Origin of the sequence: Burkholderia diffusa (assembly GCF_001718315.1) — a bacterium.
In the GTDB taxonomy this organism is placed as follows: domain Bacteria; phylum Pseudomonadota; class Gammaproteobacteria; order Burkholderiales; family Burkholderiaceae; genus Burkholderia; species Burkholderia diffusa_B.
Window position 1 is genome coordinate 1,541,212 of sequence record NZ_CP013362.1, and the last position, 106,502, is coordinate 1,647,713.

General features: G+C 64.5%; 127 protein-coding genes, 5 tRNA genes and 5 pseudogenes (1 of these 137 running past the window's edge). 81 read left to right on the forward strand and 56 right to left on the reverse strand.

Going from position 1 to position 106,502, the window contains the following annotated elements; translation table 11 throughout:
• From WI26_RS07035 to WI26_RS07055, 5 genes are all read right to left on the reverse strand, one after another.
• Positions 1-895: the 5' portion of an ABC transporter substrate-binding protein gene (locus WI26_RS07035; protein ID WP_069225560.1), read on the reverse strand. The gene continues 50 nt to the left of window position 1, outside the view; the window shows 895 of its 945 coding nt (coding positions 1-895); its start codon is at positions 893-895; its stop codon lies beyond the left edge, outside the window.
• A gap of 100 nt (positions 896-995) precedes the next feature.
• A complete protein-coding gene (locus WI26_RS07040; RefSeq protein WP_069225561.1) occupies positions 996-2,033 on the reverse strand; it encodes an ABC transporter permease subunit in 1,038 nt (345 codons plus the stop codon).
• Positions 2,034-2,073: 40 nt separating this feature from the next.
• Positions 2,074-3,627, reverse strand: a complete 1,554-nt coding sequence (locus WI26_RS07045) for a sugar ABC transporter ATP-binding protein (RefSeq protein WP_059467605.1) — start codon at positions 3,625-3,627, stop codon at positions 2,074-2,076.
• Entirely contained in the window at positions 3,614-4,861 is a 1,248-nt protein-coding gene (locus tag WI26_RS07050; protein WP_069226366.1) for an ROK family protein, read from the reverse strand. Before WI26_RS07050 ends, WI26_RS07045 begins: the two co-directional genes overlap by 14 nt.
• 297 nt (positions 4,862-5,158) lie before the next feature.
• Positions 5,159-5,245 (reverse strand) — tRNA-Leu (locus WI26_RS07055).
• 430 nt (positions 5,246-5,675) lie between these two features.
• Here WI26_RS07055 and WI26_RS07060 point away from each other — a divergent pair.
• Positions 5,676-6,239, forward strand: a complete 564-nt coding sequence (locus WI26_RS07060) for a flavodoxin family protein (protein WP_059467604.1) — start codon at positions 5,676-5,678, stop codon at positions 6,237-6,239.
• 146 nt (positions 6,240-6,385) lie between these two features.
• Here the strand turns inward: WI26_RS07060 and WI26_RS07065 are convergent.
• Positions 6,386-6,472: transfer RNA gene (locus WI26_RS07065), tRNA-Leu, on the reverse strand.
• Positions 6,473-6,952: 480 nt separating this feature from the next.
• Positions 6,953-7,039: transfer RNA gene (locus tag WI26_RS07070), tRNA-Leu, on the reverse strand.
• A 249-nt stretch (positions 7,040-7,288) separates the two neighbouring features.
• Here WI26_RS07070 and rnr point away from each other — a divergent pair.
• The 6 genes from rnr (at position 7,289) to WI26_RS07100 (ending at position 14,515) form a co-directional block, all read left to right on the forward strand.
• Entirely contained in the window at positions 7,289-9,754 is a 2,466-nt protein-coding gene (rnr, locus tag WI26_RS07075) for a ribonuclease R (protein ID WP_069225562.1), read from the forward strand.
• Between the two features lie 153 nt (positions 9,755-9,907).
• On the forward strand, positions 9,908-10,651 hold the full coding sequence (rlmB, locus tag WI26_RS07080; RefSeq protein WP_059467602.1) for a 23S rRNA (guanosine(2251)-2'-O)-methyltransferase RlmB: 744 nt from the start codon (positions 9,908-9,910) through the stop codon (positions 10,649-10,651).
• 103 nt (positions 10,652-10,754) lie between these two features.
• The gene (locus WI26_RS07085; protein WP_069225563.1) at positions 10,755-11,627 is read left to right on the forward strand and encodes an N-acetylmuramoyl-L-alanine amidase; all 873 of its coding nucleotides are present in this window, start codon (positions 10,755-10,757) and stop codon (positions 11,625-11,627) included.
• Between the two features lie 107 nt (positions 11,628-11,734).
• Positions 11,735-12,427, forward strand: a complete 693-nt coding sequence (rpiA, locus tag WI26_RS07090) for a ribose-5-phosphate isomerase RpiA (protein WP_059467600.1) — start codon at positions 11,735-11,737, stop codon at positions 12,425-12,427.
• A 283-nt stretch (positions 12,428-12,710) separates the two neighbouring features.
• Positions 12,711-13,427, forward strand: coding sequence for a FadR/GntR family transcriptional regulator (locus WI26_RS07095; protein ID WP_059467599.1), 717 nt, complete (start codon positions 12,711-12,713; stop codon positions 13,425-13,427).
• Between the two features lie 101 nt (positions 13,428-13,528).
• Positions 13,529-14,515 (forward strand): Gfo/Idh/MocA family protein, encoded by a 987-nt coding sequence (locus tag WI26_RS07100; protein ID WP_069225564.1) that lies wholly within the window; start codon positions 13,529-13,531, stop codon positions 14,513-14,515.
• A gap of 64 nt (positions 14,516-14,579) precedes the next feature.
• On the opposite strand, the gene WI26_RS07105 is transcribed toward WI26_RS07100, so the two are convergent.
• From WI26_RS07105 to WI26_RS07135, 7 genes are all read right to left on the reverse strand, one after another.
• Positions 14,580-15,272, reverse strand: a complete 693-nt coding sequence (locus WI26_RS07105; RefSeq protein ID WP_069225565.1) for an amino acid ABC transporter permease — start codon at positions 15,270-15,272, stop codon at positions 14,580-14,582.
• Positions 15,273-15,394: 122 nt separating this feature from the next.
• Positions 15,395-16,189, reverse strand: coding sequence for a cystine ABC transporter substrate-binding protein (locus tag WI26_RS07110; protein WP_060325577.1), 795 nt, complete (start codon positions 16,187-16,189; stop codon positions 15,395-15,397).
• Positions 16,190-16,291: 102 nt separating this feature from the next.
• Positions 16,292-17,329 (reverse strand): quinone-dependent dihydroorotate dehydrogenase, encoded by a 1,038-nt coding sequence (locus tag WI26_RS07115; RefSeq protein ID WP_059467595.1) that lies wholly within the window; start codon positions 17,327-17,329, stop codon positions 16,292-16,294.
• Between the two features lie 178 nt (positions 17,330-17,507).
• Positions 17,508-18,338 (reverse strand): arginyltransferase, encoded by an 831-nt coding sequence (locus tag WI26_RS07120; RefSeq protein WP_069225566.1) that lies wholly within the window; start codon positions 18,336-18,338, stop codon positions 17,508-17,510.
• 33 nt (positions 18,339-18,371) lie between these two features.
• Positions 18,372-19,136, reverse strand: a complete 765-nt coding sequence (gene aat, locus WI26_RS07125) for a leucyl/phenylalanyl-tRNA--protein transferase (protein ID WP_059467593.1) — start codon at positions 19,134-19,136, stop codon at positions 18,372-18,374.
• Positions 19,137-19,144: 8 nt separating this feature from the next.
• On the reverse strand, positions 19,145-19,690 hold the full coding sequence (locus WI26_RS07130; protein WP_059467592.1) for an NUDIX hydrolase: 546 nt from the start codon (positions 19,688-19,690) through the stop codon (positions 19,145-19,147).
• Positions 19,691-19,862: 172 nt separating this feature from the next.
• A tRNA-Met gene (locus WI26_RS07135) sits at positions 19,863-19,939 on the reverse strand.
• Between the two features lie 215 nt (positions 19,940-20,154).
• On the opposite strand from WI26_RS07135, the gene WI26_RS07140 reads away from it, so the two are divergent.
• From WI26_RS07140 to WI26_RS07150, 3 genes are read left to right on the forward strand one after another with little or no spacing between them, the layout of a single operon-like run.
• The gene (locus WI26_RS07140) at positions 20,155-20,652 is read left to right on the forward strand and encodes a heme-degrading domain-containing protein (RefSeq protein ID WP_069225567.1); all 498 of its coding nucleotides are present in this window, start codon (positions 20,155-20,157) and stop codon (positions 20,650-20,652) included.
• 3 nt (positions 20,653-20,655) lie between these two features.
• Complete coding sequence (locus WI26_RS07145) at positions 20,656-20,994, forward strand: DMT family transporter (protein ID WP_034186989.1); 339 nt, start codon at positions 20,656-20,658, stop codon at positions 20,992-20,994.
• Positions 20,995-21,025: 31 nt separating this feature from the next.
• Entirely contained in the window at positions 21,026-22,174 is a 1,149-nt protein-coding gene (locus WI26_RS07150) for an enoyl-CoA hydratase/isomerase family protein (RefSeq protein WP_069225568.1), read from the forward strand.
• Between the two features lie 123 nt (positions 22,175-22,297).
• Here WI26_RS07150 and WI26_RS07155 read toward each other — a convergent pair whose 3' ends face one another.
• Positions 22,298-22,726 carry a hypothetical protein gene (locus tag WI26_RS07155; RefSeq protein ID WP_059467776.1) on the reverse strand — a complete coding sequence of 143 codons (429 nt, stop codon included), beginning with the start codon at positions 22,724-22,726 and terminating at the stop codon, positions 22,298-22,300.
• Positions 22,727-23,067: 341 nt separating this feature from the next.
• On the opposite strand from WI26_RS07155, the gene ssuD reads away from it, so the two are divergent.
• The 8 genes from ssuD (at position 23,068) to WI26_RS07195 (ending at position 28,181) form a co-directional block, all read left to right on the forward strand.
• Positions 23,068-24,225, forward strand: coding sequence for an FMNH2-dependent alkanesulfonate monooxygenase (gene ssuD, locus WI26_RS07160; protein ID WP_060189863.1), 1,158 nt, complete (start codon positions 23,068-23,070; stop codon positions 24,223-24,225).
• Between the two features lie 16 nt (positions 24,226-24,241).
• The gene (ssuC, locus tag WI26_RS07165) at positions 24,242-25,054 is read left to right on the forward strand and encodes an aliphatic sulfonate ABC transporter permease SsuC (protein ID WP_069225569.1); all 813 of its coding nucleotides are present in this window, start codon (positions 24,242-24,244) and stop codon (positions 25,052-25,054) included.
• Positions 25,051-26,010, forward strand: a complete 960-nt coding sequence (locus WI26_RS07170) for an ATP-binding cassette domain-containing protein (protein WP_069225570.1) — start codon at positions 25,051-25,053, stop codon at positions 26,008-26,010. The genes ssuC and WI26_RS07170 overlap by 4 nt, the downstream gene beginning before the upstream one ends.
• 58 nt (positions 26,011-26,068) lie before the next feature.
• Positions 26,069-26,284, forward strand: coding sequence for a TOBE domain-containing protein (locus tag WI26_RS07175; RefSeq protein ID WP_069225571.1), 216 nt, complete (start codon positions 26,069-26,071; stop codon positions 26,282-26,284).
• A gap of 140 nt (positions 26,285-26,424) precedes the next feature.
• Complete coding sequence (locus WI26_RS07180) at positions 26,425-26,622, forward strand: hypothetical protein (protein ID WP_059467585.1); 198 nt, start codon at positions 26,425-26,427, stop codon at positions 26,620-26,622.
• 55 nt (positions 26,623-26,677) lie between these two features.
• Complete coding sequence (locus tag WI26_RS07185; protein ID WP_069225572.1) at positions 26,678-26,932, forward strand: hypothetical protein; 255 nt, start codon at positions 26,678-26,680, stop codon at positions 26,930-26,932.
• A gap of 127 nt (positions 26,933-27,059) precedes the next feature.
• Complete coding sequence (dusA, locus tag WI26_RS07190) at positions 27,060-28,010, forward strand: tRNA dihydrouridine(20/20a) synthase DusA (RefSeq protein WP_069225573.1); 951 nt, start codon at positions 27,060-27,062, stop codon at positions 28,008-28,010.
• A 95-nt stretch (positions 28,011-28,105) separates the two neighbouring features.
• Positions 28,106-28,181, forward strand: a tRNA-His gene (locus WI26_RS07195).
• A gap of 648 nt (positions 28,182-28,829) precedes the next feature.
• Here the strand turns inward: WI26_RS07195 and WI26_RS07205 are convergent.
• From WI26_RS07205 to WI26_RS07250, 15 genes are all read right to left on the reverse strand, one after another.
• The gene (locus tag WI26_RS07205) at positions 28,830-29,951 is read right to left on the reverse strand and encodes a hypothetical protein (RefSeq protein WP_069225575.1); all 1,122 of its coding nucleotides are present in this window, start codon (positions 29,949-29,951) and stop codon (positions 28,830-28,832) included.
• A complete protein-coding gene (locus WI26_RS30940; protein ID WP_081334235.1) occupies positions 29,948-30,193 on the reverse strand; it encodes a DUF4224 domain-containing protein in 246 nt (81 codons plus the stop codon). Before WI26_RS30940 ends, WI26_RS07205 begins: the two co-directional genes overlap by 4 nt.
• Positions 30,190-30,357 (reverse strand): hypothetical protein, encoded by a 168-nt coding sequence (locus tag WI26_RS32145; RefSeq protein WP_155768742.1) that lies wholly within the window; start codon positions 30,355-30,357, stop codon positions 30,190-30,192. Before WI26_RS32145 ends, WI26_RS30940 begins: the two co-directional genes overlap by 4 nt.
• A gap of 232 nt (positions 30,358-30,589) precedes the next feature.
• Complete coding sequence (locus WI26_RS07210) at positions 30,590-31,102, reverse strand: 1-pyrroline-5-carboxylate dehydrogenase (protein ID WP_236849296.1); 513 nt, start codon at positions 31,100-31,102, stop codon at positions 30,590-30,592.
• A 107-nt stretch (positions 31,103-31,209) separates the two neighbouring features.
• Complete coding sequence (locus WI26_RS07215; protein WP_069225577.1) at positions 31,210-32,976, reverse strand: AAA family ATPase; 1,767 nt, start codon at positions 32,974-32,976, stop codon at positions 31,210-31,212.
• Between the two features lie 12 nt (positions 32,977-32,988).
• A complete protein-coding gene (locus tag WI26_RS07220) occupies positions 32,989-34,230 on the reverse strand; it encodes a recombinase RecT (protein WP_236849297.1) in 1,242 nt (413 codons plus the stop codon).
• A complete protein-coding gene (locus WI26_RS07225; RefSeq protein ID WP_069225579.1) occupies positions 34,179-34,988 on the reverse strand; it encodes a RecB family exonuclease in 810 nt (269 codons plus the stop codon). The genes WI26_RS07220 and WI26_RS07225 overlap by 52 nt, the downstream gene beginning before the upstream one ends.
• Complete coding sequence (locus WI26_RS32640; protein ID WP_167359236.1) at positions 34,985-35,128, reverse strand: hypothetical protein; 144 nt, start codon at positions 35,126-35,128, stop codon at positions 34,985-34,987. The genes WI26_RS07225 and WI26_RS32640 overlap by 4 nt, the downstream gene beginning before the upstream one ends.
• Positions 35,125-35,292, reverse strand: coding sequence for a hypothetical protein (locus WI26_RS32645; RefSeq protein ID WP_167359237.1), 168 nt, complete (start codon positions 35,290-35,292; stop codon positions 35,125-35,127). The genes WI26_RS32640 and WI26_RS32645 overlap by 4 nt, the downstream gene beginning before the upstream one ends.
• Positions 35,289-35,465 carry a hypothetical protein gene (locus WI26_RS32650; protein ID WP_167359238.1) on the reverse strand — a complete coding sequence of 59 codons (177 nt, stop codon included), beginning with the start codon at positions 35,463-35,465 and terminating at the stop codon, positions 35,289-35,291. The genes WI26_RS32645 and WI26_RS32650 overlap by 4 nt, the downstream gene beginning before the upstream one ends.
• Positions 35,465-35,791 (reverse strand): hypothetical protein, encoded by a 327-nt coding sequence (locus tag WI26_RS07230; protein WP_069225580.1) that lies wholly within the window; start codon positions 35,789-35,791, stop codon positions 35,465-35,467. The genes WI26_RS32650 and WI26_RS07230 overlap by 1 nt, the downstream gene beginning before the upstream one ends.
• On the reverse strand, positions 35,788-36,018 hold the full coding sequence (locus WI26_RS07235; protein WP_069225581.1) for a hypothetical protein: 231 nt from the start codon (positions 36,016-36,018) through the stop codon (positions 35,788-35,790). The genes WI26_RS07230 and WI26_RS07235 overlap by 4 nt, the downstream gene beginning before the upstream one ends.
• 47 nt (positions 36,019-36,065) lie before the next feature.
• The gene (locus WI26_RS07240) at positions 36,066-36,368 is read right to left on the reverse strand and encodes a hypothetical protein (protein ID WP_081334236.1); all 303 of its coding nucleotides are present in this window, start codon (positions 36,366-36,368) and stop codon (positions 36,066-36,068) included.
• Positions 36,369-36,395: 27 nt separating this feature from the next.
• Positions 36,396-36,812 (reverse strand): hypothetical protein, encoded by a 417-nt coding sequence (locus WI26_RS07245; RefSeq protein WP_069225582.1) that lies wholly within the window; start codon positions 36,810-36,812, stop codon positions 36,396-36,398.
• A gap of 843 nt (positions 36,813-37,655) precedes the next feature.
• The gene (locus WI26_RS07250; RefSeq protein ID WP_060127776.1) at positions 37,656-38,000 is read right to left on the reverse strand and encodes a helix-turn-helix transcriptional regulator; all 345 of its coding nucleotides are present in this window, start codon (positions 37,998-38,000) and stop codon (positions 37,656-37,658) included.
• Positions 38,001-38,084: 84 nt separating this feature from the next.
• Here WI26_RS07250 and WI26_RS07255 point away from each other — a divergent pair, with 84 nt between their 5' ends.
• The 3 genes from WI26_RS07255 (at position 38,085) to WI26_RS07265 (ending at position 38,830) form a co-directional block, all read left to right on the forward strand.
• Entirely contained in the window at positions 38,085-38,339 is a 255-nt protein-coding gene (locus WI26_RS07255) for a transcriptional regulator (protein WP_060127774.1), read from the forward strand.
• A 72-nt stretch (positions 38,340-38,411) separates the two neighbouring features.
• The gene (locus tag WI26_RS07260; RefSeq protein WP_230947380.1) at positions 38,412-38,606 is read left to right on the forward strand and encodes a hypothetical protein; all 195 of its coding nucleotides are present in this window, start codon (positions 38,412-38,414) and stop codon (positions 38,604-38,606) included.
• Complete coding sequence (locus tag WI26_RS07265) at positions 38,603-38,830, forward strand: hypothetical protein (protein ID WP_069225584.1); 228 nt, start codon at positions 38,603-38,605, stop codon at positions 38,828-38,830. Before WI26_RS07260 ends, WI26_RS07265 begins: the two co-directional genes overlap by 4 nt.
• A 32-nt stretch (positions 38,831-38,862) precedes the next feature.
• Here WI26_RS07265 and WI26_RS07270 read toward each other — a convergent pair whose 3' ends face one another.
• Complete coding sequence (locus tag WI26_RS07270; protein WP_069225585.1) at positions 38,863-39,663, reverse strand: hypothetical protein; 801 nt, start codon at positions 39,661-39,663, stop codon at positions 38,863-38,865.
• Between the two features lie 53 nt (positions 39,664-39,716).
• Here WI26_RS07270 and WI26_RS32915 point away from each other — a divergent pair, with 53 nt between their 5' ends.
• Genes WI26_RS32915 through WI26_RS07290 form a run of 4 tightly spaced genes read left to right on the forward strand, consistent with a single transcriptional unit; the run spans position 39,717 to position 42,058 of the window.
• Positions 39,717-40,820, forward strand: a complete 1,104-nt coding sequence (locus WI26_RS32915; RefSeq protein WP_236849298.1) for a DUF1376 domain-containing protein — start codon at positions 39,717-39,719, stop codon at positions 40,818-40,820.
• Positions 40,817-41,290: a RusA family crossover junction endodeoxyribonuclease gene (locus WI26_RS07280; protein ID WP_069225586.1), complete on the forward strand. Its 474-nt coding sequence runs from the start codon at positions 40,817-40,819 to the stop codon at positions 41,288-41,290. Before WI26_RS32915 ends, WI26_RS07280 begins: the two co-directional genes overlap by 4 nt.
• Positions 41,291-41,300: 10 nt before the next feature.
• Positions 41,301-41,630, forward strand: coding sequence for a hypothetical protein (locus WI26_RS07285; protein WP_069225587.1), 330 nt, complete (start codon positions 41,301-41,303; stop codon positions 41,628-41,630).
• Positions 41,627-42,058, forward strand: coding sequence for a hypothetical protein (locus WI26_RS07290; protein ID WP_069225588.1), 432 nt, complete (start codon positions 41,627-41,629; stop codon positions 42,056-42,058). The genes WI26_RS07285 and WI26_RS07290 overlap by 4 nt, the downstream gene beginning before the upstream one ends.
• A 109-nt stretch (positions 42,059-42,167) precedes the next feature.
• Here WI26_RS07290 and WI26_RS32150 read toward each other — a convergent pair whose 3' ends face one another.
• Positions 42,168-42,929, reverse strand: a complete 762-nt coding sequence (locus WI26_RS32150) for a hypothetical protein (protein ID WP_155768743.1) — start codon at positions 42,927-42,929, stop codon at positions 42,168-42,170.
• Between the two features lie 110 nt (positions 42,930-43,039).
• Here WI26_RS32150 and WI26_RS07295 point away from each other — a divergent pair, with 110 nt between their 5' ends.
• The 22 genes from WI26_RS07295 (at position 43,040) to WI26_RS07390 (ending at position 59,815) form a co-directional block, all read left to right on the forward strand.
• The gene (locus WI26_RS07295) at positions 43,040-43,705 is read left to right on the forward strand and encodes a putative metallopeptidase (protein WP_069225589.1); all 666 of its coding nucleotides are present in this window, start codon (positions 43,040-43,042) and stop codon (positions 43,703-43,705) included.
• 17 nt (positions 43,706-43,722) lie between these two features.
• Positions 43,723-44,202 carry a DUF2280 domain-containing protein gene (locus tag WI26_RS07300; protein WP_060294337.1) on the forward strand — a complete coding sequence of 160 codons (480 nt, stop codon included), beginning with the start codon at positions 43,723-43,725 and terminating at the stop codon, positions 44,200-44,202.
• A 1-nt stretch (position 44,203) separates the two neighbouring features.
• On the forward strand, positions 44,204-45,799 hold the full coding sequence (locus WI26_RS07305; RefSeq protein WP_069225590.1) for a TerL protein: 1,596 nt from the start codon (positions 44,204-44,206) through the stop codon (positions 45,797-45,799).
• Positions 45,796-47,379, forward strand: a complete 1,584-nt coding sequence (locus WI26_RS30955; protein WP_081334237.1) for a DUF1073 domain-containing protein — start codon at positions 45,796-45,798, stop codon at positions 47,377-47,379. The genes WI26_RS07305 and WI26_RS30955 overlap by 4 nt, the downstream gene beginning before the upstream one ends.
• On the forward strand, positions 47,318-47,962 hold the full coding sequence (locus WI26_RS07310; RefSeq protein WP_236849299.1) for a phage minor head protein: 645 nt from the start codon (positions 47,318-47,320) through the stop codon (positions 47,960-47,962). Before WI26_RS30955 ends, WI26_RS07310 begins: the two co-directional genes overlap by 62 nt.
• Before the next feature lies 1 nt (position 47,963).
• Positions 47,964-49,265, forward strand: a complete 1,302-nt coding sequence (locus tag WI26_RS07315; RefSeq protein ID WP_069225592.1) for a DUF2213 domain-containing protein — start codon at positions 47,964-47,966, stop codon at positions 49,263-49,265.
• Positions 49,266-49,277: 12 nt separating this feature from the next.
• Positions 49,278-49,766, forward strand: a complete 489-nt coding sequence (locus WI26_RS07320) for a structural cement protein Gp24 (RefSeq protein WP_069225593.1) — start codon at positions 49,278-49,280, stop codon at positions 49,764-49,766.
• Between the two features lie 10 nt (positions 49,767-49,776).
• On the forward strand, positions 49,777-50,814 hold the full coding sequence (locus tag WI26_RS07325) for a DUF2184 domain-containing protein (RefSeq protein ID WP_069225594.1): 1,038 nt from the start codon (positions 49,777-49,779) through the stop codon (positions 50,812-50,814).
• A gap of 1 nt (position 50,815) precedes the next feature.
• A complete protein-coding gene (locus tag WI26_RS07330; protein WP_069225595.1) occupies positions 50,816-51,088 on the forward strand; it encodes an STY1053 family phage-associated protein in 273 nt (90 codons plus the stop codon).
• 8 nt (positions 51,089-51,096) lie between these two features.
• Entirely contained in the window at positions 51,097-51,480 is a 384-nt protein-coding gene (locus WI26_RS07335) for a DUF4054 domain-containing protein (protein WP_069225596.1), read from the forward strand.
• A gap of 28 nt (positions 51,481-51,508) precedes the next feature.
• The gene (locus WI26_RS07340) at positions 51,509-51,991 is read left to right on the forward strand and encodes a hypothetical protein (RefSeq protein ID WP_069225597.1); all 483 of its coding nucleotides are present in this window, start codon (positions 51,509-51,511) and stop codon (positions 51,989-51,991) included.
• 35 nt (positions 51,992-52,026) lie between these two features.
• A complete protein-coding gene (locus WI26_RS07345; RefSeq protein WP_069225598.1) occupies positions 52,027-52,248 on the forward strand; it encodes a hypothetical protein in 222 nt (73 codons plus the stop codon).
• A 61-nt stretch (positions 52,249-52,309) separates the two neighbouring features.
• Positions 52,310-52,687: a hypothetical protein gene (locus WI26_RS07350; RefSeq protein ID WP_069225599.1), complete on the forward strand. Its 378-nt coding sequence runs from the start codon at positions 52,310-52,312 to the stop codon at positions 52,685-52,687.
• 4 nt (positions 52,688-52,691) lie between these two features.
• Positions 52,692-53,282 (forward strand): LIC_12616 family protein, encoded by a 591-nt coding sequence (locus WI26_RS07355; RefSeq protein WP_069225600.1) that lies wholly within the window; start codon positions 52,692-52,694, stop codon positions 53,280-53,282.
• Positions 53,283-53,291: 9 nt separating this feature from the next.
• Positions 53,292-54,767, forward strand: coding sequence for a DUF3383 domain-containing protein (locus tag WI26_RS07360; protein WP_069225601.1), 1,476 nt, complete (start codon positions 53,292-53,294; stop codon positions 54,765-54,767).
• Positions 54,768-54,782: 15 nt separating this feature from the next.
• Positions 54,783-55,223, forward strand: a complete 441-nt coding sequence (locus WI26_RS07365) for a phage structural protein (protein ID WP_069225602.1) — start codon at positions 54,783-54,785, stop codon at positions 55,221-55,223.
• Positions 55,224-55,225: 2 nt separating this feature from the next.
• On the forward strand, positions 55,226-55,777 hold the full coding sequence (locus WI26_RS07370; RefSeq protein ID WP_069225603.1) for a phage tail assembly chaperone: 552 nt from the start codon (positions 55,226-55,228) through the stop codon (positions 55,775-55,777).
• Between the two features lie 116 nt (positions 55,778-55,893).
• The gene (locus tag WI26_RS33385) at positions 55,894-55,968 is read left to right on the forward strand and encodes a hypothetical protein (protein ID WP_418219701.1); all 75 of its coding nucleotides are present in this window, start codon (positions 55,894-55,896) and stop codon (positions 55,966-55,968) included.
• A complete protein-coding gene (locus WI26_RS07375) occupies positions 55,961-57,961 on the forward strand; it encodes a mannosyl-glycoprotein endo-beta-N-acetylglucosamidase (RefSeq protein ID WP_069225604.1) in 2,001 nt (666 codons plus the stop codon). The genes WI26_RS33385 and WI26_RS07375 overlap by 8 nt, the downstream gene beginning before the upstream one ends.
• Positions 57,958-58,533, forward strand: coding sequence for a phage baseplate protein (locus WI26_RS07380; protein ID WP_081334239.1), 576 nt, complete (start codon positions 57,958-57,960; stop codon positions 58,531-58,533). The genes WI26_RS07375 and WI26_RS07380 overlap by 4 nt, the downstream gene beginning before the upstream one ends.
• Positions 58,533-58,850 (forward strand): phage baseplate plug family protein, encoded by a 318-nt coding sequence (locus WI26_RS07385; protein WP_069225605.1) that lies wholly within the window; start codon positions 58,533-58,535, stop codon positions 58,848-58,850. Before WI26_RS07380 ends, WI26_RS07385 begins: the two co-directional genes overlap by 1 nt.
• Positions 58,847-59,815 carry a phage protein gene (locus WI26_RS07390; RefSeq protein ID WP_069225606.1) on the forward strand — a complete coding sequence of 323 codons (969 nt, stop codon included), beginning with the start codon at positions 58,847-58,849 and terminating at the stop codon, positions 59,813-59,815. Before WI26_RS07385 ends, WI26_RS07390 begins: the two co-directional genes overlap by 4 nt.
• Here WI26_RS07390 and WI26_RS07395 read toward each other — a convergent pair.
• Positions 59,812-60,189 carry a hypothetical protein gene (locus WI26_RS07395; RefSeq protein WP_069225607.1) on the reverse strand — a complete coding sequence of 126 codons (378 nt, stop codon included), beginning with the start codon at positions 60,187-60,189 and terminating at the stop codon, positions 59,812-59,814. The two genes, WI26_RS07390 and WI26_RS07395, sit on opposite strands and share 4 nt — an antisense overlap.
• Positions 60,190-60,192: 3 nt before the next feature.
• Between WI26_RS07395 and WI26_RS07400 the strand changes: the two genes are divergently transcribed.
• The 7 genes and pseudogenes from WI26_RS07400 (at position 60,193) to WI26_RS07420 (ending at position 65,085) form a co-directional block, all read left to right on the forward strand.
• Positions 60,193-60,945: a Gp138 family membrane-puncturing spike protein gene (locus WI26_RS07400; protein ID WP_069225608.1), complete on the forward strand. Its 753-nt coding sequence runs from the start codon at positions 60,193-60,195 to the stop codon at positions 60,943-60,945.
• A gap of 8 nt (positions 60,946-60,953) precedes the next feature.
• On the forward strand, positions 60,954-61,307 hold the full coding sequence (locus tag WI26_RS07405) for a hypothetical protein (protein ID WP_069225609.1): 354 nt from the start codon (positions 60,954-60,956) through the stop codon (positions 61,305-61,307).
• The gene (locus tag WI26_RS07410; RefSeq protein WP_069225610.1) at positions 61,304-62,485 is read left to right on the forward strand and encodes a baseplate J/gp47 family protein; all 1,182 of its coding nucleotides are present in this window, start codon (positions 61,304-61,306) and stop codon (positions 62,483-62,485) included. Before WI26_RS07405 ends, WI26_RS07410 begins: the two co-directional genes overlap by 4 nt.
• A pseudogene (locus WI26_RS32920) lies at positions 62,485-62,901 on the forward strand (DUF2612 domain-containing protein); the annotation flags it as partial. The gene WI26_RS07410 and the pseudogene WI26_RS32920, both read left to right, overlap by 1 nt.
• Positions 62,896-63,597, forward strand: a pseudogene (locus tag WI26_RS33390) (phage head spike fiber domain-containing protein); the annotation flags it as partial. The pseudogenes WI26_RS32920 and WI26_RS33390, both read left to right, overlap by 6 nt.
• A 168-nt stretch (positions 63,598-63,765) precedes the next feature.
• A pseudogene (locus WI26_RS32925) lies at positions 63,766-64,005 on the forward strand (DUF2612 domain-containing protein); the annotation flags it as partial.
• A 63-nt stretch (positions 64,006-64,068) separates the two neighbouring features.
• Positions 64,069-65,085: a hypothetical protein gene (locus WI26_RS07420; RefSeq protein ID WP_069225612.1), complete on the forward strand. Its 1,017-nt coding sequence runs from the start codon at positions 64,069-64,071 to the stop codon at positions 65,083-65,085.
• 194 nt (positions 65,086-65,279) lie between these two features.
• Here the strand turns inward: WI26_RS07420 and WI26_RS07425 are convergent, their stop codons facing one another.
• Together WI26_RS07425 and WI26_RS07430 are read right to left on the reverse strand one after the other, a co-directional pair.
• Positions 65,280-66,254, reverse strand: coding sequence for an acyltransferase family protein (locus WI26_RS07425; RefSeq protein ID WP_069225613.1), 975 nt, complete (start codon positions 66,252-66,254; stop codon positions 65,280-65,282).
• A gap of 86 nt (positions 66,255-66,340) precedes the next feature.
• Complete coding sequence (locus WI26_RS07430; RefSeq protein WP_167359239.1) at positions 66,341-67,126, reverse strand: SGNH/GDSL hydrolase family protein; 786 nt, start codon at positions 67,124-67,126, stop codon at positions 66,341-66,343.
• A 167-nt stretch (positions 67,127-67,293) separates the two neighbouring features.
• On the opposite strand from WI26_RS07430, the gene WI26_RS07435 reads away from it, so the two are divergent.
• The 5 genes from WI26_RS07435 (at position 67,294) to WI26_RS07460 (ending at position 69,982) form a co-directional block, all read left to right on the forward strand.
• Positions 67,294-67,431, forward strand: coding sequence for a hypothetical protein (locus tag WI26_RS07435; protein WP_227747606.1), 138 nt, complete (start codon positions 67,294-67,296; stop codon positions 67,429-67,431).
• Positions 67,424-67,921 carry a lysozyme gene (locus WI26_RS07440; protein WP_069225615.1) on the forward strand — a complete coding sequence of 166 codons (498 nt, stop codon included), beginning with the start codon at positions 67,424-67,426 and terminating at the stop codon, positions 67,919-67,921. Before WI26_RS07435 ends, WI26_RS07440 begins: the two co-directional genes overlap by 8 nt.
• The gene (locus WI26_RS07445; RefSeq protein ID WP_069225616.1) at positions 67,918-68,463 is read left to right on the forward strand and encodes a hypothetical protein; all 546 of its coding nucleotides are present in this window, start codon (positions 67,918-67,920) and stop codon (positions 68,461-68,463) included. Before WI26_RS07440 ends, WI26_RS07445 begins: the two co-directional genes overlap by 4 nt.
• Positions 68,460-68,936: a DUF2514 family protein gene (locus WI26_RS07450; RefSeq protein ID WP_069225617.1), complete on the forward strand. Its 477-nt coding sequence runs from the start codon at positions 68,460-68,462 to the stop codon at positions 68,934-68,936. Before WI26_RS07445 ends, WI26_RS07450 begins: the two co-directional genes overlap by 4 nt.
• Before the next feature lie 374 nt (positions 68,937-69,310).
• Positions 69,311-69,982, forward strand: a complete 672-nt coding sequence (locus WI26_RS07460; protein ID WP_069225619.1) for an SOS response-associated peptidase family protein — start codon at positions 69,311-69,313, stop codon at positions 69,980-69,982.
• 34 nt (positions 69,983-70,016) lie between these two features.
• Here the strand turns inward: WI26_RS07460 and WI26_RS32155 are convergent, their stop codons facing one another.
• Both WI26_RS32155 and WI26_RS07475 read right to left on the reverse strand, forming a co-directional pair.
• On the reverse strand, positions 70,017-71,030 hold the full coding sequence (locus WI26_RS32155) for a DUF3800 domain-containing protein (RefSeq protein ID WP_155768744.1): 1,014 nt from the start codon (positions 71,028-71,030) through the stop codon (positions 70,017-70,019).
• A 190-nt stretch (positions 71,031-71,220) separates the two neighbouring features.
• Positions 71,221-72,123, reverse strand: a complete 903-nt coding sequence (locus WI26_RS07475; protein WP_069225622.1) for an HNH endonuclease — start codon at positions 72,121-72,123, stop codon at positions 71,221-71,223.
• 74 nt (positions 72,124-72,197) lie between these two features.
• On the opposite strand from WI26_RS07475, the gene WI26_RS07480 reads away from it, so the two are divergent.
• Positions 72,198-72,377: a hypothetical protein gene (locus WI26_RS07480; RefSeq protein WP_069225623.1), complete on the forward strand. Its 180-nt coding sequence runs from the start codon at positions 72,198-72,200 to the stop codon at positions 72,375-72,377.
• Positions 72,378-72,452: 75 nt separating this feature from the next.
• On the opposite strand, the gene WI26_RS07485 is transcribed toward WI26_RS07480, so the two are convergent.
• The 5 genes and pseudogenes from WI26_RS07485 to WI26_RS07500 all read right to left on the reverse strand — a co-directional run.
• Complete coding sequence (locus WI26_RS07485) at positions 72,453-73,325, reverse strand: hypothetical protein (RefSeq protein WP_069225624.1); 873 nt, start codon at positions 73,323-73,325, stop codon at positions 72,453-72,455.
• Between the two features lie 323 nt (positions 73,326-73,648).
• A complete protein-coding gene (locus WI26_RS07490) occupies positions 73,649-74,023 on the reverse strand; it encodes a hypothetical protein (protein WP_236849300.1) in 375 nt (124 codons plus the stop codon).
• Entirely contained in the window at positions 73,975-74,217 is a 243-nt protein-coding gene (locus WI26_RS07495) for a hypothetical protein (RefSeq protein ID WP_155768745.1), read from the reverse strand. The genes WI26_RS07490 and WI26_RS07495 overlap by 49 nt, the downstream gene beginning before the upstream one ends.
• Before the next feature lie 65 nt (positions 74,218-74,282).
• A complete protein-coding gene (locus WI26_RS30960; RefSeq protein ID WP_081334241.1) occupies positions 74,283-74,420 on the reverse strand; it encodes a DUF4224 domain-containing protein in 138 nt (45 codons plus the stop codon).
• Positions 74,408-74,968, reverse strand: a pseudogene (locus WI26_RS07500) (DUF5131 family protein); the annotation flags it as partial. The gene WI26_RS30960 and the pseudogene WI26_RS07500, both read right to left, overlap by 13 nt.
• Before the next feature lie 224 nt (positions 74,969-75,192).
• On the opposite strand from WI26_RS07500, the gene WI26_RS32930 reads away from it, so the two are divergent.
• Positions 75,193-76,074, forward strand: coding sequence for a hypothetical protein (locus WI26_RS32930; protein ID WP_236849301.1), 882 nt, complete (start codon positions 75,193-75,195; stop codon positions 76,072-76,074).
• Between the two features lie 156 nt (positions 76,075-76,230).
• On the opposite strand, the gene WI26_RS30970 is transcribed toward WI26_RS32930, so the two are convergent.
• Positions 76,231-77,484, reverse strand: a complete 1,254-nt coding sequence (locus WI26_RS30970) for an acyltransferase family protein (protein WP_167359240.1) — start codon at positions 77,482-77,484, stop codon at positions 76,231-76,233.
• A 176-nt stretch (positions 77,485-77,660) separates the two neighbouring features.
• Here WI26_RS30970 and WI26_RS32935 point away from each other — a divergent pair.
• Together WI26_RS32935 and WI26_RS07520 are read left to right on the forward strand one after the other, a co-directional pair.
• Positions 77,661-78,175 (forward strand): annotated as a pseudogene (locus WI26_RS32935) (transposase); the annotation flags it as partial.
• A gap of 434 nt (positions 78,176-78,609) precedes the next feature.
• The gene (locus WI26_RS07520) at positions 78,610-79,122 is read left to right on the forward strand and encodes a GNAT family N-acetyltransferase (protein WP_069225630.1); all 513 of its coding nucleotides are present in this window, start codon (positions 78,610-78,612) and stop codon (positions 79,120-79,122) included.
• A gap of 79 nt (positions 79,123-79,201) precedes the next feature.
• On the opposite strand, the gene WI26_RS07525 is transcribed toward WI26_RS07520, so the two are convergent.
• Positions 79,202-79,666: a plasmid fertility inhibition factor family protein gene (locus WI26_RS07525; protein WP_069225631.1), complete on the reverse strand. Its 465-nt coding sequence runs from the start codon at positions 79,664-79,666 to the stop codon at positions 79,202-79,204.
• A gap of 401 nt (positions 79,667-80,067) precedes the next feature.
• Between WI26_RS07525 and WI26_RS07530 the strand changes: the two genes are divergently transcribed.
• Positions 80,068-80,397 carry a hypothetical protein gene (locus tag WI26_RS07530; RefSeq protein ID WP_236849302.1) on the forward strand — a complete coding sequence of 110 codons (330 nt, stop codon included), beginning with the start codon at positions 80,068-80,070 and terminating at the stop codon, positions 80,395-80,397.
• A 658-nt stretch (positions 80,398-81,055) separates the two neighbouring features.
• Here the strand turns inward: WI26_RS07530 and WI26_RS07535 are convergent.
• Positions 81,056-81,799, reverse strand: a complete 744-nt coding sequence (locus WI26_RS07535) for a DUF695 domain-containing protein (protein ID WP_069225633.1) — start codon at positions 81,797-81,799, stop codon at positions 81,056-81,058.
• Positions 81,800-81,998: 199 nt separating this feature from the next.
• On the opposite strand from WI26_RS07535, the gene WI26_RS07540 reads away from it, so the two are divergent.
• Both WI26_RS07540 and WI26_RS07545 read left to right on the forward strand, forming a co-directional pair.
• Entirely contained in the window at positions 81,999-82,307 is a 309-nt protein-coding gene (locus WI26_RS07540; protein ID WP_059467577.1) for a hypothetical protein, read from the forward strand.
• Between the two features lie 119 nt (positions 82,308-82,426).
• A complete protein-coding gene (locus tag WI26_RS07545; RefSeq protein ID WP_069225634.1) occupies positions 82,427-82,900 on the forward strand; it encodes a VOC family protein in 474 nt (157 codons plus the stop codon).
• Between the two features lie 76 nt (positions 82,901-82,976).
• On the opposite strand, the gene WI26_RS07550 is transcribed toward WI26_RS07545, so the two are convergent.
• Complete coding sequence (locus WI26_RS07550) at positions 82,977-83,948, reverse strand: sensor domain-containing diguanylate cyclase (RefSeq protein WP_069225635.1); 972 nt, start codon at positions 83,946-83,948, stop codon at positions 82,977-82,979.
• Positions 83,949-84,256: 308 nt separating this feature from the next.
• On the opposite strand from WI26_RS07550, the gene WI26_RS32655 reads away from it, so the two are divergent.
• A complete protein-coding gene (locus WI26_RS32655; RefSeq protein WP_059467575.1) occupies positions 84,257-84,475 on the forward strand; it encodes a hypothetical protein in 219 nt (72 codons plus the stop codon).
• 182 nt (positions 84,476-84,657) lie between these two features.
• Here the strand turns inward: WI26_RS32655 and WI26_RS07560 are convergent, their stop codons facing one another.
• Together WI26_RS07560 and WI26_RS07565 are read right to left on the reverse strand one after the other, a co-directional pair.
• Positions 84,658-85,281, reverse strand: a complete 624-nt coding sequence (locus tag WI26_RS07560) for a phospholipase D family protein (protein ID WP_059467574.1) — start codon at positions 85,279-85,281, stop codon at positions 84,658-84,660.
• Between the two features lie 208 nt (positions 85,282-85,489).
• Positions 85,490-85,972 carry a winged helix-turn-helix transcriptional regulator gene (locus WI26_RS07565; RefSeq protein ID WP_069225636.1) on the reverse strand — a complete coding sequence of 161 codons (483 nt, stop codon included), beginning with the start codon at positions 85,970-85,972 and terminating at the stop codon, positions 85,490-85,492.
• Positions 85,973-86,141: 169 nt separating this feature from the next.
• On the opposite strand from WI26_RS07565, the gene WI26_RS07570 reads away from it, so the two are divergent.
• Both WI26_RS07570 and WI26_RS07575 read left to right on the forward strand, forming a co-directional pair.
• Positions 86,142-86,579 carry a PaaI family thioesterase gene (locus tag WI26_RS07570; protein ID WP_059467572.1) on the forward strand — a complete coding sequence of 146 codons (438 nt, stop codon included), beginning with the start codon at positions 86,142-86,144 and terminating at the stop codon, positions 86,577-86,579.
• Positions 86,580-86,748: 169 nt separating this feature from the next.
• Positions 86,749-87,801 (forward strand): NADP(H)-dependent aldo-keto reductase, encoded by a 1,053-nt coding sequence (locus WI26_RS07575; RefSeq protein WP_069225637.1) that lies wholly within the window; start codon positions 86,749-86,751, stop codon positions 87,799-87,801.
• An 83-nt stretch (positions 87,802-87,884) separates the two neighbouring features.
• Here WI26_RS07575 and WI26_RS07580 read toward each other — a convergent pair whose 3' ends face one another.
• Together WI26_RS07580 and WI26_RS07585 are read right to left on the reverse strand one after the other, a co-directional pair.
• A complete protein-coding gene (locus WI26_RS07580; RefSeq protein ID WP_059537328.1) occupies positions 87,885-89,171 on the reverse strand; it encodes an MFS transporter in 1,287 nt (428 codons plus the stop codon).
• A 35-nt stretch (positions 89,172-89,206) separates the two neighbouring features.
• The gene (locus WI26_RS07585; RefSeq protein ID WP_069225638.1) at positions 89,207-90,628 is read right to left on the reverse strand and encodes a M20 family metallopeptidase; all 1,422 of its coding nucleotides are present in this window, start codon (positions 90,626-90,628) and stop codon (positions 89,207-89,209) included.
• 165 nt (positions 90,629-90,793) lie between these two features.
• On the opposite strand from WI26_RS07585, the gene WI26_RS07590 reads away from it, so the two are divergent.
• The 4 genes from WI26_RS07590 to WI26_RS07605 all read left to right on the forward strand — a co-directional run bounded on the left by WI26_RS07590 (position 90,794) and on the right by WI26_RS07605 (position 94,624).
• On the forward strand, positions 90,794-91,747 hold the full coding sequence (locus tag WI26_RS07590) for a LysR family transcriptional regulator (RefSeq protein ID WP_059510760.1): 954 nt from the start codon (positions 90,794-90,796) through the stop codon (positions 91,745-91,747).
• A 64-nt stretch (positions 91,748-91,811) separates the two neighbouring features.
• Positions 91,812-92,939, forward strand: coding sequence for a tRNA 2-selenouridine(34) synthase MnmH (mnmH, locus tag WI26_RS07595; RefSeq protein ID WP_069225639.1), 1,128 nt, complete (start codon positions 91,812-91,814; stop codon positions 92,937-92,939).
• Positions 92,936-93,994 carry a permease gene (locus WI26_RS07600; RefSeq protein ID WP_069225640.1) on the forward strand — a complete coding sequence of 353 codons (1,059 nt, stop codon included), beginning with the start codon at positions 92,936-92,938 and terminating at the stop codon, positions 93,992-93,994. The genes mnmH and WI26_RS07600 overlap by 4 nt, the downstream gene beginning before the upstream one ends.
• 207 nt (positions 93,995-94,201) lie before the next feature.
• Positions 94,202-94,624: a hypothetical protein gene (locus WI26_RS07605; RefSeq protein ID WP_059449632.1), complete on the forward strand. Its 423-nt coding sequence runs from the start codon at positions 94,202-94,204 to the stop codon at positions 94,622-94,624.
• Between the two features lie 51 nt (positions 94,625-94,675).
• Here WI26_RS07605 and WI26_RS07610 read toward each other — a convergent pair whose 3' ends face one another.
• The 3 genes from WI26_RS07610 to WI26_RS32165 all read right to left on the reverse strand — a co-directional run bounded on the left by WI26_RS07610 (position 94,676) and on the right by WI26_RS32165 (position 96,759).
• Positions 94,676-95,509 (reverse strand): ABC transporter permease, encoded by an 834-nt coding sequence (locus WI26_RS07610; RefSeq protein ID WP_059467565.1) that lies wholly within the window; start codon positions 95,507-95,509, stop codon positions 94,676-94,678.
• A gap of 6 nt (positions 95,510-95,515) precedes the next feature.
• Positions 95,516-96,430, reverse strand: coding sequence for a nodulation factor ABC transporter ATP-binding protein NodI (nodI, locus tag WI26_RS07615; RefSeq protein WP_059467564.1), 915 nt, complete (start codon positions 96,428-96,430; stop codon positions 95,516-95,518).
• 164 nt (positions 96,431-96,594) lie between these two features.
• The gene (locus WI26_RS32165) at positions 96,595-96,759 is read right to left on the reverse strand and encodes a hypothetical protein (protein WP_155623351.1); all 165 of its coding nucleotides are present in this window, start codon (positions 96,757-96,759) and stop codon (positions 96,595-96,597) included.
• Here WI26_RS32165 and WI26_RS07620 point away from each other — a divergent pair.
• Entirely contained in the window at positions 96,758-97,255 is a 498-nt protein-coding gene (locus WI26_RS07620) for a universal stress protein (RefSeq protein WP_040127369.1), read from the forward strand. The two genes, WI26_RS32165 and WI26_RS07620, sit on opposite strands and share 2 nt — an antisense overlap.
• Positions 97,256-97,342: 87 nt before the next feature.
• Here WI26_RS07620 and WI26_RS07625 read toward each other — a convergent pair whose 3' ends face one another.
• Genes WI26_RS07625 through lexA form a run of 3 tightly spaced genes read right to left on the reverse strand, consistent with a single transcriptional unit; the run spans position 97,343 to position 99,083 of the window.
• A complete protein-coding gene (locus WI26_RS07625; protein WP_069225641.1) occupies positions 97,343-98,041 on the reverse strand; it encodes a DUF2939 domain-containing protein in 699 nt (232 codons plus the stop codon).
• A 29-nt stretch (positions 98,042-98,070) separates the two neighbouring features.
• Complete coding sequence (locus WI26_RS07630) at positions 98,071-98,409, reverse strand: hypothetical protein (RefSeq protein ID WP_040144136.1); 339 nt, start codon at positions 98,407-98,409, stop codon at positions 98,071-98,073.
• A gap of 26 nt (positions 98,410-98,435) precedes the next feature.
• Entirely contained in the window at positions 98,436-99,083 is a 648-nt protein-coding gene (lexA, locus tag WI26_RS07635) for a transcriptional repressor LexA (protein WP_059467562.1), read from the reverse strand.
• Positions 99,084-99,347: 264 nt separating this feature from the next.
• On the opposite strand from lexA, the gene WI26_RS07640 reads away from it, so the two are divergent.
• From WI26_RS07640 to WI26_RS07670, 7 genes are all read left to right on the forward strand, one after another.
• Complete coding sequence (locus tag WI26_RS07640) at positions 99,348-100,385, forward strand: sulfate ABC transporter substrate-binding protein (RefSeq protein ID WP_069225642.1); 1,038 nt, start codon at positions 99,348-99,350, stop codon at positions 100,383-100,385.
• Between the two features lie 134 nt (positions 100,386-100,519).
• Complete coding sequence (gene cysT / locus WI26_RS07645; RefSeq protein ID WP_069225643.1) at positions 100,520-101,413, forward strand: sulfate ABC transporter permease subunit CysT; 894 nt, start codon at positions 100,520-100,522, stop codon at positions 101,411-101,413.
• Positions 101,410-102,357: a sulfate ABC transporter permease subunit CysW gene (cysW, locus tag WI26_RS07650; RefSeq protein WP_069225644.1), complete on the forward strand. Its 948-nt coding sequence runs from the start codon at positions 101,410-101,412 to the stop codon at positions 102,355-102,357. Before cysT ends, cysW begins: the two co-directional genes overlap by 4 nt.
• Positions 102,358-102,370: 13 nt before the next feature.
• A complete protein-coding gene (locus tag WI26_RS07655; protein ID WP_059510755.1) occupies positions 102,371-103,429 on the forward strand; it encodes a sulfate/molybdate ABC transporter ATP-binding protein in 1,059 nt (352 codons plus the stop codon).
• Positions 103,430-103,509: 80 nt separating this feature from the next.
• Entirely contained in the window at positions 103,510-104,436 is a 927-nt protein-coding gene (locus tag WI26_RS07660; protein WP_059449641.1) for a CysB family HTH-type transcriptional regulator, read from the forward strand.
• Positions 104,437-104,863: 427 nt separating this feature from the next.
• Entirely contained in the window at positions 104,864-105,202 is a 339-nt protein-coding gene (locus WI26_RS07665; RefSeq protein WP_167359241.1) for a DUF805 domain-containing protein, read from the forward strand.
• Between the two features lie 296 nt (positions 105,203-105,498).
• Complete coding sequence (locus WI26_RS07670; RefSeq protein WP_059467556.1) at positions 105,499-106,449, forward strand: sugar ABC transporter substrate-binding protein; 951 nt, start codon at positions 105,499-105,501, stop codon at positions 106,447-106,449.
• The last annotated feature ends 53 nt before the right edge of the window (positions 106,450-106,502 follow it).

Genomic DNA, 106,502 nt, shown 5'->3' on the forward strand with positions numbered 1-106,502 from the left:
CGAGCGACGGCTCGATCAGGATCATCGGGTTGGCCGGCTTCTGGCCGTTCATGATCCCGTAGCCGACGTTGACGGCTTGCTGCGCCATCGCCCACGGGTCCTGGCTCGACGACGCCTGCACGAGCGTGTTCGACTTCAGCGCCACTTCGATGTCGGGTGCACCGTCGACCGACGTGATCACGATATTCGGGCGATTCAGCTGTTTCGCCGCGAGATCGCTGCCGATTGCCTGCGGATCGTTGATCGTGAACACGCCGTCGAGCTTCGGAAAGCGCGTCAGATAGCCCTGCATCGCGTTCATCCCGCCTTCGCGCGAGCCCTTGCCATCCTGGTCGCTCGACAGCAGCTTGATGCCCGGGTTTTTCGCGAGCACGGCCTTGCAGCCGTTCACGCGATCGATCACGGCCGACACCTGCGGGCCGTTCTCGATGATCACGTTGCCCTTGCCGTTGAGCTTCTTCGCGAGGTAGTCGCACGCGAGTTCGCCGGCCTTCACGTTGTTGGTCTGCACGGTCGCGTTCGCGCCGGCCGCAGCCACGTCAACCGCGACGACCGTGATGCCGGCCGCCTGCGCCTTCTTCACCGCCGGCTCGATCGCCTTCGGATCGGTCGCGTTCAGCAGGATCATGTCGACGTGCGCGGAGATGAAGTTGTCGATCTGCGTGAACTGCTTGTTCAGATCGTAGTCGGCCGATACCGCCGTGACCTTCGCGTTCGGGTTGAGCTGTTTCGCGCGCGCTTCGGCGCCTTTCACGATCGTGACGAAGTACGGGTTGCCGAGCGATCCAACCGTGACGCCGATCGATTTCAGTGGCTTGTCGGCCGCGTGGGCGGCGGTGGCGCTGAAGGCGAGCGCGCAGGCGATGGCGGTCAGGGCGGCTTTGTGCTTGAACATGTCGTTGTGTCTCCGAAAGGTCCGTTGGCGGACGGGCGCAGGAGGACCTGCCTGCGCCCTGATGGTTGGATGGTGAGAAATGCGCGGTGAGGAATGCGCGTCAGGTGCGGGCCGAGTCGCGCTGGCGATAGCGGTCGAGCGCGACTGCGCCGATGATCACGAGCCCCTTGATGATGTATTGCCAGATGTCGGACACGCCGAGCAGCACGAGGCCGTTGGTCAGCACCGCGATGATCAGCGCGCCGATCAGCGTGCCGACGATCGAGCCGACGCCGCCGACGAAGCTCGTGCCGCCGAGGATCACCGCCGCAATGGCATCGAGTTCGTACGACTGGCCGAGTTGCAGGCCGTTGGCCGCATAGAGCCGCGCGGCCGACATCACCGCGCCGAGGCCGGCGAGCAGGCCCGACGCCGCATACACGAACAGCTGGATCGCCCGCACGTTGATGCCTGACAGCCGTGCGGCTTCCGGGTTGCCGCCGACCGAGTAGATTCGCATCCCGAGCACGGTGCGGCGCAGGATGAACCACGACAGCGCGATCACCGCGACCGCGATCACGACGAGCCACGGCACCCCGAGGATCGTGCCGTTGCCGATGAACGCGAACGGCAATTGCGGGTTGAAGACGGTCGTGTCGTTGCCGATCAGGCGGGCGACGCCGCGCACGGCCGTCATCGCGCCGAGCGTGACGATGAACGGCGGCAGGCGCAGGAACGAGATCAGGCCGCCGTTGAGCGCGCCGAACACGAGGCCGACCGCGAGCGCGATCGGCACGCCGAGCCAGCCCCAGCCGGGAATGGTCGACGCGAGCAGCGCGGCGACGGCTGAAGCGGCGAGCACCGAACCGACCGACAGGTCGATGCCGCCCGTCAGGATCACGAAGGTCATGCCGGCGGCGAGCACGATGTTGATCGAGGCCTGCTGCGTGACGATCGACAGGTTCTGCAGCGTGAAGAAGCCGTCGGTCAGGAAGCCGAAGCCGATGCACAGAACCAGCAGCACCGGCAGCATGCCGGCGGTGCGCATCAGCGATTGCATGCGAGCGCGATGATCGGCGCCGCGCATCAGGGGCGTACGGTTGGCCACCGGATGGGCCGTCGCGGAAGCGAGGTTCCGCTGCTTGGTCGGGTTGATCATGTCGGTACCTGGACGTAAGAGGGGGATGAAGGGGCCGTGGTCAGTGCGCGTCGGCGAGTTCGGCCTGCGAGCCGGTGGCGAGCGCGATGATCGCCTCCTGCGTGATGGGCGTGTGCATGTGGCCGCCGAGTTGGCCGGCGATCTCGCCTTCGCGCATCACGAGCACGCGATCGGCGACGCCGATGATTTCCGGCAGCTCGCTCGAGATCACGATCACGCCGACGCCCGCACGGGCCAGTTCGTTGATGATCCGGTAGATCTCGGATTTCGCGCCGATGTCGACGCCGCGGGTCGGTTCGTCGAGGATCAGCACGCGTGGCTTCGTCTCGAGCAGGCGCGACAGCAGCACTTTCTGCTGGTTGCCGCCCGACAGCGCGCCGACGTTCACGTTCGCGTTCGGCACGCGGATCGACAGCGAGGCGATCGCGTCGCGCGCGCGTTCGGCGCCGCGTGCGAGATCGAGCGCGCCGAGCCGAGCGTCGCGGTTGCATACCGAGATGTTGATGTTGTCGCGCACGCTCATGTCCAGGAACAGGCCCTGGCGCTTGCGGTCTTCCGTCAGGTAGACGAGGCCGGCGTCGATCGCATCGCGTGGCGAATGCGCGCCGAACGTACGATCGCCCAGCTTCACTTCGCCGCGCGTGCGCGGCTCCGCGCCGAAGATCAGGCGCGCGAGCTCGGTGCGGCCCGCGCCGACGAGCCCGGCGATGCCGAGCACCTCGCCCGCATGCAGGTCGAGGCTGCAGCCGCGCACGCGGTCGCCGTCGGCGATGTCGCGTACCGACAGCAGCAGGTGGCCGGGGTCGTACGGCGCATGTTCCTTCTTGTAGAAGCCCGAGATGTCGCGGCCCACCATCATTGCGACGAGCCGCTCGGCCGACAGCGATTCGCGCTCGAGCGTGCCGACGTACGATCCGTCGCGCAGCACCGACACGCGGTCGGACAGTTCGTAGATCTCGGCCATCCGGTGGCTGATGTAGATGATCGCCAGACCTTCCTCGCGCAGCTGGCGGATCAGGCCGAACAGGTGCTCGGTCTCGCGCGACGACAGCGGGGTCGTCGGTTCGTCCATCACGAGGATGCGTGCGCGGGTGTGCACGGCGCGCGCGATCTCGACGAGTTGCTGCTCGGCGATCGACAGCGTGCCGACGAGCGTGTCGGGTCCGAACGGGGCGCCCAGCCGCGTGAGCACGTCCTGGCAGCCGCGCGCCATCGCCGCGCGGTCGATGGTGCCCCAGCGGCGGTTGCCGCGCCGCAGTTCGCGACCGACGTAGATGTTTTCCGCCACGGTCAGGTTCGGCGCGAGGCACAGCTCCTGGTAGATCACCGCGACGCCCGCATCGCGCGCGGCGAGCGGGCCGTCGACGTCGATGCGCTCGCCGTCGATCAGGATTTCGCCGCCGGCGTCGGCGCGGTATGCACCTGACAGGATCTTCATCAGCGTCGATTTGCCCGCGCCGTTCTCGCCCATCAGCGAGTGGATCTCGCCCGGATAGACGGTCAGGCTGACGTTGTCGAGCGCGCGCACGGCCGGGAACGTCTTGCTGATCCGGCGCATCTCGAGCAGCGGCCGGGGCGACTCAGAACGCGACATGGTTGACCTCCTGCGATTCGGTGCGGGCGCCCTTGAGAATGCCGGCCCGCGGGGAGAAGTTGAAGAACATCGGCAGCGTCGCGGCGCCGATCGCACCGGCGTCGGCGCCGAACGTGCCGCGCACGAGCGTCGGCGTGCCGCGCGCTTCCGGCGCGGTGGCGACGAGCGCCGCGCGCAGGCGGGTCGTCAGCGCATCGAGCAGGCCGGCGTCGGTATCGGCGTCGAGTACGACCACCGGCGCATCGACGACGCACAGCACTGCGCGCAATGCCGGGGCGAGTGCGTCGACGCAGTCGTCGATCCATTCGTCGACCGCCGGCAGGCCGCGCGCAATGCAGGTCTCGAGGTCGGCGCGGTTCTCGACCGTCTCGCCGTGATGACGCAGGTGGCGCACGAGCGCATGCAGCGATGCGCGGGCGAGCAGGATGTCCCATGGGCCGCGCGGCGGCGGCGCGGAGGCCAGCCGGCTCGGCGGGACAGGAATCACGGCGATGTCGCCGGCATTGCCGGTCACGCCGCGCAGGCAGTCGCCGTCGATCGCGATGCCGCCGCCTATCGCGGGACCGATGAACAGGTACACGAAGTCGTCGCACTGCCGACCGTAGCCGTAGAACAGTTCGGCGATCGCGGCCGCGTTGCCGTCGTTTTCGCCGAACACGGGCAGCGACAGCGTGCGCCCGAGGTCGCTCGCGAAGTCGACGTCTTCCCATGCGCGGAACGTGTCGGGCGCGAGGCCGAGCTCGCGCATCCAGGCGCCGAGGTTGTACGGCTGCGCGACGCCGACGCCCGTCAGGCGCGCGCGCTCATGTGCGGGAAGCAGATCCTGCATCGCATCGATGTCGTGCCGCACGATTTCGAGCACGTCCGCGGGCGGGGGGAGCAGCGTGTCGTGGGAGCGGCGGCCGAGCACGTCGCCCGCGAAATTGACGAGCGCCGTCTCGATGCGCATCCGGTCGAGATGGACGCCGATGCCGAACGCGCCGCGCGGATCGAGGCGGATCAGCGACGCCGGCTGGCCGCGCTGGCCTTCGGTGCGGCCGGCGAATGCGATCAGCTTCGCATCGGCGAGCGATGCGATGATGCTGCCGACCGCCGTGCCCGTCATGTTCGCGAGACGGGCGAGATCGGCCTTCGAGGCGCTACCCGCACGGCGCAGCGTCTTCAACAGCAGGCGCTCGTTGTAACGGCGCACGTTGGCCGAGTTGCTTCCCTGGCCGATGTGCGGGCTTCTCATGGCGTCTCCTTCCATGGGCGCGTCGGCTGCGACGCATTAAATAAATCACGTTGATTTATTTAACCGCGTGGGCGGCGGCGTGTCAGCCTAGGGAAATCCCGGTTTTGCCCCGAGGCGAGGAAGACGTAGAGGGGCGAAGCGATGCGCGTGCAGAACGGCGGGCGTGGAGCCCGCATGCGGTGCTTGTTGAGAGATCGGTGCAAGCCGCGTTGCAGCTGGATCGGCAAGCGCGCGCAGTGATTCCGGAGCCGGAAATGAAAAAAGGCCGGCATAAAGCCGACCTTTTCAAGAAACAGATGGTGCCCAGGAGAGGACTCGAACCTCCACGATGTTGCCACCGCTAGGACCTGAACCTAGTGCGTCTACCAATTCCGCCACCTGGGCACGTTTCGCTTTGCTGCATCGCGAAAGACCGCAATTATAGCGTGATGAAAGGACGTGTCAACAGATTTTTGCGCGATCGGCCGGATATGTGAAAAAGCGTGCGCCTGGTTCGTCGCGTTTGAATGCGGTTGCTGGTCGATGCGGGGCGAGGAATCAACGTCGGGACGATCGAGCCGATTTCCGGAATGCACATTCACGTTTGTCGCTGGAGAAATTGTTGTCGATGGCGTTCTGTCTTGCGCGTTGCCCGCGGCTATGAGGTGCAATTGGCGGCGATCGTCCGTCCGTCGCGCGGACCGTGTGTGCGCGCCGACGAGGGCGCGTAATGACACGTGCGGCGCATGTGGGGAGAAATCGATAGTGACCCGACTATGTCTGTTACCATTGCGGTTACGTTTATTGCGGGACGGTCCGCCTCAAGGAGTGTGTCATGTCTGAAATCGCGGTGGTTTTTCATAGCGGCTACGGCCACGCAGCCGTTATTGCGGACGCCGTTGCTCGCGGCGTGGAGAAAGTCGACGGCGCGTCGGTCAAGCTGATTCCCGTCGACGCGATCGACGAACACTGGGAGTACCTGGAGCGCGATGCGAAGGCGATCATCTTTGGCTCGCCGACCTACATGGGCAGTGCGTCCGCTCAGTTCAAGGGCTTCATGGATGCATCGTCGAAGTACTGGGGCAAGTGGCGTGACAAGCTGGCGGCCGGTTTCACCGTGTCTGCTTCGCAAAGCGGCGACAAACTGTCGACGTTGCAACAACTCGCGGTCTTCGCTGCCCAGCATCAGATGCTGTGGGTCAGCCTCGGTCTGATGCCCGGCAACAACAGCAGTGCGGGTTCGGTCAACGATCTGAATCGGCTCGGGTCGTTCCTTGGTGCGATGGCGCAGGCAAATGCGGACGAGGGTGGCGACGCGATTCTCGAGAGTGACCGCAAGACGGCCGAAGTGCTGGGCGAGCGTGTCGCGATTGCTGCGAAACGCTGGAACGGCGCCTGAGGTTGGTGGCCGGGCGGGTCTCGGTGGCCGTTCGGCTGCAGGAAGGGTGATGTGCTTGTCGCGTGTCCGCCGAGTTCGCTTCGTTACTCGCGTTCCTGCGCGTGAAAAAGAAAAAGGCCGGCTAAAAGCCGGCCTTTCTAAATAAGTGGTGCCCAGGAGAGGACTCGAACCTCCACGGTGTTGCCACCGCTAGGACCTGAACCTAGTGCGTCTACCAATTCCGCCACCTGGGCACGTTTCGCTTGCTGCGATGCGAAGACCGCTATTTTAGCGTGTCTCGGCAGTCTGTCAATACAAATTGAGCGATGACGATAAAAATTTTGTACGTCGCATATCGTGGCATCACGCGCTCGGTCGTTTTCACGTCGAATCTCCAGAGCGGCGCCGTGTTCGGGCGGTCTCCGAGTGCTCGCGCAGCCATCCCGTCTGCGCCAGTCAGGTCGGACACGATCCGAGGGCGTCGGAGCTGCCGCGTTTGGGGATGATGGACCTGCCTTTCGTTGACGACACTTCCCGCGCGGTGTGCGCGAAGAGCGCATGCGCGGCCTGAGCATGTCGTGGCATGGCGCCTGGTACCAACGAGGAGGGCAATCGATAACGGACTCACTCTGCTATCGGCCGGCGGGGGGGGGGCATATGGCGCGGCCGGCACGCGTAATGTAGCGCTTGAAATGAAAAAAGGCCGGCATGAAGCCGACCTTTTCAAAAACAGATGGTGCCCAGGAGAGGACTCGAACCTCCACGATGTTGCCACCGCTAGGACCTGAACCTAGTGCGTCTACCAATTCCGCCACCTGGGCACGTTTTGCAGTAGTTGCTTGCTGCAAAGAAGCGAAATTATAGCGCCCCAATTTATCGTGTCAACACTTTTTTGCAATGCACCGCAAACCGGCCGCTGCGGCGCCTGCACGCGCCATTCGCGTCATTTGGCAACACAGGCGGGTGATAGAATGATCCGCCGCCGTCACTATAGAACTGTCTGACGGACACTTCTATGTTGATGCCGTGCACCATCAGTCAACGCAACGAGAACAATCATCGACAAACCCTTGAGCAAATATCCGTACCCCATTCCGAGCCGTGAAGAAATTCTCGGCGTGCTGCGTACGAGCGACGCGCCGCTGGCAGCCAACGACATCGCCGAAGCGTTGTCGATCAAGCGCCAGGAGCGCGAAGGGTTCTTCCGGCGTGTCGCCGCGATGGAACGCGACGGTCAGATCCGCCTCGACAAGCGCGGCCACTACCAACTCACCCACCCGTCGAACTTCGTCGCTGGCCGCGTGCAGGGGCATCGCGACGGCTACGGGTTCGTGATCCGCGACGACGGCCAGGACGACCTGTTCTTGCCGAACGGCGAAATGCAGAAGGTCATGCACAACGACCGCGTGCTTGCGCGGATCGTCGGCTACGATCGCCGCGGCCGCCCGGAAGGCCATGTCGTCGAAGTCACCGAGCGCGCGAACAAGCGCGTGATCGGCCGCCTGCTCAACGAGAACGGCGCGTTGATCGTGGCTCCCGAAGACAAGCGCATCGGCCACGACATCCTGATCACGCAGAACGTGAAGAAGGCGAAGGTCGGGCAGGTCGTCGTCGTCGAGCTGACCGACTTCCCGAGTCGCCATTCGCAACCGCTCGGCCGCGTCGTCGAAGTGCTCGGCGACATCGACGATCCGGGCATGGAAATCGAGATCGCGGTGCGCAAGTACGGCGTGCCGCACGAATTCAGCCAGCCGGCGCTCGATGAAGCCGCCGCGCTGCCCGACAAGGTGCGGCCGGCCGACCTGCGCTTCCGCGTCGATCTGCGCGACGTGCCGCTCGTGACGATCGACGGCGAGGATGCCCGCGATTTCGACGACGCCGTTTACTGCGAGCCGACCAAGGTCGGTCGCGGCGACGGCTTCCGCCTGATCGTCGCGATCGCCGACGTGTCGCACTACGTGCAGCCGGGCAACGGCCTCGATGCCGACGCACTGGAGCGCAGTACGTCGGTCTATTTCCCGCGCCGCGTGATCCCGATGCTGCCGGAGAAGCTGTCGAACGGGCTGTGCTCGCTGAATCCGCAGGTCGACCGCTGCGTGCTCGCGTGCGACATGGTGATTACCGCGCGCGGCGAGATCAAGGCTTACCAGTTCTATCCGGCCGTGATCCATTCGGCCGCGCGCCTGACGTACACCGAAGTCGCCGCCGTGTTGTCGAACACGAAGGGGCCGGAGGCGGCGCGCCGCGCGGATCTCCTGCCGCACCTGCAGGATCTGTACGGCGTCTACAAGTCGCTGTTCGCCGCACGCCAGAAGCGCGGCGCGATCGATTTCGACACGACCGAGACGTACATCGTCTGCAACTCGCAGGGCAAGATCGAGCAGATCGTGCCGCGCCAGCGCAACGATGCGCACAAGCTGATCGAGGAGTGCATGCTGGCCGCGAACGTCTGCGCGGCCGACCTCCTGAAGCGCAACAAGCATCCGGGGCTGTACCGCGTGCACGCGGGCCCGACGCCGGAGAAGCTCGAGAACCTGCGCGCGTTCCTGCGCGGCATGGGTCTGTCGCTCGGCGGCGGCGACAAGCCGCACGCGAGCGACTACGCGGCGCTGATGGCACAGATCCGCGACCGGCCCGACGCGCAGATGCTGCAGCCGATGCTGCTGCGCTCGATGCAGCAGGCCGTCTACAGTCCGGACAACATCGGTCACTTCGGTCTCGCGTATGAAGCGTACGCGCACTTCACGAGCCCGATCCGCCGCTATCCCGATCTGCTCACGCACCGCGCGATCTACTCGATCCTGTCGGGCAAGAAATACGTGCCGAAGGCGCCGGAAGGCTTCGAGCTGAACACCGCGCTGTCGCCGCGCGCCCGCGCGATGCAGCAGGCCGACGACGAAGCACGCGGCCGTTCGCGCTCGAACACGGCGATCTGGGAGGAACTCGGCCTGCACTGCTCGGCGAACGAGCGCCGCGCGGACGAAGCGTCGCGCGACGTCGAGGCCTGGCTCAAGTGCTACTTCATGCGCGACAAGCTCGGCGAGGAGTACGGCGGGATGGTGAACGGCGTCACGTCGTTCGGCATCTTCGTGCAGCTCGATACGCTGTTCATCGAAGGGCTCGTGCACGTCACGGAACTCGGCTCGGACTACTTCCAGTACGACGAGATCAAGAACGAGCTGCGCGGTGAGCGCACCGGCATCCGCTATCGGCTGTCCGATCGCGTGCGCGTGCAGGTGAGCCGCGTCGATCTCGACGCGCGCAAGATCGACTTCCGCCTCGTGCGCGACACGCCGGTGAAGGCGCCGCGTCCGGCACCGGCGCCGGCTGCCACAGGCAACGGTAACGGAAACGATCGCGGCCCGCGCGTGCGATCGTTGCCGCCGGTGGAAGAGGCCGCGCCGCGTCGCAAGAAGGCAGCGAGCGCGCCGACCGCCGCGGTGAAGGAGGCGCGTGCCGCGCGTGCCGCGAAGAAGAAGGGCGGCGTGGCGGCGAAGACGGCCGCGAAGAAGACGCACGCCCGCAAGAAGTATTGAGCGTTCGGGGCAGCGCACATGCGCGCGCCCTTGCAGTATCGAGAGACGCCGCGTTCTCCCGGTCACCGGCCGGTAACGCGGCGCTTTCCTTTTCCATGGATCGCGGCTGCGCCCATCGCGCGGCCGCACGTTTGATCGAAGGTTGTTCCAGTCATGTCACGTCTGAAGGTTCTTTACGGTTTTCATGCGGTGACCGCACGTTTGCGGCACGATGCGTCGACGGTTGCGGAGGTGCTGTACGACCAGACGCGCCGCGACCGCCGCATGCAGGACTTCCTGCACGCCGCGAAGGAAGCGGGCGTGCGGCTGATCGCAGCCGATGAAACCCGCCTGTGGGGCCTCGCGCATACCGAGCGCCACCAGGGCGTCGTCGCGCGTGTCGAGGACGTTCCGCTTGCGCAGAACCTGTCCGAACTGCTCGATGGCATCCAGGGCCCGGCGCTGCTGCTGGTGCTCGACGGCGTCACCGATCCGCACAACCTCGGCGCATGCCTGCGTGTCGCCGATTCGGCCGGCGCGCATGCGGTGATCGCCCCGCGTGACCGCGCGGTCGGCCTGAACGCGACCGCGGCGAAGGTCGCGAGCGGCGCGGCCGACACGGTGCCGTACATCACGGTCACGAACCTCGCCCGCGCGCTGCGCGAGTTGAAGGAGGCCGGCGTGTGGATCATCGGCACGTCGGACGAGGCGCCGGGGACGCTGTACGACACGAAGCTCGACGGCCCCGTCGCAATCGTCATGGGCGCGGAAGGCGAAGGCATGCGCCGGCTCACGCGCGACACCTGCGACGAAGTGATGAGCATCCCGATGGCCGGCAGCGTCGAAAGCCTGAACGTGTCGGTCGCGAGCGGCGTGTGCCTGTACGAAGCGGTGCGACAGCGGCGCGTGAAGGGCTGATACGCGGGCTGACGCACGCGGCCTCGCGCGACGCGCGGGCCGTCACGACCCGAACGACGCGTGCCGCGACCATGCGCGGCACGCGGCTCCCGGAACTCGGACCATGATCCTGTTTCGCCTCGGCGCATCGTGCGCCATCCTCGGCCTGCTGGCTGCCTGCACATCGCCGTCGCTGGTCGAGCGCGGCACCTACTACGCCGATACGAGCCTGCATGCGCGCGGTGCCGATTCACGGATCCGCTTTCTCGTCATGCATTACACCGAAAGCGACGAAGCGAAATCGCTGCGCACGCTGACGGGCGATTCGGTCAGCGTGCACTATGTCGTGCCACCGCAGCCGCGCATCGAACACGGGATGCCGGTCGTCTACCAGCTCGTTCCCGAATCGAAGCGCGCATGGCATGCGGGCATCAGCGCATGGCAGGGCGCGACCGAGCTCAACGCCGCGTCGATCGGCATCGAGAACGTGAACCGCGGCCCGCTGGATCCGCAAAACCGCACGTGGCAGCCATATCCGCCCGAACAGGTCGATGCGCTGATCCGCCTGTCGAAAGACATCGTCGCTCGCTACGGAATCCCGCCGACGCGCGTGGTCGGGCACAGCGACATCGCGCCACAACGCAAGATCGATCCGGGGCCGCTGTTTCCGTGGCGCGCGCTGGCTCAAGCCGGCGTCGGTGCCTGGCCGGACGATGCGACCGTGGCCGCGCGGCTAGGCGGCCGCGATCCGCACTCGCTCGTCGACGTGCGGGAATTGCAGCTGAAGCTCGCACGCTACGGCTATGACGTGCCGACCGACGGCGTGCTCGACGAGCGCACGCGACGCGTATTCGCCGCGTTTCAGATGCATTTCCGGCCATCCGACTATGCGGGCAACCCGGATGCTGGGACCGATGCGGTCGCGCAGGCGCTGCTCGACAAGTATTTCCCCGCCACGCCGCCAGCGGAGGACGCAGCCGCAACGGGCGCGCCCTGACGATCGATCGGCGCGCCAGGCGCTGCAACACGCGCCGAAAAAGCCCGGGTCGTCATCCGAGTCCGGTAAACTGCCGGTTTTCCGCAATCCCGCTGTATTACCACCCCATGACTCAAGACGAACTCAAACGCCTGGTCGGCCAGGCAGCTGCCGATTATGTGATCCAGAACGTGCCGGAAGGCGCCGTGATCGGCGTCGGCACCGGCTCGACCGCCAACTGCTTCATCGACGCGCTCGCGGCCGTCAAATCGCGTTACCGCGGCGCCGTGTCGAGCTCCATCGCGACGACCGAACGCCTCAAATCCCACGGCATCAAGGTGTTCGACCTGAACGAGGTCGAATCGCTGCAGGTGTACGTCGACGGTGCCGACGAGATCGACGCGAGCGGCGCGATGATCAAGGGCGGCGGCGGTGCGCTGACGCGCGAGAAGATCGTCGCGTCGGTGGCCGATACGTTCGTCTGCATCGCCGATGGCAGCAAGCGCGTGCCGGTGCTCGGCGCATTCCCGCTGCCGATCGAGGTCGTGCCGATGGCGCGCACGGCGATCGGCCGGCGCGTGACCGCGCTGGGCGGCGTGCCGGTGCTGCGCGTGACGAAGGATGGCGCGCCTTACATCACCGACAACGGCAATGAAATCATCGACGTGAAGGGGCTGCAGATTGCCGATCCGCGTGGTTTCGAAGCGCAGGTGAACGCATGGCCGGGCGTCGTGACGGTCGGCCTGTTCGCCGAGCGCGGCGCGAATCTTTGCCTGCTCGGCACGGCAAACGGCGTTGAAACGATCGTTTATCCCGATTAATAAAAACTGAATGAGAAGCAGTCCGTAATGGCGTCAGGATGCCGTAATGGATTGCATGCTCAAATGCGACGGAAAGCCCGGCCCGGCAAGCGCAGCGCGCTTTCCGGGCTTTTTTTGAAGCCTTATAAATCACCACGTCAAAAAGAGGGATAACCCTGTCAGGTGTTTACCAGATAGCGAAATATCCCCGAACTCATCAACTTATAGATCATAAGAACAGTCGTAACCAGGGCCGGCGGAACTGCGGAGCAGGTGTTCGCAAATCGACGCACGGGGAGGTGTCATGGAGCAGGGCAAAGACCGGTCACTGGTCGCCAAAGTGATGGATGGGCTTGTCGCGGGTATCGTCGAGGACAAGTACGGCGGCATTTTGCCGCCGCAGGACGTGCTGTCGAAAGAGTTCGACGTGAGTCGCACGGTGATGCGCGAAGCATTGTCGATGTTGCTTGCGCGCGACATGCTCGACGTGCGTCCGAAAGTCGGTACGCGCGTTCGACCGATGCGCGACTGGCGCATGATCGACGAAGACGTGGTGAGCTGGCGGTTCCGCGCGAAGCCGGACCCGCAGTTCATGCGTGACGTCATCGAATTCCGGATGCTGATCGAACCGCGCGCGACCGCGCAGGCGGCCGTCCGTGCGACGGCGGTCGACATCGCGGGCATCCGCGAGGCGTTCGAAGCGTTCAAGGTGCTGCACCCGGGCGACCCCGGATACGACACGGCGGATGAACTGCTGCACACGCGGATCGTTCAGGCGAGCGGCAACCAGTTTTTCCAGCAGATGGCGGCCATCGTGCGCGGTGCGGTTCGTCTCGTGAATCCGCGCGTCGCGCAGAAGGACGGCGCACACGACGTCGCGGTGAAGGCGCATGCGCGCGTCGTCGATGCGATCGAACGCCGCGATCCGCGCGAAGCCGAAGCGGCGTCGCTTGCGCTGATCGATTTCAGCGCCGACGAGATTTCGCGCGATTTCTCCGTCGACGTGCCCGTGCGCGCCTGAATCTGCAAGCTTCGCTTATCCGTGCGCCGGCGAGCCGTTTATCATGACGGCCGGCCGGCAGCGTGCCGGCCACCGTCATACGACCGACACGGAAGATCCGGATGAACGACCTCGACAACCGCCCGGTGCGCTTCGGCATCGTCGGCGCAGGCAGCATCGCACGCCGATTCGCGCAAAGCCTCGCTCACGTGCCGGGTGCCACGCTTGCCGGCGTATGGGCACGCCGCGCCGACGCGGCAATTGCCTTCTGCGACAGCTGCGGCGGCACGCCGGCCGCCAGTCTCGACGCGCTCCTCGCGAGCGACATCGACGCGGTTTATATCGCGACTCTCCACGACAGTCACGCGCTCTACGCGCAAGCGGCGCTCGCCGCGGGCAAGGCCGTGCTGTGCGAAAAACCCGCGACGCTGAACGCGACGCAACTCGATGCCGTCCTGGCTGCGGCGCGCACGGCCGGTCGGCTCTTCATGGAAGCGATGAAGCCGCCGTTCTTTCCGCTGTATCGTCGGTTGCGCGCGCACCTGAACGACGACCCGATCGGCGAGATCCGGCTCGTGCGCGCGGGCTGCGCGTCGTCGTCGGTGCCGGGCGATCATTCCGTCTACCGACTCGACCGCGCTGGCGGCGCGCTGCTCGACATCGGGATCTACGAAGCATTTCTCGCGGTCGACTGGCTAGGCGAGGCAGTCGACGTGCAGACGCTCGGCCGCATCGGCGCGACGGGCGTCGACGTGTTCGCGAGCTTGAACAGCCGTCACGCGAATGGCGGCATCGCACAGCTCTTTTGCGGGCTCGACGTGATGGGGCGCGGCGATGCGCTGATTGCCGCCGCAGGCGGGCACGTGACGATTCACGAGAAGTGGTGGAACCCGGCGCGGGCCACGATCCGCTATGCGGACGGGCGCACCGTGGAGCTCGATGCACCGGTCGAAGGCGGCGGCCTGAACTACGAGACCGCGCATTTCTGCGAGCTGTTGCGCGCGGGCGAACTCGAGAGCCCGATCATGACGCACGGCCACTCGCGCCGGATGATCGCGATGACCGACGCCGCACGCGCGGCGCTCGGCGTGCGCTATTCGGGCGAGTAGGCGGGAAGGAAGGGAAGGCGGGCGCCGGGCGCGCAACCGCGGCCCGGCGGCAGAGGTGCCGCGCTCAGTGGCGCGCGGGCAGCGACAGGCGCTTTTCGTACCAGCGCTGGACCCATTCGAGGATCTGGCACAGCACCCAGTAGACAGCGGCGGCGGCCAGGTAAAGCGGCAGCGGCTGGTAGGTCGCCGCGATCACTTCCTGCGCGCTGCGCAGCAGTTCGGTCACGGTGATCACCGACACGAGCGACGTGTCCTTGATCAGGCTGATCAGGCTGTTCGACAGGCTCGGCACCGCGATGCGCAGTGCCTGCGGGCCGATCACGTAGCGCAGCGTCTGCCCCCACGACAGCCCGAGGCTGTATGCGGCCAGCCATTGGCCGCGCGCGATTCCGTTGATCGCGCCGCGCATGCTTTCGGACATGTAGGCGGCGACGTTCGCGGACAGCGCGATCACGCCGGCGGGCGTCGGGTCGAGCGAGATGCCGAGGCTCGGCAACCCGTAATAGATGACGAAGATCTGCACGAGCAGCGGCGTGCCGCGCATCAGGCTCACGTACGCGCGCGCGAGCCACGCGAGTGCGTTGACCCAGACGCGTTCGAAGCCTTCGAGCGTCTCGCTTTGCCGGATGCCCATCATCGCGAGCACGACGGCGCCGAGCAGGCCGAATACCATCGACAGCACGGCGAACTTGACGGTCAGCACGGCACCCTGGGCGAGCACCGGCAGCGATTGGACGAGCAGGGACGTTGTCGACATGGAATACGAAGCGAAGGCGTGCGCGAAAGCGCAATCATAAACCGGACCGATAAAACAAAGGGCGGCATCGTTTCGGATGCCGCCCTTTCCGGCCCGCCGTCAGGCGGGAAACAGAGGCGTGCTTACTTGATCGGCTTCGTCACGTCGACGCCGAACCACTTGTCCGAGATCTTCGTGAACGTGCCGTCGGCTTCGAGTTGCGCCATCGCGTCGTCGATCGCCTTCTGGAACTTCGGGTTGCCCTTCTTGAACGGGATGCCCGACGGGTTCGCCGAGCCGACGTTCGCGCCCGGGCGCAACGGCAGTTGCGAGTTCTTCGTCAGGTACGCGAGCATCAGGCGGTCGTTGAGCGCCGCGTCGAGACGGCCGGCCGCGAGGTCACGCAGGTACTCGGGCGCGCCCGGGTAGGTCTTCACGTCGATGCCGGGCACCGACTTCGCCATGTCCATGTAGTTCGTGCCGAGCGCGACGCCGAGCTTCTTGCCCTTCAGGTCGTCGAGCGACTTGAACTGGCGCGTGTCGTCCTTGCGCTGGATCAACTGCGCGGACGAGTACGTGTACGCGGGCGAGAAGTCGAGCGTTTCCTTGCGCTTGTCGGTGATGCCGACCTGGTTGGCGATCACATCGAACTTGCCGGCCTGCAGGCCGGCGATGATGCCGCTCCATTCGGTCGTGACGAACTCGGCCTTCACGCCGAGCTTCGCGGCGACGGCCTTCGCGATGTCGACGTCGAAGCCGACGAGTTCGCCTTGCGGGTTCTTCGAGTTGAACGGCGGGAACGTGCCTTCGAGGCCGACGCGCAGCGTGCCGCGTTCTTTCACCTGGTCGAGAAGGTCGGCCGCATGTGCGGTGGCGGCGGCGAACGACGTACCGATCAGGCCGGCGACCAGCAGCTTCTTCAGCAGCGAAATTTTCATCGTGTGAGCTTCCTTGCCCCGGCGGGGCGCTTGATTCCGAATGTGACGTCGATCATAGCAAAAATGCAATCGACTTCTATATATCGTTTGTTTATGACTATATTACGCGGTGCGTTCGCGTGCGATCGCCTTCACGCATTCGGCGACGAGTGCGGGGCCCCGGTAGATGAAGCCCGTGTACAGCTGGACGAGCGATGCGCCGGCCGCGAGCTTCGCGCGTGCATCCTCGCCCGAGAAGATGCCGCCGACGCCGATGATCGGCACCGCGCTGCCGACTTCGGCATGCAGCTTGCGGATCACTTCGTTGGACGCGTCGAACACCGGGCGGCCCGACAGGCCGCCGGCCTCTTCCGCATGCGGCAGGCCCTGCACGGCTGCGCGCGACAGCGTCGTGTTGGTCGCGATGACCGCTTCGATCTTGTGGCGCAGCAGCGTGTCGGCGATTTCCTTGACCTGCTCGTCGTCGAGGTCGGGCGCAATCTTCAGCGCGAGCGGCACGAGCTTGCCGTGCAGGTCGGCGAGCCGCTGCTGCTTGTCCTTCAATGCGGCGAGCAGTGCGTCGAGCTCGCCCGCGCCCTGCAGCTGGCGAAGGTTCTTCGTGTTCGGCGACGAAATGTTGATCGTCACGTAGCTCGCGAACGGATACACGCGCTCGAGGCAGTAGAGATAGTCTTCCGCCGCGCGTTCGATCGGCGTGTCGGCATTCTTGCCGATGTTCAGGCCGAGGATGCCGCGATAGCGGGCCGCCTGGACGTTCTTCACGAACTGGTCGACGCCGTGGTTGTTGAAACCCATCCGGTTGATCAGCGCTTCCGCCTGCGGCAGACGGAACATCCGCGGGCGCGGGTTGCCCGGCTGCGGGCGCGGCGTGACCGTGCCGACTTCGATGAAACCGAAGCCGAGCGCCGCGAGGCCGTCGATGGCCGCGCCGTCCTTGTCGAGGCCGGCGGCAAGGCCGACCGGATTGCGGAACGTGAGCCCCATCACTGTGCGCGGCGCATCGGGCACGCGGGCCGACAGCGCGCAGGCGAGGCCCGTGCGGCCGGCGGCGCCGAGCGCGCGCAGCGTGAGGTGGTGAGCGTCTTCCGCATCCATTTTGAACAGGGATGCGCGGGCCAGCGGATAGAGGGAACTGAACACGGGAATTGGGCGGACGGCCGGAAAGAATGACAACCCGCTATTTTACCGGGAGTTGCGCGGCAAGGGCGGGCTTCGCTTCGTAGCGGTCCGCGGTGACGGTTGCCGCACCGCGCGTCGCCGTTTCATGACCGGGACGAACGCTCGCCGCTCGCGGGCACCCGCGCCCGTGACGTTCACGTCAGTTCGACCCGGAATGTCCGCCCGGCAGCGGCGCGCGAGCGAGCGCCGCATCGACCGGCGGCAGGTCGATCCGATCCGGATCGAGTACTTTCCAGCGACCGTCGAGCAACCCTTCGAGCGGATGGAAGTTTGCCTTGTAGGCCATTTTCGGGCTCTCGCGGATCCAGTAGCCGAGATACACGTACGGCAGGCCGAGGCTCTTCGCCTGCTCGATCTGCCACAGGATGTTGTACGTGCCGTAGCTCGTGTGCGGGTCGTCCGGCTCGAAGAACGTGTAGACCGACGACAGTCCGTCGCCGAGGATGTCGATCATGCTGACCATGCGCAGCTTGCCGGGTTCGCCGCCCGGCGCGTCGAGATCGCGGAACTCGACGAGGCGCGAATTGATCCGGCTTTGCAGCAGGAACTGCTCGTACTGGTCGCGGCTGTCGCGATCCATGCCGCCGCCCGCGTGGCGTGCCGACTGGTAGCGCATGTAGAGTGCGTAGTGCTCCTCGTCGTAGTGCAGCGGCGAGACCGTCGCGACGAGCGCGCGGTGTCGCTTCCACATCCGGCGTTGCGTGCGCGACGGTGTGAACGCGCCGACCGGCACGCGCACCGGCACGCAGGCGCGGCAGCCGTCGCAGTATGGACGATAGGTGAACACGCCGGAGCGCCGGAAGCCGGCCTTCACGAGTTCGGTATAGATGTCGGAATTGATCAGGTGGCTGGGCGTCGCGACTTGCGAGCGCGCGACGCGGCCGTCCAGATAGCTGCACGGATAGGGCGCCGTTGCATAGAATTGCAGCGCCGAAAGCGGTGAAAGCGGCAGCTCAGTCGGGTGAGTCATGGGCAGCTCTCGATGCAGGGAGGGAGTGCCGCGCTAGCGCTCGGTCCCGGAGGGGGCAGCCGGCCCTGCGGAGCCCGTCAGCGCGGCGAGCACGCGCTTGTCGAACTGCCACGGAATCGGCGGTTCGGCTACCGCGCGGCGCACGTGAGCGACAAAGGCCTTGCGTGCGATCTCGCGGCCGCCGAGCGACGCTAGATGCGACGTATTCTGCTGGCAGTCTATCATCTCCAGCCCCTGCTCGCGAAGATGGGCGACGAGCGCCGCCAGTGCGATCTTCGACGCATCGGTGGCATCCGCGTACATCGATTCGCCGAAGAACATCCGTCCGAACGCGACGCCGTAGAGGCCGCCGACGCGGCGTCCGTCGTGCCATGTCTCAATGCTGTGCGCGTTGCCGGAACGATAGAGCGATGTATACGCGTCGATGATTTCGGCAGTGATCCAGGTGCCGCGTTGCCCGCGACGCGGCGCCTGCGCGCACGCGCGCATCACGCCCGGAAAGTCGTGGTCGACGCGCACTTCCCACGCGGGGTCGCGCAGCACACGGCGGAGCGTCTTGCGCAGCGACGGGGACACCTTGAATTCGGCTGGCACGAGGACCATCCGCGGGTCGGGACTCCACCACAGCACGGGTTGACCGTCCGAATACCACGGGAAGATGCCGCGCAGGTAGGCCTCGATCAGGCGCGACGGCAGCAGGTCGGCGCTCGCGGCGAGCAGCCCCGGCGCGCCGGTCGCCGGACCGAGCGCGCGTTCGACGGGCGGAAACGGATCGTCCGGGCCGAGCCAGGGGACCATGGGCGGGCTCAGCCGTTGCGCAGCGAGCGGAAGATATCGCCGGTATGAACGCCGTAGTCGCCGGCGGCGCGATCGGCGAAGAAGAAGCGCAGCGTCTGGCTGACGGTCGGGAACGCGATTTCGTCCCACGGAATGTCGGCTTCATCGAACAGCTTGACTTCGAGGCTTTCCTCGCCGGCTTCGTAAACCGGATCGGTGAGCCGCGCCAGATAGAACAGGTGGACCTGATGCACGTGCGGCACGTTGAGCAACGTGAACAGGTTCTGCACCTCGACGCGTGCGCCGGCTTCCTCGAGCGTTTCGCGCGCCGCGGCCTCGGCCGTCGTTTCGCCCATCTCCATGAAGCCCGCCGGCAGCGTCCAGAAACCGTAGCGCGGTTCGATCGCGCGCCGGCACAGCAGCACCTGATCGCCCCAGACCGGCACCGTGCCGACCACGTTACGCGGATTCTGGTAGTGGATCGTGCCGCAGTGATCGCAGACGAAGCGCTCACGGTTGTCGCCCTGAGGAATGCGCGCGATGACTTCGTGACCGCAGACGGAGCAGAATTTCATGTCGAGTGGAAGGGACGAGGTGATGCGAGTGTATCACCGGGGCAGGGCATTCTCGAACGCGAGCGCATGCGCGTGGCGTGCGGCGCGATGCGTGACGTGCGATGCGCGGAATCGGGCGCCGAAAAACAAAAAGCCCGGCGTTGAGCCGGGCTTTTTGCATGAATCGGGACGTTGGTTGCGGGGGTAGGATTTGAACCTACGACCTTCGGGTTATGAGCCCGACGAGCTGCCAGACTGCTCCACCCCGCGTCCGTCGAAGAATTGAATTATATGGACTAACCCGAATGCTTGCAAGCACTTTCTGACAATCCCGTTGCAATCGCCCGCAGGGCGCTTGCAGGGCCGGCTTGGCAGGCGCGTGCGCTAGAATCGAGCGGTTTGCTCGTGTCGTTCATTCCTGCAGCGGAGTCGTGCGCGAATTGCGTCGGTGCCGTTGCAGCACTCACTACTGCATCGACGGATTCATGGACATCGCTCACGATCTGCAATCGATCGGCGCGCAGGAAAAGGCGCTCGTGTTTCCCCATTTCGACCCGGCTCGCGCCTGGGCGCTCGGCAACCGGATGCATGCGCTCGCGACGTCTCGTGGCCACGCAATCGCGATCGACATCGTCACGTTCGGCCAGCCGCTGTTCTATGCGGCGCTGGCCGGCGCGACGCCCGACAACGCCGACTGGGTGCGCCGCAAGCGCAACGTCGTCGCGCATTTCCGCCGCAGCTCGTATGCGATCGGCCTGCGCATGCAGCAGGCCGGCGCCACGCTCGCCGACAAGCACGGACTGCCGATCTCCGAATATTCGCCGCACGGCGGCGCGTTTCCGCTGACCGTTGCGGGGGCCGGCGTGATCGGCTCGATTACCGCGTCGGGGCTGCCGCAGCGCGCGGATCACGAGTTCGTCGTCGAAGCGCTGTGCGCCGAGCTCGGGCAGGACTATGCCGTGCTGGCGCTTGCAAGGAGCTGAGCGATGCAGCTTCCCGGTTACGCATGGCTCGCGATCGCGATCGTCGCGGAAGTGGTCGGCACGTCCGCGCTGCGCGCGGCGGACGGTTTCACGCGCTTCTGGCCGTCGGCGCTCGTCGTGGCCGGTTACGGCATCGCGTTCTACTGTCTGTCCCTCACGTTGCGCACGATGCCCGTCGGCATCATCTATGCCGTGTGGTCGGGTGCCGGCATCGTGCTGATCACGCTCGTCGCGATGCTGCTCTATCGCCAGGTGCCGGACCTGCCGGCCGTGATCGGCCTCGGGCTGATCATCTCGGGCGTCGTGGTGCTGAACCTGTTCTCGAAGATGCAGGCGCACTGAACGTGCGCCCGCGATACGCCGGATGGCTCACATGACCGATTCCACTTCCGCTTCCGCGGAATCCGCCCAGCCCGACGTCCGCGCGTATGTCGCGAACCGCATCGGCTATCTCGAACTGAACCGGCCGAAGGCACTGAATGCGCTGTCGGTCGGGATGATCCGGCTGATGCAGCAGGCGCTCGACGCGTGGCGCGACGACGCCGACGTGGTCGCCGTCGTCGTGCACAGCCCGCATCCTCGCGCATTCTGCGCGGGCGGCGACGTGCGCTTCTTCCACGACGCGTGGCAGCGCGGCGACCGCGATGCGGTCGATACGTTCTTCATCGAGGAATACACGCTCAACCATACGATCTTCACCTATCCGAAACCGTACATTGCACTGATGCACGGCGTCGTGATGGGCGGCGGCATGGGCATTTCGCAGGCGGCACGGCATACGGGCGGCCTGCGCGTGGTCACCGACTCGACGAAGATGGCGATGCCCGAAACGCGCATCGGCCTGTTCCCCGATGTCGGCATGAGCTGGTTTCTCGCACGCGCGCCGGGCGCGATCGGCCGCTATCTCGCGGTGACCGGCGCGACGCTCGACGCAGCCGACGCACTCTATGCGCAGCTTGCCGACGCGTACCTGCCGGATGCCGCGCTGCCCGCGCTGTTCGATACGCTGCGCCGCGCGCGCATCGACAGCGGCGCGCAGGCCGTCGCATGCGTGGCCGAAGCGGCCGCGTCGCACAAGGTCGTGCCGACGCCCGAGACGTCGGTGCTGGCCGACGCGCGCGCCGGGATCGACCGGCATTTCGCGCAAGCCGATATCGGCGCGATCCTCGCATCGCTCGACGCCGAGCAGGATTGCGCCGCAGTCGACGGCTGGGTCGAGAAGGCGACCCATGCGATGCGCACTCAGCTGTCGCCGCTGTCGATGGCTGTGTCGCTCGAAGTCGTTGAGCGGGCGCGCGGTGCGACGATGGCGGATTGCCTGCGGCGAGACCTCGACCTCACGCGTTCGACGTTCGCGCACGGCGACGTAATCGAAGGCGTGCGCGCGCTGATCGTCGACAAGGACCATCGGCCGGCCTGGCGCTTCAAGTCGATCGCCGATATCGACCATGCCGACGTGCTCGCGATGTTCGACAGCCCGTGGACAGCTGACACGCATCCGCTGCGCAATCTGAAGGACTGACGCGTCGCGGTATCGACGGGAAAAGCAAAAAGGCCGCCTGCATCGTGTGCAGGCGGCCTTTTCATTCGAGGACGCTGATGCGGCCCGGCGGCAGTGGGCAGGGGCCTTGCCGCAGAGCGTGCGTTATTCGTCCCCGGCGTCGTCGGACATGAACGCGCGCATGAACACGAGTGCGCCGAAGCCCCAGACCGCGTTCGCCGCGAAACCGGAGGCGAGCACGGGCATCATGTTGCCCGACGGCCAGATCCCGCGCAGCGGGTCGATCGCGAACACGCGAGCAGCCGTCAGCACGATACCGCCGAACACCAGCGCGCCGATCCACGGCGCCTCACGATCCGGCGCCACGCGCAGCAGCCACGCCATCGGTATCGCGCAGCATGCGCTGATCAATGCATTCGCAACGAATTCAGGAATGCCGAGCGGCGCGAACGGTTGCGTGGAGAACCCGGCGGCGGCGATCAGGTCTGCCGTATGCAGGAGCGCGAGCGTCGCTTCGCGAAAGAAGAGGGCGGCCAGGAAGCCGGACAGCAACGGCAGGATGACTTTCTGCATCGATGGGTGCATTGCAGGCGCGGCCAGCGGGGGCCGGCCGCGCGAAGTTATTCGGATAAGTGCGTCATTATAGGGCCCGGCCGACACGATATTCGCTGGAGCGTCGTGCTAATCACGAAAGCGGAAAACCTAAGCTCAAAAAAATCGTTCCAAAGCCCTGCAGCGATCCCTAGACTGATTTCCCAGAAACAGCCGTGCAATCGCGTACTCGCCCGCGGCACGGCGTGACCGGCGAGCCATCCCGATTCGAACGCACATCATGCATGCGTCGCACGTTCGCGACGCGAGCAGGGCCTCGTTTTATCCAGATTCCGGCAAGAACAGTCAAGCAGGAGCAGCAGATGAATGTTTTCTGGTTTATTCCCACGCACGGCGACAGCCGTTACCTCGGCACCGCGGAAGGCGCGCGCGCCGCGGATTACGATTATTTCAAGCAGATCGCCGTCGCGGCCGACACGCTCGGCTATGAAGGCGTGCTGCTGCCCACCGGCCGTTCCTGCGAGGATGCGTGGGTCGTCGCGTCGAGCCTGATTCCGGCGACGCAGCGCCTGAAGTTCCTCGTCGCCGTGCGTCCCGGCATCGCATCGCCCGGCCTCGCGGCGCGGATGGCCGCGACGTTCGACCGTCTGTCGGGCGGCCGTCTGCTGATCAACGTCGTGACGGGTGGCGACGCCGCCGAGCTCGAAGGCGACGGACTGTTCGCCGATCACGATACGCGCTATGAAATCACCGACGACTTCCTGAACATCTGGCGCGGACTGCTGTCCGCATCGCACGACAACGGCGGGTTCGACTACATCGGCAAGCACCTTCAGTCGAAGGGAGGCAAGGCGCTGTATCCGCCAGTGCAGCGCCCGCATCCGCCGTTGTGGTTCGGCGGATCGTCGCCGGCCGCGCACGCGATCGCCGCCGATCACATCGACACCTATCTGACCTGGGGCGAGCCGCCCGAGGCCGTCGCGAAGAAGATTGCCGATATTCGCGCGCGCGCCGAGGCGCGCGGCCGCAAGATCAGGTTCGGCATTCGCATGCACGTGATCGTGCGCGAGACCGAGGACGAAGCGTGGCGCGATGCCGAGCGCCTGATCAGCCGCCTCGACGACGAGACGATCGCTCGGGCGCAGAAGGCATTCGCGAACATGGATTCGGAAGGCCAGCGCCGGATGGCCGCGCTGCACGGCGGCAAGCGCGGCGGCCGCGAGGCCCTCGAGGTGTATCCCAACTTGTGGGCCGGTGTCGGTCTCGTCCGCGGCGGTGCGGGAACCGCGCTCGTCGGCAATCCCGAGCAGGTCGCCGAACGCATGCGCGAATACGCGGACCTCGGCATCGAGACGTTCATCCTCTCCGGCTATCCGCACCTCGAGGAGTCGTACCGCTTTGCCGAGCTCGTGTTCCCGCTGATCAAGGACAAGCGTGCGGCGCGGCCATCCGGTCCGCTGTCGGGGCCGTTCGGCGAGATCGTCGGCAACAGCTACCTGCCGAAGGCGAGCCAGAGCTGAACGAAGGAGGCCTGAGATGACAACGAAAACGTCGACGACGGGCGCGGCCGTGGCCGCGCGCGCCTGGGGCGGCATCGCGCCGTGGCTCGTGCCGCTCGCGCTGCTGGTTGCATGGGAGGTCGGCGCGCGCGTCGGCTGGCTGTCGACCCGCGTGCTGCCCGAGCCGGTGGCGGTCGTGCGTGCCGCGTGGTCGCTCGTGACGTCGGGCGAGATGTGGGCGAACGTGAAGGTCAGCACCTGGCGCGCGCTGTTCGGATTCGCGATCGGCGGCGGTGTCGGTCTGGCGCTCGGGCTCGCGACCGGCCTGTCGAAAGCGGCGGAGGTCGCGCTCGATTCGACGATCCAGATGATCCGCAACATCCCCGCGCTCGCGATGATTCCGCTCGTGATCCTGTGGTTCGGCATCGACGAGAAGGCGAAGCTGTTCCTCGTCGCGCTCGGCGTGTTCTTTCCGGTCTACATCAACACGTATCACGGGATCCGCTCGGTCGACGCGAATCTGATCGAGATGGCGAAGAGTTACGGCGTGCGCGGCTTCGCGCTGTATCGCGACGTGATTCTGCCTGGCGCATTGCCGTCGATTCTCGTCGGCGTGCGCTTCGCGCTCGGGTTGATGTGGGTGATGCTGATCGTCGCGGAAACAATCTCCGCGCAATCGGGCATCGGGTACATGACGATGAACGCGCGCGAATTCCTGCAAACCGATGTGGTGGTGGTCGGCATCCTGCTGTATGCAGTGCTCGGCAAGCTGGCCGACGTGCTGGCGAAATGGATCGAGCGCGTGACGCTGCGCTGGCACCCCGCTTATCAATCTGGAGCAAAGGCATGAATGCGACGACTTCGGCGGCCGCCTACGGCCCGCTTGCCGGCGCAGACCTCGAGGCCGAACTGGCACAGGCGCGCGTGACGGACGACGACGCACGCAATGCGGCGATCGTCGACCGGGACGGCGGTGCATCCGTCGTTCCGCTGGCACGGCGGCGCGTGGGCAGCCCGGCACAGGACGACGCGGTGACGCTGTCGGGTGTCAGCAAGCGCTTCGGCGCGCGCACCGTGCTCGACAACGTCGAACTCGGCATCGCGCGCGGCAGCTTCGTCGCGATCGTTGGCCGCAGCGGTTGCGGGAAATCAACGCTGCTGCGTCTCGTCGCCGGACTCGACGCGCCGAGCAGCGGTGCGCTCGTGACACGCGGCGAGGGCGGCGGCACGCTCGACACGCGGATCATGTACCAGGATGCGCGATTGCTGCCGTGGAAGACCGTGCTGCAGAACGTGATGCTGGGCCTCGGTCGAGGGGCACGCGATCAGGCACGCGCGGTGCTCGACGAGGTCGGGCTCCTCGAGCGCGCGAACGACTGGCCCGCGCAGTTGTCGGGCGGCCAGCGGCAGCGCGTCGCGCTCGCCCGCGCGCTCGTGCACCGACCGCAACTGCTGCTGCTCGACGAGCCGCTCGGCGCGCTCGACGCGCTGACCCGTATCGAGATGCATGCGCTGATCGAGCGTTTGTGGCGCGAGCACCGGTTCACCGCGCTGCTCGTCACGCACGACGTGCAGGAAGCCGTCGCCCTCGGCGACCGGATCCTGTTGATCGAGCAGGGGCGCGTCGCCCTCGATCAGCCGGTGCCGCTTGATCGGCCGCGCGCACGCGCGTCCGCCGCGTTCGCGGCGCTCGAGGATCGCGTACTGCAACGCGTGCTCGCCGGCGGGCCGGGTGCGGCCGAGCAGGGCGCGGCACATGAGGTCGATTACGTACGACCGGTCGGGCAGATTCGCTGGGCCGTTTAAATCCGGGCGGCGCCGGCCGCCCGCTCTCAGACTTTTTTTCTTCGGAGCGAGCAACTCGATGAGTATCACTGCAATCAACGTGCGTAATCAGTTCAAGGGCAAGGTGAGGGAGATCATTCGCGGGCCCGTCGTGTCCGAGGTCGACGTCGAGACGCCGTTCGGCATCGTCACGTCGGTGATCACGACGCGCTCGGTCGACGAACTTGAGCTGAAGGTGGGCGCGGAAGTCGTCGCGCTCGTGAAATCCACCGAAGTGTCGATCGCGCGCCTCTGAGCGTGTTTCCGATGCCGGGCGCCGCGGACGGGCCATCCGGTCATCCGTCGCGTCCGGTATTTTGATCGCGCGTTTGCCTCGGTATTCGGCGTCCGGACGAAGTGCTAGGATGGAACGACACCGACGCCGGAGGCCAACGCATGACCCCCATCCTTTCTCCCGAAGCCATCGAGGCGCTGAAGTGGATCGACCAGTTCGGCGACACCCGGCCGGTCCCCGCCGCGTTCGACGACGTCGTCTATGCGTTGCTGAACGAAGGGCTGATCTATCAGGCGGCGGCCGACCGTGTCGACCTGACCGCCGATGGCAAATCCGTTTTGTCTAACGAATACGATTGAGCGCACGGCGCCGGCCGCCGAGGCGGCCCGGCGTTGCGTCGCCACGGAGCGAGCGATGGAACCGAGAGGCAGCGATCTCGGCGATTTCAGCGAGCCGTACCGCGGCTACGAGATCGAAGTGAAGACCGAGCAGGTGTGGGACGGCGAGCATGCGCACTACCGCGTGCTGCAGGGCGCGGCCGTGCGGATCGACTGGCGGCTCGTGAAAGTCGACGGGATGCTGCTGACCGAGCGGCGCGTGATCGAGCGCGTACTCGAGGAGGCACGGCGGGCCGTCGACGCCGAACTGAAAAAGGGCGGGCCGGTCTAGTCAGGCGGCCGGGCCGGCCTGGTCGCGTTGCGGTAAAATGTCGGGTTGTTTCCTGCGCCGCTTGCTGCCCCCGAATTCCATGTCCGCACCGTCCTCGCTTCCTCCACGCCGCGTTTCCGTGGCGCCCATGCTCGACTGGACCGACCGTCATTGCCGCTCGTTCCATCGCACGCTGACGCGCGACACATGGCTGTATACGGAAATGATCACGACGGGCGCGCTGCTGTTCGGCGACGCCCAGCGGCATCTCGCGTTCACGCCAAACGAATCGCCGGTCGCGCTGCAACTGGGCGGCAGCGAACGGGACGATCTCGCGCGCGCCGCGAAACTCGGCGAGCAGTGGGGCTATGACGAGATCAACCTGAATTGCGGCTGTCCGTCCGAGCGCGTGCAGCGCGGTGCGTTCGGCGCGTGCCTGATGAACGAGCCGCAACTCGTTGCCGATTGCGTGAAGGCGATGCGCGATGCGGTGTCGGTGCCGGTCACGGTCAAGCATCGGATCGGGGTCGATGCGGTCGAGGACTACGCGTTCGTGCGGGACTTCGTCGGCACGGTGGCTGAGGCAGGCTGCGAGACGTTCGTCGTGCACGCGCGCAATGCGATCCTGAAGGGGCTGTCACCGAAGGAGAACCGCGAGATTCCGCCACTCAAGTACGACTATGCGTATCAGCTGAAGCGCGATTTCCCGTCGCTGGAGATCGTGATCAATGGCGGAATCAAGACGCTCGACGAAGTCGCGCAACATCTCGAACATGTGGACGGTGTAATGCTCGGCCGCGAGGCGTATCACAACCCGTACGTCCTCGCGGGCGTCGATGCGCGCTTCTATGGGGCGACCGGAGCGGTGCCGACGCGCGAAGAGGCCGAGGCGAAACTGATCGAATATTGTGCGGCGGAACTGAAGCGCGGCACGTATCTCGGCGCGATCGTCCGGCACGCACTCGGGCTGTATCGTGGCGTCGCGGGAGCGCGCGGTTGGCGTCGCGTGCTGTCGGACAACAAGAAGCTCGCGCGCTGCGATCTGGCCGTGTTCGACGAGGCACGCACGCATCTGAACGACGCTCTCGAAAATTTTTAAAAAAATGCTTTGCAAGACGGAAAAGTCTTCGTATAATCTTGTTCTTCGCTGCTGAACACGAAACGAAACGGCGAAGAAACAAAGCAGTATCAGTGGTGGCTGTAGCTCAGTTGGTAGAGTCCAGGATTGTGATTCCTGTTGTCGTGGGTTCGAGTCCCATCAGCCACCCCAAAGAATTCAAGCACTTGCAGCAAAAACAAGCTGACGTGTTACAAGTTTTGGAAGATGAGATTCCAAAATTTGGAAGATGATGAAACAAAAGCCCGCCGATGAGCGGGCTTTTTTGCATCCGGGGAGCAGCAAAAAGATGTCTTTCGTACAGTCGACCATCCTCTCTTCAGCATGGTGGGTCTCATCTGCAGTCGGTGTAGTGATTCTCGGGCTCTTCGGGATGTACATTAAGGACGGCCTCGATAAGCTCGCTAAAAGGGCTTGGGGGAAATGGACGCTGCGAAGCAAAGCTGCGCGCGAGTCATTCGAGGCGCAAGTCGCACTGCTCCAGACGGACCCCGGGTTGCGTGACCTGTGTTTCCAAGCTGAAATGAGAGGGCGTCATCGCGCCACGCTGGCCACGATCCAGGCAGTGTCAGGCCTCTTAATAATGCTTTTCTCAATTGCGACGCATTACGCCGCAAAGCATGGATTGATGGGGGACGTTAGCGCTTTCGCGCTTGTTGCGGTGCAAGTATTTGGTGTGTTTTCCGGGCTCTTGTCTATTGTGTGTATTGCGTCGGCGACGGTGACGATAGTCCGATGCGCTAATATGTCAGAGCGCCTACACGCTGCGCAGCTTCCTCGTACCGATGAACGAGGCGCCGCTTAGCGCGTCGCTCGCACTTTCCTCTGTCGGCGTCGGTCGTATGTCTTCCGCACCATACGTTCGTCTGCATGGCCGGTCGCGTCGATGATGCGATCGTCGCCTTCCTCTTGGCGATCGGTCACGGCGGCCGGCCGCATGTCGCGCAGTGCGAAGCGCTCGAACGGCACGCCGCGCGCCTGCGCCTCCTTCTCGCAGTAGCCCATCAGCCGCGACCAGTTCGTGTTCCATCCGCTGCGCGTGTACACCTGGCCGGCCGTGTTCCCGAACACGTGCACGCTCGACGTGCGCTGCAGGGCCAGCGCTTCATCGATCACCGCCTTCAACTCCGGTGACCACAGGACGAGTTTCACGCGCTGCTGCTCGCCGGCCTTTCGCTTTCCGATCGGCACCTCGACGCCTTCGGGCCGGATACTCTGACGGTGCAGTTCCCGCATCTCGGTCGGCCGGCTGACGGTCAGATAGGCTGCCTTCACGCAAAGCGCGAGAATCAAGTACGCGGAACTCGGGTGCTGGTCGCCGACGCTCCGGCGCGACCGCGCGACTTCCACCGCAAGATCGATTTCGTCCTGCCGCACATAGCGTTGGCGCGGCCGCGTCGGGTTGTATTCAATGCCGCGGCACGGGTTCGTTTCGACCTCGCCGCGGCGCCGGCCGAATTCGAGTATGGCGGACAATAGGGCGACTTCCTTGTTCGCCTTCGCCGGCGCGCCCATCTGCGCGCGCTTGTCGAGGTACCCGTAGACGTGCTTCGGCTTGATGGCGGCCGGCGACATCTTGCCGAAGACAGAGACGAGGCGTTTCAGCTCGTTGCGGTTTTCGTCGAGGGTGATCTGCGCCTTCCTGCGTTCGTCGGTGTGTGGCAGACCCTCTTGCCAGTCGAAATAGGCATCGGCGAGCGCCTCGAACGTTCCTGGCTCGACAGCGTCTCCGTTGAGCGCTTCCGCGCGCTCGATCGCCTGCTTGCGGATCTCGGCGATCGCATCCTTGTGGCGCGCGGGCGCCGACAGGCGGAACGCCCAGCGGCCGTTCGGCAACTTGTAGCCGAAGCTCACCTTGTGCTTCCCGTAGTGGGCGTAAAGCCGGAAGGGCAATCCGTCCGGCCGTTTGCGTCGTCCGATCATGCTGTGAGTGCGGCGAAATTCGGTTCATCTGATGCGGCGGCGCGAGGCCGGCGCGCGGGGGGGGGCGGTGCGGTTCCGTTCATGCGGGACTCGTAGTAGGCGCGGGCGACGAGCGGGACGCCCGCGATGTTGACCGCGTATGGCCAGTGGTTCCGCTCCAACCAGCGTTTCATGCAGGCGAGGCTGCGCGGTCGGCAGCCGACGAGCTCGGCCAGTTCGACCGTAGACAGGTAGAGGCTCACGTTTCAATCCTCCTGAATTCGACGGCGGTGCATCTTTCCTCGCTAAGGTTTCGCTTGACGCTGCCGTTATCTTCCCTGGACAGCCGTCGTGCCTCGAATGCTGATCCAGTGCCTTGCCCGCCCGCGTTCTGCGTGAGCGGGCTATTTTCATTTTGGGTGGTCATGGTCGCTTCCTCTACAGATAAAGCCTCAATGGCGGGTGCTCGGCTCGCATATGGCAGCGGGTAGCATGAGAGCCGGCTGCGCTGCATCGTGTTGGCTTTGTGACGGCGCCCACCCGTCACTCCGAGCACCCACCGTTGAAGCCGGTGGAAAAAGAAAGGGCGCCGAAAAAGTTCGGCGCCCTTCAAATACCGCGCGGACCGAGGCACACCGCGCGGGGTAAGCTCTATGGGATCAGCGGGGCATCCACTCCGTGCCGCGCACAATCCGGCCGACCGGTTCGAGCACGAGTACCTCGGATTCCTTCTCGCTGCGCACGAGCGCGCGGCCACGACGCTGTGCCTTCTCCAGTGATTCGTGGCGCTGCGGCTTGCAATTGCGGCCGACAGTCACGAATAGCGGCGCACGTGCGCCGACCGGGCCGAGCGTCAGTTCGTCGATGCGCGCCTCGAGCGTCGCGGCGGTCGAGCGCCAGGTGTCCGCCTTCTGCAGCGCGGCGTCTCGCTCGGCGGTGACGCGCTCGACGTCGGCGCGCAGGCTGGCGATGATCTGCGCGACATCGACGACGCTGGCATTCGGATCCAGCGACTTCTCGACCAGGCCGATCGATACCAGCATCGGCGCCGCATCAGGCTGCGGTGCGTCGCCGACGACCGCCGCCGGCCGCGCTGTGCGCGTCAGCCAGTACACATACTCGTTGCCGCCGCCCGCGCGCTTTTCGCGCTCTACCAGCCCGTCGCCGAGCATGCGGTTCAGCTCTTTCGTCACGTCGAGCTGCGGGAGCCCGGTTCCTGTGGCGACCGCCTTCGCAGTGGCCTCCGACGTCGCGGCCAGGTACCGTTCGATGTCCTCTCTCATGCTGCCTCCCGTACGGCACGCCGCGCTGCCGCCGCGACCTGTCCATTCTCGACCCAGAATGCCTCGATGCCCTCCGGCAGGCCGGCGGGCGCGGTCTTCAGGCTCATGAAGACGAGCGCCGTGTCGATCTGCTCGGTGTAAGCGAGGTCGTCGAGCCAGTAGAGCAACCGGTCGCGCTCGGGACCCACCAAAACGTCGGCCCGGTCCAGTACGAGTAGCTTCAGGCCGGAGAAGTGGCTGATCGCGGCGGCGATGTGCGCGTCGACGCGCCAGCGCTCCGATTCCGAAAGCAGGGCGTATGCGCGCCCGTTCGCGAGGATTTCCATGTCCGGCGTGATCGTCACGTCAGCCCATTCGGACAGCTCGGCCAGCGCGGTCAGGTGCTCGTTCATCGGGGTGAGCGCCTCGCGCAGCAGATCGGCGGGGATCCCGTTCGGTGCGAGCGCGTCGGCGATCGCTTCCCACGTGGCTACGTCCTGATACAGCGCGAAAGCCTTGCCCGTGATCTCGATTGCGACGGCGGCGCGGCGTTCGGCGTCGCGCGCGGCCGCGATGGCCGTGTCGAGCTGCTTGCGGCGTTGCATCAGCGTGCCGAGCTCGCGGCGCGCCGTGTCGATCGCTTCGCTCGACGCCTGGCCGCCGTCGCCGCTCGTTTCGTTCTCGAGATCCTTCAGCTGCTTCGCGGCAACGTCAGCCACTTCGAGATCCGTGCGGCGATTACGCGCGGCGTTCTGCAGTACCGTGAGGCTACGTTCGTATTCCGGCAGCTTCGCGATCGCGTCTTCGTCAAGCGCGCCGGCGGCGGCCGCCGCGGCGAGCGCGCCATTCAGGAAGCGCAGTAGTGCGCCGCACTCGGGGCATGCGCACTCGATGCCGGCCGGCGCGGCGCCGGCGCGTACGCGCAGCGCTTCGACCTTCGGCAGGAACTCTGCGACCTGGACATCAGCGAGCTGCACCAGCTCGGCCGCTTTCGCGTAGCCGGCCGCCTTGTCGCGCAGCGAGGCGATCTTTGAAGCGCGGGCGCGCGCTGCGACTTCCGCAGCCTCGGCGGCGCCGATCTGGCGCTGCAGCTCGCCGATCTCGCCTTCGAGCGACTCCCGTTCGCCTTCAAGCTTACGCAGCGCCGCCGCGTCAAAAGTGACGGCGGCCGGGCGCCAATCCGCAGCCTTCTGGCTGCCGTACGTTTCGCCGGTCGTCGCGCGCCACTCCTGCTTCGCGCCGCGGGCACGATCGGCTGCTTCCTTCTGCGCCGCCTCGAAGCCCGCGCGCAGCATCGGCGTGATCGCCTCGAGCTGGGCGTCGACGGCGAGCGGGATCACGCGCGCCGGGGACGTCAGCTTGTCGACCAGCCGCTCGCGGATTTGCTGCGCGCCGATCTTCACGCTCATCAGCTCATACAGGAACGCGCGGCGCGCGGCTGCGTCGAGTTGCGCGAACCGCTGCGCGTCGAGCACGAGCGGCAGGCGCGGATCCTCAGCGAGCTCGCGCTTCACCTTCCCGACGGGCAGCATGATGCTGTTCGCCTGCTCGCCGCACGCGACCACAATCTGGCCGGCCTCCGAACCCTCGGTGACGAGCGAGCCGTATTCCTTCTTCAGCGCGACGCGCACGGTGTCGCCCGTGAGGGCCATGCGCACGGCTTCCTGCAGGCTGCTCTTGCCGGCACCGTTCGGGCCGGCGAAGAGCGCGACAGGTTTCGACAGCCGCAGGTCCGCGGCGTGGATCCCGAGCACTTTCGAGACGTAGATGTCGGTGATCTTCATGACTCGTTCCGGTTAGTCGGCGTTGATCGGGCCGCGTGCGCGGCGCGCCGCACCAGCGCGCGGCTGTTGCTGAACTTGTTCGGCAGCTGCCGCGATGGCGCGCATGCGCGCCGATGCTGCCGCGTTCAGGTCGGCCTTCGCGGCTTCGTCCTGCACGCCGGCGATAGCGCTGCGGGCGAGGTCGAGATCTTCGGCGGTCGCGGCGGACTCGATGTCCTCGCGGATGCCGCGCACCAGGCCGTCGGCGTCGAACGTGAACCCCTCCTGTCCGCGATCGTCGCGCGGTTCACGGTGGTTGTCGGCGGGGCCCGCATCATCCGGGTGCGGCTCGCTCGCTGAGCCGGATTCTGCCGGTTGGGCTGCGCCGTGCGGAACCTCGTCGGCCGGCTGCGCGCGGCCTGCGCGCAGCTCGTCGAGCGTCGCGCGGTTCATCGAGTAGGTGCCGTCGTCATGCACGTCGACTATGTCGGCGGCTTCCTCGACAGTCGTGAGACCCATCAGCAGCTCGGGCGCGTACAGCTTCCCGAAGAACGACGCGCTGCGGTACCGGAGCATCACTTCGGGCATCGTCTGCCATTTGCTGCCGTTCTTCGTGTACCAGCCTTCCTTCACCGCCAGTTCGATCGACACTGGCGGCGATTCGAGGCGCGTGTCGGTCCCGCGCTCGAGCGCCCATGCGATGCACTCGATGTCTTCGATCTCGACGTCCTGCCGCTTCTCGGTGCGAGTACGGTTGCCGGTCGGCCCGCTCCATTCGAACGTCACGTACGGCACAGTCTTGCGTCCGAGCCTGCGGATGTCGAATCGCAGCGGCGAGAAGCGGCCGCAACCGTTCACTGCCGCGATGATCCACTGCGACGACCATGACGGCCGGCCCTCGACGATGTACAGGTTCTGCATCACCATCAGCGGGTCGGCGCCCATGCGCTGGGCCATGTTCAGCGCGACGACAGCGTTCGCGAGCGCGTTTGGGTTCTCGCGCGATTCGGTGACCTCGCCGTAGCGGTTGGTCTTCTCGATCACCTTGCGGTATGCGGCGGGCACGAGCGTCGAAGATGCAAGCAGGTTCGCCGCGCGCTGCATCAGCTCGAACGACTGCAGCGAGCCGAAGCCGGGTGCGACGGCGGGCAGATTGGCCTCGCGCGGAAGCGGCGAGCGGACGGATTCCAGGGTGGTGGGCGTGGACATGAGGATCTCGCGAGTTAATCGTGGAACTGGCAGGTGCCGTAGCGCGGGCAGTACTTCTTGTCGCACAGCAGCGATTTCGGATTGGGGTAGAAGCGGCCGGACCGAAACATGTCCGCGGCGAACTGGATCAGCCCCGGCGTTTCCTCGGTGCCGATCATCACGCGCTTCGAGTTCGCGATCGGCGATGCCGCGACCTCGGGCGTGCCCTTCGTCTTGAGGCCGATGATTTCGGACGTGTCGCCGATCTGGTCGCCGGTCGTGTGCTCGTACAGAAGCTCGTACGTGCCGATCTGCGGTCCGTGCCCCTTCGTGACGGCTGCGCCTTTCTGGACGGCGGACGAGCCGCTCTTCAGGTCCGCGATGCCGACGCCGGCCGCCGAGCGGCGCACGCGCGCGCGGTCCATGGTGCCGGTGAGACGCACGACGATGCCGCCGCCGCAGTCGATCTCGAGCGGCTTCGTTTCCATTTCGACGGCGATGAAGTCGTAGCGCGGCGCGACCTCGAGGCAGTACTTCGTCGTCAGCGACAGGCCGATGCGCTCGGCGTCGGACATACTCAGGTCGTCGCGCTCCGGATCGAATTCGTTCTCCGGGTCGCGCAGCTTGTCGACGAACGCGCTGGCCGCATCGTCAACCGTGAGGCCCGATCCGTTGACGCGCGCCTGGTCGAAAACGGCGGTGCCGGCGTGAATCGCGGTGCCGAGCGCGGCGCGCAGGCCGACCACGTTGCGCATGTTCAGGAGGTGGATGCCTTCCCAGCGGTAGGCGCAGTCGAAGAGCGCGCCCCAGCTGGACGCGCGAACGGTATAGACGGAAGGGTTCACAGGATTCCCCAATGCTTGATGATGCTGTCGACCGCGACAGCGAGAATGGCGACCGCGACGAGGATCGCGACGACGAGGGCGCGCGCGGCGCGCGGGTGCCGGCGCTCGAAGAGGTCGGCGTGATCGGTGAAGCGGCTCATGCGGGTCTCGTGAAGAAAGCGGCAACGGCAGAGCCGTCCGCGTTGAGCCGGGCGAGCACGAGCGTGCACACGGCGGCGATCGTGATCGCGACGAGGTAACCGGCTATGGGATTCCACTCGTACAACCGGTCGAGCAACTCGCAGAGGTGGTTGATCACGGTCATCCGAGGCTCCGCAGGTAGGGGCCAGCGAGATCCGCGCCGAACCAGAGCGCGCCGATCACGACGCCGTATGCGATCGCCCATGCCGCGCCTTCGAGCGCGTAGCGCACCCGTGATACAGGTGATTGCCTGTAATCGCGCAATACAGGCGATAGGCTGTTGATCGGGGTGCGCATCACTCGTCCTCCCCACAGGCGCGGAAGTGCCGGACGGTTGTGGTCTGCGTCGGCAAACCGTTTTTCGCAAGCTCGAGTGCTTCACGCAGGCGCGTCGTGCGACAGTCCGTACGTCCGCATTCGCAGAAGAGGTTCAGTTCGCGGAGCACTTCCTCGAAGTCATGTGCGACAACGAGCAGCCGTGGCGCAGCAGCGAAAAGCCTTGCGTACTCCCTCCCGTGCGGGTGAACCGAGCAGTCCGCAACCTGGTGGGTGGTGTCGCCGCGCCGAGCGCTGACGAATGGCCCGTATGCTTCGAGCTCGAGCACTTCCGTGGTCGCCTTCATGCCGCACCTCGTGCGCGGAGCATGGCGTCGGCGATTCGATATACGCCCTTCGCAAGGATGTCGGCGTCTTGCGCGGCTTGAAGCGTAACGTTCGAATCGGCGAGAGTGCCGGCCAGAGCCTTCGCCGCGAAGTAGTCGCGCAACGTCATGCCGGGCTTGCCTTGGTAGACGTTGCATTCGCCGGGCACTTCCGGGAACGCCGGCCCGCCGTCGTTGATTTCGTTCATGTGGTCCCTCGGTGTGGCGTGGGTGCCCGCGGCGCGGGCGCGGTTGGTCAGACCTTTTGCTCCTTGACAGCGCATCGCGGCAGAAAGCAGTGTTCGAGCTTTCCGGTGCGCCGGTTGATGTGCCGCCGGATACCGCCGACGTCGTGCGCGAGCGTCAAATCGTCGGCAGCGTTGAGGCGTTCCCAGTCCATCGGGCAGCCGTTCACGTGACACGCGACCAGGTCCATGTCGAGCTCGAGCGAATCGACTGCCGGCAGCCCTTTTGCCGCGAGCAAGGTTTGGTAGCGTGCCGCGACCAGGCGAATCGCCGCGCTGACCTCGCGCGAAACTTCGAACGAAACTGTGTTCATCGTCTTTTCCTGTAATGAGGCGGTTGTTTAGTCGTCGTGCGCGCGACGAATGGTGTGGTCGGTGCAGCGGGAGAATCCGGCGTTGCCCGGGCCGAAGCTGCGGCCGCAGCCCGAGCAGTAGACGTTCGCGAAACGCGGCGCGGCGGCGGCGAGATCTGCGTCGGCGATCCGCTGCGCGATTTCAGCGTCGAGGGCTGCCTTGCAGACGTTCCAGACCTCGTACACGTCCTCGATCTGGCCGCGGCGCAGTGCGGCGTCGAGCACGGCGATCTGTTCCGTCGAGAACGGCAGCACGTCGAACGTGACGCCGTCGGCGATCGCTTCGTTGCGCTCGTCGCGCGCCAGCGCTTCGTCGTCCGCCGCAGCCTGCAGCTGTTCGGCGTGTCGGTCGATCAGCGCGGGCAGGGCGCGCACGTTGCCGTGGTGGAGTCGAGGAATGTGCATCGCACCCTCCGCATGAAAGTAGGATTACTAACTGAATTGAAGTCTTGAACAGCGAAACTGCGTGCTACGTGCAGTGCTCACCGGCGACGCCTCGAGAGTACGAACCGCCGCCGGTCAGAACTGCATCGCTCGCGCGCCCGGCTACTCCCGGCCGTGCCGGCTCCGGGCCGCGCGAGGTTTGTGCCGATTACAACGCCATCGGTCACGTGTTGCTGGCTGTCTTGTGTCAGGTCCCTTCAAGCCTGCAAGCGGTAGCCAAACTTCGGCCTAGCGCGCTGTGCCTGTCCTGACTCACGACGCAGATCGCGCCGGCCGGTTGCTCCGCGTGAGCGGTCCCGGCATACCTTCGATTGTTAGAGAGCGTTCCGCCTGGAGCGGTAGCGCGGCGATGGTGCCGCGTCGGAATGAATTATAACTAAGGTTATCGACGTGTCAACAACCAAAGTTATCGCGAGCGGCGGAAATTTGTAACAAGCCGGCGGGGGAGCCGTTTGTTAAGCGTCTGCTGACGGCAGTTGAAAGACTTCCGAAACTGCGGCTAAACTACTGTACATTCATACAGTGGTGTGGCAAACCGAAGACGAGGGCGGCCAGTGGAAGAAGAAACGAAGACACGCCTGCGTTGCAGGCCGGGGGACTTGGCGAAGGTGGTGACGAGCAGAAACCCAGCGCTGATCGGCACGATCGTGACGATTCAGCGGCTGCGGTCTGACGGTCGGTGGGATGTCCTGCTCGAACAGCCGGCGTTCGGCTTCACGGGGAGGATGAAGCGTCCGGTCGTGACGCGCGAGTTTTCATTTTGGGATGCGTCACTGAAGCCTCTTCCACAAGAGGCGCGGCGGGTCAGTCGCCGAACGGCCTGTCCTCGTCCTGAACAGGTGAATGATGAGGAGCTGACTGGGCTAGCAGCCCACTGATGTACGCCTCAACTTTGGCTCGGCCGATCTCGTCGAGCCGGTCATAGCCTGGCGGAACCGGCGGAGCGGCGTCGCCGAATTCGAGCCACTCCAGTGTGGTTTGCAGCGCGCGCGCGAGTGCGAACCCGTTCGTGGTCGTGGTGCTGCCGCCTCTTTCAACCTTGGCGATCGCCGGCTGCGATACGCCGACAAGCTCCGCGACGTGCTTCTGGGACAAGCCCAGTGCCTCGCGACGTTCCTTTGCCCGGCGCCCGAATTCAGGATTTTCCATAGCGGGCATCCTATAACCTTGGTTGTAAGCCGGCAAATAACCAAAGTTCTTGCGGATGAATAACTTTGGTTATAGTATTGCGGCATGAAACCGACCAATTGCTCCGTCCCGGCGCTGCAGCGCGCGATCGAGAAAGCCGGCTCCCAGTCGGCACTGGCTCGCCTGATCGGCAAGAAGCAGCCGCACATCCACAAATGGCTGCACTCGCCCAACGCGATGCGTCCTGAGAACTGCGTTCTCGTCGGGGCGGCCGTCGGGATCCCTTACCGCGACTTCCGGCCAGATGACTGGAGGCTGTTCTGGCCTGATCCGGCCGAGCCGACGCAGGAGGGGCAGTGAAGAACATCAACATTCTTTCTCGATAAGTACGGGGTGATCGTCATGTCAAGACGCGCCGAATTCCGAAACGAAGTGAAAACGCGCCTGCGCGATCGCGTCTACGACGCGCTCCAGTTCTACAAGCAGCTGCACGGTATCGACTCCGACTCCGCCGCGCTCAACCGCATTGCGGAGGTGGCGCTGTTCGGCGTTGTCGGCACTTTGCCCGTGCAGCTCGCGAGCGTCAGTGCCGATCTGGGACAGTCCGGCCCGAAGGTGAATGCATGACTGCTCGCCGCGTGGAGCAGGCTGTCCTGCTGCCGGTGGCCGAAGCAGCTGATCTGGCAATGCGAGCGGCGGCGGAAGGCGTCGCTATCACCGATTTCCTCGGCATCCAGGTGCTGCGCGGCGCGTACGGCGCCATGCACCCGCTCGTCATCGAATTCGAGATGCGGCCCAAAGTGGGACAAGGCGGGGCCGGTAGTGATGAGAAGGAGGGCGGCCCGTGCTAATGCATACGCGCGAGTCTGCGCCCGCACATGGATCACCAACTCCCGAACCTAGCATCGAAGATCGTGGCATCAATCGCGCTGGTCTGGTCAGTGCATATCCGAATGGCATTCTTGAGCAACGCTACCGCTTCTGTGAGGCGGTCTCGGGCGTTGGACAAGAGATCGCCCTGATACTTCGCTTCGATGTCGACATGCATCGCTCTCAGTTCCGCTTTCGTATCATGGTCGAGGTATTCGGAGACCTCGACTGGCGTTATGTCGTTGACGAATTGTGCGTGTCTGGCACAGATTTCGTGAAGATCAGCCATGGCGGCGCGCATCCTGCCCTGTGCGGCTTCGATTTGCATTGCGCAGTTGTCGGGGAGTGCCACCATGCTTCGAATCTCGTCGAAATTCAGATAAGGAATTCCTTCAAGGCTTTCTGCCGCCCGCTTGGCTGCCTCGGTGCGTTCTCCCAGGGACTCCATGGTTTGCTCGCTTCCCTCTTCGAGCTTGTTCGCTGCGAATTTGACGGCAACGTATGCAGTTCCAGTCTTCCAAAGTGCGCTTTCAAGTTTCGGGACAGCGCCGGCTGCGGAAAGCTTGGCTCGAATGGCATCGTCGTTTTTCTGCTGCCTGCGCTGATCTTTCGAAATCCACAGCGCGATGCCGGCTGCTCCAAACGTGCCGATCGCAACCAGTGCATTAACGGGTACGCCGACGGCGGTCCAGAAATCTTTCGGTTCGACGTTCGCGCGGAATATAGCAATGAAGACGCACGTGACGGCCAAAAAGCCAATAGCGATCAACAGTGCCACGAATGCAAGGTGAGCGATTTTCCACGCGCGTTTCATGATTTCCCCGATGTTTGTTTTGGCGCGATCGTAGCACGGCCGGCGGAGGCTGCATGAACGATCTCCCGAATCCTCTCACCGCCGCGGACTGCGACCTGCGCGACTTCCCGTTCATGCCGCTCGACGTCGTGCGCCTGCGCGACAGCGACATCGCTGCGCTGTCGACGGCCGACGAATTTCGCGCCGCGGTGCTGCTCTGGTGCGCGGCGTGGCACCAGGTGCCGGCCGCATCGCTGCCCGACGACGATCGCGTGCTGGCGCAGCTGGCCGGGTACGGCCGCGTCGTCACTGAATGGAAGAAGGTGCGCGACGGCGCACTGCGCGGCTGGGTGAAGTGTGCCGACGGCCGGCTGTATCACCCCGTCGTCGCCGAGAAGGCGCGCGACGCGTGGGCCGCGAAGCACGAGCAGCGCTACAAGACCGAGTGCGCGCGCATCAAGAAGCACAACCAGCGCCACGGGACAGACATCGAATTCCCCACGTTCGAGGAATTTTTGTCCCCGGACTATCGCGATCCTGTCCCGAGGGACAAACGGAAAGTGTCCCCGGGGACAACAGGACAACGTCCCTCGGGACAAACAGGTGGTGTCCCCCCAACTGTCCCTCGGGAAACAGCATCCAAGGGACAGGGAGAGGGAGAAGTAAACCTAAAGACAAGCGGCGGCGGCACATCACAGGCAGTAGCGGGCGATGCGCCGAATGCCGCCGCCGCGTTCGTCGAGATCCTCCGCTCGAGCGGCGTCGGCTTTGCCGCGAATGACGAGCGAGTGCACGGTTGGCCGGCGCGCGGCGTCACGCCTGACGACCTGCTTGCAGCTGTCGCCACGGGGCGCAAGCGCCGCGAACGCGAGGGCAGCGGGCAACCGCTCAACGTCGGTCTGCTCGACCTGATCCTCGGCGACCTGCTGTCCGCGCGCACCGCGAAGCCCGCGACCGGGACGCGCACTGTCGGCGACTGGTGGCGCTCGTGGACCGGCATCGTCGAACACGGGAGAACGCTCGGGACAGAGCAGGGGACTGACGAGCAGCCGTTCGACTTCAAGCTGCGCGTGTTCAACGCAGCCGGTGACGGCCCGTGGTGGGACGACCACAACCGCGCGTTTCGCAATTCTGGCGGCCCCGTGGCGGCCGGCGCGATCCTGGAGAACGGTCGATGAGCCACGAGCAACAGTCCCTGATCGAGGCCCCCGCCGAGCGCATTGTGCGGTTCTTCGTACCCGGCAAACCGGTGGCAAAGGGCAGGCCGCGTTTCTCACGCCGCGGCGCTCACGTGCACGTGCATACGCCGGAGAGGACCGAGAGCTACGAGGGGCTCGTGAAATTCACCGCATACACGGCGATGCGCGGCAGTGTGCCCTTTGCCGGTCCCGTGCGACTGATCGTGCACATCGGCGTGCCGATCCCGGGCAGCTGGTCGCAGCGGCGTCAACGCGAGGCCGCAGCCGGCGCCATCGGCGCGACGAAGAAGCCGGACGCGGACAACGTTGTCAAGGCGTTGAAGGACGGCATGAACGGCGTGGTGTACGGGGACGACGGCCAGGTCGTCGACCTCTGGGTGTCGAAGCGCTACGCGACCACGCCGGGCGTGCGCATCGAAGCAATCGAACTGAACCTGCAGCGAGCATAGGGAGGGCCCTTTGAAAACGAAACCCACGAAAATCACCCTCGACACGGTGCTCTCGGTCATGAAGCCCGGGCAGCGTTACACGGCGCACGATCTCGCGCGCAGCTCCGGCGCACCGTTGTCGACCGTGCGGCATCTGCTCGCAAGCGACCGCGCGGCGACGCGCGTCGACATCAAGCGCGGCGAGCGGCGCGGCCAGATGTTCTCGCTGGCTGGCACGTGCGGCGGAAGCGGCTATGTGGACGCGCGCGTCCGCCCGGACTTCACGAGCCACCTCAACGGATATGCCTGCTGGCTGCGCAGCGTGCAGGCGCTCGCCATGACGACGCGGGGTGCTCGATGAGCGGATTCGAAAGCATCGAAGAGCGGCTCGACAACTGGGGGGCGACGGTGCGCTCGCCGCGGTTCAAGCCGGAGGTCTGCGCGCAGTGGGCGCGCCTGCACGTCGCGCTGCGCGACAAGGCGCTGGCCGAGATGAAGATCCCGCCCGAGCAGAAGGACGGCTGGCTCGTCGAGGCGGCGTGGTCGGCGATGCCGAACCACGTGGCGAAGTGGGTGCTGAAGTACACGTACGTCTGGCGCATGGCGCCCGACCAAGTGCAGACACGCATGCGGAAGGCGCACGGCGCTGTGCTGCGCGGCCGGCGTTTCGAGCTGGTGCTCGCCGACGCGCACCGCGCAATCTCGCAGAGCATCGTGAAGCTCACCGCGGACTCGGTCATCAGAAAAATTGCGTCGACCGGTTGTAAACCGCCGGAATCTGTTCTATGATCCTCGACAGATTACTGATTCCGCCTCGCGCGTGAGCTTTTGCTTCCCGGTTGGGAGGCAGACGCACGAGCAGAGAAGCCCGCTAACGCGGGCTTTTTTTCTGCGAATATCATCTTCGATGAGCTGATGTATCGATGGGCTTTGGAATTCTCGATACATCGAACATCATCCCGGGAGCAAACAGCGCTTTCCAAAGCGTATTGCCATAGTGGTCAAGAAAGCGGTCGATAGTGGTCTCGTTTTGTAAGAGTCGAGCACGCCAGTCTTTTCGTGCCTTCTTGTACGCAAACTCAGACAAAGCACCAGCTTCTTCCATGCCAATGCTAAGCGACTCGAACGTGCTTATCCGAGAGAGAGCATCATCAGAGTAACGGCGAATATGCACATGGTTGCCGCGCGTCTTCTCAATACCTGCAAAGCTATCCTTGATTGCCTTAAATAAAGGCGATACAAGTGGCCGTGCTGTACCACGCGTCTCCGATTTAGATATGTTATTCTGAATTTCCTTTGTCAGGTTCGTCAGTCGAATGCGAAGTATATAGATTTCGTTGAGGTAGATTCCTATCTGATGGGATAGATAGCGACTCCGCTTTATTCTCGTTCCTGAATATGGGAATCGTGAGATATATACGCGCATGTCGCGAATGACCTCTAGGGTTTCACGGATTTCGATGAATTCATAAAAGATATCCATCAGGACTTGCTCAAGCTCTCCAAGCGGAGTCACTGGGTAATGGTCCCTAGGTTCGCCGCGCAGGAATGACATCATATTCTTGTTCGCGTTTTCGAGGTCAGCACCATTTGTGGCCGAGATGATATGTGCTGCCCAATCTATCATGCAGGTAGAAAAACGCTCGAACCCGGATTTCATAGCCACCTCAATGACGAGTCACAACATGTTGCACTGGACAGATCGTGATAGTGCCATATGCATTCGGCATGAATGTATTGCAGTTGTGACATGAACTAAAGGGCGTCGGAATGCCATCTGGCAAGCGTTTGGAAGTTGTGATCGCGACAGTCTTCGATCGACCGGTGCCTCCAGACTTACTCTTCGACGGCTCCAACTGGTTCCGCTACCTCGCTCCGGCCGACGGAGTGAACGACTGGGTTCACCACACGTTCCTGCGCGAGGGCGCGCCGCTGCACAACGAGGACCACGCGCACCTGGTCGACGCCGACGTCGCCTACCTCTGGGCGGCCGTCGAGAACGTGCGCCAGATGCGGCGCGTTGTCGGCCAGTGCGAAGAGGTGATGATCCGAGCCGGCGGCTGGCAGCGCGCCAGGCAGGAGCAGCAGCTTTGCGAATGGTTCGGCCGCGTGCCGGCGTTCCTGATCACGCTCGACGCGCACTACGCGCGCGAGTGCAGCGATCTCGAATGGTGCGCGCTGGTCGAGCATGAGCTGTATCACATTGGCCAGCGCACTGACGAGTTCGGAGCGCCGGCTTTCACGAAGGACGGCATGCCGAAGCTCGGCATCCGTCGGCACGACGTCGAGGAATTCGTCGGCATCGTCCGACGCTATGGCGCTGGCGGCGGCGCCGGCGACACCGCGAAGCTGATCGACGCCGCCCGCCGCGCGCCGGAAGTCGGCCACGCCGACATCGCGCGCGCCTGCGGCACCTGCATCCTGCGGGCCGCGTAACCGAACGTTTTCCCGCTATGGCAGCACTTCCCGACGCGATCAAGGTGTACATCGTCCAGTCGCTCGCATGCTTCGACACGATCTCGCGCGTCGCGAAGGCCGTGCGCGAGGAATTCGGCGTCGAGGTGTCGCCGCAGCAGTGCGAGCGGTACGACCCGACGAAGCGCGCCGGCTCGACGCTGAGCAAGAAGTACCGCGAGATCTTCGAGCGCACGCGCGAAGAATTCCTTTCCGACACGTCGCGCATCGGCATCGCCCATCGCGCGGTGCGCCTGCGCAAGCTCGCGAGCGCGGTCGACAAGGCCGAAGAGCGCGGCAACCTGCCCCTGATGGCGGCCCTGCTCGAGCAAGCCGCGAAGGAGGCCGGCGACGCGTTCACGAACCGTCACCGACTCGAGCACACGGGCAAAGGGGGCGGCCCGATCACCGCGATCTCCACTGTGACGAACGACCCACAGGAGGCGGCGAAGATCTACGCCACGCTGATGAACCCGTAGCATGCCCATCCCGTTCCCGTTCGACTTCCGCGCACCCGACTATGTGCAGGTGTTCGAATGGCGGGCGGAGCGGCTGAAACGCATCCGCGCGAACCCGGGCGTGCTGCCTGCGCTGCGCACGTTCTATCGCGACAACCCGGCCCAGTTCATCATCGACTGGGGCATGACGTTCGATCCGCGTAACGTCGAGCGGGGGCTGCCGGCCACGATCCCGTTCCTGCTGTTCCCGAAACAGGAGGAGTGGTGCCAGTGGTTCATGGAGCGCTGGAAGGCGCAGCAGCCGGGCATCACCGAGAAGACGCGCGACATGGGGATGTCGTGGTTGACCGTGGGGCTGGCGGATACGATCTGCCTGTTCCACGAGGGCGTCGCGGCCGGCTTCGGCTCGCGCAAGGAAGAGTACGTCGACAAGATCGGCTCGCCGAAGAGCCTCTTCTGGAAGGCCCGCGAGTTCCTCCGGTTGCTGCCCGCTGAGTTCCGCGGATCGTGGGACATCGGCGCGCACGCGCCGCACATGCGCATCATCTTCCCGGACACCGGGTCGGTGATCACTGGCGAGTCTGGCGACGGCATCGGCCGCGGCGACCGCGCCAGCTTCTACATCGTTGACGAGTCGGCGTTCCTCGAGCGGCCGCAGCTGGTCGACGCGTCGCTGTCGGCGACGACGAACTGCCGGCAGGACATCTCCACGCCGAACGGCATGGGGAACTCGTTCGCGCAACGCCGCCACAGCGGCAAGGTACGGGTCTTCACGTTCCACTGGCGCGACGACCCGCGCAAGGACGACGCCTGGTACGCGAAGCAGTGCGCCGAACTGGACCCCGTCGTCGTCGCGCAGGAAATCGACATCAATTATGCGGCGTCCGTCGAGGGCGTCGTAATTCCGTCCGCATGGGTGCAGGCGGCCATTGGCGCGCACGTGAAGCTCGGCATCGAGCCGAGCGGCATGCGGCGCGGCGGGCTGGACGTCGCCGACGAAGGCAAGGACAAGAACGCGTTCGCGGGCCGCTACGGCTTCTTGCTGAACTTCCTGCGTTCGTGGTCGGGCCAGGGCGGCGACATATACGACACGGTCGAGAAGACGTTCGGCATCTGCGACGAGCTCGGCTACGAGTCTTTCGACTACGACGCCGACGGTCTCGGCGCCGGCGTGCGCGGCGACGCGCGTGTGATCAACGAGCAGCGCGTCGCGATCGGCAAGCGGCCGATCAACGACGAGCCGTTTCGCGGCTCCGGCCCGGTGCACGACCCGGAAGGAGAGATGGTGCCGGAGCGCAAGAACAAGGACTACTTCGCCAACCTCAAGGCGCAGTCCTGGTGGGCGCTGCGGCTTCGCTTCCAGGCGACGTACCGGGCGGTCGTTGAGGGCAAGCCGTACAACCCCGACGACATCATTTCCATCGACCCGGCGCTGGACGAGCTGTCCGCACTGACGATGGAGCTTGCGCAGCCGACCTACACGGTCAACGGCGTCGGCAAGATTGTCATCGACAAGGCGCCTGACGGCACGAAATCGCCGAACCTGGCTGACGCGGTCATGATCGCGTATCAGCCGGCCGGGCAGGTTCTGGACATCTGGACAAGGTTGGCAGGATGAATCGAAAGCAACGCAAGGCCGAGCAGCGGCAATACCGCGCGATGGCTGCGGATTCCGCCAATGCGAAGCGCTGGATGACGCCGGACAGCTTCCAGAACTTCGAAGCGCGGGTCGGGCTCGGCACGCCCAACCAATCGTCCGCCTACCAGTACGGATTCGACTTCATCTCGCGCAACCGCGTGCAGATGGAGGCGATGTACCGGTCGTCGTGGATCGTCGGCCAGGCCGTCGATGTCGTCGCCGAGGACATGACCCGCATGGGCGTCGAGATCGGCTCCGACATCGCGCCCGAGGATAAGGACAAGCTGAATCAGGAGTTCGAGAACCTCGCGGTATGGGACAGCCTCTGCGACACGATCAAGTGGGCGCGTCTGTACGGCGGCGCGCTGGCCGTCATGATGATCGACGGGCAGGACGCGTCGAAGCCGTTGCGGCTTGACACGATCGCCGAGGGGCAGTTCAAGGGCCTCTGCGTGCTCGATCGCTGGCTGGTGCAGCCGACACTCAACGATCTCGTGACCGAGCCCGGCCCGGACCTCGGCATGCCGAAGTTCTACGACGTCGTCGCGGACTCGATGGCGCTGCCGCGCCAGCGGATCCACTACAGCCGCGTGCTGCGCTTCGACGGCGTCACGCTGCCGTACTGGCAGAAGATCGCCGAGAACCTCTGGGGGCAGTCGGTCATCGAGCGCCTGATCGACCGACTCGTGGCATTCGACAGCACGACGATGGGCGGGGCGCAGCTCGTATTCAAGGCGCACCTTCGCACGCTGAAGGTCGATGGTCTGCGCAAGATCATCGCGGCGGGCGGCCCCGCCCTCGAAGCGCTGTTGAAGAACGTCGACTTCATCCGGCGCTTCCAGTCCAACGAGGGACTGTCGCTGATCGATGCGGCGGACGATCTGCAGGTCGACCAGTACGCGTTCACTGGACTGGACTCCGTGCTGCTGCAGTTCGCGCAGCAGCTTGCCGGCGCGTTGCAGATCCCGCTCGTGCGCTTGCTGGGACAGTCACCGGCCGGCCTGAACGCCACGGGCGAGTCGGACCTGCGCACCTACTACGACAACATCAAGCAGCAGCAGGAGCGCCGGCTGCGCCGCGCGCTGAACCAGCTGTTCGAGGTGATGTTCCGCTCGGTGCTCGGTACGAAGCCGCCCGACGGCTTCTCGTACGACTTCCGCGCACTCTGGCAGATGACCGACGAGCAGAAGGCGACGACGGCCAACACGATCACCGATGCGGTGACGAAGGCGGTAGACGCCGGCCTGATGACGCCGGCCGGCGGCATGAAGGAGCTGCGCGCGTCGAGCCATCGCACCGGCGTGTTCTCGTCGATCACCGACGAAGAGATCAAGGAAGCGGAGGACCAGCCGCCGCCCGCGCCCGAAACGGAGCTTCCCCCGAATGTTGATGACCAGAACGACGGACCGCAAGCGCCGCCGAAACCCGGTGCGTCTGAGCGGGCCGGAGCGCCGGTACGGAACGCAGCTGCGAAAGATCGCGCAGCAGGTGGGCGCGTTGGTCGATGGCTTTCCGCCTGGCGATCCCGCGGCGGCGCCAACGATCGAGCAGCTGCTTAGGCGGTACGCAGAGGCGCTTACACCGTGGGCCGAGGCGACTGCCGCTCGAATGCTGGAAGACCTGAACCGGCGCGACGAGCAGGCGTGGATGCAGCAGGCGCAGGAGATGTCGCGCGCGCTGCGCGACGAGCTGCGGCGCGCGCCGACCGGCGAGACGATGCGCGCTCTGATGGCCGAGCAGGTGACGTTGATCAAGTCGATCCCGCTCGAGGCCGCCGAGCGCGTGCACCGGCTCACGATCGAGGCGCTCGAAGACAGCACGCGCGCCGCAGCAATCTCCAAAGCGATTCAGGAGTCTGGCGAGGTGGCGAAGAGCCGCGCCGACCTGATCGCCCGCACGGAGGTCTCGCGCGCGGCGACGTCGCTCACCGAGGCTCGTGCGCGCGCCGTCGGCAGCACGCATTACATCTGGCGCACCAGCGGCGACAGCGACGTGCGCACCGGCCATCGCGCGATGGAGGGCAAGGTCTGCTCGTGGGCCGAGCCGCCCGAGGTCGACGAGAACGGCCGCGCCATGCGGTTCCACCCCGGGCAGATCTGGAACTGCCGGTGCTGGGCCGAACCGATCATTTCCGAGGACTGACATGCGCTTCTTCACGATCCAGAAGCTCGGGCCGAAGCGTTCGCTCACGCCCGAGGGCTTCCTGCTCTGCGAGGACGTTCCCGTCGCGCGCACGGGCGAGATGCTGTACGCCGCCGGCGAGGTGCCGATCGAGGCCGGCCCCGACGGCCTCATCCGCATCAGCCGCACGCCGGAGGAAGTGTTCCGCGACGAAACGCTCGCGAGCTGCGCTGGCAAGCCGGTGACGCTCGACCATCCGGACGACTTCGTGACGCCGGCCACTTTCTCGCAGCTCGGCAAGGGCGTAATGCTCAACATTCGGCGCGGCGAGGGGCTCGAGAACGATCTGATCCTCGCCGACCTGCTGATCACCGCACAGGACGCGATCGCCGCGGTGCAGGACGAAGAAATCGAAGAGGTCAGCCTCGGCTACGAGGCGGACTACGAACAGGTATCACCCGGCCGCGGGGTACAGCGGAACATCGTTGTCAACCACGTAGCCATCGTCCCTCGCGGCCGCTGCGGCCCGCGCTGCGCGATCGGCGATAAGGAACCCGAGATGAAGACGAAAGACAGCAAGCCCCAGCGCCGGCCGGCGTGGCTCGATCGCCTGATGAAGTCCATGAAGGCCAAGGACGAAGCCGGCGTCGAGGAAGCGCTCAAGGAAGGGCAGGAAGCCATGGACGAAGAGTCCGAGGAAGAGCGCGAGCGGCGCGAAGCCGGCGAGCGCGAAGGGCGCACTGGCGACACGGCAGCGATCTTGAAGACGCTGCGCTCGCTCGATCGCCGCATGGCGCGCATCGAAGCGCGCGACGCCGAGCGAGAGCGGGAAACCGAGGACGACGACGAGGAAGACGACGAGACCGACGAGACGACCGACACGGTCATCGAGGCCGAGCCGTCCCGCCGCGTCAGCGAGGAAGGCGTCGACCTGTACACCGGCGACTCCGCGCGCCTCATCGCCGCGCGAGCCGAGATCCTTGCGCCGGGCGTGAAGCTGCCGACCCTCGACGGCCTGAAGACGAAGGACCGCGCGGCCGCGCTCTGCAAGTGCCAGCGCCGCGCGCTCGACCAGGCATACGAAACGGACGCCGGCCGTGCCGCGATCGCGCCGTTCCTCGGCCGCCGCGCGCCGGACTTCGACGTCATGCCGGTGCAGGTGGTCGACGCGATCTTCACCGGCGCCGCCGAGCTGATGCGCGCGAAGAACAACGCCGGATCGTCGAGCGGCAAGGTCAACACGCGCGATTTCGGCAAGGTGAAGACCATCGCCGACATCAACGAACAGAACCGCAAGTTCTGGGCGGGCCAGTCCAACCAGTAAGGAGAATGCCTCATGGGCAACGCAATTCTGTATCGCATGCCGTCGGGCATTCCCGGCGACGTGACCCGGCCGTCGCAATCGACGATCGAGCCGGTTCCCCTCGATCCGACCGCGCCGTTCCCGGCGTATGGCCTGTTCGGGAAGATCGCGAACGGCAAGTTCGTGCCGATCGGCGCGGGCGACGCCGCCGCGGCGGTCTACGGCCTGCTCGTGCGCCCGTACCCGACGCAGAGCTCGCAAGATCCGCTCGGCACGTCGACGCCTCCGACGAAGGGTATCGGCGACGCGCTGCGCCGCGGCTACCAAACGGTGAAACTGAACGCCGGTGTCGCAGCGCTCGACGGTCAGGTGTACGTGCGCGTCGCTGCGGCGGCGGCCGGCAAGCCGATCGGCGGCATCGAGGCGGCGGCCGATGGCACGAACACGATTGCCATCACCGGCGCGACGTTCATGGCCGGCGCTGACGCCGACGGCAACGTCGAAATCGCCTACAACATCTAAGGGAGCCGACATGACGACTCACAACAAGTCGCTGCTCGCCCGCGCGGCGGGCATCGCAATCGCTGGCGCGCCGGCGATCATCCGTGCGCGCACGCGCGACAGCATGATGACGTTCGACGCGCGCACGATCGATAGCACCGGCGCCTTCCTGGTCGGCGAGCTGGAACGGCTGGACCAAGAGCTGCACATGCCGCTCGCGTCGGTCACCTGGTCGCGCGACATCGATCTCCGCGAGGACGTGTCGATCGCCGACGAGGTGTCCTCGTTCACGAACTCGATGTTCGCTGCTGCGGGCGGCCCGTCGCCGGCCGGCAAGTCGTGGGTCGGCAAGGACGCGAACGCGATCCAGAGCCTCGGCCTGGATATCGGCAAGACGCCGAACCCGCTGACGCTCTGGGGCATGCAGATCGGCTGGACGATCCCGGAACTCGAATCCGCGCAGAAGCTCGGTCGCCCGGTCGACCAGCAGAAGTTCGAGGGCATGCAGCTCAAGCACAACATGGACGTCGATGAGCAGGTGTACATCGGCGACACCGTGATCGGCGTGACGGGCCTGGTGAACAGCACGGCGGTCGAGAACGTCTCGAACGCGCAGACGGGCAGCTGGCAGACGGCGACGCCGGACCAGATGCTCGACGATGTGAACGAGCTGTTGAACAGCGCGTGGGCGGCAGCCGGCTACGCGGTGTGCCCGGGCCGCCTGTTGCTCGATCCGAAGAGCTTCTCGCTGCTCGTGCAGCGCAAAGTAAGCGACGCCGGCAACATCAGCGTGCTGCGCTACCTGCAGGACAACAGCCTCGCGAACCAGCTCAACGGCCGGCCGCTGGAGATCTTCCCGTCGAAGTGGCTCACCGGCCGCGGTGCGGCGGGCAAGAACCGCATGGTGGCGTACACGAAGGACAAGGGCCGTGTGCGCTTCCCGCTGGTGCCGCTGCAGCGCACGCCGCTCGAGTATCGCGACCTGCGCCAGCTGGTGACGTATTTCGGCCGCCTCGGCGTGGTCGAAGTCGTGTATCCGGAAACGATCGGCTACCGGGACGGGGTGTAACATGCAGCTCATCAACGTGCTGAAGGCATTCACCGTGCGGCTCGTCCACGAGGGCGAGTCGATCGAGCGACGGATCGTCGCCGGTGTGCAGGAGGTCGAGGATTACATCGCCGACCACTGGTACACGAAGGCGCACACCGGCCCGCTGCCGGCGGGCGTTTCGGCCGCGCCGGCGAAGGCCGCCGACGCGGCCCCGGAGCAGACCGATCCGGCGAAGGATGCCACGACCGACGCCGCGCCGGCGAAGACGGCCGCAAAGGCCGGCAACAAGTAAGGTGACCCGTGGACGTTTCCCAGTTCAGACAGTCGTTCCCCGAGTTCAACGACACGACGACGTATCCCGACGCGCTCATCCAGTTCTGGATGAGCGTGGCGGTTTCGCTCGTCAACCCGGACCGGTGGGGCGAGCTGACTGATCTGGGAATCGCGCTCGTAACGGCGCACCACCTCGCGCTCGCCGTGAAGGACCAGAAGATGGCCGCCGTCGGCGGCGTGCCCGGCCAGGTGACCGGGCCGCAGTCGTCGAAGGCCGTCGACAAGGTCAGCGCGAGCTACGACACCGCGGCCGTCGCCATCAAGGACGGTGGTTTCTGGAACGCCACGATGTACGGCGTCCGGTATCTCAGCCTCGCAATGATGATGGGCGCGAGCGGCATGCAGCTGTAACGCCGCCGCCGTCCATCGGGAGAACTGCATGGACGGCATGAAAATCGACCGCCTCGACGAGGTGCTGAAGTCGATCAGCGGGCTCGTGCAGAAGGAGGTGCTGGTTGGCGTGCCCGACAGCACCGCCGGCCGCAAGGACGAGGAAGAGCCCCTCAGCAACGCAGAGATCGGCTACATCCTCGAGCACGGCTCCCCCGCGAACAACATCCCCGAGCGCCCGCATCTCGTGCCCGGCGTGCAGGACGCGCGGCCGAAGTTCGAGCCGCACCTGCAGAAGGGCGTCGAAGCGGCGCTCGACGGTAACCTCGAGAAGGTCAACCGCAGCTTCAATCGCGCTGGCATCGTCTCGGTGAATTCGGTGCGCGCGAAGATCAACAGCAACATCCCTCCGAAACTCGCTGATTCGACGCTGGCCGCGCGCCGGCGCCGCGGCGTCACGCGCGAGAACACGCTGGTCGATACCGGCCAGTATCGGAACGCGATCACGTACGTGGTCCGCAAGAAGGGGTGATAACCTTGGTTGGTCAAGTTCTATTGAGGCACTGAATGACCACACTGAGCGAAGCGGAGATTGCGATCCATCATCTGTTGAATGTTTGGCGTAAGTTTGGTCCTCATCCTAGCAGCGACAAGATACTTCTACATCGCAATGAACCCTCCGTACAAGCCGCTGCGGCATTTCTCGAGGCCGCGGGGTATGGCGATGATTTTGGCTTCGAGCTTGTTCTCAATCAGCGCGGGATCGACCTTATGAATGCCGATATTTGACCTGTCGGTTTAATCGTCCAATGGGCCGCCATGTGCGGCCCTTTTCTTTTGCGGGAACGAAATGGCTTTCCTCGACGTCACCGACGTCCTGATCGATCCCGATTTCATGGACGTCGGCCTGCTCTGCAACCGCATGACACAGACGGTGGACGACCACGGCCGCGCACAGAACGCAGTCGCATCGACGCCGTTCTCGGCCGTCGTGACGAGCGACAAGGGCGACATCCTGCACCGGAAGGCGGACGGCAGCCGAATCATCGGCTCGATCATGCTGCACACGCCGTTCCGACTGCGTGATGGCGGCCCGGACGGCACAGCTGATGCCGACGAAATCGTATGGGACGGCGCCACCTACACGGTGGTGAACGTGAACGACTACTCGCACTTCGGCCGCGGCTTCGTCTGCGCGACGTGCGACCTGAAGCCTCTTTCTGGGTGACCCCATGAACGACAGCTCGACCGGCGGATACCTGGCGCCAGCAGTCGATGCGCCGCCGGCCGAGGACGATGCCCTCGACGATCTCGTCCACGACCTGATCGCGGGCGTCACGGCGCTGCCGCCTGATCTCGTGCGGCCGCGCTGGCAGCCGACTGTACCGAAGCAGCCCGAGCCGTCTGTGAACTGGTGTGCGTTCGGCCTGCAGGAGCAGGAGCAGGACGCCCGCCCCGCTATCCAGCACGACGGCACCGGCGACGGGCACGACACGTACGTCCGGCACCAGGACATCGATGTGATGTGCACGTTCTACGGGCCGCTCGCGAAGGGATACGCGCAGCGGCTCGCCGACGGCCTCGCGATCCCGCAGAACCGCGAGCAACTCCAGTTGCTCGACATGGCGTTCGTCGGCGTCGGCGCGATTCGCGCGGCGCCGGACCTGGTCAACCAGCAGTGGGTGCGGCGCTACGACATGACCGTGACGCTGCGCCGCAAGATCACCCGGACCTACGCGGTCCTCAACCTCAAATCGGCCACCGTGGCGACGACGACCGACTCGTCGACGCCAGTGGCCGGCGTTTCGAACATCCACTCGTAGGGGACCAGCATGTCCAACGGATTGCCGGTATCGCGTCTGATCAACGTGACGATCAACCTCGCCGCGCTGGCGGCGCAGGGCGCGAACATGAACACCGGGCTGATTCTCGGCCCGTCGGCCATCATCGACACCAACGAGCGCGCGCGCTCGTACGGTGGCATCGACGAGGTGACGGCCGATTTCGGCACGAACACGCCGGAGTACTACGCCGCAGCGCTGTACTTCAACCAGGTGCCGCAGCCGCAACAGATCATGATCGGCCGGTGGGCGAAGACGGCGACGGCCGGCTCGCTGCGCGGCGGCGTGCTGTCGGCTGCGCAGCAGGACATCACGGTGTGGAAGGCGGTTACGACTGGCGCGTTCAGCATTACGATCGACGGCACTGCAAAATCGGTCACTGCGCTTGACTTCTCGGCACAGACGAACCTGAACGGCGTCGCAACGGTGATCAATGCGAAGCTGACGGGCGCCACGGTAGCCTGGAACGGCTCGCAGTTCGTCGTGACGTCGAATACCACCGGCACGAATTCGAAGGTCGGCTATGCGACGGCGCCGGGCGCCGGCACCGACATCTCGGCGATGCTCGGTCTGACGAGCAGCCTTGCCGGCGTGCCGGCGGACGGCATCGGGCCCGAGCAACCGGTCGACGCTGCCGCGCTGTTTCTCGACCGCTTCGCGAACCAGTTCCTCGGCCTCGACTTCGCCGACGCGTCGATCACGGACGCGCAGCACATCGCAGTCGCGAATCTCATCGAGGCCGACCAGCGCCACATTTACGGCATCACTACGCAGAACCCGCAGGTGCTCGACTCGACGGTGTCGACCGACATCGCGAGCCAGCTGAAGGCGCTGAAGCTGAAGTACACGATCCTGCAGTACTCGAGCTCGACGCCGTACGCGGTGTCGTCGCTGCTCGGCCGTCTGCTGACCGTGAACTTCGACGGCAACAACACGACGATCACGCTGATGTTCAAGCAGGAGCCGAGCGTCGCCGCCGAACAGCTGACCAGCACGCAGGCGAACACGCTTCAGGCGAAGAACTGCAACGTCTTCGTGAACTACAGCAACGACACGTCGATCATCCAGTACGGCGTGACGCCGAGCGGTATCTATGTCGATTCCGTCTACAACGCGATCTGGTTCCGCAATCGCATCGAAACGGACGTTTACAACCTGCTGTACCAGAGCCCAACGAAGATCCCGCAGACCGACGGCGGGAACGCGCAGATAGCTGCAACGATCGCGGCGGCCTGTGAGGCTGGCGTGAACAACGGGTATCTCGCGCCTGGCGTCTGGAATTCGGCGGGCTTCGGCGCGTTGAACCAGGGAGACACGCTGGCGAAGGGCTACTACGTGTACCAGCCGGCGATAGCTACGCAGTCGCAGGCCGACCGCGAGGCGCGGAAGTCCGTCGTATTCCAGGTCGCAGGTAAGGAAGCCGGTGCGATCCATGGTGCCGACATCCTCGTCAACATCAACCGCTAACAGGGGCATCCCAACATGGCGACTTACAGCTTTCAGGACGTCGCGGCGACGCTCGTGGGCCCGGGCGGCGCGTTCTCGCTTGGCTACGGTGAAGCGACCGCGGAAGAAGGCATCACGATCGCGCGCGCCGGCGACAAGAACACGATGACGATCGGATCGGACGGCGAAGGTATGCACAGCCTGCATGCCGATAAGTCCGGCCAGGTCACGTTGCGCTACCTCAAGACCGCGCCGATCAACGCGAAGCTGATGGCGCTGTACGACGCACAGTCGCTCGACAGTCGGCTGTGGGGCAAGAACCTGATCGAGGTTCGACAGACGGCCGCCGGCGACGTGACGACTGCGCGTAGCTGCGCGTTCAAGAAGGCGCCCGACCTGAAGTACGCGAAGGACGGTGACATCGTCGAATGGGTCTTCGACGCGATCAAGATCGATAACATCCTCGGGACGTACTGAGCATGACGACCGAAGTCAAATTGAACGGCGTGCGGTACGCGATCGGCAAGCTGAGCGCGATGCAGCAGTTCCACGTGTCGCGGCGTATCGCCCCAATCATCCCGCCGATGATCCCGGTGCTGATGAAGTTCTACGCGGAGCTCGAGCAGGCCGACGTTGCGCGCGAGCAGGCGCGCGCGAACGCCGCGCTCGCGACGCTTGCCGAGGGTGGGGCGCCTAACGAGGCAGTGGAACCTCCGGCGGCCGACAAGTCGCGCGAGCTGCTGTCGCTCGTCGACGCGATCGCGCCGGTGCTGCAGCCGTTCGCCGACGCGCTGGCCGGCCTGAATGACGAGGATGCGGAATACGTCTTCGGCACGTGCCTGTCGGTCGTCGAGCGCTGGCAGGGTTCGGGTTGGGCGAAGATCTGGAACGCGACTCACAAGACGTCGATGTTCGACGACATCGGCATCGACGTGATGCTGCCGTTGGTCGTGCGCGTCGTGGTCGCGAACCTCGGCCCTTTTATCAGCGGGCTGCTTACCAGCCAAACGAGCAGCCCGGTGGCGACGTAGGCTGGATCCGCACGCTGCCCGGCGGCGAGGACTGGCTGCTCGCGCCCGTGCACGCGCAGATGTGTCGGTACGAGTCGCTGATCGACGGGACGCTCGGTCTTGCCGACGTTGCGTTGATGAACGACTCCCTTGCTGTCCGGGCAGACAACGACGCGGCGTTCCGCCGCAAGATGGAAAGAGAAAATGGCTGATTCGATCGTCATCCGCGAGTTCCTGGTCGCGCTCGGCTTCAAGGTCGACGAGAAGGGCCTGAAGAACTTCAAGGAAGGCGTCGAAGGCACGACGAAGGGCGTCAAGCAGCTGATCGCGACAGTGTCCGGCGCTGCCCTCACGGTGAGCGCCGGCGTCGCGGCATTCGCGTCGAAGCTCGAGCGCCTGTATTTCGTGTCGCAGCGCACGGGCGCGTCGGCGGCGAACCTGCGCGGCTTCGAATTCGCCGCGCGGAACATGGGCGTCTCTGCCGAGGCGGCGACCGGCACCATCGAGAACCTCGCGCGCTTCCTGCGCAACAACCCGGCGGGCGAGGGCTACCTCGCGACGCTCGGCGTGCAGACGCGCAACGCGAACGGCGAGCTGCGCGACACGGTCGACATCATGTCCGACCTCGGCAAGGCCCTGGCGAGCAAGCCGACGTGGCTGTCGAGCCAGTACGGCAACATCCTCGGCATCGACGAGAACCTGATGCTCGCGATGCGCAACGGGGACTTCGAACGCCTGCTGAAGCAGTACCGCGAGATGTCGCAGACGACTGGCCTCGACAAGGCCGCGGACGACTCGCACAAGTTCATGACGCAGCTGCGCGGGCTCGGCACGACGTTCGAGAATCTCGGTATTCGCGTCGAGGGTGCGATGCTGGGGAAGGTTGGTCCGAGCCTCGATCGGTTCCAGCACTGGATGGACGAGCACGGCGACGAGGTCGCGAACCGAATCGCGGACATCGCGAGCGCCATTCTGAAGGTGGCAGAAGCGGTCGGCCCGCCACTCGGGAAGCTGGTCGACCTGTTCATCGAGCTCGACCACTCGACGAACGGTTGGTCGACGAAGATCCTCTTGCTCGGCGTCGCGCTGAAGGCGCTTGGGGTGTTCCGCATCGCGCGGGGCATCTGGAAGGCCGCTGCTGCGCTCCGCGTGATGGGGGCGGCAGGCACCGGCACGGCCAGCGTCATCTCCGGATTGATCGGCAATGTGGGCGGATTGATCACGCTGTTGGGACGTTTGTCTGCGATCGCCGGCGCTGCATTCGCAGGCTGGAAGATCGGCGATGCGCTGCGCGACTCGGTCGACGGATGGATTTCGAAGGCTTCCGGCGGCCGATTCCGCTCACTCTGGGACGTGCTGACCGGGAAGGATCGGCGCGGCCTCGACGCGACGGGCGGTTACACACAGGCTGAGATCGACAGCGTGAAGGACGGCGGCGGCGCGAAGCTGACGCCGCCGCGCGGCGCTGCTGCTGCGCCGGCGGCCGCAGCGCCCGCCGCATCAGGCGGTCTGGCTGGCGCGATGTCGCGCCTCGCTGACACGGCGTTCGGCCGGCTGATCGCGCGCGGTGAGGGTGATTACAACAGCGTCAACCGCGGCGCGCGCGGCGGTTACCGCGCCGGCACCGAGAACCTCGAAGGCATGACGCTCGCGCAGGTCATGGCGGCGCAGCGGGCCGGTCAGTTCAATGCGGCCGGCCGGTACCAGATCATCGGCGGCACGCTCGCCGACGCGGCGCGATCGCTGAAGCTCAATGGCAACGAGATGTTCGACCGGAAGCTGCAGGACCGCATCTTCGAGCAGTACCTCGTGCGCAACAAGCGACGCGCGATCGCCGACTACATTGAAGGGCGTAGCGATGATCTGCGCGGCGCGTTGCGCGCGGCGTCGCGCGAGTGGGCGAGCGTCGCGGACCCCGACACCGGCCGCAGCTACTACGCCGGCAAGGGCAACAACCGTGCGAGCATCACGGCGGCCGAGATGGAAGCCGCGCTGCGGAACACGCGCGCGACGTACCAGCCGGCGGCCGGACTGACCGCGCAGTCGACGGCGCGCGGCGGCGCGGCGAAGGTCGAACTGCACCAGAGCACCCAGATCCACGTGAGCGGCGCCGGCGATCCGAGCGCCGCGGGTCGCGCGGTCGAGCGCGAGCAGCGCGCGGTGAACGCCGACATGGTGCGCAATCTACAGGGAGTGATCGCGTGATCCTCGACATGATCATGATCTCGCCGAAGAAGATCGGCAGCATCACGGTGCAGGTCGCGATCGAAGAGGTCTACAACGACGAGCTGACGATCACCGAGCATCCGGTCGAGCAGGGGGCGCAGATCACCGACCACGCGTTCAAGCGTCAGCCGGACCTCTCGATGCGCTGCGGGTGGAGCAACGCCGACTACGAGGCGTTGCTCGGCGCTGCGGAAGCGAGGTTCGACGGCGGCGGCCTGCCGTCTGCACAGTACATCAACGCAATCTACTCGCAGCTGCTCGCGCTGCAGCAGGCGCGCACGCCGTTCGACGTCACGACGAGCCGCCGCACCTACCAGAACATGCTTCTGCAGGGGCTGCGGCTCACGACTGATGTGAAGACGTCGAGCGCGCTGATCCTGACGGCGACGCTCAAGCAGATCCGCATCGTGTCGACGCAAGTGACGAAGCTGCCACCGCGCGAGAACCAGGCCGACCCGGCATCGACGGCTGAGACTGGCAACGGCGGCTCGAAGGCCGCAATGCCGGCGACGCCCGCGCCGGGCGGCGCAGTGCCGCCGGGGAGTATGTGATGCCAAGTTTCTTCGAGATTCCTTTTTCGCCGCGTCCGGAGCGCTTCACCGTGACGCTGAGCGGGATCGACTATCGCCTGACCGTCCAGTACCGCAAGGGCGGCGGCGCGGGGTGGGTGCTCGACATCGCGGACGCCTCGGACAACCCGATGGTATCGGGCATCCCGCTGGTGACCGGCATCGACCTGCTGGGTCAGTATAAGCACCTGGGCTTTCAGGGGCGGTTGTGGGTGCAGGGTGCCGCTGATCCGGACGACGTTCCGGCGTACGAGGATCTCGGCATCGGATCGCACGTTTTCTGGGTGACGGACCAATGAGCGTTGAGCAGTTCGGCCGGAAGGTATCGCTGATCATCGGCTTCGACAGCGGCGAGGCTCTGGACCTGTCCGAGCTTCGCATCGTATTCCGCGTGCAGCGTGGCGACCTGCAGACGCCCAATTCTGCGCGGATCCGCGTCTACAACGTGTCCGCGACGACGGCGCGGCGCGCGCAGAAGGAATTCACTCGCGTCGTGCTGCAGGCCGGCTACGAGGGTAACTACGGGATCATCTTCGACGGCCAGATCAAGCAGGTGCGCCGCGGGCGCGAGAGCCAGACCGACACGTTCCTCGACATCACGGCGGCGGATGGCGATTCCGCGTACAACTTCGCGGTGGTGAACACGACGCTCGCGGCTGGATCGACGCCCGCTGACCATGTAGCGGCGGCCTGCACCGCGATGAACCCGTACGGCGTGCAGCAGGGATATTTGCCCGAACTGCCGTCGAACCCGTTGCCCCGAGGCAAGGTGATGTTCGGCATGGCGCGGGATTTTATGCGATGGACCGCACGAACCACGCAGACGGTCTGGAGCATCCAGGACGGCAAGGTAGTGATGGTGCCGGAGACGGCGTACATGCCTGGCGACATCCCGAAGATCACCTCGGATACCGGCATGGTCGGGCTGCCGCAGCAGACGGCGAACGGCATCGAGGTGAAAATGCTGCTGAACCCGAGCGTGAAGATCGGCCGGCTGATTTGGCTCGACAACGCGAGCATCCAGCAGTACGAGTACAGCTTGAACGTCGGCCAGCAGGCCGAGAACGAGCGGATCGAGATGCAGGCGAAGCTGCAGGACGACGGCTTCTACTATGTGATGCTCGCGGTGGTGAGCGGCGATACGCGCGGCGAAGAGTGGTACACAAGCGTGACCTGCCTCGCGGCCGACGTCACCGTGCTGCCAGACTCGTTCAGGGACAAGGCAACTGTCCCGCCGGACGGCGTCATCAAACGGTTCGGCTAGCGGCCGTACGTCGGGAGCGCCTTGATGGTCATCCTGGCCCAGTTCACGTAGCTACTCACGTCGGCTCGCGCCAGCGTGTTGAGGGGGACCGACTTCGTCGGCATCTTCGGCACGACGATCACCGCGTCGCCGTCGATCGTCTCACCCCAGCAGCCGATGTCCCACACGCCACGGTAGGACTCGTAGCGTCGCATGTTCTTCGCGTTCGCGAGCGGCAGGTCGCACTTCTGCGTGGTGTACAGGATCGTCGGGAATTGGTTGTCGACGGTCACGCCGACCTTCATGCCGGCGAACGGGTAGACGTATGCGTCGTCAGCGACGGCGGCGAGCGGTGTGAGCAGTGCGGCGGTCAACAGCAGTTTTTTCATCTTCATCCCATGGATCGACGTGAAAGGGTAGGCGACCCGGAGATCGCCCTGCGTGAAGCGTTTGACGGCGTGCGGGCGGGCATCTGGACGGCCTTGCCCGGCATCGTCCAGTCGTTCGAAAGCGCCGCCGACCGGCCGCCGACGTGCAGCGTGCAGCCGGCCATCAAGGCTCAGGTGCGCGGCATCGACGGCACGATTCAGAGCGTCGCACTGCCGCTGCTGGTCGAGTGCCCGGTCCAGTTTCCTGCCGGGGGGAATTGTACGTTGACGTTTCCGGTCAAGCAGGGTGACGAGTGCCTCGTCGTGTTCGCGTCGCGCTGCATCGACGCCTGGTGGCAGTCGGGCGGCGTGCAGGAGCAAGCGGAACTGCGCATGCACGACCTGTCGGATGGCTTCGCGCTGCTCGGCTTCCGATCGCGGCCGCGCGCGCTCGCCGGCGTCAGCGGCAGCTCGACGCAGCTGCGCAGCGACGACGGCGCGACCTACATCGACCTGAACCCGACGCTGCAGAAGGTCAAGATCGTCGCGCCTGGCGGATTCGACGTGGTCGCGCCACTGTCGACGTTCTCGGCGGCCGTGACGATCACGGGGCTGCTGACGTTCGTCGGCGGTATGGTCGGCAGCGCGGCGAGCGGTGCCGCGGCCGTGTTCAACGGCATCCTCAATGTGATTGGCCAGATCACGGCGAACGGAAAGCGCGTCGATGACACGCATACCCACCGCGAGAACGGCGCGGGCAGCAATACGAGCCCGCCTAACTGAAGACTTCCATGCGATACCGAAAACTCGACGCTGACGGTGATTACGTCTTCGGCGGGGGCGCGGCCGACTTTCTCGTGAACACGCCGGAGACGGTCGCCCAGGCCGTGCTGACGCGCCTGCGCCTGCTGCGCGGCGAATGGTTCCTCGACACGACGGCCGGCATGCCGTGGGCTACGGACGTGCTCGGCAAGTACACGAGCGGCAAGTATGACGCGGCGATCCGCACGTGCATTCTCGGCACGCAGGGCGTGACCGAGCTGACGAGCTACTCGAGCACGGCCGATCCTGAGACGCGCGTGCTTTCCGTCACCGCGACGATCAACACCATCTACGGCTCCACCACGGTACAGGCGACATTGTGACTCTCACGACCATCGCACCCACTATCGACGCGAACGGCATCACCGCGCCGACGTACGCGGACGTGTTTGCGTATCTACAGGATCAGTTCCGCTCGATCTACGGCGCCGACACGTACCTGGAGCCGGACAGTCAGGACGGGCAGATGCTAGGCGTGTTCGCGAAGGCGATCAGTGACGCAAATTCGGTGGCGATCGCGATCTACCGATCGTTCAGCCCGGCGACGGCGCAGGACGATGCGCTGTCGAGCAATGTCAAGATCAACGGCATTGCACGTAAGACCGCGTCGTACTCGAGCGCCGACCTGGTGCTGGTCGGGCAGGCTGGCAAGACGATTACGAACGGCGCGGCGAAGGACGCCAACGGCGTGCAATGGATGCTGCCGGCGACCGTGACGATCCCGCCGAGCGGCACGATCACCGTCACCGCCATGTGCGCGACGATCGGCGACGTGTCCGCGCGGGCCGGCACGATCAACCAAATCGCGACGCCGGCGCTGGGCTGGCAGTCGGTGACGAACCCGGCGGACGCCGCCGAGGGTGCGCCGGTTGAAAAAGATGCCGCGCTACGCCAGCGCCAGATGGTGTCGACAGCGCTTCCGTCGCTCACGGTGCTCGACGGCATCATCGGTGCGGTGGCGAATGTCGCCGGCGTCACGCGGTATGTGGCGTACGAGAACGACACCAGCGCGACGGACGGGAACGGCATCCCGTCGCACTCGATCTCGCTCGTGGTCGAGGGCGGCGACGCGACGGCGATCGCGAATGCGATTGCAGCGAAGAAGACGCCAGGCGCCGGTACGTACGGCACCACGGCGATCGTAGTCACGGACATCTACGGCCGCCCGATCACGATTCGGTTCTTCCGACCCGTGGCAGCGCCGACCGGCGCCACGGTGACGATCAAGGCGCTCACCGGTTACACCAGCCAGACCGGTCAGCAGATCCAGCAGGCCGTGTCGGACTACATCAATGGCGTGCAGATTGGCGGCGGGCTCTCCGGCAGCGTCGAATGGGGCGACGCGTTGACTGCGGCGAACAGCGTCGGCGGCGGCGTGACGTTCAAGCTGTCCGGGCTCACGCTGACCGGGCCGCGCGGCGCCGGCGCACCCGACGTGGCGCTGCTGTTCAACGAGGCGGCGTCGTGCACGCCCGCGAATGTCACTCTGGTGGTGAACTGATGACCGCGTCTCTTTCCGACTACGCCGCGCTCGTCACGTCCGAGCACCGCGACAAGCCGCGGTTCATGGCGACGGTCGGCGCGCTCGTGCAGCCGCTCGTCGATCAGATTAACGTGCTGGTGAGCATGCCAGCCAAGTTCGACCTCGACAACGCGGTCGGCGTGCAGCTCGACGACGTTGGCCTCTGGGTTGGTGTGTCGCGGAAGATCCGCACGCCGCTGACTGGAATCTACTTCTCGTTCGACATCGCCGGCCTCGGGTTCGATCACGGGACATGGAAGGGGCCGTTTGATCCCGACACGGGCCTCACGGTGCTCGACGACGAGACTTATCGGCTGGTCATCCGCGCGAAGATCGGCGCGAACCACTGGGACGGGACGCTCGAATCGAGCGCGGCGATCCTCAACAGCATCTTCGGCAACCCGAGCGGCGATCTCATGTCGGTGCGCGCCAACGGCGAAGTTTTTGCTATCGGCGATGGCACCACGAAGAACTTCCCGCTGTCGTACGGCGGTGTTCAGGTTCGCCGCGTCGACAGCGCGACGCTCTATCGCAGTGACTGGCAGGGGAACCAGCAGCTCTATCCGACGGCGCGGACGAACATCATCGCGCAGTCGTCTGCGTTCGACAACGCGGCGTGGACGAAGAACCTGTACACGATGGTGCCGGCGGCTATCTCGGCACCGGACGGCACGTTGACGGGGCAGAAGCTCGCCGATAGCGACAACACGGCGAACGTGCACACGTTGCTGTCCCCGACGAGCACCGCGCTCGGTGTTGGGGGCATCGGTTGCGCTTCGGTATTCCTTCAACAGGGTGATCGCCCATATGCCGTTCTGCGCCTCCAGGACACTTCAAACTCGGGCAACTACTGTTACGCGGTGTTCAACCTGTCGACCGGCGCGGTCCTGCAAGCTAACGCGGCCGGAGCCGGCGCGAGCGTATCCGCGGGGATCGCGTACATCGGCGGGGGCTGGTATCGCTGCTACGTGGCTGGCATTCCGAACCCGAGCGGGAGCGGCGCCCGGATGCTTATCGGAGCACCGCTGACGAATACCAACAGCACGAACTACACGGGCGTCGCGGGGCAGGGCATCTACGTTTGGGGTTCTCAGGTTGAAGCAGGCCCGGTGCCAACCGCGTATATCCCCACAACGACGGCCCCGGTCGCGGTGACGGACTATGCTCTCAGCTCGAGCGGCGTTGCGCAGTTGGCCGTCGCTCCGGCGTCCGGCGCAAAGCTGTCGTGGACCGGGGGCGGGGCAGTGTACCGGCAGGGCACGCGAGTTTTCATCGAAGACCACCAGGACATGTCGATGACGATCGGGATCGCGGGAAAGGTGCCTTCGGTGGTCTTCCTCGCGCTGCTCGCTGGCGGCTACATCCCTCTGAAACCCGAGGGCGTGCGGGTCAACTACACGATCGTGACCAGCGTGGACGCCGCGCCACTTTTCGGCTTCGACGTGAGCAATCAGTACATCGCCGGTTTCGATACCGGGGCATGGGGCGTACCAGCCTGAGCATCCCAACGCATTTATCGCCATGATCCGCCTACGCGCGGCTTTTTATTGCTCGGAGCACAGATGGCAAACAACAACTTCAAGGCGTTTGCGGGCGCTGCCAACGCGAACGTGATGACGCAGGCAGATTACGAGGCACTCTCGGCACTGCTCACCGGTTTCCAAAGCGGCACCGCGCAGTCGCAGCAGCTCAACAAGGTGTGGCGCCAGAGCTCGATCATGGCGGCCGTGCTCGCGCAGTTCATCGTCGACCTTTCCGGTCAGGATGCGATCGACGATGGGACGACGGCTACGCTGCTCACAAACCTGAAAGCCGCTATCCAGGCGCAGTCAGCCGCAGTGGTCGGCCAAGCGCGCAATGTCAGCATGTCGGTAGCGGCGGCGTCTAGCACTGCGACGTTCACTGCGGATGAGATCGTCGTGGGATCCGCACTTGGAGGTAAGAAGTATGTACTCGGTGCATTCAACAAGACGGTCAACCTCACTGCGACAGGCGCGGGCGGCATGGATGCGGGCAGCGCGCCGGCGAATGGATTCGTTGCACTGTATGCGATCTACAACCCGACAACACAGGCAACCGCATTGCTTGCGACGAACGCGACTAGTGCAGCGGTTCCGAATGTCTATAGTGCTGGCAATGCACCCGCTGGCTATACGGCAAGTGCATTAGTTAGCGTGTGGCCGACGAGCAGCAACGGTCAATTTATTGCAGGGTATCAAGTCGATCGACAAATCTCTCTCGTAACGACCGTTGCGGCATCGACGACGAGCCAGATCACTACTCTGACTGCTTTGACTATTGCGGTTCCGAAAAACGCCAGGACCATCAGTGGTTGGGCGAGCGTCAATAGTTTGAATGGCGTGAATGCGCAGACGAACGTCTCTGGAAGCGCCTCGACTACGACGCTCGGTATCGGTCTTCAACAAATTGCCGGTTCCTCGACCAATTCAGGCGTTACGAGCGCGGGTTCTTTCAACGATATTCCCCTGATTACTCCGCAAACTGTCTATTGGTCGTCGTATCTTTCATCAGGGACGTTTAACCAAGGAATTTTGTATCTGAGCAAATACACATTCTAAGGAGGAACTTTGGTTACCCTAAATGTACAGTTCGCGGATAGCAAAGAGCAGGTGATCATTGCCTACTTTGCATCTCCGCAAGATGCCGCTGTTTATGCAAATTCGGGGACCGTGTCAACCGATGATGCCAGATGGGCAGCCTTTTACCGCGCGCTGCCTGACGAGGTGGCCGGTTATTTCCCGGCTCCGAATAGCTAGCCCCCGACAGCCTGCGCTTCAATGCGAGGAGCGCCCCGCATGCGGTACCGGATCGCGATCGCAGGGCGCTCCACGAAATAGTAGCTTACTGCGGCGAGGGAAATTGACGTGGCCATGAAAGCGGCCCGGTGCACCCACGAATGCACCGACACGCCGATTATCATTTCCACGTAGATGAGCACGTAGTGATTGAGATAGACGCCGTAGCTCAGATTGCCGGCGATCTGGTCTATGCGTCCCGTTTTCATTCGAGAAAGGAAATAGACGACCGGGATGCCCGCCACAATGCCGGCAAGAATCTCGATGTTGTAGCCTATCCGGTAGTTCGGGAATCCGATCCACATGGCAATCATTGCCAGTGCTACACACCAGATTGCGGCGGTCTCCTGGAGTCGCTCGGTTCGAATGTAACTTCCCGCAATGAACATAAAGAGCGTGCCAGGCAATAATCTATATCCAAACACATCCGGGTCGAGATGTCCGGTCAGCGCGTATGCGAAGAAAGCGAGAGAGCAAATACATGCTACGCCGCGCAGTCGGAATAGAAGTACGAAAGGGAATGCAGCGTAGAAGGTGAATTCAAGCCCGAGCGACCAACTTGGTGGCAGCACGAGCGCATGCGGGATTAGGTACATGTAGTAGCCCGTCGGCAGCATGAGTGCATTGAGCAGGGCCGTCCAGGCGTTCAACTCGGTGAGGTTCCAGTCCTGTATGTGGAAGATTTTCGCGAGCGCTATTCCGGCTCCCAAATAGAACAGGAATTGCGGGAACAGACGTAACGCCCGATCCAGGGCGAACATCGGCAACTGCTGCACGCTCGCATAGTACTTTTCGATTAGGGCGGTGGTCACGTAACCGCTCATGAGAAAGAACGATACGACGGCAAATACGCCGGGGTTGTGTCCGTTGACGGTCACGCCCGTGTGGGAGGCGACAACGAGCAGGGCTAGCAAGAGCCGGAATGTGCCCATGATCCAGGATGGTGACGAAAAACGGCAATTTTACAGGGCATTGCCTTGCATCTACGTAGCCGTCGTGGCGTTTCGCACAATGCGGGCTATTGCATGGACTGCACCAGCGGCATCAGAACGGCAGCCTCTCGATGCGCCTTGATCTTGTACAAGGTATCGCTCGGGTGGACGCAGTCTATGAGCATGGACTGCCAGTTTGGCAGGCTCGCGATGAAATCGTAATGCTCGATAAGTGTCACGCCTTGCTGTTTGGCGACGTCGCGCATAACGCTGACGTAGGCGCCGACGTTTGGCATTTTTGGATCACAGACGGGATTGGGTTCCTCGAGGACTGGCGTTTTGCCCGTTGCTCGCACGACTGCGATCCAGTTCGTCAGGTCTGCAGCGTACTGGTCGATAGTGCGGCCCATCGAGTCGTTGACCGCATAGTTCGCGAGCACGATTTGCGCTGTGCTGTTGGCGGCCAGACGCGTGGCGAATGGTTGGGTGTAGTAGGGAGGCGTACCCTCCAGGGAGTCGATCGCCTTCGCCCCCGACGACCCGTTGTTTTGAACCGCGACAGTGCTGCCGAGCTTCGCCTGAAGATCTTCCTGCAGGACGGCGACAGCGTTGCTGGAGCTCTGGATATAAGAGCCGTTCGCAGCAGTGCCCGCATATCCCCAGATTAGGGAGTCGCCTTCGGCGTCAATGGTGATGTGGCGCGTCATCGGAGATGGTGGTGACGTCTGTTGAGCCGAGTTGGTCGGGTTTTGTTCTGCCGAGTCTCCGCCACCCCCACATCCGCTACAGGAGACAACGAGCGTCCCCAGCAGAGACGCGATAACGCCTTTCATAGCGGCGCTTCCTTTGGGTTTACGCAGTTTGGTCGACATTGTAGCGAACCTCCATATGGGAATAGATGCGCGGGGAAAGCAGAGACGTTTCATTCACACGCTGTTTCGTGTGAATTTCAATTCGCCGCTCACGAGCGGCGTTTTTCGTTTACGGGGAATCGATGAAGAGCGATCTCGCGACGAGCGCTGCAAAGGTGGCGCCTGCAGTGGGGAGCAATTTCTGGTTGTGGCTGACTAGCCACGACATCAACTGGTGGGTAGCCGTCGCGACGATCGCGTACATCGGCCTGCAGGCGTACTACCTGATCAAGAACAAGGGGAAGAGGGCACTGCTCGATGGCTAACGTACCGAAGAAGACACTCGCTGGTGTTGTGGGGGCTGCTGCGGCAGCCCTTCTTTTTTCCATGGTTCCGAAGTTCGAGGGGCTCGAGCTCGTCGCACGGCCGGATCCGATCGGGATCGTCACGGCGTGCAACGGCGACACGAAGGACGTGCGAGCCGGCCAGCGCTTCACGCCGGAGGAATGCCGTACGCGCCTCGAGCAACGGCTCATCCAGCACGCCGAGCCAGTCCTGAAGTGCACGCCGGTTCTGAAGGGGCACACGTACCAGCTCGCGGCCGCGGTCAGCTTCGCCTACAACGTCGGCGCGGGCGCGTACTGTGGCAGCACGACGGCGAAGCGGTTCAACGCGGGCGATTGGAAGGGCGCGTGCCGCGCACTGAACGAGGCGGATAACGGCCGGCCGCAGTGGGTGACAGCCGGCGGCCGTGTGCTGCCGGGTCTGGTGAAGCGACGCGCTGAAGAGCGTGCACTGTGCGAGCGCGGCCTATGACGACGAAAACCCATGAGACGCGACGCACGCTCGCGGAGGATGTCTTTTATCCCGACCACGAGCCGCGCACCGAATCGCCGACGTTCCGCGCGAGCAAGCGCACGATGAAGGCGGCCGGCGGCTACGTCTGCGCGGTGTGTGGTGATGACCAGGCTGTTGAGTCGCATCACCGGTTCTTCGAGTGGGCGTTCTCGCACGCGATCGACTGGAAGTGGATCCGCGGCGTTGCGCTGAACCAGATCGACACGATGTTCAGCCACAAGCTGCAGCGCGTTGTGCCGATCCCACGCCAGCACCCGGTCTGGGACGTGATCAAGCTGACGCAGGGCTTCGACTGGGAGGCGTTCGACCCGGCGCGGCCGGAGGCATTTGTCGACTCGACCTACAACCAACTGCTGCTGTGCGCGCTCCATCACCGGGGCAAGGATCACGGCCGGCATGAAGAAAGTGATCCGGTCTGGAGCGTGCAGGCGTTCCTGCTGCCGGGCTTCGTCTACTCGCCGGACGAATTGAAGCAGCTGCATGCGAAGGAGCGGAAATGACCTGGCTCGACGCCCGATTATGGCTTGCCGTCATTTTGGCGGCGATCGTCGGCCTCGCCGGCGGGTACTTCAAGGGGCACGCCGACGGCGTGCGCACCACCGCCGCGGCGGCGCAGAAGGCGCAGCTCGACGCCGTCGCAGCCGCGCGCGCCGAGGAACAACGCCGCATCGCGGCACAATCGGAGATCGCAAAGGATGCGAACCAACAGCGTACTGCCGCACTCGCGGATGCTTTTGCTGCTCGCGCTGCCGCTGGCGGCCTGCACCAGCGTGTCGACCAGCTCGTCGCAGCCGCCCGCCATTCCGCCGCTTCCGCCGCAAGCCCGGCAACCGGAGACGCCCTTGATCTGCTTGCCGACGTGCTCGGCCGCGCTGACCAACGCGCGGGCGAACTGGCAGAGTATGCTGACCGCGCCCGCATCGCCGGCCAGCAGTGCGAACGCGACTACGACGCGCTGACGGCGCCTCACTGATTGCCTGGATAGAGGCTTCCATCCTTCATCGCTTCAGTCTTCGGCTTGCCTAGCCTCATCCTGCAAGATCAATCGCAGCTTATGGAGAGCCGCGAGGTGGCCGCCTACGTCTTCGGACCAGACCTTCTGAACCGTTTGGCGCAGGTTCTCCGCGTCCCTGAACTGGCGTCGACACCGGGCGATCTCGAGGATCAGGCGTCGTACCTCATGGCCCTCCGGGTAGCGCCGCCACATCTGGCGTAGCTCGCGATTGGTCGGCGATTGGAAGGATGGGAGCGGCTGGCGAAGCATGGTCGGGCGAAATTATGCTGTATGGATATACAGTGTATCCCGGGGTAAGATGGTTCCGTCAAGGATGAAAATCGGGGACGGCAATGTGCACGAATTATGTGGCGCCCGGCGAGGATCCCGGGCTGAGCGAGCTGCGCATCGACAGCTTCGTCGATCTGTACCGCTGGCATCCGTGGAAGCCTGAGATCTATCAGGACTATGACGCGCCGATCGTCGCGAGCATCGACGGGCAGTTCAAGCCGCTGATCGCCGGCTTCGGTTTCTGGCCACGCGCGCTGCAGAAGGCCAACGTCGAGAAGGCGAAGGAGCAGGGCAAGAAACCGCCGATCATGCGGAGCACGATGAACGTGCGCGACGACAACCTCGGGAAGTCGCCGCTGTACGCGCCGGCATGGCGCGCGGGGCGCCGCTGCCTGATTCCGGCGAAGTGGATCTACGAGCCCAACTGGGAGACTGGCAAGCACGTGCGCTACCGGATCGGGTTGGCCGGCTGGCGGCCACTCTGCGTCGCTGGCATCTGGCGCACGCTACAGTACCCGGATGACGTCGAGCGTCACACCATGGCGATGATCACCGTGAACGCCGACGAGCATCCGATCATGAAGCACATGCACCGGCCCGGCGATGAGAAGCGCTCGGTCGTCATCATGCAACCAGAAGACTGGGATGAATGGCTCACGACGTCGAACGTCGAGGCGGCGCGCGCCATGCTGCAACTCTTTCCGGCCGCGGACATGGCGGCAGAGCCGGCGTGATTTGAGCTACGTCTGTTTGCTCGCATCGACTCGACTATTTCTTCAACAATGGTCGAGAGTATCTGTTCATGAGTTGCACAAACGCTGTCGCCTTTTCATTGGTTAGCCCCTCCTGATCTAGCGATAGCAACCGAACAGTCGTCTCGCCCTTTGGGGCCTGGAGCATATTCATGCCCAGTGCCAACGCAACGCTCTCGGGAGAGTCGAAGTTTGATCGAAGGACGCGACGTACGCCTGAGGCGATCAAGTCTGCTACCTGAACGCCGGAGAATTTCTGCGAGTCTACGTATTTGAAGTCATCGTTGATCATTTTCCCAATATTCGCGACGTTTCCACTGCCCGTGTCAACGTCCAAGCCGTAAGTCTCTTTGAGATAGTTTGGTTCAGTGCCGGGTTCATACTCGAATCGCTTGAAGTGACGGTAATCTTCACCTTCAAGAACGATCATTGGATCTCGCAGAGACTTAGTTTGAAGCACTCCCGGCAATATACTCTTGAATGCGTTCTCATACGGATTCGGTATTCGATCCTTCTGGTCCACGCGCCACCGAAAGTGAGCCAAAGTTGCCGGCTCTCGTTGCACGTAGTATACAGGGGCATACTTCACAACGGTGTGTATGAGTTCTGCCTGCAGAGCGAGTTGCGTGTAGAGTTGCAACGGCAGCGCACCGATCTTATCGGCAAGGTCTGTGACCGCCTTCCGGCCTCCTTCGTACACCATGTGGTCTACATTCTTCCTGATCTTCGCGACCTGAAGTTGCTGATGATGCTGTATTTCATCGCGACGATGCAGGCTAACGTCGACGGCTACGGAAAATGCTATACCACCCAACGCTTTGAGTTCGGTCAGGAACTTGACGAAATCGCGTTCCGGGATTGCACCCAGTTTGACTTCACGCCCTGCGCCGTGCGTGAATCGCAATTTTGAGACCAGCGCATCCAATGGACGCCGCTTAGATTCAGGTAAAACGAAGGCGGCGATCGTACACCAAGCATTCTCCTTATCGGAAAATGTGAACGTCCCAGATTCGTCAACGAATATAAACATGTTTCATGTGAATCGCGATGGATGCAGCGTTGAATGAAAACGGTAAACATGGCATTTTTGCCTTCGCCTCCATTGTCACTGGATGCACCAACATCATTGACGATATGCATAAACACGCGTCACATCGCGGCGCACCTATTTGTTGACCGATGTTGTATCCAGTGGAACGGATCTTCAAATGCGGATTGAACTAGTCGAACTTGTATCGGGAGCGGTGGCGTGCCAGAAAGGTTTTGTTGCCTTTTGTGACCTTGCGCAGCCCGCGGTGACGATCCAGGGCAAGGACCTGTTGGTCGTGGCGGGACAACTGCGACCCGATCAGCAGGCCACCGTTCTGGTCAAACGAAATCAACCCCTTATCGAACAGCCGATCAATATGTGGTGCGAGTAACAAGCCGTTGTCCGGATCGACTCGCTCGTCGTTCGTGCTCAGGCTCCAAGCGTGGATATGTGATGCTATGAGAAGGTCGGTGTTTGCAAGGCCAGTGAGTGAACATTGGTTGTCCCACCTCTTGAGCAGGTCTGCCCGAAATTTGCCCTGGCCAACCCGGGCCTTTACGATCGCATCGCGGGTTGTCTTCGATACCTTCTTCCCGTTGCCACCATCCGTTACTAGCGCGTCTTCGAAGCGTTCGATCATCTGCGACGACTCGAGCAGGTACGTGCCGGCATCTTGCGGCAAACGCGCCATATAAATTTGCTTGAGCGTTCCGGCGCTTGTGAATAGAGGGGGTGACGTGCGGTGGTCGAACCGGGATATGAACTCACCCGAGACTTCGTCACGAAACACAGGCGTCTTTAGTTCCGTCAGTTCGACATCGACTCGGTGCCCACTGGCATTCCATTCGGAGAAGGAGCGGCTCGGGGGACGCGGAGCCAAATACGAATCCTTGACCGCCCTAGCGATATGAGAAATCCGTTGGCTATGGCAGCAGAAGATCAAGTCACCCGCTTTAACAGCCGCCACGTTGTCCCAGTGCTCTAAGCGCTGTTCCTTCCCGGACTGAGTGATCGTGTGTTGTGGTGCCCAGAGGAAATTACCGCTGAGAACTTCATTGATGGTCAGCCCGACGTTTACCCAGTAGAACTTCATTGCCCCGTAGCCCTGATTGTTGTGTTCGTGAGACGTTACCTCTCTTTACTCGACAGTGGAAGGGGGCGGGCGGAATGAATGGCAACGTTCAGGCGGGTCGTTCGCCGCGTAATGCCCCGAATCCCATCACCCGATCGATCGGGATCCTGTGGCCGAAAGACTTGGAGGAAGGGCTGATGGCGTCAAACGCCGAAGTGGTTAGGGCGACGCTGCAGCTTTACCCGGCGCACGATACGGTGTTCGAGCCGAGCTGATACAGATTTATGCCGAATCCAACGGGACGCAAATTGTACATGTGGCGCTCGTTCGGCTGCGATAGGAAGAAATTATCACGCGCCGTTCTGCTGTGCCTGAAACTGCGCCTCAAATTTCGCTATCATTTCTGCGAGAAAGCGCTCTGCATTCGCTGCGTTTTGCGCGTATACATGTTGGAGTGTGGCCGGGTTGTCACCAGCAATAGAGAACTCTGCGCGGATAGCAGCGATAGCGGCTATGACCTTCCTAGCCACGTCGGGCTGAAACTGAAGTAACGATTTAAGAAATTCTATCTGAGCAGCACTTAATCTCAACGCTGATGCTTCGCGCCGAGCAGTCCAATGGTTGATCTGCTCCTGCGTGAAATTGATCTGTGCTTGGAGAAAACTGGCTTTCTGAGGATCCAGCGGCCCTTGAAACAACATGTCAGTCTGCATTTGCACCCAGCGTCCATGGTCGCCGATAGCCCGCTCGACAATTGAATTGTCAGCGACCATCTGATCGTGAGCTTGTAATAGCGGCTGACGGCTCACGAGAAGTTGGGTGAACATCAAACGCATAGCGTCGGCCAGACTGCCAAGTGCGGTGACGGTGTCGTGACTGCCGATAGCACTCGCCTTTGAAGTTTTCGCGACCATTTCGCTATACGAGTCTGTGACCTTCGCTTGCAATACAGCGGGATCGGACATTGACCCCATCGTGGTAAACGCTAATGAAATGGACTCGATAGCTGGAATGTAAATGTCTCTTCGCAACTGCATCTCGCGTTCGATCGCCTTCTGCCTGGTGTCGTGATCGAGCTGCTGTGTATGTCGCCGTGACAGGCCGAAGTTTGTTATCAAAACGCCCAGCACTGTGATGAGGGAGCCAACAATTCCTGACCAGACTACGTCGGGGATTGACGTCAGGGCACTATGGGCAGTGGCGATTGTTGTGCAGTCAGGCATCTACATTCCCCAATGACGGCAGCTTTTTCCGGATTAGATGGATCATATCTGAACCTTGGCGACAGGGGAAATCGATGGCTATTTTTGCTGGAAGATGGCCGAACTAGCCTACGCTACACAAGACTGAGCGATGGTCGCACGTTCCAACGTCCTTGCGTAATGCATTGATTTTTCGTGGGAATGTATAAGGATTGTGATTCCTGTTGTCGTGGGTTCGAGTCCCATCAGCCACCCCAAAGAATTCATAGCAGTATCAAGAAGTTAGAAACGGCACTGAGATTTTATCCAGTGCCGTTTTTGTTTTGGAATTCCCAAATTGGGAATTACATGCCTCGGCGCTTCACGATTTTCGTTCGATCGTAGACACGCGCAGTCGTCGCCGGATTGGTGTGCAGATCCGGCAATGCGCCGTGTTCGGCCTTGTATCGGGTGACGTAATAGGCCCGCAGGTCGTGGAACGTGAAGCGCTTCGCCATTACCTTTTCCTGCAGCGCGTCGGTCATTAGCTTCGACCACATCGCCTTGAATCCGGCCGGCGTGTAGTGCGTCGCGTAGCGGTTCGAGAACACGTAAAGGCAGTCATCCTTCCGCACGGCGCACAGGCGGCCAATCAGCTCCGTCAGCGCCGGCGTGATCTCGATCTGCTCGATTACTGCGAGTAGCGCGACCAGCCGGGCGTCTCCTGGAACTGCTCCCATAGGCGCGCGATCGTGCCAACGTCGTCGCCGGCGCCGAGGATGTCGAGCACCTTCCGGATCGCGAGCAGGCGGTCCTGCCCGAGGTTGATCGGCTTCTTGCCTACCGGGTGATAGCGGTGGTAGGTGAAGCCTTCTTTTCGTTTCCGGGCCTCCATGCGTGGCAGGAGCCCATCGCGCTCCCGGTGCTTCTTCATGCTGCGCGTCTCCATTTTGGCTGCGTGCGCGGCGTCGCCTCGGCGCGCGGCTGATTGACCTGCTCCTACGTCAGCATCGGATGGCCGTCGGCCTTGCGCGGCGCATCGATGCCGAGCGCCTTCTTGATCCAGCGGGTCTGTGCCGCTCCCTGTTTCAGGCCGCCCGTCAACTCGACGAGCTCGGCGTTCGTCACGATCGGCATTGGGGCACCTCCGGGAATTCATCATGGGTGAGGCCTTCGAACAACCTGCCGGCGGCATGCTTGTCAGCGTTGCCCATGATCGTTCCGTCACCGTGCGTAAATTTCCCACCGCGCACGCGTACACCCTCGGCGTGGCCCATCATCGGAACCCATTCCCCCCATTGCTTAAACAGGAACGGCACGCCGTATGTCACGCACTGGTCGTGAAGCGAGCAGGCCCAGTCGGGATGCATCGGCCGCGCACCAGGGCCACTTTCGCCACCCACGATCACCCAGTCGATTTCCGGCGAACGGTAGCCAGTTCCATCCTCCGCATATTCGGTGGTCGGGCCGTGAATCCATGGCGCGTCGGCGGGGCAGTCCTCGCAGGACTGCATTTCCTGCATGCAGCAGATGCCAGTCGGATCGAACCACGCTCGAAGATCGACCGGACCAAGCAGCGGCTCCATGGATAGAAAGCGGCGGCACGCGGGTGTCATGAGCAGCTTTTCGACGTCGCGATCAGCCTCGACCTGGTCAACGATCGTGGCGCCAAGCCAGACGTTTGACCATGGCCACGGTGTGTTGACGCCGCGCCCGGCGAGCTCGAGTACGCGTCAACTACACGATAGTCTCGAGCGTCGACAACGAGCCGCTGTTCGGTTTTTGACGTCAACAACCAGTACATCGCCGGTTTCGATACCGGGGCATGGGGCGTACCAGCCTGAGCATCCCAACGCATTTATCGCCATGACCCGCCTACGCGCGGCTTTTTTTATTGCTCGGAGCACAGATGGCAAACAACAACTTCAAGGCGTTTGCGGCCGCTGCCAACGCGAACGTGATGACGCAGGCCGATTACGAGGCACTCTCGGCACTGCTCACCGGCTTCCAAAGCGGCACCGCGCAATCGCAGCAGCTCAACAAGGTGTGGCGCCAGAGCTCGATTATGGCGGCCGTGCTGGCGCAGTTCATCGTCGATATGACAGGCCAGGACGCCATTGATGATGGTACGACGGCGACGCTTCTGGCGAATCTCAAGAAGTCGATGCCGGGCAGACTGCGCAACACGCAGGTATTTCAGATCGCGGGGACGTTCGTCTATACGCCTACGGCTGGCACAAACAAGGTCCGTGTGCGCGTCATCGGTGCTGGTGGAGGAGGCGGGGGAAGTTCCGCCGCAACAGCAACTACGACGTCTACGGCAGGCGGGGCGGGTGGTTATGCAGAAGGCCTATTCACCGCGGGATTCGCGGGGGTCTCCGTGGTCGTAGGAAGCGGCGGAGCCGGTGGCGTAGCAGGGAACAACATCGGCTCAAATGGTGGCGCAAGTTCATTCGGCTCGCTGCTCTCGGCGACCGGTGGTTCGGGCGGCGGCGCTATTGCGGCAACGGCATCACCATACCTCGTAACTGGCAGCGGATCGGGAATTGTCGCTGGCGGAACGATCAATCAGAAGGGATGTGTCGGTGGCCATGGCCTATCGATGACTACCAGCTATGGGGTCAGTGGTGCTGGCGGTGGAACAGGGCTTCCCTATGCGAATTCGGCGCGCGGAGCGGACTCACAATCTCCCGGCGGCGGTGGTGGCGGTGCATGCTCGGGCGTCAATTCACCGGCGTTCTCAGGTGGACGCGGGGCCGACGGTATCGTCATTGTTGAGGAGTTTGCGTGATGAGAACATACGCAAGAATTCAGGACGGTGTGGTGTTCGAGTTTTTCGCAACGGACGGGAACATAAGCGAAATGTTTCATCCGTCCCTTGTATGGATTGACGTTACGGAGATGGAGCCGCAACCGGAGTTAGGTTCGCGCTTCGACGGGAAGCTGCTCACCGCTCGATCGATTGGCGATTGACACGGAAACCATGGTGTCGGTAATGAGCCACCCGCCTCGAAATACGGATCGAAGTGCGATCCACGTATTTGTAAAAGGGGACCGCAATAAGGAGCGAGGCCGTCAGTCCAACCGAGGTCGAGGCGATAACAGCTGTCATATATCCAAATGGCCGGATCCATGAAAATACAGCGCATCCCAATGTGAGCAGGATGCCGAAGTGGGTTAGGTAAAGACTAAATGAAATTTTCCCAAGCCATTGAGGTATGCGCGAAGACAGGAGTTCGCGCGCCCCCTTGCAGAAAAGTACGCCGAGAAAAATAAAAATTGCACTGATTTGGCATTCGAGTTGGAATGCGTTAATTGCACTCATAACCGGCATCCGGTTCGTGAAATCTAATATCTGTTGAAATTGATGCTCCATCGGAATAAACGCCAACAAGATCCCTCCCGCCAGCATGGTTAGCCCAACTGTCGAGTGGAGCAGTGAAGCTCTAAGATTGCTCGTATGCACTCTCTGGTAGACAACGAACCCGAGCATGAATAGAGACAAAAAGCTAGTGCCCGCGGTCACGAATATCATCAGCATGGCGAATCGCGCGATGATCTTCGGAAATGACCGAATAATGAATGCCACCGCCAATAGCATGAGCGACCCCCAGAATTCAAGATGAAGAGTCCACAGGGGAGGGTTCGTCGAGTGTATCAACGGGGTTAGTGTTTCGGAGGATGTGAGGAATCTGATATGTGAGAAGATAGATGATTGGCCGTATCCGAAAAGCATCGAATTAATGGCTAGTTCTTTTGCGAATAGTGATGGAATTAGATCGTTGCTCCACAGATGCGTTAGCCACGTTGAACCTGAAATTTCACTTGCGTGTAGTCGTGCGCCATGGAAAAAAAATTTCAGAAGCGCGGCAATAATCAGCGATGCTGCTACTGGAATATAAAGTCGCAGTGATCGCTTGAGTGCTTGTGTTGCAATTGATGAAGTCGAGTTTAGAAAAGAGCCGGCAAGCACGAATCCGCTCATAATAAAGAATACGTAGACTGCCACATATCCTTGGAAGGCAACAAACAGCGGAGAATTCGACGCGGCGTTTTCCCAAGCGAAATGCTCTGGCAAACCGGCGCGCGTGAATACTGGTAAGAACGCTGAGCCGTAATGAAGAAGGACGACTTGTAGGGCTGCGACGCCGCGAAGTCCGTCTACAAATTCAAATTTTGATGTTCGCGGTTGTGGCGTCATTGTGGGTGGGTCTCGATTTCGGTGGGATTCTACACGGTGCGAGACTACCCGCGGATCGCTCTCCATACAGAGCGCTATGTGTACGTGGCCGCCCGAGGCAGCGTTTTTGTTTACGTGACCTGCTCCCCGCGTTTAGTGCGGTGACAGTGTAGAGTCCGTTCCAGAGAGGAACGGCAATGAAGAAGCGATTCACCGAAGAACAAATCATCGGCATCTTGAAGGAAGCCGAGGCTGGCCTGAAGCCGGCGGAGCTGTGCCGCAAGTACGGCATCTCGGAAGCGACCTACTACAACTGGAAAGCGAAGTTCGGCGGGATGACGGTCTCCGAAGCGCAGCAATTGAAGGAACTGGAGCAGGAGAACAACAAGCTCAAGCGCCTGTTGGCCAAATCAATGCTCGACAACGCCGCGCTGAAGGACCTGTTGGCCCGAAAGTAGCAAGCCCGCAGGCCAAGCGCGAAGCGGTCCGAATCTTGATGACCGAACGCGCCATGGGTGTTACCCGGGCCTGCGAGCTGGTAGGGATTTCGCGCTCGCTGTTCTATTACGAATCACGCCGCCGAGTTGACGACGAAGCGCTGACTGGCCGGATGATGGTCGTCGCCGCGCAGAAGCGTCGTTACGGCTATCGCCGGATTCACGTGTTGTTGCAGCGGGATGGCTGCTTCGCCAACCACAAGCGCAAACTGAGGCGCGACTAATCCATCGCCGACTTATTGTGTGTTGACTCTTCAAACATCGGCCGCTGAGCTGAAACCAGCGTCGCTTCTTGAACGTAAGAAGCCCAGGGCGTCAGCGCGCGACATTTGTCGATGTCGGAAACAACTGCGTCAGCGCAGTGCTCGACGAGACAACCGGACCGATCTGCAGATTGGCGGAATAGGCCAGTGTCTTGGCACCAACCGCCAAAGCCTCACAGTCTTACATCCGTGTAATATTTCGGTTCCTCGTGCCCTCAGCTTTGCAGGGCCGTTCTGTCCCGACGACCCGGAAGGCGTCGGGACATTTTTTTGCGAGCGGTGCGCTCGTACAGCATCTTGTGCGAGTCGCGATTCAACCCACCGTCGAAACATTTGCGATTGCTACACTTTCCCGGCCTCCATCGCACAACGGGACCGACCCACGCATGCCGGAAAACCGACTCGTCATGCTACGCAGCGCGACACCACACGACGCAGACGACATTGCTCGCTTGCACACGCTGAGCTGGCAGAGCGCATATCGCCATATCCTGCCTGTTGCTTATCTGTTCGATGAAGTACCGATGGAACACGCGACGCGATGGCGAAACTACTTCGACCGCAGCGAAACCGAACGGGGCCTCGTGCTCGTCGCGGTATCGAACGGTATGTCCATCGGATTCGTGAGCGCCGAAAGATCGGTCGATCCGGAGCGCGGCGTCCTGCTCGATTGCCTTCACGTCCATCCTGCGCATCATGGAAAAGGGGCCGGCAAGCGCATGATCGAATTCGTGCGCGCGTGGGCGCGAAATATCGGCGTGGACAGGGTTCATCTTTCTGTGCTTGAGGACAATGTCCGCGCCATTGGCTTCTATGAGCACAATGGCTGGCGACTGGCGGCCGTCGAAACCAGCTTGATAGGCCGGACGGAGGTGAGCGACCGGATCTATGTGATCTAGGCCTAGCGGCCAGTCGGCATCGATTCGCACGGTCGCGCGGTGCACGACCCGTTCCGCGTGCAATGAAGCGCCGCGTCCGTTATTCGCTGCAATACCGCGCGAGCAAATCCGCCTCCGTTTCATGCACCTCGACCGGCAGGCTCGTCGCCCCGGCATACGCCAGATAGCGCGCGCGGTGCTGACCGTTTCGGAACGACGCGACGCCGACTTTCGACAGCCCCGGAATGCCGAACAGCGTCCGCGTTCGCGTCTCGCGAAAGGTGATGAAGGGCATCTCGGGAATACGGGCATCGGCCGGGTCGAGGAAGTCGCGGATACCCACGGCCTTGCCGGGCGCCCAGTATTCAACCGACGGCAGCACATAGTCGGTCGTGTCGCGATCGGCGCAGGCGAGCAGCTTCGTCAGGTTGACCGTCACCACGCGATGTCGCGAGTCGTCGGATGCGAACACCCGCTTGAGGTGCGTAGAGGCATAAGCGGCATGTCCCGAAAGCTGGATGATCCAGACATCGACGCCATCATGTTGTGCCCGGGCGAGTGACATTGTTTCCTTGGGGGGCAAGCGATTGTTGTGGCTGGAGTGTAGCAGCGCGATCGCGACTGCAGCCGCGGAGCAGGCAGATACCAGGAATCGACGATGGAATCGTGAGCGGTAAGGACGCGGCGCGGAATCGATCGCGCAATGGATACCGGACGGGGCGGCCATCTATTTTCAGTCGAGATCGACAGCTCGCGAGAATATCGCGATACTGCGTGGCGGAATGACGTGCAGCCCGGAATTCACACAAGATTCACGCAGCGCGTGAAGCCGGAATAGCGCAACGCACTATAAGAACCGAGAGGGCGGATTGGCCGGAGAAAATCATGTCGCCGGAACTTGAGATCGAATATCTCGATTATCGCTTCACGTCGACACTCGAAACGCGGGAAACGGGGCGAGTCGCCGTGGTCGACTGGCAACTGGATTCCATTTCGCGAGGCAAGACGTACGCGTGGGTCGTGCTCGACCGTTTTCTGAAACGCAACGATTTCGCCGACGAGGACGATGCGCGCGCCAGTATCGTCGACTGGCTGGAGCAACTGGTCTGCCCGCAGGGCGCGCCGCCCGTCGAAATCCCCGCGACGCCGGCGGCTGCCACAACCGGTGCTGCCGCCGGTGCGGTCGACAGCGATGCTTCAACCGCGGAAATCGTCAGCGATGTCATCGTTGAAATCGTCAGCGATTTCGACTGGATCGACATGGTTGCAGGATGGTTCACGGACGGTCCGGCGTAACGTCGGGTTTCGCGCCGTTCCAAAGCGAGTGATCTCGATCGTGAAACCTCGTGTCACGACAATACGGAAAGAAAATCCGCTGATTCAACGAAAAGCGGAGTGACGCGACTTCGACGATGCATGCGAGTTTCCGGAGGCTGACGCGCGATTGAAAAATCGCCGATATAAATCAAAAACGCCGGGGCTCGACACATGAAAAAGAAGAGCGCTGCTGACTGCCGGCGCGATTGTCGCGCCTTGGCCTTGACGTGCTGCACTCGGCAGCAGGCACGCGGGCTTTCCCGTTGAAAGGGTGAGTTGCCGCACAGACGGTGGCGCGGGCCACGATCACAATCTGGCCGGTTGACCGTTCTACCCCGGCCCGGTCAACCATTTCCCCGCTCGCTCGCGCAGGAGCGGGGGCTTTTTCCCCGCACGACGCATGCAAGCTGCGTCGGCGGAAACGGACAGGCGTTCGGCAAGCGGTGTCTCGCGCCACGGCGTCCGCTCGCCCGATCCGCATGAATCGTTTTCCTCGTGCCTGAGCGCTTGCTTGGGCCCATCGCCGGTTACGGCTGGCGATGCCTTGATCCCGGCGGCGCGCCATCGCGCTGCCGGGATGTTTTTTGTACCGCACCCGTCAAGGACCGACATGCGTGCAACACGCGTGTCGGCGGGATCAACCCGTCTGCTCGACGCTGGTTTCCCAGCCGTCGTATTCGCCGCCGAGCGAGCGCACCTCGCGATTGATGTCGAGCGTATGGCGCGTGATGTCGGCCAGCGCCATCGTGCCTTCGTGCGCAAACCGCACGGCCGATTTGCCGTCCTCGGTCGGCGCGACCGATTCGACCAGATAGCCTTTCGACTCGGCCCAGTCGGCGAACTGGTGTGCATCGCTCGGGTCGGGGAAGTAGGCCCAGTGCATCACGCGCCGGCTCACGTCGCTCGCGTCGCCTTTCTGCCGCAGCGCATCGAGCACGCGCATGTCGCGCATCAGTTGCCAGTCGTCGTCGGTCGGGTAGAGCGTGCGCCAGTACGTTTCCTTGTCCGGATCGTCCTGGTAGGCGTACTGAAGCGCGTAGGTCGTGTGCTCGGCCAGCGAGTCGACGATCCCGGCCGCGGCTTCCTCGTCGAACGGCACGTAGAACAGAAAATCCTGGTTGCCGTCGACCGTGATGCGGCCGACCTGCACACCGTTTTTCGCGGTCACTGCGGCATCCAGCAGATCCTCGATTTTCGTCAGACCGGCGAACTCGTCGCTGCTCGGCAGGCCGTCGGGCGTCGGATGTTCGAGCGCGACACGCACGCTGAGCAGCGACGTGCGCGGATCGCTTTCGGCGATTTCGGCAAAGCCGTGATTGAAGCTGATGAAGGCCTGATGGTCGCCCATTCTGGCTGGGAAGGTTCCCCAGGCGTCGGTCATGTGTTTCTCCCGTGCACGATTGTCTGTTGACGGTTGCAAAGCGTCCCAATGTATCATCGAAAACCGCGTTGGCCGACGCCGCGTGCGGGGATGATCGATCGGCAGGCCCGGTGGCGGTCGAGTACGCGTGCTGTCGCGCCATCGCCGGTTTCCATCGTCCGGCGTTCGTCCGGCCGCAATCGTTTCGAAGGAGAGCCCGATGTCGATGTTCGCGGTGAATGGTGTCCGAATCGATGTGCTTAGCGCACGTGTGACGCACGTGCGCTGGGCGGCCGTCAATCCGGCGGACCGGTCGTGGGCGGCGACGCCGAGCGAGGCGTCGGTGGCGGAAGTTGCGCGCGCGCTTGCGGCTGGCGACGACGTTCGCGCCGTGTTCGACGAAGCGGACGGGACGGCGGTGGGGCCGAGACTCAAGCGCGTGCTCTATCGCGACGCGTCGGAAGGGATCGAGCTCGATATCGATGCGACGAGCGAGTCGCGTACGCTGCGTGACCTTCCGCAAATCTAGAAAAAATGTCTGCAAGCGTGTCGATTTCCGTCGAGCCCGTCCGTCGTAGCATCGGAGGCGTGCGCATCGTGCGTGCGTCCCGATTTCCGACACGATAATCGACTGAAGGAGCGACACTCATGGCCACGTCCGTCAACCCGATCCCGGAAGGGATGCGCACGCTGACCCCGCATCTGATCTGCGCCGGCGCCGCCGAAGCCATCGACTTCTACAAGCGTGCGTTCAACGCGACCGAACGATTTCGCCTGCCGACCCCGGACGGCCGGCTCGCGCACGCGTGCCTTGCAATCGGTGACTCGACGCTGATGCTCGTCGATGAAATGCCGGAGCACGGTGCACTCGGGCCGAAGACGCTGAACGGCACGCCGGTCTGCCTCCACTTGTTCGTGCCGGACACCGATGCGGCGATCGCGCAGGCCGTCGCGGCCGGCGCGACCGTCAGGATGCCGGCCGCCGACATGTTCTGGGGCGATCGCTATGGCCAGGTGGAGGATCCGTTCGGCCATCGCTGGTCGATCGCGACCCACCAGCGCGACCTGACGCCCGAGCAGATCGCGGAAGCGATGGCGAGCGCGCCGCCGTGCGGAAGCTGACCGAGCGGCGCGTATCGGACTGAACGCGGCTTGCGGCCGCGGCATCGATGCGTATCGGCGAGCGATTCGTCCGCGCTCAGGCGCCGGCGGCTTTGCCGCGCAGTTTGTCCTCGTACATGCGGCGATCGGCCGATTCGAGCAGGTCGGCCACCGCGCGATGTCGCGCGGCATCGTATGCGACGTAGCCGACACTGAACCGGATCGAATAGCCGCGTGCGTCGGCCGCGTTGCGCAGCGCGAGCGCCTGCGTGACGCGCTCGATCGGCTCGCCGACGTCGGCCGGATGGCTGGCGCTCAGCAGCACGACGAATTCGTCGCCGCCGAGCCGTGCGATTACATCGCTGTCGCGCAGCGCACCGGTGAGCGTGTCCGCAAAGACCTTGAGCGCGCGGTCGCCTTCGGCGTGTCCGAAGCGGTCGTTGATCGCCTTGAAGTCGTTCAGGTCGAAGAACAGCAGAACCGCGTGCCGGCCCAGGCGCTCGCAGAGGCTCAGCACGTGGCGCGCGAGAATCTCGAAGCCGCGCCGGTTCGTCAGTTGGGTCAGCTCGTCGGTCGTCGCGAGATGCAGCGCCGCGATTTCGCGCTCGGTCATATGCGCGAGATCGCCGAGCAGCGCGAGGTCGTCGACGGAGAGTTCGCGCGGTCGCGTGTCGATCAGGCACAGCGTGCCGACGGGTGCGCCGTTCGGCGCGGCAAGCGGCCGGCCCGCGTAGAAGCGGATGCCGGGCTGGCCGGTGACGAGCGGATTGTCGTGGAAGCGATCGTCGTTGCGCGCGTCCTGGATCACCATCGTTTCGTCCGCGAGCAGCGCGTGTGCGCAGAACGAAACATCACGCGAGGTCTGCGTGGCGTCGAGACCCGAATGACTCTTGAACCACTGGCGGTTCTCGTCGACGAGGCTGACGAGTGCGATTGGAACGTCGAACAACCGGCGCGCGAGGCGCGTGAGACGGTCGAACCGTTCTTCCGGCGGAGTGTCGAGGATCGACAGTGAATGAAGCGTCTCGAGCCGGGCCGCCTCGTCGACCGGTTTGGGAGCAATCTGCATGGGCCTTTGTCTCTGGTCCCGGCTGCGGAGCCGGTCATCGATCGTGTCTGTATGTCGCGCCGAGCGTGCGCAAGCCCGTCGGCGCATTTCTGCCGATATCGTCGCGCTCGACGAGCGCACGCCGGACAGTATCGCGCATTCGGCATCGCGCTGCCACGTCCGCGTTGTCCGGCGTTGCCATGTCGACGCGACGCGAATGCTTCGCGTGTCGTGCGTTGCCGCCGGACGTGCAATTTGAGAGCCGGCGGCTCAAGCTCTCCGGCGCGATGCCGTAAACAGGGCAAGATCAATCGCCCATCCACCGCACCATGGTCCGAATTCTGTACGCGGGGTATCTCGCGTTGGCGCTGTATTTGCTCTATCCCATGGTCCAGGACACGCTGACCTTCAGTGCGGACTGCGTACTCGGCGCGCTGCCGGGCGGGGCTCGCGATCGACCGAAGCCTTCGGCCAGCGATGCGCGCGCGCATGCGAGCCGGTGTGTCGCGACCACGCAGCTCTCGGAGCGATCGCCCGACATCCATTGATTTCTTCGACCGGTTCCACCGATCGCGGCGCCGTCACGCGCGGCGCGCAGGCCATTCGGCCAGATTGAGCGGCATGCAATGCGCACCGATCATCGACGACATCGCGGCGCGCAAGCATGCAACGATGCGCGTCGGCCGCGCCGCATGCGCGCGGTGCGTGGCGATCTCCAGCGTTCGAAGGCTCAGTACGACGAGCGGTACGGCGTGCCCTGGTCGAAGCGGCTTTGCCAATGCGCAAGGTAGCGCGACGCGAGCTGCGGATTGTTCCAGACCACGACGACGTTCTCGGAGTTGCGGCTGGCTGCCGACGCGCTGTAGTTGAACGAGCCCGTCTCGACATGTTCGGCATCGACCACGACATACTTGTCGTGGTGGATCGCATAGGCGTCGATCGTGCGTGTCGGGATGCCCGCGTTGACGAGCAGGTTCAGTGCCTGCTTGCTGCTCTTCGCGCGATTGCCCTTGTCGTCCACGACGACCGCGACATTCACGCCGCGCCGTTTCGCGGCAAGCAGCGCGCGCGTGACGGGCGGCGACGTGAACGAGTAGGCGGCCACGCGAATCGAGGTGCGCGCGGCGCCGATTGCTTTCAGCACGAGCGCCTCGGCACCGCCATCGGGCGAGAACGCAGATTCGACGACCTGCGTGGCGGGCGCCTCATGTGTCGGAGCCGGCAGAAGTTGCGCGATGAAGTCGATCGCCTGCTGCAGCAGCGATTCGTTGTGCGTCTTGCCGAAGGCGGCGAAAGGTGTGGCGAGCAGGGTGGCGGCGAGACAGGCGGCGGCGAGGCGTTGGCGCGACAACATCTTGGACAGCGAATGAATTTGAGACAGCGGGCCGTGAGTGTAACGCAGACACGGTGGCGTGGTCACGCCCGGATGCGAATGCGCGCGCATCGTCTGACGGCCCGGCGCGGTCGATGTGGCGAGGTCCATCGTGCCGAGCGGTATCTGCATCTTCTCGGCGGCCGTGCGGCGCTGCCATGCGCACACGACAGGCGCTCCGCGCTACGCGTCAGGCATCGAGCGGTCCGGTCGCCTCGCGTGCGATCCATCCGGGCCCGGGCTCCGGCTGCACGTCGTGCGCGTCGAGCGGCTCGCCGCACGCCGAGCACACCGGGACTGCATGCATCAGCTGACCACAGGCGCGATGGCGCAATTGCACCGGCGGCCCCTGGCCGTCGTCCTTCCAGCGATCGCCCCATGTCATCAGTGCGAGCAGGGCCGGGTAGAGGTCGAGGCCTTTTTCCGTCAACCGGTATTCGAAACGTGGCGGGCGCTCCTGATATGCGCGCTTGACCAGCACGCCTTCGTCGACGAGGCGCGCGAGACGTTCGGCCAGTACGTGGCGCGTGAGGCCCAGTTGCGTCTGGAACGCATCGAAGCGGCGGCAGCCGAGAAACGCGTTGCGCAGGATCAGCATGGTCCACCGATCGCCGAGCACGGCGAGCGTGCGCGCGACCGAACAGTTCAGCGTGCCGATGTCATCCCATTTCATGATCGAGTCTCGTGCGGCGGTTCAGCGAAGGAGTGGGTTCGATTATAGAACTTGCGTTCGGCTGCAACGGGCCGTGACCGCGTTGACAAGCCCGGGGCGGTTGTCAATAATTAGTTCCAATTTGGAACTTACTGGCGCGGCGACGCGCTTTCAACCAGGAGACAACCCGATGAATCCGCTTTCCCTGTCCGGTCTCGAACTGCTGCGCGCGGCAGCGGCCGGCGATCTGCCGCTCGCGTCGATCTCGGAAACGATCCCGATGCGGCCGCTGGGCGTCGAGCTCGGTTACGTGAAGATGTCCGCGCGTGCGGACGGCCGGCACCTGAATCCGCTCGGCGGCGTGCATGGCGGGTTCGCCGCAACGGTGCTCGATTCGGTCACGGGATGCGCGGTGCATTCGATGCTCGATGCGGGCGTTGGTTACGGCACTGTCGACCTGCATGTGAAAATGCTGCGTCCCGTGCCGCGCGACGTCGAACTGATCGCGGAGGGGCGCGTGATTCACCTGTCGCGTTCGCTCGGCGTCGCGGAAGGCACGCTGAAGACGCCCGACGACAAGATCGTTGCGCACGCATCGGCGACCTGCTTCATTCAGCGGCCGCAGTGACGCAGCGGGCGTCATTCGCCGGCTCGGCCGCCCGACGTCAGGCGGACGACCGTACGAGCGCGGGCCGGGTGCCCAGCGAAGGGCGCCTGTAAGCCAATGTGCCGGCCGTCTGAAGCGCGCGCTTCAATGTGATAGCGTTCCTGCTTTCCACTGACGCGACAGGAACAGCATGGAATACCGCACACTCGGCGATTCGGGCATCGAGGTCAGCCTGATCGGCCTCGGCACGATGACGTGGGGCGAGCAGAATTCTGAACGCGACGCCCACGAGCAGATCGATTACGCGCTCGGGCAGGGCGTTACGCTGATCGATACCGCGGAGATGTACCCTGTGCCGCCGAAGCCCGATACCCAGGGGCGCACGGAGCAGTACATCGGCACCTGGCTCGCGCAGCATCGTGCCCAGCGCGACCGGATCGTGCTCGCGACGAAGATCGCGGGCCCGGCCCGGCAGCCGCACAATCCGCGCCATATTCGCGGCGAAGGCAATCAGTTCGACCGCAAGAACCTCACCGAGGCGCTCGACGGCAGCCTCAAGCGCCTGCAGACCGACTATGTCGACCTGTACCAGCTGCACTGGCCCGATCGCAGCACGACGACGTTCGGCCGCCCCGCATATCCGTGGGTCGATGATGCATATACGGTGCCGATCGAGGAAACGCTCGGCGTGCTCGCGGAGTTCGTGAAGGCCGGCAAGGTCCGCGCGATCGGGGTGTCGAACGAAACACCGTGGGGCGTCGCGAAGTTCCTGCGCGCGGCCGAGAAGCTCGGCTTGCCGCGTGTCGCCAGCATCCAGAATCCGTACAGCCTGCTGAACCGCACATTCGAGAACGGCCTGTCGGAGTTCACGCATCGCGACGGCGTCGGGCTGCTCGCATACTCGCCGCTCGCGTTCGGCTGGCTGTCCGGCAAGTACGAGAACGGTGCGCGTCCCGCTGGCGCGCGCATCACGCTGTTCGAGCGCTTCCAGCGTTACAGCAAGCCGCAGGCCGTCGAAGCGACGTCGCGCTACGTCGCGCTCGCGAAACGGCACGGGCTGTCGCCCGCGCAGCTCGCGCTCGCGTTCGTCAACAGCCGGCCGTTCGTGCGCAGCAACCTGGTCGGCGCGACATCGCTCGCGCAACTGAAGGAGAACATCGGCAGCGTCGACGTGACACTGTCCGACGAGATCCTCGCCGAGATCGACGCGCTGCACGAACGGCAGCCGAACCCGGCGCCGTAAACGGCGAGGGGCCCGCGCGGCACGGTGCCGCGACGGGCCGCGTCCGATGCGCATTGCCGCGCGGTGGTTTCTTTCGTGAGCGGTCAGCGCATCCCGAGCCGCGTGCGCGCGACCAGCAATGCGACGAGACTCAGCACCGCGCAGCCCATCAGGTACAGCGCCGGCGACAGCCGGTTGCCGGTCGCGCCGATCAGCCACGTGATCATGAACGGCGCGAAGCCGCCGAACAGCGTGACGCCCGTGTTGTAGCTGACGGCGAGGCCGGTCGCGCGGGTCTGCGCCGGAAACAGTTCGGCCATCAGCGCCGGCAGCGCGCCGCAGTACGTCGCCTTCAACAGTCCGATCCAGATCAGCGCGGCAAGCATCGTCGCAAACGACGCGTGATGCGAGAGCCACGCGAACGTCGGCCAGACGGTGGCGAGCATCAGCACGGCCGCGGCCGCCATCACGCGGATCCGCCCGGTGCGATCGGAGAGGTGGCCGACGAGCGGCGTGACGAGCGTCAGCACGAAGCCGGTCGCAAGCGTCGCCGCGAAGCCCGTCGATGCCGGCAGCCCGAGCTGCTTGATCGCATACGTTGGCATGTACAGCACCATGTAGTTGATCGCGGTCGAGATCACGAGCACGCCGATCGACAGCAGCACGCGCATCTTCTGGTCCGCGAACAGCTCGCGCACGGGTGCTTCGGAGCGCGCCTGCGTCTTGAACTCGATTCCCTCGTCGACGTAGCGGCGGATGTAGAGCCCGACCGGGCCGATCGCGAGGCCGAACAGGAACGGCACGCGCCACCCCCAGCTTTCGAGTTGCGCGACGCTCAGCGTCGACGTAAGCAGCGCACCGAAGCCCGATGCGAGCAGCGTCGCGAGGCCCTGGCTCGCGAACTGCCAGCTCGACATGAAGCCGCGCCGCTGCGGCGCGTGTTCGACGAGGAACGCCGTTGAGCTGGCGAATTCGCCGCCGGCGGAAAAGCCCTGCATCAGCCGCGACAGCATGATCCCGAGCGGCGCGAGGATGCCGATCGATGCATAGGTCGGCATCAGTGCGATCAGCAGCGTGCCGGCCATCATCATCCCGATCGACAGCAGCAGCGACGCCTTGCGGCCCGCGCGGTCCGCGTAGGCGCCGAGCACGAAACCGCCGATCGGCCGGATCAGGTAGGACAACCCGAACGTGCCGAGCGTGAGCAGCAGCGACGTCGCCTCGCTCGTCGCGGGGAAGAACAGCTTGGCGATCGTCACCGCGAAAAAGCCGTAGACGATCAGGTCGAACCATTCGAGCGCATTGCCGATCGACGCGGCGAAGATGATGCGCCGGATCTTCGCGGCGCTGGGTCGCGCGGCGTCCTGCGAGGTCAGGGTGGTCGTATTCATCGTGTGAGCAGGTCCCGAGAAAGGGGCGAAGCGCGTTACAGGGCGGCGCCGGCTGCGGCGGCACCCGCGCGGCGAACAGGCGGTGCGGCCTCGCCGAGATCCCAGAAGAGGCCGGCCATCATCTGCAGTCCCTCGCGCACGACGCTCGCGAGCAGGTGCTCGTCGGGCGCGTGCTGCGAGCATGCCGGATACGAGTGCGGCACCCACAGCGTCGGCAGCCCCAGCGTATCGGCGAACACTTCGTTCGGCAGCGTGCCGCCGAGGTTCGGCAGGATCGCGGGCTTCTTGCCGGTCGTGCGCGCGAGCGACGCGACAGCCCAGCGGACCCACGGATCGTCCGGCGGGAGGCGCGTCGCCGGCGCGCCGCGTTCGACGTCGATCTCGATGTCGGCGAAGCCGTGCGCATCGAGATGCGCGCGCAGGTGCGCATGCAATGCCTCCCAGTCAGTGCCGACCACGAAACGCAACTGGCAGTGCGCATACGCGACGGGCGGAATCGCATTGACCGGATGTTCGGGATTGCCGGCCTTGAACGCGAGGATCTCGAGCGTGTTCCAGCCGAACACGCGTTCGGCGGCGGAAAGGCCCGGCTCGCCCCAGTCGGCGTCAAGCGCCGGATCGCCGGGGCCGCCGCCGACGGACAGGTCGGCGAGCGCGGCCCGCACGGCCGCCGGGATCGGCGGCGGCCGCAGCCCCGCGACGCGAATCGCACCGCGCGCGTCGACGAGGCTAGCCAGCGCGTTCGCGAGCACGGTCGCCGGGTTGCGCAGCAGCCCGCCCCAGTTGCCGGAGTGATGGCCGCCGTCGCGTGCGCGCAGGCCGAGCCTGAAGTTGACGGAGCCGCGCGAGCCGAGGAACACGGTCGGACGTTCGGCGGTGAGGCGCGGCCCGTCGGACGCGATCAGCACGTCGGCGGCGAGCGCGTTGCGTTCCTGGCGGCACACTGCGTCGAGGCCCGGCGACCCCGTTTCCTCGCCCATCTCGATCAGCAGTTTCGCGTTGAAGCCGAGCCGGCCGCCGCGCGCGTCGAGCACGCTCGCCAGCGCGGCCAGGTTGATCGTGTGCTGGCCCTTGTTGTCGGCACTGCCGCGGCCGTACCAGCGATCGCCGTCGGCGGTCAGCGTCCACGGCGACAGCGGCGCGCGCCATTGCGCGTCGTAGCCGCGCACGACGTCGCCATGACCATAGACGAGCACGGTCGGCAGCGCGTCGTCCTCGTGGCGCGACGCCAGCAGGAACGGGCCGCCGCCGTCGACCGGGTTCTCGACGATCCGCGACGTGAAGCCCAGACGCGCGGCCTCCGGCGCGATCTCGTCGGTCAGGTAGGCGCGCAGCGCGGCGCCCGAGCCGCTGTCCTGGCTTTCGGTGCGCAGGCCGATGCGGCGGCTCAGGGTGGTGAAGAACGCGCCCGATTCGAACTGGTTCAGTGCGTGCTGAATGGCGGCGGTACGGCTCAAGTCGTGTCTCCTGTGTCGGTTTTTGCGGCGGGCGCGGCGCGCACGGCTGGGAGTGCGATCGATTCTAGAAAGCCGTTTTTTTTGTCACAATGATCGAATTTCGAACATTTCTTTGCCAAAAAGGCAAAGCTGGGCGGCCTGGAAGACAGGCCCGGGGACAGAACGATGGCGGCTTTCCTGCATGGTCTTGCGCTGCGGTATTTCGTCGAAGTGGCGCGCACCGGGTCGATCAGCGACGCATCCACGAGGCTACACGTGGCCGTCTCGGCCATCAGCCGGCAGATCGCAAAGCTCGAGAGCGAGCTCGGCGCGCCGCTGTTCGAGCGCCGGCCGCGAGGGATGGCGTTGTCGGAAGCCGGTGAACGGCTGCTGGGCTTCGCGCAGCGCAGCCTGCTGGAGGCCGAGCATGTGATGAAGGAAATCGGCGGGCTGGAGGCGCTGCACGGCAGCCTGTTGAAGATCGCCTGCTCGGAGGGGTTCGCGATCGATTTCCTGCCGGGTGCGCTCGCAGGCTTCAAGGCGCGCCACCCGGGCGTCGATTTCTCGGTGTGGGTCGTGTCGCCGGCGGAGGCGACACGGCGCGTGCGCGACGGCGATGCAGACATCGGGCTGACGTTCAGCCTGGCGCCGGAGCAGGGCGTGCGCGTCGAACACACGGAGCGTGCGCCGGTATTCGCGCTCGTGCGGCGCGACCATCCGCTCGCGGCGCACGACTCGGTGTCGCTCGCCGATGTCGCGCGGCATCCGCATGTGCTGCCCGAGGCCGGCACGACGGTGCGCCAGTTGATCGACATCGCGTGCGTGCTCGACGGGCTCATGCTCGAGCCGGAGCTGACCAGCAACAACACTGCCGTGATGTATCGCTACGCGCAGCGTACCGGCGCGGTGATGTTTACGGGACTGCTATCGGTGCGGGACCGTTTCGACGCCGACGGTTTCGTCGTCGTGCCCGTCACGAATCCGCAGTTGCGCGAGCGCAGCATCCAGGTGCAGACCATGGCGGGGCGCGATCTGCCCGCGTCGGTGCGCGCGTTTCGCGACCATCTGATCGACGTGATGAGCAGCGTGTCGTCCCCGCCGGTCGCCAAGCGCGGCCCGAGACGCCCGGGCATGAGATAATCGCGAATCCGCCTTCCGTGCCCGTGCGGCTCGCCGAGCCGCATCGCCCCTGTTCGACGCCAAATTGAAGAACCTGATTGTCACCCTCGATCGCGCCGGCGAGTTCGACGAGATCATCGACGTGCGTACGCCGCTCGAATTCGCCGAGGACCATATTCCCGGCGCGCTGAACGCGCCCGTGCTCAGCAACGAGGAGCGCGTGATCGTCGGCACGATGTACCGCCAGGTGTCGCCGTACGAGGCGACGCGCGTCGGCGCGGCGATGGTCGCGCGCAACATCGCGCGCCATCTCGACACGACGTTCGCCGACCGCCCGCGCAACTGGCGGCCGCTGATCTACTGCTGGCGCGGCGGCAAGCGCTCGGGGTCGATGACGACCTGGTTCAACCTGATTGGCTGGCAGGCTCGGCAGCTAGACGGCGGCTACAAGGCGTATCGCCGCTCGGTGTGCGCGACGCTCGACACGTTGCCCACCCGCTTTCGCTACATCGCGCTCGTCGGTCACACGGGCTGCGGCAAGACGCGGCTCCTGAACGCGCTGCGCGACGAAGGCGCACAGACGCTCGATCTCGAGGCGCTCGCGTGCCATCGCGGCTCGCTGCTCGGTGCGTTGCCGGGCGTGTCCCAGCCGACGCAGAAGTCGTTCGACTCCGGGCTCGTCGGCGCGCTCGAGCGTTTCGACCCCGCGTGGCCAGTGTTTGTCGAATCGGAAAGCCGCAAGATCGGGCTCGTGCAGTTGCCGCTCGCGTTGCTGGACGCGTTTCGCGCGGGGCCGTGGGTGCAGGTCGAGGCGGCGCATGACGAACGCGTCGCCTTCCTGCTCGAAGACTACGCTCATCTGTTCGATGAACCGGCGGTGTTCAAGGCTCAGCTCGAGCGACTGATTGGTTTGCACAGTCGGGAAGAGGTCGCGGCCTGGAACGCATTGATCGACGCGAACGAGCGCACCGAACTGTTCCGCACGCTGATCGACAAGCATTACGATCCCGCGTATGCGCGCACCTATCGTTCGTCGTACGACAAGCCGAACCGTGCACTCACGTTTACTTTCCGGCCGAACGCGACCGATGGGCGCCGGCAGGCGCGTGCGCTGCTCGATGCGCTCGCGCAGTCCGGGCTGCCGGCATCGCCCGCCGCCGGCGCGGCGGCGCGAGCCGATACCGACAACAACCCTACGACCACCACACGATGACGACCACACGCACTCAACCCAGTCCGGCGCTCGGCTTGATGACCTTCCTGCTGATCGCGGTCGCGGGACTGTTCTACGTGAAATGGTTCCCGTATTACAACAAGGCGTTCGTCGCCGCCGAGCATCATTCGATCGGCCAGTCGATCCTGATGGGCACGTCGTCGAGCGCGCCGGAGCCGTCGCTGAAGGCGGCTCTCGACTATGCGTGGGCATACGGCAAGGCGATCTGGCAGGCCATGGTGCTCGGCCTGCTGCTCGGCTCGGCCGTGCAGGCGCTGCTGCCGGCGCACTGGGTTGCACGCGCACTCGGTCGCACGGGCTTCGGCAGTGTCGCCGCGGGCGGCCTGCTGTCGCTGCCGGGCATGATGTGCACGTGCTGCGCGGCGCCGGTCGTCGCGGGCCTGCGCGCGCGGCACGCGTCGCCGGGCGGCGCGGTCGCGTTCTGGCTCGGCAACACGGTGCTGAATCCGGCCGCGCTGGTGTTCATGGGCTTCGTGCTCGGCTGGCACTGGAGCGCGCTGCGGCTCGTGCTCGGCGTCGCGATGGTATTCGGGGGCGGCTATCTGCTGAACCGTATCGCGCGTCCCGAGGACCGCAGCATCGATGATGCGCAACTCGCCGCGCTGGTGGCCGAGCAGGCAGCCGCGGGCAATCCGTTCGTCCGCTGGATGAAGCTGCTTGCACGCATGGCCGTGCGGCTCGTGCCCGAATACATCGTGCTCGTGCTGCTGCTCGGCGCGGCGCGCGCGTGGCTGTTCCCGCATATCGGCCCGGACATCGGCAATCATCTCGGCTGGATCATTGCGTTCGCGGTCGCGGGCACGTTGTTCGTGATCCCGACGGCCGGCGAAGTGCCGATCATCCAGGCGATGCTGTCGCTCGGCATGGGTGTCGGCCCGGCCGCCGCGCTGCTGATGACGCTGCCGCCGATCAGCGTGCCGTCGCTCGCGATGCTCGCGCGCTCGTTCAAGCCGTACATGCTGGCGATCGTCACGGGCCTCGTCATCGTGTTCGGGATCGTGAGCGGGCTGCTTGCGATCGCATTCGGGTTCTGACGGACACGCGGGCGGGACGGCCGGACAGGTGCGGCACGTGTGCACGATCAAGGTGCGAGCCGCGACGTGCCGGGCCGCCGGCGAGCGAGCCTGCGCGATGGCCGCTATGCCGCGCGCCGACCGATCCCGCCGCGCGACCGTCGTATTCATCCGGCGCCGCAGCTTCACGCGAGCGGTGCCCTTTACAAGAAGCAAACAGGAAAACGCATGACCCAACCGAAGATTCATCCTCGACTCGAAAAGGCGCTGACGCGCGGCGATCTCGCGATCCGCCAGGCCAATTCCGCGCGGGCGACTGCCGTGCTGAACGCGCTCGGCACGATGATCATCGAAGCCTCCGCCACGATCGGCGTCGAGGCCAGCATCGACATTCCGCAGGGCGACCGCATTTACGATCCGGTGAACGGCCTGTGGCCGCAGAAGATGCTGGTGTCGTTCGACGGTCCCGTCGACGAGGCCGACGCGGAAGAACTGCGCGCGGTCTACCTCGTCGCCGACGATCCGGGTACGCAGTTCCGCGTCGAATGGCATCGCGCCGACGGCAAGCTCGGTCGCCACGAGGGCGGCCCGCTGGCGACTGTCGCATTCCTGACCGACGTCGAGATCCCGTGGAGCGACGACGACGAGTAACGTCGTCGCCGTTTCATCGCAGCATCGAGCCGGCGCAGCGCGCGCCGGTCGTCAGCGCATCATCCGCCGCCGGAACAGCCACGCGGAGACCACGAATCCGCCGAGTGCATAGCCGGCGAGCACCGCGAGATGCAGGCCGACGTCCGTCGCCGGCCGGCCGAGCATCGCGGGGCGGATCAGTTCGACCGCGTTCGCGAGCGGCAACATCTGCGCCGCGTGCTGCGCGACCGGAGGCAATTGCGTGATCGGGAAGAACACGCCCGACAGCAGCAGCATCGGCGTCAGCACGAGCGTCTGATAGAACATGAAAAAATCGTAGGATGGCGCGAGCGCGGTGACGATCATCGCCGTGCTCGCGAACGCGAGGCCGGCGAGTGCGATCACGGGCAACGCCGCCAGCATCGACGGAAACCGCGCATAGCCAAGCAGGCCCGCGACGAGCATGATCGCGACGCCGGACAGCAGCGCCTTGCTCGCCCCCCAGACAATCTCCCCGAGCACGATGTCGCCCAGCGCGAGCGGCGTGTGCATGATCGCTTCCCAGGTGCGCTGCACGTGCATCCGCGAGAAGCCCGAATACATCGACTCGAAGCTCGCGGACATCATCACGCTCGAACCGACCGTGCCGGCCGCGAGGAACGCGATATACGACACGCCGTCGACGTGGCCGAGCATCAGACCGAGCCCGAACCCCAGCCCGAACAGGTAGATCATGGGATCCGCGAGATTGCCGAACAGCGAGGCGAGCGCGAGCTTGCGCCACACGAGGTAGTTGCGTCGCCACACGGCAATCCAGTTGGTGGCATTCGCGGGCAGCGCGATCGCGAAGCGTGATTCGCGTGGCGGTGCGGACGGCGCGGTGGCGGAATAGTTGCGTACGTCCATGATCGATCAGTCCTGCATTTCGCGGCCCGTGAGCCGCAGGAACACGTCCTCCAGATTGGCCGGACGATGCAGATAACGCAATCCCGTGCGACCCTTGAGCCGCGCACTGAGCGGCTCGGGATCGGTCACGTAGCAGAACAGCGTCTCGCCGCTGATCTCGGTGTGCTTCGCGAACGGCGCCAGTTCGTCGCGCAGCGCGACCGGTTCGGGCCCGTAGATCTCGATCACGTCGCAGCCGATTTCCGATTCGATCAGCGCGTGCGGCGCGCCTTCGGCGATCTTTCGGCCTTCCTCGATCACGCACAGCCGGTCGCACAGGCGCTCGGCTTCTTCCATGAAGTGCGTGGTGATGAGGATCGTCTTGCCGCGCGCGAGCAGCGATCTCAACCGCTCCCACATCAGGTGCCGCGCCTGCGGATCGAGGCCTGTCGTCGGCTCGTCGAGCACCAGCACGTCGGGATCGTTGACGAGCGCGCGAGCGAGCGTGAGGCGGCGCTTCATGCCGCCCGACAGCTCGCCGACCTTCGCATCGGCCTTGTTTTCCAGCTTCGCGAATTCGAGCAGCGGTTGCACGAGCGCGCGTGCGGCGTGTGCCGACATCCCGAAATAGCGGCTGAACACGAGCAGGTTCTCGCGGACCGTGAAGTCGGGGTCGAGATTGTCGAACTGCGGAACGACGCCGACGCGCTGGCGCGCATGCCGCGCGCGCGACGGAACCGGCTCGCCGCAGAGTGAAATGGTGCCGGCGTCGGGATACGCGAGGCCGAGCAGCATCTTCAGCGTCGTGGTCTTGCCGGCGCCGTTCGGCCCGAGCAGGCCATAGCATTCGCCGGCCTGCACGTGGAAGGACAGGTCGTTGACGACGAGCTTGTCGCCATAGCGCTTTTCGACGTTCCGGAAATCGATCGGTGCAACGGACATGGGCAGGTTGTCGTTGTAAGCGGACGCAGACGCCTTTCGCGGCCGGTCGGACGGACATGCCGGCCAGCGAACGGATCGGATGAATGCGTGTCACACGGGCATGACCGAGGCGAACGCACGTCGACGGCACGAACGGGCCATTCTAGTGCATCGTCTGCGTCTGTTCAGGGCGCGCCCGCGCGGCACGGTGCATGCGTGCATGGATCGTGCACCGCATCATCGCCGACGCGCCGCGCGTGGCGAATCAGCGTTTTCCATCCCTTGCGTCCGGGATTGCGGCGCACCATGATGAGTGCATAGGGTACGTAGTCGCGATAGGGAGGTTTCATGGCTAGCTACAACAAGATTCTGCTGTGCTACGACGGCACGCTCGAAGGACGCAAGGCATTGCGGTGCGGTGCCAATCTCGCGCTGGACCTGAAGGCGGAAACGCATTTGTTGTCGGTCGTCGACATGCGTTCGAGCATCGCGCAAAGCGCGGGGCTGCTGACCGACGTCGCGTGCGGCCGTTTCGAGGAAACCGCGCGCGAGATCCTGCAGGAAGGCGTGAACTGGCTGCGCGAGCGCGGCGTTCAGGCGGAAGGCCATTTCGCCTTTGGCTATCCGATCGACGAAATCGCGAATCTCGCGACGGAATTGAAGGTCGACCTCGTCGTCGTCGGCCATCGGTGCCGCAGCGGGTTGTCGAGATGGTGGATGGGGTCGGGCAACACACAGCTGCTCGACCGCGTGAACTGCAGCATTCTGGTCGCATGTTCGTCGGCGGAAGAGCAAAAGGCCGAGATCGCACGCGAACGCGAAGCGGCCACCGCGAGCGGCAAGTAACGCAAGGATCGTGCGACCGGCTGGGTCGTATCGCGATTCATGCCGGTCGCGCACGGTGCCGCTGGCATCTGCGCCGGTTGCGGCCGCTCAGGCGTGCAGGTCGATTGCGGACAGCTTCCACGAGAACAGGCCGGAGCGGTGGAAGATCGCCGCATACCGCGTGCCGTCCGCGCTGCGCTGGTAGGTCACGACAAATTCATCCATATTCCGGTAGCCGGCGCTCGTTTGCTGCGGATGGCCCGCCTCGCCGGGACTGGCAGTTGTGGGGGCGGTGGCTGGCGCAGATGCGCTCGAGGCGGTGGCATTGCTGGCCGGTACGGGGGCGCTCGCCGGATTGGCCGGCGGCGCGGCCGGTGCGTTGCCAGTCGCAGCGCCTGACGGCGGGCTCGACCATTCGGGCGGGCGTTCCCCCGGATTGCCTCGCGGGGGAATGCCGCTCATCAGCGCCGCTACCCCTTCCGGTGTCGCATAGGCATCGACCAGCGGACCGATCAATGCAGATCCGATCAGCGCGCCAATCACTGCGAACGGATTGTCCTTCTTCACTGCGTCGATTCGGCGCATCAGTTCTTCCGTGACCTGCTGCTTCAGGCTGATGCGCAGCGACGGAAAATCGACATATTCGCTGACCGCTTGCGCATCGCGCGCGTCGATTGCCGATTTCAGGCGACCGAGCGCGACGTACGGTGATGCGTATGCATAGCTGATCGCCGTCAGGACGGCGACGGCCAGCACGACGATCAGCAAGTGCTTGAGCCGCCACGCGCGGCCCGAAGATCCAGTCACGATGCCTCCGGTGCGGACAGGTTCCGCACTCAGAGACCGCCGTGCGTGGCTGATCGTTCCTCCGCGATGCAGCGATCGATCATTCGGCACACGGCATCGATCGTCCCGACCATGATCAGGCGCGAGCGGCCGTGATAGACGCGCACGGGCGCACGGCGCGCCGGTTCCGCATGATTCAGGCCGGCGTTCAGCGACACCCGCGCGAATGCGGGAAGCGCTGACGGCAGCAGCGACGCCTGCCGTTCAACTGCGACTTCTTGGCTCACCACGGGCGCCGCGGCGGACAGCGGTGCGCAGGGCGTGCGGCCGCGCAGGTGACGCAGGCGGCCGAATTGACGGAAAGGCAGCAGACGGGAAAGGCGTTCCATGATGTTCTCCTCAGAGAGACCGATTGTCAGAGTTCGCCCGAGCGGATCAGCCCGACGGCGATGCCTTCCAGCGCGAATTCCGCGCTGCCGGCCTTGACGAAGATGTTTTCGTAATCCGGGTTCTCCGCGATCAGCTCGAGACCGCCGGGCCGGCGCTTCAGGCGCTTGACCGTGACGTCGTCGCCGAGGCGCGCGACGATGATCTGGCCGTCCTTCGCTTCCGTGCGCTTCTGCACGGCGAGGAGGTCGCCGTCAAGAATGCCGGCGTCGCGCATCGACAGGCCGCGCACTTTCAGCAGGTAATCGGGCTTGCTGGTGAACAGCGCGGGATCGCACGCGTAGTGCTGCGAGATGTGCTCCTGCGCGAGGATCGGGCTACCGGCCGCCACGCGGCCGACGAGCGGCAGCGACAGTTGCATCAGGCCGGCGTGCGGCAACGTGAACTGATGCGGGGCGTCGTCGATGCCGAGCAGGCGGATGCCGCGCGACGCGCCGGCGGCCAGTTCGATCACACCCTTGCGCGCCAGTGCACGGAGATGTTCCTCGGCCGCGTTCGGCGAGCTGAAACCCAGCTCTGCCGCAATCTCGGCGCGCGTGGGCGGGAAACCGGAGCGCTCGATCGCGCGGCGGATCAAATCGAACACTTGCTGCTGACGGGCAGTGAGTTTGGTCATGGCTGAACTGTATGGATAGACAGTGAGCTGTATTTTTATACAGTACTTCGCGAATTTCAAGTGTTACTTGAGGTTCGACGCGATCGCATCGGTTCCGATGCGATTTTGCGACGCCCGGACGCCGGATCGTCCGCCGCAACCGTCCGTCCCGTCTGCGTTAGCACTTTTGAGTATTAAAAAATGAAGAACGATTATTTTTAATCATGTAACCCGTTCGTTAGACTGGCCCGACATCGCAATACCGACAACACTGGAGAACCAAGGATGGTGAAGCGCAACACGGGGCTGGTGGGCGGAGTGGGCCGCCTGATCGCAACACTGGCGCTGGGCGCGGCGGCGGCGCTCGGCGTCGCGACGCATGCCCAGGCCGATACGACGTTCCTGAACGTGTCCTACGATCCGACGCGCGAGTTGTACCAGGACTTCAACCAGGCGTTTGGCAAGGAGTGGAAGGCGAAGACGGGCGAGACGGTCAACTTCAAGCAATCGCACGGCGGCTCGGGCGCGCAGGCGCGCTCAGTGCTCGACGGCTTGCAGGCCGACGTCGTGACGCTCGCGCTCGCCTACGACATCGACGCGCTCGCCAACAAGGGGCTGGTCAACAAGGACTGGCAGAAGCGCCTGCCGGACAATGCATCGCCGTACACGTCGACGATCGTGTTCCTCGTGCGCAAGGGCAACCCGAAAGGGATCAAGGACTGGGACGACCTGACCAGGCCGGGCATCTCGATCGTCACGCCGAACCCGAAGACGTCGGGCGGCGCGCGCTGGAACTACCTGGCCGCATGGGCATACGCCGTCCACAAGCCGGGCGGCAGCGAGCAGAGCGCGAAGGAATTCGTGACGAAGCTCTACAAGAACGCGGGCGTGCTCGACTCGGGCGCGCGCGGTGCGACGACAAGCTTCGTGCAGCGCGGGATCGGCGACGTGCTGATCGCGTGGGAAAACGAGGCATTCCTGTCGATCAAGGAATTCGGCACCGACAAGTTCGAGATCGTCGTGCCGTCGGTGAGCATCCTGGCCGAACCGCCCGTTGCGGTGGTCGACAAGGTGGTGGACAAGAAGGGCACGCGCAAGCTGGCCGAGGCCTACCTGAATTTCCTGTACAGCCCGCAGGGCCAGGAAATCGCGGCGCGCAACTACTACCGCCCGCGGTCGAAGAACGTGCCCGCGGAGCTGACGAAGCAGTTCCCGAAGCTGAAGCTGTACACGGTCGACGACACGTTCGGCGGCTGGACGAATGCGCAGAAGACGCATTTTGCGGACGGCGGAGTGTTCGACTCGATCTACAAGCCGCAATAACGCCACGCAGCAAGCCATAACGACAGCGGCGCGCCACGAGAGCGCGCCGCATCCCCGACCGCCCGCCGGCGCGATTCCCCGCGTCGGCGTTTGCGTCGGGCCCATGAGCAGCAACGACCCAGCAAGAGCATCCGATGACGACGTACACCTTTCGCAAGCCGAGCGCGCTGCCCGGTTTCGGCGTGACGCTCGGCATCACGGTGGCCTATTTGAGCCTCGTGGTGCTGATTCCGCTCGCCGCCACGTTCCTGAAGACCGCGACGCTGTCGTGGGACCAGTTCGTTACCGCCGTCACGTCGCCGCGCGTGCTCGCATCGTACCGGCTGACGTTCTCCGCCGCGCTCGGCGGTGCATTGATCAACGCCGTGTTCGGCTTTCTCGTCGCGTGGGTGCTGGTGCGCTACACGTTCCCGTTCAAGCGCCTCGTCGACGCGATCGTCGACCTGCCGTTCGCGCTGCCGACGTCCGTCGCCGGCATCTCGCTTGCCGCGGTCTATGCGACCAACGGCTGGGTGGGTCAGTATCTCGCGCCGTTCGGCATCAAGATCGCGTTCACGCCGGTCGGCGTGCTGGTGGCGCTGACCTTCATCGGGTTGCCGTTCGTCGTGCGAACCGTTCAGCCGGTGCTCGAGGATTTCGAGCGCGAGCAGGAAGAGGCCGCCGCATGCCTCGGCGCATCGCGCTGGCTGACGTTCCGCCGCGTCGTGCTGCCGGCCGTGCTGCCGGCGCTGCTCACAGGGTTCGCGCTGGCATTCGCGCGCGCGCTCGGTGAATACGGGTCGGTCATCTTCATCGCCGGCAACGTGCCGATGAAATCCGAGATCACGTCGCTGCTGATCATCACGAAGCTCGAGCAGTACGACTATGCGGGCGCGACCGCGCTGGCGGTCGTGATGCTGGTCGTGTCGTTCCTGATGCTGCTGTTGATCAACACGCTGCAGTGGTATCTGCAGCGCCGCACGAGCAAGGGCGCGAGCGGCCCCGCGCCGGCGACCGGCATCGTTGCCGCAGCAGGAGGCCAGCAATGACCCGGAAGTCCAGCGCCGTGCTGAACGGTCCCTCCGCCGCTCCCGTGCGCGCCGCGAAGCGGCTCGACCCCGTCAGCGAGCCGCGCGCCGTGCGCTGGCTGCTGATTGGCGTCGCGCTGGCGTTCCTGGCGTTCTTCCTCGTCGTGCCGCTCGCCGCGGTGTTCTTCGAGGCGCTGCGCAAGGGCGTCGGCTTCTATCTCGAATCGCTCGCCGATCCCGACGCATGGTCGGCGATCAAGCTGACGCTGACCGTCGCCGTGATCGCGGTGCCGCTGAACCTCGTGTTCGGCGTGTGCGCATCGTGGGCGATCGCGAAGTTCGAATTCCGCGGCAAGGCGTTGCTGACCACGCTGATCGACCTGCCGTTCTCCGTGTCGCCGGTGATCTCGGGCCTCGTCTATGTGCTGCTGTTCGGCGCGCAAGGCTGGCTCGGCCCGTGGCTGCAGGATCACGACGTGCAGATCATCTTCGCGGTGCCGGGCATCGTGCTCGCGACGATCTTCGTCACGTTCCCGTTCGTCGCGCGCGAGCTGATTCCGCTGATGCAGGCGCAGGGCACCGACGAGGAAGAGGCCGCGCGCGTGCTCGGTGCATCGGGCTGGCAGATCTTCCGGCGTGTGACGCTGCCGAACGTGAAGTGGGGCCTGCTGTACGGCGTGATCCTGTGCAATGCACGCGCGATGGGCGAGTTCGGCGCGGTGTCGGTCGTGTCCGGCCACATCCGCGGCGTGACCGACACGATGCCGCTGCACGTCGAGATTCTGTACAACGAATACAACTTCGCGGCGGCGTTTGCGGTGGCGTCGGTGCTGGCGCTGCTCGCGCTCGTCACGCTCGCGCTGAAGCTGCTCGCCGAGCGTCACCTCGCCGCCGATCTGGCCGGCGCACGCGATGACGTTCCCGCTCATGTCGGCCCCGTCGCCGCCGTTTCGTCGAAATCGTAAAGAGGCAACCAGAATGGGTATCACCGTCCGTCATCTTCAGAAGCGCTTCGGCGATTTCACCGCCCTCGACAACGTGTCGCTCGACTTTCCGCCGGGCGAGCTCGTCGCGCTGCTCGGGCCGTCGGGCTGCGGCAAGACCACGCTGTTGCGCGTGATCGCGGGCCTCGAGCACGCGGACGCCGGTCAGGTCGTGCTGCAGGGGCTCGACGTCGCGTCGGTCGGCGCGCGCGATCGCCAGGTCGGCTTCGTGTTCCAGCATTACGCGCTGTTCCGCCACATGACCGTGTTCGAGAACGTCGCGTTCGGGCTGCGCGTGAAGCCGCGTCGCGAACGGCCGTCGGAAGCCGTGATCCGCGACAAGGTGCACGAGTTGCTGAAGCTCGTGCAGCTCGACTGGCTCGCGCAGCGCTACCCGTCCGAGCTGTCGGGCGGCCAGCGCCAGCGGATCGCGCTGGCCCGCGCGCTCGCGGTCGAGCCGAAGGTGCTGCTGCTCGACGAGCCGTTCGGCGCGCTCGACGCGAAAGTTCGCAAGGAATTGCGCGGCTGGTTGCGGCGCCTGCACGACGACCTTCACATTTCGACGATCTTCGTCACGCACGACCAGGAGGAAGCACTGGAAGTGGCCGACCGGATCGTCGTGCTGAACCGCGGCCACGTGGAGCAGGTCGGCAGCCCGCAGGACGTCTACGATCATCCGAAAAGCGCGTTCGTCTACGAGTTTCTCGGCGCGGCGAACCGGCTGCCGGGCACGGTTGCCGGGCGCGGCTTCGTCGCCGACGGGGCGGCCGCGCCGATCGCCGTCGACGCCGATTTCGCGGGGCCCGCGAACGCGTATGTGCGGCCCCACGACCTGCAGCTGTGGCCGGCCGGCGATGGCCATCGCGACGGCATCGCGGTCGACGTGCGTCGCGTGATCCCGCTCGGCGGCTCGGTGCGCGTCGAGCTCGAGGCACGCGCGGGCGGCGCACTCGAAGCGGAACTCGATCGCGACGCGTGGCGCGCGCTCGCGTTGCAGGTCGGCGACGGCGCGACGGCCGTGCCGCGCGCGGTGCGCGTATTTCCCGCACACTGACGCCCAAACCCGGTAACGAGAAGAGGGCGGATACCGCCCCGGATCGACATTCGAACAACGACAGCCCAAGAGGCATACCCATGAATTTTCAGCAATTGCGTTTCGTGCGCGAAGCCGTGCGCCAGAACATGAACCTGACGGAAGTCGCGAACGTGCTGTACACGTCGCAGTCGGGCGTGTCGAAGCAGATCAAGGATCTCGAGGATGAACTGGGCGTGGACATCTTCATCCGGCGCGGCAAGCGGCTCACCGGGCTCACGGAGCCCGGCAAGGCCGTTCACCAGCTGATCGAGCGGATGCTGCTCGACGCGGAAAACCTGCGCCGGGTCGCTCGCCAGTTCGCGGACCAGGACAGCGGCCACCTCGTCGTCGCGACGACGCACACGCAGGCGCGCTACGCGCTGCCGAAGGTGATCCGCCAGTTCACCGAGGTATTCCCGAAGGTGCATCTCGCGCTGCGGCAGGGCAGCCCGCAGCAGATCGCGCAGATGATCCTGAACGGCGAAGCCGATCTGGGCATCTCGACCGAGGCGCTCGACCGCTACCCCGACATCGTCACGTTCCCGTGCTATTCGTGGCACCACACGGTCGTCGTGCCGAAGGGGCATCCGCTCGTCGGCCGCGAGAACCTGACGCTCGACGAAATCGCCGAGTACCCGATCATCACGTACGACCAGGATTTCACGGGCCGCTCGCACATCGACCAGGCATTCGCGCAGGCCGGCGCCGTGCCCGACGTCGTGCTGACCGCGATCGACGCGGACGTGATCAAGACCTACGTCGAACTCGGAATGGGGATTGGCGTCGTCGCGGCGATGGCCTTCGATCCGCAGCGCGACACCGGGCTCGTCGCGCTCGACACGCAGCACCTGTTCGAGGCGAGCACGACGCGCGTCGGCTTGCGCAAGGGCGCGTTCCTGCGCGCGTATGCGTACCGGCTGATCGAGATGTTCGCGCCGCATCTGAACGAAACCGAAATCGCCTCGCAACTGCGCGAAGTGGCCTGACGGTTACGCGCGTCCTGCACACGCCGCGTGCGGTCCGGGCAAGAGCCCGGCGCGCGCGGCGTTTCTGTTGCCGCTCTATCGACGGCGGATCGCATCGCTGCGCCGCGCCCGATCCGCATGCATCGACGATCATGGAATACGCAGGTGAAACGCTGCATTCCGTTCATCTCATGCAAGCCATGGCGCCAAAGATATGATTTAATGCGCGCGGACGCGAGAAGGCCCGGGCCGGACTTTCTTGCGCGACGCAGGACGGAAACGGCGGATGCCCAGCCTGCCCGCAGCGGCGACCCGGCGCAAATCGGCGGCCGAATGCCCGAGGCTGGTGCTGCCGCGATCGCCGTCTGCCATTCGACGATGCGCGAAGAAGAGGTGAACAATGAATCTCAAATGGTTTCTTTTTTCGTTCGAAGGCCGGATCGGTCGTATGCCGTGGTGGATTTACGCGGTGGTGTCCGGCGTGATCAGCGCGATCTTCGATGCGGGCAGCCGCGGTTCGTCGAACGACGATCTGCCGCTGTCGGTCCTGCTGGTGTTCGTCGCGATCGCCGTCGTCGCGTTCTGGTCGACACTTGCCGTCGGCGTGAAGCGGCTGCACGACATCGACAAGTCGGGGTGGTGGATGCTGCTGATGTGCGTGCCGATCGTCGGTGCGCTCGCGTTGCTCGTGATGAACGGCTTCATCGCCGGCACACCGCACGCGAACCGCTTCGGCGAGCCGCCGTCGAACGATCGCACCGAGCCCGCGCAACAGGATCGGGCCTGACGCACGAGGTGTTGCCTTCGCGCGTCGCGACGCGCTCCGAATAAACCCTTAAATATTGATCAGACGGGTTGCGCGTCGCCCCGAAACGGTACAGCATAGCCCTCACTCCGCCGGCGTCCCCGCCGGCGGTGGCGCGTCGACGTCAGCACGCGCCAGGCAGTCGGCCGTCTGCCTCGCTTCCATTCCGTGGTACCGACAAGCAGCATCGATGGCCAATGCCCGGGTAGTGTGGCGCAAACGTTTGCTCACATTAAAACAACAGTCCGGCCCGTAGGGCCAGTCGCCAGGAGATGTGTATGAATGTCCGCTTTCGCCGTCGCTTCCTGACCGCCGCGCTTGCCGCCGTCGCGGTCGCTGCCGCACCGGTCGTCCATGCCCAATCGGCGGGCAAGCCGAAAGTCGCGCTCGTGATGAAGTCGCTCGCCAACGAGTTCTTCCTGACGATGGAAAACGGCGCGAAGGAATACCAGAAGCACAACGCCGGCCAGTTCGACCTGATCACGAACGGCATCAAGGACGAGACCGACACCGCGAACCAGATCCGCATCGTCGAGCAGATGATCGTGTCGAAAGTCGATGCGATCGTGCTCGCGCCGGCCGATTCGAAGGCGCTCGTGCCGGTCGTGAAGAAGGCGGTCGACGCGGGCATCATCGTCGTGAACATCGACAACCGGCTCGATCCCGACGTGCTGAAGTCGAAGAACCTGAACGTGCCGTTCGTCGGCCCCGACAACCGCAAGGGCGCGCGCAAGATCGGCGACTACCTCGCGAAGCGGCTGAAGGCGGGCGACCAGGTCGGCATCATCGAAGGCGTGTCGACGACGACCAATGCGCAGCAGCGCACGGCCGGCTTCCAGGACGCGATGAAGGCGGGCGGGATGAAGGTCGTGTCGGTGCAGTCGGGCGAGTGGGAGATCGACAAGGGCAACGCGGTCGCGTCCGCGATGCTGAACGAGTACCCGAACCTGCGGGCGCTGCTGTGCGGCAACGACAACATGGCGATCGGCGCCGTGTCGGCCGTGCGGGCGGCGGGCAAGCAGGGCAAGGTGCTCGTGGTCGGCTACGACAACATCAACGCGATCAAGCCGATGCTGAAGGACGGCCGCGTGATCGCGACCGCCGACCAGTACGCGGCGAAGCAGGCCGTGTTCGGCATCGACACGGCGCTCAAGGCGATCGCCGAGCACCGCAAGCAGGCCGACATGACCGGCGTGGTCGAGACGCCGGTGGATCTCGTGACGAAGTAACGCCGCCCCGCCACGGCCGCCGCGCTCAAGAATCCGGACCGGCGGCCGTTATA

What these genes read in the sequence shown, in the direction of transcription:
- WI26_RS07040 (WP_069225561.1), bottom strand. Translation starts at nt 2,033, where the DNA reads ATGATCAACCCGACCAAGCAGCGGAACCTCGCTTCCGCGACGGCCCAT.
- WI26_RS07045 (WP_059467605.1), bottom strand. Translation starts at nt 3,627, where the DNA reads ATGTCGCGTTCTGAGTCGCCCCGGCCGCTGCTCGAGATGCGCCGGATC.
- WI26_RS07050 (WP_069226366.1), bottom strand. Translation starts at nt 4,861, where the DNA reads ATGAGAAGCCCGCACATCGGCCAGGGAAGCAACTCGGCCAACGTGCGC.
- WI26_RS07060 (WP_059467604.1), top strand. Translation starts at nt 5,676, where the DNA reads ATGTCTGAAATCGCGGTGGTTTTTCATAGCGGCTACGGCCACGCAGCC.
- rlmB (WP_059467602.1), top strand. Translation starts at nt 9,908, where the DNA reads ATGTCACGTCTGAAGGTTCTTTACGGTTTTCATGCGGTGACCGCACGT.
- WI26_RS07085 (WP_069225563.1), top strand. Translation starts at nt 10,755, where the DNA reads ATGATCCTGTTTCGCCTCGGCGCATCGTGCGCCATCCTCGGCCTGCTG.
- rpiA (WP_059467600.1), top strand. Translation starts at nt 11,735, where the DNA reads ATGACTCAAGACGAACTCAAACGCCTGGTCGGCCAGGCAGCTGCCGAT.
- WI26_RS07095 (WP_059467599.1), top strand. Translation starts at nt 12,711, where the DNA reads ATGGAGCAGGGCAAAGACCGGTCACTGGTCGCCAAAGTGATGGATGGG.
- WI26_RS07100 (WP_069225564.1), top strand. Translation starts at nt 13,529, where the DNA reads ATGAACGACCTCGACAACCGCCCGGTGCGCTTCGGCATCGTCGGCGCA.
- WI26_RS07105 (WP_069225565.1), bottom strand. Translation starts at nt 15,272, where the DNA reads ATGTCGACAACGTCCCTGCTCGTCCAATCGCTGCCGGTGCTCGCCCAG.
- WI26_RS07110 (WP_060325577.1), bottom strand. Translation starts at nt 16,189, where the DNA reads ATGAAAATTTCGCTGCTGAAGAAGCTGCTGGTCGCCGGCCTGATCGGT.
- WI26_RS07120 (WP_069225566.1), bottom strand. Translation starts at nt 18,338, where the DNA reads ATGACTCACCCGACTGAGCTGCCGCTTTCACCGCTTTCGGCGCTGCAA.
- aat (WP_059467593.1), bottom strand. Translation starts at nt 19,136, where the DNA reads ATGGTCCCCTGGCTCGGCCCGGACGATCCGTTTCCGCCCGTCGAACGC.
- WI26_RS07130 (WP_059467592.1), bottom strand. Translation starts at nt 19,690, where the DNA reads ATGAAATTCTGCTCCGTCTGCGGTCACGAAGTCATCGCGCGCATTCCT.
- WI26_RS07140 (WP_069225567.1), top strand. Translation starts at nt 20,155, where the DNA reads ATGGACATCGCTCACGATCTGCAATCGATCGGCGCGCAGGAAAAGGCG.
- WI26_RS07145 (WP_034186989.1), top strand. Translation starts at nt 20,656, where the DNA reads ATGCAGCTTCCCGGTTACGCATGGCTCGCGATCGCGATCGTCGCGGAA.
- WI26_RS07150 (WP_069225568.1), top strand. Translation starts at nt 21,026, where the DNA reads ATGACCGATTCCACTTCCGCTTCCGCGGAATCCGCCCAGCCCGACGTC.
- WI26_RS07155 (WP_059467776.1), bottom strand. Translation starts at nt 22,726, where the DNA reads ATGCAGAAAGTCATCCTGCCGTTGCTGTCCGGCTTCCTGGCCGCCCTC.
- ssuD (WP_060189863.1), top strand. Translation starts at nt 23,068, where the DNA reads ATGAATGTTTTCTGGTTTATTCCCACGCACGGCGACAGCCGTTACCTC.
- ssuC (WP_069225569.1), top strand. Translation starts at nt 24,242, where the DNA reads ATGACAACGAAAACGTCGACGACGGGCGCGGCCGTGGCCGCGCGCGCC.
- WI26_RS07170 (WP_069225570.1), top strand. Translation starts at nt 25,051, where the DNA reads ATGAATGCGACGACTTCGGCGGCCGCCTACGGCCCGCTTGCCGGCGCA.
- WI26_RS07175 (WP_069225571.1), top strand. Translation starts at nt 26,069, where the DNA reads ATGAGTATCACTGCAATCAACGTGCGTAATCAGTTCAAGGGCAAGGTG.
- WI26_RS07180 (WP_059467585.1), top strand. Translation starts at nt 26,425, where the DNA reads ATGACCCCCATCCTTTCTCCCGAAGCCATCGAGGCGCTGAAGTGGATC.
- WI26_RS07185 (WP_069225572.1), top strand. Translation starts at nt 26,678, where the DNA reads ATGGAACCGAGAGGCAGCGATCTCGGCGATTTCAGCGAGCCGTACCGC.
- dusA (WP_069225573.1), top strand. Translation starts at nt 27,060, where the DNA reads ATGCTCGACTGGACCGACCGTCATTGCCGCTCGTTCCATCGCACGCTG.
- WI26_RS07205 (WP_069225575.1), bottom strand. Translation starts at nt 29,951, where the DNA reads ATGATCGGACGACGCAAACGGCCGGACGGATTGCCCTTCCGGCTTTAC.
- WI26_RS32145 (WP_155768742.1), bottom strand. Translation starts at nt 30,357, where the DNA reads ATGACCACCCAAAATGAAAATAGCCCGCTCACGCAGAACGCGGGCGGG.
- WI26_RS07210 (WP_236849296.1), bottom strand. Translation starts at nt 31,102, where the DNA reads ATGCTCGGCGACGGGCTGGTAGAGCGCGAAAAGCGCGCGGGCGGCGGC.
- WI26_RS07215 (WP_069225577.1), bottom strand. Translation starts at nt 32,976, where the DNA reads ATGAAGATCACCGACATCTACGTCTCGAAAGTGCTCGGGATCCACGCC.
- WI26_RS32640 (WP_167359236.1), bottom strand. Translation starts at nt 35,128, where the DNA reads ATGAGCCGCTTCACCGATCACGCCGACCTCTTCGAGCGCCGGCACCCG.
- WI26_RS32645 (WP_167359237.1), bottom strand. Translation starts at nt 35,292, where the DNA reads ATGACCGTGATCAACCACCTCTGCGAGTTGCTCGACCGGTTGTACGAG.
- WI26_RS32650 (WP_167359238.1), bottom strand. Translation starts at nt 35,465, where the DNA reads ATGCGCACCCCGATCAACAGCCTATCGCCTGTATTGCGCGATTACAGG.
- WI26_RS07230 (WP_069225580.1), bottom strand. Translation starts at nt 35,791, where the DNA reads ATGAAGGCGACCACGGAAGTGCTCGAGCTCGAAGCATACGGGCCATTC.
- WI26_RS07235 (WP_069225581.1), bottom strand. Translation starts at nt 36,018, where the DNA reads ATGAACGAAATCAACGACGGCGGGCCGGCGTTCCCGGAAGTGCCCGGC.
- WI26_RS07240 (WP_081334236.1), bottom strand. Translation starts at nt 36,368, where the DNA reads ATGAACACAGTTTCGTTCGAAGTTTCGCGCGAGGTCAGCGCGGCGATT.
- WI26_RS07245 (WP_069225582.1), bottom strand. Translation starts at nt 36,812, where the DNA reads ATGCACATTCCTCGACTCCACCACGGCAACGTGCGCGCCCTGCCCGCG.
- WI26_RS07250 (WP_060127776.1), bottom strand. Translation starts at nt 38,000, where the DNA reads ATGGAAAATCCTGAATTCGGGCGCCGGGCAAAGGAACGTCGCGAGGCA.
- WI26_RS07255 (WP_060127774.1), top strand. Translation starts at nt 38,085, where the DNA reads ATGAAACCGACCAATTGCTCCGTCCCGGCGCTGCAGCGCGCGATCGAG.
- WI26_RS07265 (WP_069225584.1), top strand. Translation starts at nt 38,603, where the DNA reads ATGACTGCTCGCCGCGTGGAGCAGGCTGTCCTGCTGCCGGTGGCCGAA.
- WI26_RS07270 (WP_069225585.1), bottom strand. Translation starts at nt 39,663, where the DNA reads ATGAAACGCGCGTGGAAAATCGCTCACCTTGCATTCGTGGCACTGTTG.
- WI26_RS32915 (WP_236849298.1), top strand. Translation starts at nt 39,717, where the DNA reads ATGAACGATCTCCCGAATCCTCTCACCGCCGCGGACTGCGACCTGCGC.
- WI26_RS07280 (WP_069225586.1), top strand. Translation starts at nt 40,817, where the DNA reads ATGAGCCACGAGCAACAGTCCCTGATCGAGGCCCCCGCCGAGCGCATT.
- WI26_RS07290 (WP_069225588.1), top strand. Translation starts at nt 41,627, where the DNA reads ATGAGCGGATTCGAAAGCATCGAAGAGCGGCTCGACAACTGGGGGGCG.
- WI26_RS32150 (WP_155768743.1), bottom strand. Translation starts at nt 42,929, where the DNA reads ATGAAATCCGGGTTCGAGCGTTTTTCTACCTGCATGATAGATTGGGCA.
- WI26_RS07295 (WP_069225589.1), top strand. Translation starts at nt 43,040, where the DNA reads ATGCCATCTGGCAAGCGTTTGGAAGTTGTGATCGCGACAGTCTTCGAT.
- WI26_RS07300 (WP_060294337.1), top strand. Translation starts at nt 43,723, where the DNA reads ATGGCAGCACTTCCCGACGCGATCAAGGTGTACATCGTCCAGTCGCTC.
- WI26_RS07305 (WP_069225590.1), top strand. Translation starts at nt 44,204, where the DNA reads ATGCCCATCCCGTTCCCGTTCGACTTCCGCGCACCCGACTATGTGCAG.
- WI26_RS30955 (WP_081334237.1), top strand. Translation starts at nt 45,796, where the DNA reads ATGAATCGAAAGCAACGCAAGGCCGAGCAGCGGCAATACCGCGCGATG.
- WI26_RS07315 (WP_069225592.1), top strand. Translation starts at nt 47,964, where the DNA reads ATGCGCTTCTTCACGATCCAGAAGCTCGGGCCGAAGCGTTCGCTCACG.
- WI26_RS07320 (WP_069225593.1), top strand. Translation starts at nt 49,278, where the DNA reads ATGGGCAACGCAATTCTGTATCGCATGCCGTCGGGCATTCCCGGCGAC.
- WI26_RS07325 (WP_069225594.1), top strand. Translation starts at nt 49,777, where the DNA reads ATGACGACTCACAACAAGTCGCTGCTCGCCCGCGCGGCGGGCATCGCA.
- WI26_RS07330 (WP_069225595.1), top strand. Translation starts at nt 50,816, where the DNA reads ATGCAGCTCATCAACGTGCTGAAGGCATTCACCGTGCGGCTCGTCCAC.
- WI26_RS07340 (WP_069225597.1), top strand. Translation starts at nt 51,509, where the DNA reads ATGGACGGCATGAAAATCGACCGCCTCGACGAGGTGCTGAAGTCGATC.
- WI26_RS07345 (WP_069225598.1), top strand. Translation starts at nt 52,027, where the DNA reads ATGACCACACTGAGCGAAGCGGAGATTGCGATCCATCATCTGTTGAAT.
- WI26_RS07350 (WP_069225599.1), top strand. Translation starts at nt 52,310, where the DNA reads ATGGCTTTCCTCGACGTCACCGACGTCCTGATCGATCCCGATTTCATG.
- WI26_RS07355 (WP_069225600.1), top strand. Translation starts at nt 52,692, where the DNA reads ATGAACGACAGCTCGACCGGCGGATACCTGGCGCCAGCAGTCGATGCG.
- WI26_RS07360 (WP_069225601.1), top strand. Translation starts at nt 53,292, where the DNA reads ATGTCCAACGGATTGCCGGTATCGCGTCTGATCAACGTGACGATCAAC.
- WI26_RS07365 (WP_069225602.1), top strand. Translation starts at nt 54,783, where the DNA reads ATGGCGACTTACAGCTTTCAGGACGTCGCGGCGACGCTCGTGGGCCCG.
- WI26_RS07370 (WP_069225603.1), top strand. Translation starts at nt 55,226, where the DNA reads ATGACGACCGAAGTCAAATTGAACGGCGTGCGGTACGCGATCGGCAAG.
- WI26_RS07375 (WP_069225604.1), top strand. Translation starts at nt 55,961, where the DNA reads ATGGCTGATTCGATCGTCATCCGCGAGTTCCTGGTCGCGCTCGGCTTC.
- WI26_RS07385 (WP_069225605.1), top strand. Translation starts at nt 58,533, where the DNA reads ATGCCAAGTTTCTTCGAGATTCCTTTTTCGCCGCGTCCGGAGCGCTTC.
- WI26_RS07390 (WP_069225606.1), top strand. Translation starts at nt 58,847, where the DNA reads ATGAGCGTTGAGCAGTTCGGCCGGAAGGTATCGCTGATCATCGGCTTC.
- WI26_RS07395 (WP_069225607.1), bottom strand. Translation starts at nt 60,189, where the DNA reads ATGAAGATGAAAAAACTGCTGTTGACCGCCGCACTGCTCACACCGCTC.
- WI26_RS07400 (WP_069225608.1), top strand. Translation starts at nt 60,193, where the DNA reads ATGGATCGACGTGAAAGGGTAGGCGACCCGGAGATCGCCCTGCGTGAA.
- WI26_RS07405 (WP_069225609.1), top strand. Translation starts at nt 60,954, where the DNA reads ATGCGATACCGAAAACTCGACGCTGACGGTGATTACGTCTTCGGCGGG.
- WI26_RS07420 (WP_069225612.1), top strand. Translation starts at nt 64,069, where the DNA reads ATGGCAAACAACAACTTCAAGGCGTTTGCGGGCGCTGCCAACGCGAAC.
- WI26_RS07425 (WP_069225613.1), bottom strand. Translation starts at nt 66,254, where the DNA reads ATGGGCACATTCCGGCTCTTGCTAGCCCTGCTCGTTGTCGCCTCCCAC.
- WI26_RS07430 (WP_167359239.1), bottom strand. Translation starts at nt 67,126, where the DNA reads ATGTCGACCAAACTGCGTAAACCCAAAGGAAGCGCCGCTATGAAAGGC.
- WI26_RS07440 (WP_069225615.1), top strand. Translation starts at nt 67,424, where the DNA reads ATGGCTAACGTACCGAAGAAGACACTCGCTGGTGTTGTGGGGGCTGCT.
- WI26_RS07445 (WP_069225616.1), top strand. Translation starts at nt 67,918, where the DNA reads ATGACGACGAAAACCCATGAGACGCGACGCACGCTCGCGGAGGATGTC.
- WI26_RS07450 (WP_069225617.1), top strand. Translation starts at nt 68,460, where the DNA reads ATGACCTGGCTCGACGCCCGATTATGGCTTGCCGTCATTTTGGCGGCG.
- WI26_RS07460 (WP_069225619.1), top strand. Translation starts at nt 69,311, where the DNA reads ATGTGCACGAATTATGTGGCGCCCGGCGAGGATCCCGGGCTGAGCGAG.
- WI26_RS32155 (WP_155768744.1), bottom strand. Translation starts at nt 71,030, where the DNA reads ATGTTTATATTCGTTGACGAATCTGGGACGTTCACATTTTCCGATAAG.
- WI26_RS07475 (WP_069225622.1), bottom strand. Translation starts at nt 72,123, where the DNA reads ATGAAGTTCTACTGGGTAAACGTCGGGCTGACCATCAATGAAGTTCTC.
- WI26_RS07480 (WP_069225623.1), top strand. Translation starts at nt 72,198, where the DNA reads ATGAATGGCAACGTTCAGGCGGGTCGTTCGCCGCGTAATGCCCCGAAT.
- WI26_RS07485 (WP_069225624.1), bottom strand. Translation starts at nt 73,325, where the DNA reads ATGCCTGACTGCACAACAATCGCCACTGCCCATAGTGCCCTGACGTCA.
- WI26_RS07490 (WP_236849300.1), bottom strand. Translation starts at nt 74,023, where the DNA reads ATGGGAGCAGTTCCAGGAGACGCCCGGCTGGTCGCGCTACTCGCAGTA.
- WI26_RS07495 (WP_155768745.1), bottom strand. Translation starts at nt 74,217, where the DNA reads ATGAAGAAGCACCGGGAGCGCGATGGGCTCCTGCCACGCATGGAGGCC.
- WI26_RS30960 (WP_081334241.1), bottom strand. Translation starts at nt 74,420, where the DNA reads ATGCCGATCGTGACGAACGCCGAGCTCGTCGAGTTGACGGGCGGCCTG.
- WI26_RS32930 (WP_236849301.1), top strand. Translation starts at nt 75,193, where the DNA reads ATGGCAAACAACAACTTCAAGGCGTTTGCGGCCGCTGCCAACGCGAAC.
- WI26_RS30970 (WP_167359240.1), bottom strand. Translation starts at nt 77,484, where the DNA reads ATGACGCCACAACCGCGAACATCAAAATTTGAATTTGTAGACGGACTT.
- WI26_RS07520 (WP_069225630.1), top strand. Translation starts at nt 78,610, where the DNA reads ATGCCGGAAAACCGACTCGTCATGCTACGCAGCGCGACACCACACGAC.
- WI26_RS07525 (WP_069225631.1), bottom strand. Translation starts at nt 79,666, where the DNA reads ATGTCACTCGCCCGGGCACAACATGATGGCGTCGATGTCTGGATCATC.
- WI26_RS07535 (WP_069225633.1), bottom strand. Translation starts at nt 81,799, where the DNA reads ATGACCGACGCCTGGGGAACCTTCCCAGCCAGAATGGGCGACCATCAG.
- WI26_RS07540 (WP_059467577.1), top strand. Translation starts at nt 81,999, where the DNA reads ATGTCGATGTTCGCGGTGAATGGTGTCCGAATCGATGTGCTTAGCGCA.
- WI26_RS07545 (WP_069225634.1), top strand. Translation starts at nt 82,427, where the DNA reads ATGGCCACGTCCGTCAACCCGATCCCGGAAGGGATGCGCACGCTGACC.
- WI26_RS07550 (WP_069225635.1), bottom strand. Translation starts at nt 83,948, where the DNA reads ATGCAGATTGCTCCCAAACCGGTCGACGAGGCGGCCCGGCTCGAGACG.
- WI26_RS32655 (WP_059467575.1), top strand. Translation starts at nt 84,257, where the DNA reads ATGGTCCGAATTCTGTACGCGGGGTATCTCGCGTTGGCGCTGTATTTG.
- WI26_RS07560 (WP_059467574.1), bottom strand. Translation starts at nt 85,281, where the DNA reads ATGTTGTCGCGCCAACGCCTCGCCGCCGCCTGTCTCGCCGCCACCCTG.
- WI26_RS07565 (WP_069225636.1), bottom strand. Translation starts at nt 85,972, where the DNA reads ATGAAATGGGATGACATCGGCACGCTGAACTGTTCGGTCGCGCGCACG.
- WI26_RS07570 (WP_059467572.1), top strand. Translation starts at nt 86,142, where the DNA reads ATGAATCCGCTTTCCCTGTCCGGTCTCGAACTGCTGCGCGCGGCAGCG.
- WI26_RS07575 (WP_069225637.1), top strand. Translation starts at nt 86,749, where the DNA reads ATGGAATACCGCACACTCGGCGATTCGGGCATCGAGGTCAGCCTGATC.
- WI26_RS07580 (WP_059537328.1), bottom strand. Translation starts at nt 89,171, where the DNA reads ATGAATACGACCACCCTGACCTCGCAGGACGCCGCGCGACCCAGCGCC.
- WI26_RS07590 (WP_059510760.1), top strand. Translation starts at nt 90,794, where the DNA reads ATGGCGGCTTTCCTGCATGGTCTTGCGCTGCGGTATTTCGTCGAAGTG.
- WI26_RS07600 (WP_069225640.1), top strand. Translation starts at nt 92,936, where the DNA reads ATGACGACCACACGCACTCAACCCAGTCCGGCGCTCGGCTTGATGACC.
- WI26_RS07605 (WP_059449632.1), top strand. Translation starts at nt 94,202, where the DNA reads ATGACCCAACCGAAGATTCATCCTCGACTCGAAAAGGCGCTGACGCGC.
- WI26_RS07610 (WP_059467565.1), bottom strand. Translation starts at nt 95,509, where the DNA reads ATGGACGTACGCAACTATTCCGCCACCGCGCCGTCCGCACCGCCACGC.
- nodI (WP_059467564.1), bottom strand. Translation starts at nt 96,430, where the DNA reads ATGTCCGTTGCACCGATCGATTTCCGGAACGTCGAAAAGCGCTATGGC.
- WI26_RS07620 (WP_040127369.1), top strand. Translation starts at nt 96,758, where the DNA reads ATGGCTAGCTACAACAAGATTCTGCTGTGCTACGACGGCACGCTCGAA.
- WI26_RS32165 (WP_155623351.1), bottom strand. Translation starts at nt 96,759, where the DNA reads ATGAAACCTCCCTATCGCGACTACGTACCCTATGCACTCATCATGGTG.
- WI26_RS07630 (WP_040144136.1), bottom strand. Translation starts at nt 98,409, where the DNA reads ATGGAACGCCTTTCCCGTCTGCTGCCTTTCCGTCAATTCGGCCGCCTG.
- lexA (WP_059467562.1), bottom strand. Translation starts at nt 99,083, where the DNA reads ATGACCAAACTCACTGCCCGTCAGCAGCAAGTGTTCGATTTGATCCGC.
- WI26_RS07640 (WP_069225642.1), top strand. Translation starts at nt 99,348, where the DNA reads ATGGTGAAGCGCAACACGGGGCTGGTGGGCGGAGTGGGCCGCCTGATC.
- cysT (WP_069225643.1), top strand. Translation starts at nt 100,520, where the DNA reads ATGACGACGTACACCTTTCGCAAGCCGAGCGCGCTGCCCGGTTTCGGC.
- cysW (WP_069225644.1), top strand. Translation starts at nt 101,410, where the DNA reads ATGACCCGGAAGTCCAGCGCCGTGCTGAACGGTCCCTCCGCCGCTCCC.
- WI26_RS07655 (WP_059510755.1), top strand. Translation starts at nt 102,371, where the DNA reads ATGGGTATCACCGTCCGTCATCTTCAGAAGCGCTTCGGCGATTTCACC.
- WI26_RS07660 (WP_059449641.1), top strand. Translation starts at nt 103,510, where the DNA reads ATGAATTTTCAGCAATTGCGTTTCGTGCGCGAAGCCGTGCGCCAGAAC.
- WI26_RS07665 (WP_167359241.1), top strand. Translation starts at nt 104,864, where the DNA reads ATGCCGTGGTGGATTTACGCGGTGGTGTCCGGCGTGATCAGCGCGATC.
- WI26_RS07670 (WP_059467556.1), top strand. Translation starts at nt 105,499, where the DNA reads ATGAATGTCCGCTTTCGCCGTCGCTTCCTGACCGCCGCGCTTGCCGCC.